At 72.8% G+C, this 110854-nt stretch carries 106 protein-coding genes and 1 riboswitch (2 of these 107 only partly in view); of the genes, 57 read left to right on the forward strand and 49 right to left on the reverse strand.

Features of this window, described 5'->3' with window-relative positions; all coding sequences use genetic code 11:
* Positions 1-208, forward strand: partial view of a GlxA family transcriptional regulator gene (locus ACZ6AA_RS10920; protein WP_468459303.1) — the 3' end only. Its footprint begins 743 nt before the window's first position; only the last 208 of its 951 coding nucleotides appear in the window; its start codon lies beyond the left edge, outside the window; it ends in the stop codon at positions 206-208.
* A 55-nt stretch (positions 209-263) separates the two neighbouring features.
* Here the strand turns inward: ACZ6AA_RS10920 and ACZ6AA_RS10925 are convergent, their stop codons facing one another.
* The gene (locus tag ACZ6AA_RS10925; protein WP_471457452.1) at positions 264-1007 is read right to left on the reverse strand and encodes a class I SAM-dependent methyltransferase; all 744 of its coding nucleotides are present in this window, start codon (positions 1005-1007) and stop codon (positions 264-266) included.
* 119 nt (positions 1008-1126) lie between these two features.
* Between ACZ6AA_RS10925 and ACZ6AA_RS10930 the strand changes: the two genes are divergently transcribed.
* The 3 genes from ACZ6AA_RS10930 (at position 1127) to ACZ6AA_RS10940 (ending at position 5755) form a co-directional block, all read left to right on the forward strand.
* Complete coding sequence (locus ACZ6AA_RS10930) at positions 1127-1984, forward strand: hypothetical protein (RefSeq protein WP_471457454.1); 858 nt, start codon at positions 1127-1129, stop codon at positions 1982-1984.
* An 81-nt stretch (positions 1985-2065) separates the two neighbouring features.
* Positions 2066-2992 (forward strand): slipin family protein, encoded by a 927-nt coding sequence (locus ACZ6AA_RS10935; RefSeq protein WP_471457456.1) that lies wholly within the window; start codon positions 2066-2068, stop codon positions 2990-2992.
* A 276-nt stretch (positions 2993-3268) separates the two neighbouring features.
* The gene (locus tag ACZ6AA_RS10940) at positions 3269-5755 is read left to right on the forward strand and encodes a polysaccharide lyase 8 family protein (RefSeq protein ID WP_471457458.1); all 2487 of its coding nucleotides are present in this window, start codon (positions 3269-3271) and stop codon (positions 5753-5755) included.
* Between the two features lie 72 nt (positions 5756-5827).
* On the opposite strand, the gene ACZ6AA_RS10945 is transcribed toward ACZ6AA_RS10940, so the two are convergent.
* Entirely contained in the window at positions 5828-6415 is a 588-nt protein-coding gene (locus tag ACZ6AA_RS10945) for a TetR/AcrR family transcriptional regulator (RefSeq protein WP_468459313.1), read from the reverse strand.
* Between the two features lie 313 nt (positions 6416-6728).
* Here ACZ6AA_RS10945 and ACZ6AA_RS10950 point away from each other — a divergent pair, with 313 nt between their 5' ends.
* Complete coding sequence (locus ACZ6AA_RS10950; protein WP_471457460.1) at positions 6729-7670, forward strand: alpha/beta hydrolase family protein; 942 nt, start codon at positions 6729-6731, stop codon at positions 7668-7670.
* 43 nt (positions 7671-7713) lie between these two features.
* Here the strand turns inward: ACZ6AA_RS10950 and ACZ6AA_RS10955 are convergent, their stop codons facing one another.
* The 5 genes from ACZ6AA_RS10955 to ACZ6AA_RS10975 all read right to left on the reverse strand — a co-directional run bounded on the left by ACZ6AA_RS10955 (position 7714) and on the right by ACZ6AA_RS10975 (position 15034).
* A complete protein-coding gene (locus tag ACZ6AA_RS10955) occupies positions 7714-8586 on the reverse strand; it encodes a trimeric intracellular cation channel family protein (RefSeq protein WP_471457462.1) in 873 nt (290 codons plus the stop codon).
* A gap of 110 nt (positions 8587-8696) precedes the next feature.
* Complete coding sequence (locus ACZ6AA_RS10960) at positions 8697-11252, reverse strand: DUF4118 domain-containing protein (RefSeq protein WP_471457464.1); 2556 nt, start codon at positions 11250-11252, stop codon at positions 8697-8699.
* 44 nt (positions 11253-11296) lie between these two features.
* The gene (locus ACZ6AA_RS10965; protein ID WP_471457466.1) at positions 11297-13840 is read right to left on the reverse strand and encodes a sensor histidine kinase; all 2544 of its coding nucleotides are present in this window, start codon (positions 13838-13840) and stop codon (positions 11297-11299) included.
* 10 nt (positions 13841-13850) lie between these two features.
* Positions 13851-13940 carry a K(+)-transporting ATPase subunit F gene (kdpF, locus tag ACZ6AA_RS10970; RefSeq protein WP_033263837.1) on the reverse strand — a complete coding sequence of 30 codons (90 nt, stop codon included), beginning with the start codon at positions 13938-13940 and terminating at the stop codon, positions 13851-13853.
* A 191-nt stretch (positions 13941-14131) separates the two neighbouring features.
* Complete coding sequence (locus ACZ6AA_RS10975) at positions 14132-15034, reverse strand: NAD(P)-dependent oxidoreductase (protein ID WP_471457468.1); 903 nt, start codon at positions 15032-15034, stop codon at positions 14132-14134.
* Positions 15035-15208: 174 nt separating this feature from the next.
* Between ACZ6AA_RS10975 and ACZ6AA_RS10980 the strand changes: the two genes are divergently transcribed.
* The 5 genes from ACZ6AA_RS10980 to ACZ6AA_RS11000 all read left to right on the forward strand — a co-directional run bounded on the left by ACZ6AA_RS10980 (position 15209) and on the right by ACZ6AA_RS11000 (position 22306).
* A complete protein-coding gene (locus ACZ6AA_RS10980) occupies positions 15209-19165 on the forward strand; it encodes an AfsR/SARP family transcriptional regulator (RefSeq protein WP_471457470.1) in 3957 nt (1318 codons plus the stop codon).
* A 390-nt stretch (positions 19166-19555) separates the two neighbouring features.
* A complete protein-coding gene (locus tag ACZ6AA_RS10985; protein ID WP_468459327.1) occupies positions 19556-20005 on the forward strand; it encodes a subtilase-type protease inhibitor in 450 nt (149 codons plus the stop codon).
* A 286-nt stretch (positions 20006-20291) separates the two neighbouring features.
* Positions 20292-21059 (forward strand): cupin domain-containing protein, encoded by a 768-nt coding sequence (locus ACZ6AA_RS10990; RefSeq protein WP_471457868.1) that lies wholly within the window; start codon positions 20292-20294, stop codon positions 21057-21059.
* A gap of 127 nt (positions 21060-21186) precedes the next feature.
* Complete coding sequence (locus ACZ6AA_RS10995) at positions 21187-21648, forward strand: nitroreductase family deazaflavin-dependent oxidoreductase (RefSeq protein WP_468459329.1); 462 nt, start codon at positions 21187-21189, stop codon at positions 21646-21648.
* A gap of 118 nt (positions 21649-21766) precedes the next feature.
* On the forward strand, positions 21767-22306 hold the full coding sequence (locus ACZ6AA_RS11000; RefSeq protein WP_471457473.1) for a GNAT family N-acetyltransferase: 540 nt from the start codon (positions 21767-21769) through the stop codon (positions 22304-22306).
* Positions 22307-22355: 49 nt separating this feature from the next.
* Here the strand turns inward: ACZ6AA_RS11000 and ACZ6AA_RS11005 are convergent, their stop codons facing one another.
* Positions 22356-23231 carry a TauD/TfdA dioxygenase family protein gene (locus ACZ6AA_RS11005; protein ID WP_468482331.1) on the reverse strand — a complete coding sequence of 292 codons (876 nt, stop codon included), beginning with the start codon at positions 23229-23231 and terminating at the stop codon, positions 22356-22358.
* 555 nt (positions 23232-23786) lie between these two features.
* On the opposite strand from ACZ6AA_RS11005, the gene lpdA reads away from it, so the two are divergent.
* Together lpdA and ACZ6AA_RS11015 are read left to right on the forward strand one after the other, a co-directional pair.
* Complete coding sequence (gene lpdA / locus ACZ6AA_RS11010) at positions 23787-25190, forward strand: dihydrolipoyl dehydrogenase (RefSeq protein ID WP_468459333.1); 1404 nt, start codon at positions 23787-23789, stop codon at positions 25188-25190.
* A gap of 247 nt (positions 25191-25437) precedes the next feature.
* Positions 25438-27657, forward strand: coding sequence for an MMPL family transporter (locus ACZ6AA_RS11015; protein ID WP_471457474.1), 2220 nt, complete (start codon positions 25438-25440; stop codon positions 27655-27657).
* A 187-nt stretch (positions 27658-27844) separates the two neighbouring features.
* On the opposite strand, the gene ACZ6AA_RS11020 is transcribed toward ACZ6AA_RS11015, so the two are convergent.
* The gene (locus ACZ6AA_RS11020) at positions 27845-29188 is read right to left on the reverse strand and encodes an MFS transporter (RefSeq protein WP_468459337.1); all 1344 of its coding nucleotides are present in this window, start codon (positions 29186-29188) and stop codon (positions 27845-27847) included.
* Positions 29189-29233: 45 nt separating this feature from the next.
* Entirely contained in the window at positions 29234-30076 is an 843-nt protein-coding gene (locus ACZ6AA_RS11025; RefSeq protein WP_471457476.1) for an isocitrate lyase/PEP mutase family protein, read from the reverse strand.
* Between the two features lie 265 nt (positions 30077-30341).
* Here ACZ6AA_RS11025 and ACZ6AA_RS11030 point away from each other — a divergent pair, with 265 nt between their 5' ends.
* Positions 30342-30821, forward strand: coding sequence for a hypothetical protein (locus ACZ6AA_RS11030; RefSeq protein WP_468459341.1), 480 nt, complete (start codon positions 30342-30344; stop codon positions 30819-30821).
* Positions 30822-31046: 225 nt separating this feature from the next.
* Positions 31047-31748, forward strand: coding sequence for a class F sortase (locus tag ACZ6AA_RS11035; protein WP_471457478.1), 702 nt, complete (start codon positions 31047-31049; stop codon positions 31746-31748).
* Positions 31749-31809: 61 nt separating this feature from the next.
* Here the strand turns inward: ACZ6AA_RS11035 and ACZ6AA_RS11040 are convergent, their stop codons facing one another.
* Complete coding sequence (locus tag ACZ6AA_RS11040; protein ID WP_471457870.1) at positions 31810-32622, reverse strand: peptidoglycan recognition protein family protein; 813 nt, start codon at positions 32620-32622, stop codon at positions 31810-31812.
* A 292-nt stretch (positions 32623-32914) separates the two neighbouring features.
* Between ACZ6AA_RS11040 and ACZ6AA_RS11045 the strand changes: the two genes are divergently transcribed.
* Positions 32915-33337: a YciI family protein gene (locus ACZ6AA_RS11045; protein WP_468459347.1), complete on the forward strand. Its 423-nt coding sequence runs from the start codon at positions 32915-32917 to the stop codon at positions 33335-33337.
* 97 nt (positions 33338-33434) lie between these two features.
* A complete protein-coding gene (locus ACZ6AA_RS11050) occupies positions 33435-34724 on the forward strand; it encodes an RNA polymerase sigma factor (protein ID WP_471457480.1) in 1290 nt (429 codons plus the stop codon).
* A gap of 176 nt (positions 34725-34900) precedes the next feature.
* On the opposite strand, the gene ACZ6AA_RS11055 is transcribed toward ACZ6AA_RS11050, so the two are convergent.
* A complete protein-coding gene (locus tag ACZ6AA_RS11055) occupies positions 34901-35785 on the reverse strand; it encodes a LysR family transcriptional regulator (RefSeq protein WP_468459351.1) in 885 nt (294 codons plus the stop codon).
* A gap of 352 nt (positions 35786-36137) precedes the next feature.
* Here ACZ6AA_RS11055 and ACZ6AA_RS11060 point away from each other — a divergent pair, with 352 nt between their 5' ends.
* Positions 36138-36449, forward strand: coding sequence for a ribbon-helix-helix domain-containing protein (locus tag ACZ6AA_RS11060; protein ID WP_468459353.1), 312 nt, complete (start codon positions 36138-36140; stop codon positions 36447-36449).
* Positions 36450-36503: 54 nt separating this feature from the next.
* On the opposite strand, the gene asnB is transcribed toward ACZ6AA_RS11060, so the two are convergent.
* Both asnB and ACZ6AA_RS11070 read right to left on the reverse strand, forming a co-directional pair.
* Positions 36504-38345 (reverse strand): asparagine synthase (glutamine-hydrolyzing), encoded by a 1842-nt coding sequence (asnB, locus tag ACZ6AA_RS11065; protein ID WP_471457483.1) that lies wholly within the window; start codon positions 38343-38345, stop codon positions 36504-36506.
* Between the two features lie 335 nt (positions 38346-38680).
* Entirely contained in the window at positions 38681-39322 is a 642-nt protein-coding gene (locus tag ACZ6AA_RS11070; RefSeq protein ID WP_471457485.1) for a TetR/AcrR family transcriptional regulator, read from the reverse strand.
* A 108-nt stretch (positions 39323-39430) separates the two neighbouring features.
* Between ACZ6AA_RS11070 and ACZ6AA_RS11075 the strand changes: the two genes are divergently transcribed.
* Entirely contained in the window at positions 39431-40363 is a 933-nt protein-coding gene (locus tag ACZ6AA_RS11075; protein ID WP_468482275.1) for a DMT family transporter, read from the forward strand.
* Here the strand turns inward: ACZ6AA_RS11075 and ACZ6AA_RS11080 are convergent.
* Positions 40324-40917 (reverse strand): TetR/AcrR family transcriptional regulator, encoded by a 594-nt coding sequence (locus tag ACZ6AA_RS11080; RefSeq protein WP_468459360.1) that lies wholly within the window; start codon positions 40915-40917, stop codon positions 40324-40326. The two genes, ACZ6AA_RS11075 and ACZ6AA_RS11080, sit on opposite strands and share 40 nt — an antisense overlap.
* 618 nt (positions 40918-41535) lie before the next feature.
* On the opposite strand from ACZ6AA_RS11080, the gene ACZ6AA_RS11085 reads away from it, so the two are divergent.
* The 6 genes from ACZ6AA_RS11085 to ACZ6AA_RS11110 all read left to right on the forward strand — a co-directional run bounded on the left by ACZ6AA_RS11085 (position 41536) and on the right by ACZ6AA_RS11110 (position 47064).
* Positions 41536-42480, forward strand: coding sequence for a Gfo/Idh/MocA family protein (locus ACZ6AA_RS11085; RefSeq protein WP_471457488.1), 945 nt, complete (start codon positions 41536-41538; stop codon positions 42478-42480).
* A gap of 452 nt (positions 42481-42932) precedes the next feature.
* Positions 42933-43754 carry an MmyB family transcriptional regulator gene (locus tag ACZ6AA_RS11090; protein WP_468459364.1) on the forward strand — a complete coding sequence of 274 codons (822 nt, stop codon included), beginning with the start codon at positions 42933-42935 and terminating at the stop codon, positions 43752-43754.
* A gap of 125 nt (positions 43755-43879) precedes the next feature.
* A complete protein-coding gene (locus ACZ6AA_RS11095; RefSeq protein WP_468459366.1) occupies positions 43880-44920 on the forward strand; it encodes a PhlD in 1041 nt (346 codons plus the stop codon).
* 435 nt (positions 44921-45355) lie between these two features.
* The gene (locus tag ACZ6AA_RS11100) at positions 45356-45616 is read left to right on the forward strand and encodes a hypothetical protein (protein ID WP_468459368.1); all 261 of its coding nucleotides are present in this window, start codon (positions 45356-45358) and stop codon (positions 45614-45616) included.
* A complete protein-coding gene (locus tag ACZ6AA_RS11105; protein ID WP_471457491.1) occupies positions 45616-46278 on the forward strand; it encodes a trimeric intracellular cation channel family protein in 663 nt (220 codons plus the stop codon). Before ACZ6AA_RS11100 ends, ACZ6AA_RS11105 begins: the two co-directional genes overlap by 1 nt.
* Positions 46279-46287: 9 nt before the next feature.
* Complete coding sequence (locus ACZ6AA_RS11110; RefSeq protein ID WP_468459372.1) at positions 46288-47064, forward strand: GNAT family N-acetyltransferase; 777 nt, start codon at positions 46288-46290, stop codon at positions 47062-47064.
* A gap of 24 nt (positions 47065-47088) precedes the next feature.
* On the opposite strand, the gene ACZ6AA_RS11115 is transcribed toward ACZ6AA_RS11110, so the two are convergent.
* On the reverse strand, positions 47089-48285 hold the full coding sequence (locus ACZ6AA_RS11115; RefSeq protein WP_468459374.1) for an isoaspartyl peptidase/L-asparaginase family protein: 1197 nt from the start codon (positions 48283-48285) through the stop codon (positions 47089-47091).
* A 114-nt stretch (positions 48286-48399) separates the two neighbouring features.
* A complete protein-coding gene (locus tag ACZ6AA_RS11120) occupies positions 48400-49626 on the reverse strand; it encodes an acyl-CoA dehydrogenase family protein (protein WP_468459376.1) in 1227 nt (408 codons plus the stop codon).
* Between the two features lie 189 nt (positions 49627-49815).
* Between ACZ6AA_RS11120 and ACZ6AA_RS11125 the strand changes: the two genes are divergently transcribed.
* Positions 49816-50463, forward strand: coding sequence for a TetR/AcrR family transcriptional regulator (locus ACZ6AA_RS11125; protein ID WP_468459378.1), 648 nt, complete (start codon positions 49816-49818; stop codon positions 50461-50463).
* A gap of 51 nt (positions 50464-50514) precedes the next feature.
* Here ACZ6AA_RS11125 and def read toward each other — a convergent pair whose 3' ends face one another.
* Positions 50515-51081, reverse strand: a complete 567-nt coding sequence (def, locus tag ACZ6AA_RS11130) for a peptide deformylase (RefSeq protein WP_468459380.1) — start codon at positions 51079-51081, stop codon at positions 50515-50517.
* 137 nt (positions 51082-51218) lie between these two features.
* Between def and ACZ6AA_RS11135 the strand changes: the two genes are divergently transcribed.
* The 5 genes from ACZ6AA_RS11135 (at position 51219) to ACZ6AA_RS11155 (ending at position 55873) form a co-directional block, all read left to right on the forward strand.
* Positions 51219-52466, forward strand: a complete 1248-nt coding sequence (locus tag ACZ6AA_RS11135) for a MurT ligase domain-containing protein (RefSeq protein WP_468482272.1) — start codon at positions 51219-51221, stop codon at positions 52464-52466.
* Positions 52467-52513: 47 nt separating this feature from the next.
* Complete coding sequence (locus ACZ6AA_RS11140) at positions 52514-53242, forward strand: type 1 glutamine amidotransferase (protein ID WP_468459383.1); 729 nt, start codon at positions 52514-52516, stop codon at positions 53240-53242.
* A gap of 267 nt (positions 53243-53509) precedes the next feature.
* A complete protein-coding gene (locus tag ACZ6AA_RS11145; RefSeq protein WP_471457495.1) occupies positions 53510-54535 on the forward strand; it encodes a 6-phosphofructokinase in 1026 nt (341 codons plus the stop codon).
* Positions 54536-54649: 114 nt separating this feature from the next.
* A complete protein-coding gene (locus ACZ6AA_RS11150; protein ID WP_468459385.1) occupies positions 54650-55621 on the forward strand; it encodes a cytochrome c oxidase assembly protein in 972 nt (323 codons plus the stop codon).
* Positions 55622-55714: 93 nt separating this feature from the next.
* Entirely contained in the window at positions 55715-55873 is a 159-nt protein-coding gene (locus ACZ6AA_RS11155; protein ID WP_037656815.1) for a hypothetical protein, read from the forward strand.
* Positions 55874-55963: 90 nt separating this feature from the next.
* Here the strand turns inward: ACZ6AA_RS11155 and ACZ6AA_RS11160 are convergent, their stop codons facing one another.
* Positions 55964-56362 (reverse strand): subtilase-type protease inhibitor, encoded by a 399-nt coding sequence (locus ACZ6AA_RS11160; protein WP_468459387.1) that lies wholly within the window; start codon positions 56360-56362, stop codon positions 55964-55966.
* A gap of 322 nt (positions 56363-56684) precedes the next feature.
* Between ACZ6AA_RS11160 and ACZ6AA_RS11165 the strand changes: the two genes are divergently transcribed.
* From ACZ6AA_RS11165 to ACZ6AA_RS11175, 3 genes are all read left to right on the forward strand, one after another.
* Complete coding sequence (locus ACZ6AA_RS11165; protein ID WP_468459389.1) at positions 56685-57428, forward strand: lysophospholipid acyltransferase family protein; 744 nt, start codon at positions 56685-56687, stop codon at positions 57426-57428.
* A gap of 86 nt (positions 57429-57514) precedes the next feature.
* Positions 57515-58558, forward strand: a complete 1044-nt coding sequence (locus tag ACZ6AA_RS11170; protein WP_468459391.1) for an NAD-dependent epimerase/dehydratase family protein — start codon at positions 57515-57517, stop codon at positions 58556-58558.
* A gap of 1 nt (position 58559) precedes the next feature.
* Positions 58560-59045 carry a YbaK/EbsC family protein gene (locus ACZ6AA_RS11175; protein WP_468459393.1) on the forward strand — a complete coding sequence of 162 codons (486 nt, stop codon included), beginning with the start codon at positions 58560-58562 and terminating at the stop codon, positions 59043-59045.
* A gap of 54 nt (positions 59046-59099) precedes the next feature.
* Here the strand turns inward: ACZ6AA_RS11175 and ACZ6AA_RS11180 are convergent, their stop codons facing one another.
* Positions 59100-60716 carry an alpha/beta hydrolase gene (locus ACZ6AA_RS11180; RefSeq protein ID WP_468459395.1) on the reverse strand — a complete coding sequence of 539 codons (1617 nt, stop codon included), beginning with the start codon at positions 60714-60716 and terminating at the stop codon, positions 59100-59102.
* Positions 60717-61291: 575 nt separating this feature from the next.
* On the opposite strand from ACZ6AA_RS11180, the gene ACZ6AA_RS11185 reads away from it, so the two are divergent.
* A complete protein-coding gene (locus ACZ6AA_RS11185; protein WP_471457499.1) occupies positions 61292-62143 on the forward strand; it encodes a S66 peptidase family protein in 852 nt (283 codons plus the stop codon).
* Between the two features lie 361 nt (positions 62144-62504).
* Here ACZ6AA_RS11185 and ACZ6AA_RS11190 read toward each other — a convergent pair whose 3' ends face one another.
* The 13 genes from ACZ6AA_RS11190 to ACZ6AA_RS11250 form a co-directional block, all read right to left on the reverse strand.
* Complete coding sequence (locus tag ACZ6AA_RS11190; RefSeq protein WP_468459426.1) at positions 62505-63107, reverse strand: DUF5994 family protein; 603 nt, start codon at positions 63105-63107, stop codon at positions 62505-62507.
* Between the two features lie 231 nt (positions 63108-63338).
* On the reverse strand, positions 63339-63821 hold the full coding sequence (locus ACZ6AA_RS11195) for a DUF5994 family protein (RefSeq protein WP_471457501.1): 483 nt from the start codon (positions 63819-63821) through the stop codon (positions 63339-63341).
* 145 nt (positions 63822-63966) lie between these two features.
* On the reverse strand, positions 63967-64365 hold the full coding sequence (locus ACZ6AA_RS11200) for a DUF5994 family protein (RefSeq protein WP_468459430.1): 399 nt from the start codon (positions 64363-64365) through the stop codon (positions 63967-63969).
* 131 nt (positions 64366-64496) lie between these two features.
* Positions 64497-65540: an acyl-CoA desaturase gene (locus tag ACZ6AA_RS11205; RefSeq protein ID WP_468459432.1), complete on the reverse strand. Its 1044-nt coding sequence runs from the start codon at positions 65538-65540 to the stop codon at positions 64497-64499.
* A gap of 398 nt (positions 65541-65938) precedes the next feature.
* Positions 65939-67018, reverse strand: a complete 1080-nt coding sequence (locus ACZ6AA_RS11210; protein WP_468459676.1) for a fatty acid desaturase family protein — start codon at positions 67016-67018, stop codon at positions 65939-65941.
* 128 nt (positions 67019-67146) lie between these two features.
* Positions 67147-68340, reverse strand: coding sequence for a ferredoxin reductase (locus tag ACZ6AA_RS11215; protein WP_471457504.1), 1194 nt, complete (start codon positions 68338-68340; stop codon positions 67147-67149).
* A gap of 361 nt (positions 68341-68701) precedes the next feature.
* The gene (locus tag ACZ6AA_RS11220) at positions 68702-69502 is read right to left on the reverse strand and encodes an urease accessory protein UreD (RefSeq protein WP_471457506.1); all 801 of its coding nucleotides are present in this window, start codon (positions 69500-69502) and stop codon (positions 68702-68704) included.
* Positions 69499-70272, reverse strand: a complete 774-nt coding sequence (ureG, locus tag ACZ6AA_RS11225; RefSeq protein WP_471457508.1) for an urease accessory protein UreG — start codon at positions 70270-70272, stop codon at positions 69499-69501. The genes ACZ6AA_RS11220 and ureG overlap by 4 nt, the downstream gene beginning before the upstream one ends.
* 120 nt (positions 70273-70392) lie before the next feature.
* The gene (locus tag ACZ6AA_RS11230) at positions 70393-71067 is read right to left on the reverse strand and encodes an urease accessory protein UreF (RefSeq protein WP_468482243.1); all 675 of its coding nucleotides are present in this window, start codon (positions 71065-71067) and stop codon (positions 70393-70395) included.
* Between the two features lie 16 nt (positions 71068-71083).
* Positions 71084-72805, reverse strand: coding sequence for an urease subunit alpha (locus tag ACZ6AA_RS11235; RefSeq protein WP_468482242.1), 1722 nt, complete (start codon positions 72803-72805; stop codon positions 71084-71086).
* On the reverse strand, positions 72798-73109 hold the full coding sequence (locus ACZ6AA_RS11240; RefSeq protein ID WP_468459678.1) for an urease subunit beta: 312 nt from the start codon (positions 73107-73109) through the stop codon (positions 72798-72800). The genes ACZ6AA_RS11235 and ACZ6AA_RS11240 overlap by 8 nt, the downstream gene beginning before the upstream one ends.
* Positions 73110-73173: 64 nt before the next feature.
* The gene (locus ACZ6AA_RS11245; RefSeq protein WP_087883138.1) at positions 73174-73476 is read right to left on the reverse strand and encodes an urease subunit gamma; all 303 of its coding nucleotides are present in this window, start codon (positions 73474-73476) and stop codon (positions 73174-73176) included.
* A 197-nt stretch (positions 73477-73673) separates the two neighbouring features.
* A complete protein-coding gene (locus ACZ6AA_RS11250) occupies positions 73674-74294 on the reverse strand; it encodes a TetR/AcrR family transcriptional regulator (protein WP_468459444.1) in 621 nt (206 codons plus the stop codon).
* A 163-nt stretch (positions 74295-74457) separates the two neighbouring features.
* On the opposite strand from ACZ6AA_RS11250, the gene ACZ6AA_RS11255 reads away from it, so the two are divergent.
* A complete protein-coding gene (locus tag ACZ6AA_RS11255; RefSeq protein WP_471457511.1) occupies positions 74458-75468 on the forward strand; it encodes an ABC transporter permease in 1011 nt (336 codons plus the stop codon).
* A gap of 142 nt (positions 75469-75610) precedes the next feature.
* Here the strand turns inward: ACZ6AA_RS11255 and ACZ6AA_RS11260 are convergent, their stop codons facing one another.
* On the reverse strand, positions 75611-75919 hold the full coding sequence (locus ACZ6AA_RS11260; protein WP_468459448.1) for a type II toxin-antitoxin system Phd/YefM family antitoxin: 309 nt from the start codon (positions 75917-75919) through the stop codon (positions 75611-75613).
* Between the two features lie 142 nt (positions 75920-76061).
* Between ACZ6AA_RS11260 and ACZ6AA_RS11265 the strand changes: the two genes are divergently transcribed.
* The 4 genes from ACZ6AA_RS11265 to ACZ6AA_RS11280 all read left to right on the forward strand — a co-directional run bounded on the left by ACZ6AA_RS11265 (position 76062) and on the right by ACZ6AA_RS11280 (position 78973).
* Positions 76062-76691, forward strand: a complete 630-nt coding sequence (locus tag ACZ6AA_RS11265) for an ATP-dependent Clp protease proteolytic subunit (RefSeq protein WP_468459450.1) — start codon at positions 76062-76064, stop codon at positions 76689-76691.
* A 7-nt stretch (positions 76692-76698) separates the two neighbouring features.
* Entirely contained in the window at positions 76699-77028 is a 330-nt protein-coding gene (locus ACZ6AA_RS11270) for a hypothetical protein (protein WP_468459452.1), read from the forward strand.
* Positions 77029-77671: 643 nt separating this feature from the next.
* A riboswitch (cyclic di-AMP (ydaO/yuaA leader) is annotated at positions 77672-77841 on the forward strand.
* A 3-nt stretch (positions 77842-77844) separates the two neighbouring features.
* Entirely contained in the window at positions 77845-78318 is a 474-nt protein-coding gene (locus ACZ6AA_RS11275; RefSeq protein ID WP_468459454.1) for a C40 family peptidase, read from the forward strand.
* A 103-nt stretch (positions 78319-78421) separates the two neighbouring features.
* On the forward strand, positions 78422-78973 hold the full coding sequence (locus ACZ6AA_RS11280) for a DUF6328 family protein (protein ID WP_471457514.1): 552 nt from the start codon (positions 78422-78424) through the stop codon (positions 78971-78973).
* Here ACZ6AA_RS11280 and ACZ6AA_RS11285 read toward each other — a convergent pair.
* Positions 78966-79634: a LysE family translocator gene (locus ACZ6AA_RS11285; RefSeq protein ID WP_471457516.1), complete on the reverse strand. Its 669-nt coding sequence runs from the start codon at positions 79632-79634 to the stop codon at positions 78966-78968. The genes ACZ6AA_RS11280 and ACZ6AA_RS11285 overlap by 8 nt on opposite strands.
* Before the next feature lie 178 nt (positions 79635-79812).
* On the opposite strand from ACZ6AA_RS11285, the gene ACZ6AA_RS11290 reads away from it, so the two are divergent.
* The gene (locus ACZ6AA_RS11290) at positions 79813-80724 is read left to right on the forward strand and encodes a LysR family transcriptional regulator (RefSeq protein ID WP_468459460.1); all 912 of its coding nucleotides are present in this window, start codon (positions 79813-79815) and stop codon (positions 80722-80724) included.
* Between the two features lie 78 nt (positions 80725-80802).
* On the opposite strand, the gene ACZ6AA_RS11295 is transcribed toward ACZ6AA_RS11290, so the two are convergent.
* Positions 80803-81234, reverse strand: a complete 432-nt coding sequence (locus ACZ6AA_RS11295) for an ATP-binding protein (RefSeq protein ID WP_468459462.1) — start codon at positions 81232-81234, stop codon at positions 80803-80805.
* A gap of 262 nt (positions 81235-81496) precedes the next feature.
* On the opposite strand from ACZ6AA_RS11295, the gene ACZ6AA_RS11300 reads away from it, so the two are divergent.
* Complete coding sequence (locus ACZ6AA_RS11300) at positions 81497-82357, forward strand: helix-turn-helix domain-containing protein (protein ID WP_468459464.1); 861 nt, start codon at positions 81497-81499, stop codon at positions 82355-82357.
* A 9-nt stretch (positions 82358-82366) separates the two neighbouring features.
* Entirely contained in the window at positions 82367-82591 is a 225-nt protein-coding gene (locus ACZ6AA_RS11305) for a DUF397 domain-containing protein (RefSeq protein WP_289953863.1), read from the forward strand.
* Between the two features lie 57 nt (positions 82592-82648).
* Here the strand turns inward: ACZ6AA_RS11305 and ACZ6AA_RS11310 are convergent, their stop codons facing one another.
* Complete coding sequence (locus ACZ6AA_RS11310; protein ID WP_468459466.1) at positions 82649-83785, reverse strand: 8-amino-7-oxononanoate synthase; 1137 nt, start codon at positions 83783-83785, stop codon at positions 82649-82651.
* A gap of 197 nt (positions 83786-83982) precedes the next feature.
* Between ACZ6AA_RS11310 and bioB the strand changes: the two genes are divergently transcribed.
* The 4 genes from bioB to ACZ6AA_RS11330 all read left to right on the forward strand — a co-directional run bounded on the left by bioB (position 83983) and on the right by ACZ6AA_RS11330 (position 88145).
* Positions 83983-85158, forward strand: a complete 1176-nt coding sequence (bioB, locus tag ACZ6AA_RS11315) for a biotin synthase BioB (RefSeq protein ID WP_468459468.1) — start codon at positions 83983-83985, stop codon at positions 85156-85158.
* Positions 85151-86470 carry an adenosylmethionine--8-amino-7-oxononanoate transaminase gene (locus tag ACZ6AA_RS11320; RefSeq protein ID WP_471457519.1) on the forward strand — a complete coding sequence of 440 codons (1320 nt, stop codon included), beginning with the start codon at positions 85151-85153 and terminating at the stop codon, positions 86468-86470. The genes bioB and ACZ6AA_RS11320 overlap by 8 nt, the downstream gene beginning before the upstream one ends.
* Positions 86467-87180, forward strand: a complete 714-nt coding sequence (gene bioD, locus ACZ6AA_RS11325; RefSeq protein WP_471457521.1) for a dethiobiotin synthase — start codon at positions 86467-86469, stop codon at positions 87178-87180. The genes ACZ6AA_RS11320 and bioD overlap by 4 nt, the downstream gene beginning before the upstream one ends.
* A 281-nt stretch (positions 87181-87461) precedes the next feature.
* On the forward strand, positions 87462-88145 hold the full coding sequence (locus ACZ6AA_RS11330) for a class I SAM-dependent methyltransferase (protein WP_468459474.1): 684 nt from the start codon (positions 87462-87464) through the stop codon (positions 88143-88145).
* Positions 88146-88154: 9 nt separating this feature from the next.
* On the opposite strand, the gene ACZ6AA_RS11335 is transcribed toward ACZ6AA_RS11330, so the two are convergent.
* From ACZ6AA_RS11335 to ACZ6AA_RS11345, 3 genes are all read right to left on the reverse strand, one after another.
* Entirely contained in the window at positions 88155-88517 is a 363-nt protein-coding gene (locus tag ACZ6AA_RS11335; RefSeq protein ID WP_471457523.1) for a VOC family protein, read from the reverse strand.
* A 148-nt stretch (positions 88518-88665) separates the two neighbouring features.
* Positions 88666-89004, reverse strand: coding sequence for a hypothetical protein (locus tag ACZ6AA_RS11340; protein ID WP_063750494.1), 339 nt, complete (start codon positions 89002-89004; stop codon positions 88666-88668).
* 36 nt (positions 89005-89040) lie between these two features.
* Positions 89041-89268, reverse strand: coding sequence for a toxin-antitoxin system HicB family antitoxin (locus ACZ6AA_RS11345; protein ID WP_030358728.1), 228 nt, complete (start codon positions 89266-89268; stop codon positions 89041-89043).
* Positions 89269-89444: 176 nt separating this feature from the next.
* Here ACZ6AA_RS11345 and ACZ6AA_RS11350 point away from each other — a divergent pair, with 176 nt between their 5' ends.
* The 6 genes from ACZ6AA_RS11350 (at position 89445) to ACZ6AA_RS11375 (ending at position 97088) form a co-directional block, all read left to right on the forward strand.
* Complete coding sequence (locus ACZ6AA_RS11350; RefSeq protein WP_468459478.1) at positions 89445-90338, forward strand: ABC transporter ATP-binding protein; 894 nt, start codon at positions 89445-89447, stop codon at positions 90336-90338.
* Positions 90339-90358: 20 nt separating this feature from the next.
* Positions 90359-92923, forward strand: coding sequence for an ABC transporter permease (locus ACZ6AA_RS11355; RefSeq protein ID WP_471457525.1), 2565 nt, complete (start codon positions 90359-90361; stop codon positions 92921-92923).
* Positions 92924-93136: 213 nt separating this feature from the next.
* A complete protein-coding gene (locus ACZ6AA_RS11360; protein ID WP_471457527.1) occupies positions 93137-94030 on the forward strand; it encodes an LLM class F420-dependent oxidoreductase in 894 nt (297 codons plus the stop codon).
* An 85-nt stretch (positions 94031-94115) separates the two neighbouring features.
* Positions 94116-94541 carry a GNAT family N-acetyltransferase gene (locus tag ACZ6AA_RS11365; RefSeq protein ID WP_468459484.1) on the forward strand — a complete coding sequence of 142 codons (426 nt, stop codon included), beginning with the start codon at positions 94116-94118 and terminating at the stop codon, positions 94539-94541.
* Positions 94542-94737: 196 nt separating this feature from the next.
* Positions 94738-96078 (forward strand): hemolysin family protein, encoded by a 1341-nt coding sequence (locus ACZ6AA_RS11370; protein ID WP_468459486.1) that lies wholly within the window; start codon positions 94738-94740, stop codon positions 96076-96078.
* The gene (locus ACZ6AA_RS11375) at positions 96075-97088 is read left to right on the forward strand and encodes a hemolysin family protein (RefSeq protein WP_468459488.1); all 1014 of its coding nucleotides are present in this window, start codon (positions 96075-96077) and stop codon (positions 97086-97088) included. Before ACZ6AA_RS11370 ends, ACZ6AA_RS11375 begins: the two co-directional genes overlap by 4 nt.
* Positions 97089-97128: 40 nt before the next feature.
* Here ACZ6AA_RS11375 and ACZ6AA_RS11380 read toward each other — a convergent pair whose 3' ends face one another.
* Together ACZ6AA_RS11380 and ACZ6AA_RS11385 are read right to left on the reverse strand one after the other, a co-directional pair.
* Complete coding sequence (locus ACZ6AA_RS11380; protein WP_468459490.1) at positions 97129-97377, reverse strand: holin; 249 nt, start codon at positions 97375-97377, stop codon at positions 97129-97131.
* Between the two features lie 175 nt (positions 97378-97552).
* A complete protein-coding gene (locus ACZ6AA_RS11385) occupies positions 97553-98605 on the reverse strand; it encodes a LysR family transcriptional regulator (protein ID WP_471457530.1) in 1053 nt (350 codons plus the stop codon).
* Between the two features lie 70 nt (positions 98606-98675).
* Here ACZ6AA_RS11385 and ACZ6AA_RS11390 point away from each other — a divergent pair, with 70 nt between their 5' ends.
* Positions 98676-99353, forward strand: coding sequence for a maleylpyruvate isomerase family mycothiol-dependent enzyme (locus ACZ6AA_RS11390; RefSeq protein WP_468482235.1), 678 nt, complete (start codon positions 98676-98678; stop codon positions 99351-99353).
* Between the two features lie 61 nt (positions 99354-99414).
* Positions 99415-100260: an SGNH/GDSL hydrolase family protein gene (locus ACZ6AA_RS11395; RefSeq protein WP_468459496.1), complete on the forward strand. Its 846-nt coding sequence runs from the start codon at positions 99415-99417 to the stop codon at positions 100258-100260.
* Between the two features lie 192 nt (positions 100261-100452).
* On the opposite strand, the gene ACZ6AA_RS11400 is transcribed toward ACZ6AA_RS11395, so the two are convergent.
* The 4 genes from ACZ6AA_RS11400 to ACZ6AA_RS11415 all read right to left on the reverse strand — a co-directional run bounded on the left by ACZ6AA_RS11400 (position 100453) and on the right by ACZ6AA_RS11415 (position 104554).
* Positions 100453-100887: an SRPBCC family protein gene (locus ACZ6AA_RS11400; RefSeq protein WP_468459498.1), complete on the reverse strand. Its 435-nt coding sequence runs from the start codon at positions 100885-100887 to the stop codon at positions 100453-100455.
* On the reverse strand, positions 100884-102296 hold the full coding sequence (locus ACZ6AA_RS11405; protein ID WP_471457539.1) for a carotenoid oxygenase family protein: 1413 nt from the start codon (positions 102294-102296) through the stop codon (positions 100884-100886). The genes ACZ6AA_RS11400 and ACZ6AA_RS11405 overlap by 4 nt, the downstream gene beginning before the upstream one ends.
* Positions 102296-103657 carry an MFS transporter gene (locus tag ACZ6AA_RS11410; RefSeq protein WP_471457541.1) on the reverse strand — a complete coding sequence of 454 codons (1362 nt, stop codon included), beginning with the start codon at positions 103655-103657 and terminating at the stop codon, positions 102296-102298. Before ACZ6AA_RS11410 ends, ACZ6AA_RS11405 begins: the two co-directional genes overlap by 1 nt.
* A 207-nt stretch (positions 103658-103864) precedes the next feature.
* Positions 103865-104554, reverse strand: a complete 690-nt coding sequence (locus tag ACZ6AA_RS11415) for a TetR/AcrR family transcriptional regulator (RefSeq protein WP_468459504.1) — start codon at positions 104552-104554, stop codon at positions 103865-103867.
* A 40-nt stretch (positions 104555-104594) separates the two neighbouring features.
* Here ACZ6AA_RS11415 and purB point away from each other — a divergent pair, with 40 nt between their 5' ends.
* Positions 104595-106037, forward strand: a complete 1443-nt coding sequence (purB, locus tag ACZ6AA_RS11420; protein ID WP_468459506.1) for an adenylosuccinate lyase — start codon at positions 104595-104597, stop codon at positions 106035-106037.
* Positions 106038-106095: 58 nt separating this feature from the next.
* Here the strand turns inward: purB and ACZ6AA_RS11425 are convergent, their stop codons facing one another.
* Complete coding sequence (locus tag ACZ6AA_RS11425) at positions 106096-106887, reverse strand: DedA family protein (protein WP_468459508.1); 792 nt, start codon at positions 106885-106887, stop codon at positions 106096-106098.
* 155 nt (positions 106888-107042) lie between these two features.
* Between ACZ6AA_RS11425 and ACZ6AA_RS11430 the strand changes: the two genes are divergently transcribed.
* On the forward strand, positions 107043-108200 hold the full coding sequence (locus tag ACZ6AA_RS11430; RefSeq protein WP_468459510.1) for a sensor histidine kinase: 1158 nt from the start codon (positions 107043-107045) through the stop codon (positions 108198-108200).
* Positions 108191-108835, forward strand: coding sequence for a response regulator (locus ACZ6AA_RS11435; protein ID WP_468459511.1), 645 nt, complete (start codon positions 108191-108193; stop codon positions 108833-108835). Before ACZ6AA_RS11430 ends, ACZ6AA_RS11435 begins: the two co-directional genes overlap by 10 nt.
* Before the next feature lie 60 nt (positions 108836-108895).
* Here the strand turns inward: ACZ6AA_RS11435 and lysA are convergent, their stop codons facing one another.
* A complete protein-coding gene (gene lysA, locus ACZ6AA_RS11440) occupies positions 108896-110203 on the reverse strand; it encodes a diaminopimelate decarboxylase (protein ID WP_471457873.1) in 1308 nt (435 codons plus the stop codon).
* A gap of 625 nt (positions 110204-110828) precedes the next feature.
* A protein-coding gene (locus tag ACZ6AA_RS11445) for an SAV_915 family protein (protein WP_471457544.1) crosses the window boundary here: on the reverse strand, positions 110829-110854 show its end. It continues 523 nt past the right edge of the window; 26 of the gene's 549 nt are visible here — the last part of the coding sequence; the start codon falls outside the window, past its right edge — the gene reads right to left on this strand; its stop codon occupies positions 110829-110831.

The following is a 110854-nucleotide window of genomic DNA, read 5'->3' on the forward strand; positions in this document are numbered from 1 at the left end:
GCAGACCGGCACGACGCCGTTGCAGTGGCTGCACCGGGCCCGGGTCCGCCAGGCCCAGCACCTCCTGGAGACCACGGAGCACCCGGTGGAGCGGATCGCCGCGCAGGTCGGCTTCGGCTCGCCGACCGCGTTCCGTGACCGCTTCAAGCGGGTCGCGGGGGTCAGCCCGCAGGCCTACCGGCGGGCGTTCAGCAGCGCGCCCCGCTGAGAACCCGCCCTGGAACCCCCGTCCGCCGCGACGGCCGACCCGACCGGGCCGGGGGTCACGCCGCCTTGCGTGCCACCACCATCCGCCAGCGCGGGCTCCCGTCGTCCCGGCGGCCGAACTCCTCCAGCGGCCGCAGCCCCACCGTGAACCCGGCCCCCTCCAGGTCGGCCCGCACCCCGGGCAGCGGGAACGTGCGGTAGTACATGACGAAGGGCGGCTGCCGCAGCGCGTTGCGGGTCCGCATCGCCAGGTCGAAGCCGAGCATGCCCCAGTACCATGGTGACGTGAGTGGCTGTGGCGCGCCGATGGGGAAAGCGAACAGGCCGCCGGGGCGCAGCGCCCGGTGCACCTGGGCGAACAGCCCCGGCCGCTCGGCGGGCAGGAAGTGCCCGAACGCCCCGAAGCTGACGGCCACGTCGAAGCCCGCGACGAAGGGCAGCGCGCGGGCGTCGGCCCGCACCCAGTGGACCGCCGGGCCCGGCTCCCCCCGCCCGTCCTCGGCGGCGAGCGCCGCACGCGCCCGCGCCAGCATCCCGGAGCTGAAGTCGACGCCGGTCACCTGCTCCCGGCACAGAGGCCGCAGGAGTTCCACACCGGCCCCGGTGCCGCAGCACACGTCGAGGCCCGCGGCGAACGGGCCGAGCGGCCGCAGCGCCTCGGCACACGCGTCGAGGATGCGCTCGGGCGTACGGAAGGGCGTGTGATCGAACTTGGGAGCCAGCAGGTCGTAGCCGTGCTCCGTGGAGGACAGCGCCTGGACAGCCAGCTCGCGGAGCGAGGGGCCCTGGGAGGTGAACACCGGCACAGCTTAGTGAGCGCGCGTGGCCAGGAACCGCCCTGTGGTCTTCCGGGCCCGTCCGGCCCCCGGGCAGAGCTTCAAGCTGCCGCACACCCGAACCCACTTCACGGAGACGCACCATGGGCGCACGCAGGCAGCCCGGCCCCGATGACCCCACGTCCGCCGCGATGGCGGGCAAGACCCGGTTCGACGACATCTACGACCGGCCCGACCCGCGGGCGTACTTCCGTCGCCTCGCCCCGTACGACTACGAGATCCCGCACCACGCCCAGGGCGTCTTCCGCCGCACGCTCGCCGCGCGCCGCCGGGCGGAGCCGCCCAGCCCCGACGGCGGCTTCACGGTGCTCGACCTGTGCTGCTCCTACGGCCTGAACGCGGCGCTGCTCAACCACGACCTGACGCTCGCGGACCTGTACGCGCACTACGCCGGGGACACCACCGCGGACCTGACCACCAGCGAACTCATCGACCTGGACAAGGAGTTCTACGCCGCCAGGCGCCGCCCGGACGCGGTGCGCCTGGTCGGCGTGGACACCGCCGCCAACGCCACCGCCTACGCCCTGGCCGTCGGCCTCCTCGACGAGGCGTACGCGGAGAATCTGGAACACGCCCCGCCCGGCCCCGGCCTCGCGCGGGCGATGACGGGCGTCGGCCTGATCACCGTCACCGGCGGCATCGGCTACGTCACGCACCGCACCTTCGACGCCCTGCTCGGCACCGCCCGCCTCCCCCTGTGGGTCGACGCGTTCGTCCTGCGGACCGTCCCCTACGACCGCATCGCCCAGAGCCTCGCCGCGCACGGCCTGGTCACCACGACGGACCCCGACCAGCTGTATCCGCAACGCCTCTTCACGGGCCCCGAGGAACAGGACGACGCCGTCGCGCGGGTGCACGCGACGGGCGACGACACCACCGGCCTGGAGTCCGCGGGCCGCTATTACACGCGCCTGTACGAGTCACGTCCCGGGGTCCGCTGACCCGTGCCCAGGGGCTCGCCCCGACGCGCCGTCCGGGCGTATCGTTGATTGACGGACGGCTCGGAGCGACAGGGGGTCGTCATGGTGCAAGAACTCCTCGCGGCCGGCGCGGTGACACTCTCCGCCGGTCTTGTGTACGTGGTGTCGGCGGCCCGCGTCGTCAAGCAGTACGAACGCGGTGTCGTGTTCCGTCTCGGCCGGCTGTCGGGGGCGCCGCGCCCGCCCGGGTTCACCATGATCGTGCCGGGCGTCGACCGGATGCGTAAGGTCAACATGCAGATCGTGACGATGCCCGTGCCCGCGCAGGAGGGCATCACGCGCGACAACGTCACGGTGCGCGTCGACGCGGTCGTGTACTTCAAGGTGGTCGAGGCGTCGCACGCGATCGTGCGGGTCGAGGACTACCGCTTCGCGGTCTCGCAGATGGCGCAGACCTCGCTGCGGTCCATCATCGGCAAGAGCGACCTGGACGATCTGCTGTCCAACCGCGAGAAGCTCAACCAGGGCCTGGAGCTGATGCTCGACAGCCCGGCGATCGGCTGGGGCGTGCAGATCGACCGCGTGGAGATCAAGGACGTGTCCCTGCCGGAGACGATGAAGCGGTCGATGGCCCGGCAGGCCGAGGCGGACCGGGAGCGGCGCGCCCGCGTCATCAACGCCGACGCCGAGCTGCAGGCCTCCAAGAAGCTCGCCGAGGCAGCCAAGGAGATGTCCGAACAGCCCGCCGCCCTCCAACTCCGGCTCCTCCAGACCGTCGTGGCCGTCGCCGCCGAGAAGAACTCGACCCTGGTCCTGCCCTTCCCCGTCGAGCTCCTGCGCTTCCTGGAACGGGCCGCGAACCAGCAGCCGCAGGCGACGGCGACCCCGCCCGCGAGCGCGGAACCGCAGGCCGTGGCCGGGGCGTCGGCCGACCCGACGCCGCGCGAAGTCACCGCATCGGCGGTGGAGTCGGTCCCCCGGGTCACCAGCAGCACGGCGCCGCCCGTGGAGGCCGAGGCGGCGCCCTGAGCCCGGCCCGGACGCCGGGCGGACCCGGCCTCACCCCGGGTCCGCCCGGTCGAATCCTGCGGCACACCCATTGAGCGCGTCGGCGCACGCGTGCTAGAAAGCGCTTACTGGCGCCCGGTCGGCCGCACCCCGGCCGCCCGTACCGCCCGGCACCTGCCCGCGCCCCTCGACGCCCGCGCCCTTCCGCTCCTCCCCTCCCCCTGATCCCTCCCCTCCCTCTGATCCCCCTGATCCCTCTGGTCCCTCCGGCCTCTCTGGTCCCCCTGGAGCCCCCGCATGCCCACTCCCTGGCCCCGCCGCGCCTTCCTCCTGACCACCGGCACCTCGGCGCTCTCCCTCGCCGCGCCCGCCACGCTCGCGGTGGCCGCCGACGGCACCGCGGGCGCCACCGCGGTCACGGGCGCCGCGGCCACGGGCACGGCCACCGCCGATGCCGACGCGTTCGCCGCCCTGCGCGCCAAGTGGCGCACCCTGATCCTCGGCGAGGGATTCAGCCCGACCGCCGAGCCGTTCAAGAGCCGACTGGCCCAACTGGGCACGTCCGCCGGGCAGTTGCGCGACTCCATGGCCCCGGCGACCGGCTCGCTGTGGCCCGACGCCTCGTACGCCGACCCCGAACCCGACACCGACCAGGAGTCGTTCGGCTACTCCGCGAACCTCGTCACCAGTTGCACGCGGCTCGCCACCATGGCCCAGGCGTACAGCCAGCAGGGCACCGGGCTCACCGGGGACGCCGCGCTCAGGACGGCGATCGTGACCGGCCTCGACCACCTCTACGCGCAGGTCTACAACGAGCGGCAGGCGCGCTTCGGCAACTGGTGGAGCTGGCAGATCGGCGCCCCGCAGGCGCTGCTCGACACCTGCGTCCTGATGTACGACGCGCTGTCCGCCGACCGGATCTCCCGCTACTGCGCGGCGGTCGACCACTTCGTCCCGGACTCCGCGGTCGACCGGTACACCGGCACGAGCACCGGGGCCAACCGCGTGGACCTGTGCCGGGTCCTCGCGCTGCGCGGCGTCGTCGGCGCGAACGAGGCGAAGGTCGCACTGGCCCGGGACGCGCTCTCACCTGTCTTCCCGTACGTGACCAGCGGCGACGGCCTGTACGCGGACGGCTCGTTCATCCAGCACACCACCGTGCCGTACACCGGCTCGTACGGGTCGGTGCTGCTCGGCGGGCTCGGCCTGCTGTTCGCGCTGCTCGACGGGTCGCCGTGGGAAGTGACGGACGGGGGCAGGCAGATCGTCTTCGACGCCGTGGAGAAGGCGTGGGCGCCGTTCGTCTACAACGGCCTGGTCATGGACTGCGTCGCGGGCCGCGCCATCAGCCGCGGCATCGCCGCCTCCGACACCAAGCGGACGCAGGCCGACGACCATCTGCGCGGCCACCCGATCCTGGCGTCGATCACGCTCCTCGGACAGGGCGCCTCGGCGGCCGAGAACGCCCGCTGGCGGGGCCTGGTGAAGGGCTGGATGCGCCGCGACTACTACAGCCCGCCGCTCAGCGACCCCCAGTTGAGCCTCGCCCACCTGGCCCGGCTCAAGGCCGTCCAGGACGACGCTTCCGTCACGCCCGTGCCCGAGCCCACCGGACACCGCCTGTTCACCAACATGGCGCGGGCCACGCACCGCCGCCCCGGCTGGGCCGCGTCGATCAGCATGGCCGACGCCCGCATCACGTACTACGAGACCGGCAACGGCGAGAACCTGCGCGGCTGGCACACGGGCTCGGGCATGCTCGCCTGGTGGGGCGACAGTTACGCCAACGGCCAGTACAGCGACGCCTTCTGGCCCACCGTCGACCCCTACCGGCTGCCCGGCGTCACCGCGTCCCGCAAGGCGCTCGCGGACGGGGCGGGCGGCGACTGGGGCGCGGCGCGACCGGACGTGAGCTGGGTGGGCGGGGCCACCGACGGCCAACGGGCCGTCGTCGGGCAGCACTTGAAGGGGTTGCAGAGCACGCTGTCGGCCCGCAAGGCGTGGTTCTGCCTGGACGACGCGATCGTGTGCCTGGGCGCGGGCATCAGCTGCGCGGACGGCGCGGTCGTGGAGTCCACCGTGGAGAACCGCAACCTCGGCCCGTCCGGAGGCGCCCCGTTCCAGGCCGACGGCGTCACCAAGCCCACCACCACGCCCTGGTCCCAGACCCTCACGGGCGCCCGGTGGGCGCACATCGGCGGCCACGGCGGCTATGTCTTCCCCGGCGGCGCCACCGTCCGGGCCCGCCGCGAGCGGCGCACCGGCAAGTGGAGCGACATCAACAAGGGCGGCGCCACGACCCCGTTGACCCGCACCTACCTCACGCTGCACGTCGACCACGGCACCGACCCCACGGACGCGACGTACGCGTACGTCCTGCTGCCCGGCGCGAGCGCGGCCCGCACGGCGGAGCGGGCCGCGGCCACCGGCTGGCTGCGGATCCTCGCCAACTCCGGGGCCCGGCAGGGCATCAGCGTGCCCTCGCTCGGCTTCACCGGCGTGACGTTCTGGTCGGGCGGCACGGCCGGGGCGCTCACCGCGAGCGCCGCCTGCGCGGTGCTGGTCGGCGAGCGGGCGGACGGGACGGCGGTGGTGTGCGTGAGCGACCCGACCCGGGCGGCGCGCGCGGGCCTGACGGTCACGTGGGACCGGCCGGTCGCCGCGGTCACCTCGAAGCCCGCCACGGTCACGTCGGTCGGCACGGGCGCGGCCCTGAAGCTCACGTTCGCCGACCTCGGACCCACGAAGGGCGCCACCCAGAAGATCACCGTGCGCCTCGCGTGAAGCGTGCGTCTCGGCCGAACCCTGCGCCCCGGCCTACCCTGCGCTTCGGGTGACCGGCCCGCCCCGCCGCCGTCAGGCCTTGCGCAGCCCCGCGACGAGGAGCGCGACCAGGCGGCGCGCGTCGTAGCGGGAGTCGCTCTCGGCGCCGATGCAGAGGTTCCCGATGCCGCGCATGAGCTGGTACGCGGTGGGGTCGGCGCGGATCTCGCCCGCGGCGGTCGCGGCTTCGAGGAGCTGGGCGCACACCGGCAGGAGGCGGTCGAGGAAGTAGGCGTGCAGCGTCTCGAAGCCCGCGCTGTCGGACCGCATCGCGGCGGCCAGGCCGTGCTTGGTGACCAGGAAGTCGACGAAGAGGTCGGCCCACCGTTCGAGGGCGGCGTGCGGTGTCGCCTCGCTCGCGAGGAGCGCGGGACCGGCCTCGGCGCAGGCGTCGACCTGGTGGCGGTAGACGGCGATGACGAGGTCGGCGCGGGTGGGGAAGTGGCGGTAGACGGTGCCGACGCCGACGCCCGCCTTGGCGGCGATGTCCCGTACCGGCGCCTCCACGCCCGAGGTGACGAAGACCGCCGCGGCCGCGTCGAGCAGGGTCTGCTGGTTGCGCCGGACGTCCTTGCGCCTGGATCCGGCGGCGCTGTCCGCGCTGCCCGCGCTGTCGTTCACCGCGGCGTTCCTTTCGTGAGGGGGCGCCCCGAGTCGTGGAGCGGCTGCCCAGAACCGTGCGAGGTGGATGCCCGGAGACGCACGGTGGGCACCCCGGGCCCCGGGACGGCCACCCCGGGGGTTGTGAAACGGAACCGCGTTCCGTATCGTCGGCGGAGCGACGTTCCGTTTTACTCATGATGGCAGACCGGGACCCCGGCGACCAGCTCGTCCGTGCTGCCCGCCGCCCACCCGGACCTGCCCCGCGACGCCCCCGGCCGACCGCCGGGCCCGCCGCGCCGAGACCCGCAGCATCCCCACGGAAGGCACCTCCATGTCCGAATCCGCCGTCACGCCCCCGCAGCAGCCCGCGGACGCGCCTGCCCCGGTCGTCTCCGCGAAGCCCGTCGTCCTGCCCGCCCCGGGCCGGGGCACGGATCTCCAGGTCCGCGTGTCCGCCCCCGCGACCGGCACCGACCTTCCCGTCGTCGTCCTCTCGCACGGCTTCGGCTGGTCGATGGACGGCTACGCCCCGCTGGCGGACCACTGGGCCGCGCACGGCTTCGTCGTCGTCCAGCCCACCCACCTGGACTCCCGGACGCTCGCGGTCCCCGCCGACGACCCGCGTACGCCCAGGATCTGGCGCATCCGCGTCGACGACCTCACCCGCGTCCTCGACGGGCTCGATGTGCTGGCGGCCGCCGTGCCGGGCCTCGGCGGGCGGGTCGACCGCGGCCGCGTCGCCGTGGCCGGGCACTCCTGGGGCGCGCAGACGGCGAGCACGCTGCTCGGCGCGCGGGTCCTCGACGCCGACGGCGTCCCCGGCGAGGACTTGTCCGACTCCCGCGTCACGGCGGGCGTGCTGCTCGCCCTGACCGGCCTGGGCGACGACCTCACCCCGTTCGCCGTCGAACACCTCCCGTTCCTGCGGCCGTCCTTCGACACCATGACGACCCCGGCCCTCGTCGTCGCCGGGGACAACGACCGGTCCCACCTGTCCACCCGCGGACCGGACTGGTTCACCGACCCCTACGTCCACAGCCCCGGAGCCAAGAGCCTGCTCACCCTGTTCGGCGCGGAGCACTCGCTCGGCGGCATCCCCGGATACGAGGTCGCCGAGACGACGGACGAGTCCCCCGCGCGCGTCGCCCTGATCCAGCGGCTCAGCACGGCCTACCTGCGCAGCGCCCTCGCCGCCGACGACACCGCGTGGAAGGCGGCGGCCACCGCCCTGGAGGAGGACCCCGAGCCGCTCGGGGAGCTGCGGAGCAAGTAACGCCCGGCCGGGAAGGGCCGACGCCGCACCCGTGCGCGCGAACTCAGCGGCCGATCCGCGTGCTGAGGGTGTCGTCGCCGTCCGTGTCGTCCCTGGCGTCGGGGCCGGGCGGGTGCGGCGGTGCGGGCTTGCGGCGCAGGGTGCCGGGCGCGGGGTGGGCGCCCCGGAACCGCAGCCGCCGGGCGGCACTCGCGGCCCGGCCGCTCCCCCGGCCCTGCGCCGTCCGGGACTCGCGCCGCCACCCCCGGCGCAGCGCGCCCGCCAGGCGCGACCGGGGCTGCCACTCCAGGCCGCTGGGCAGCCCCCAGCCGCGCTTGTACGCGGTGAGCCGCAGGACGAGTGCCACGGTCACGCCGAGCACGATGCCGAGCGTGGGCTGCTCGGCGTAACTGCAGACGACCGTGATCGCGGCGGCGACCACCGCGACGGACGCGTACAGCGCGTTCCCGCCGAGCACCGCGGGCACGCGCCGCAGCATCATGTCGCGCAGCGCCCCGCCGCCGACGGCCGTGATGGTGCCGAGCAGCAGCGCGGGCAGCCAGCCGAGCCCGGCGGCGAGGGTCTTCTGCGCCCCGGCGACCGCCCAGAAGCCGATCACCGCCGCGTCGAGCGCGGTGAAGAGCCGGTCCCAGGCCTCCTGGCTGATGCTGATGAGGAAGGCGATGAAGGCCCCGGCGAGCGCGGTCGGCAGGTAGAAGACGTCGGTGAGCGCGACCGGCGTCCCGTGCTGGAGCAGGGTGTCGCGGATGAGCCCGCCGCCGAGCCCGGACACCACGCCGACCGCGACGAAGCCGAACAGGTCGAGCCGTTCGGTGCGGGCGATCGCGCCGCCCTGCAGCGCGGCGGCGAACACCCCGGCGAGGTCGAGCCCGCGCGTGGCCACGTCCACGCCGTGCGGCGTGAGGAGTTCGGCCATCGCCGCCCGCCTCCCTGCTCCGTTCCGCGCCCGGTGCGTCCCGTACGTCTCCTACGTTTCGTACGTCACCCGGCGGCGGACGGCGACCGGAGGCGGGCCGGACGCCGGTCTCAGGACGTGACGGCCGCGGGCAGGTCGGGGCTGATCTGCGGGCGCCCGGGCACAAGGCGCAGCGCGAGCACCATGGTGAGCCCGCCGCCCGGGGTGTCCTCGGCGCTGAGGGTGCCGCCCATGGCCTCGGTGAAGCCGCGGGCGACGGCGAGGCCGAGGCCCACACCGGCGCCGCGCGGGGAGTCGCCGTGCCGCTGGAAGGGCTCGAAGATGCGTTCCTTGGCGACGTCGGGCACGCCGGGGCCGCGGTCCACGACACGGAGCTGCACCTGGTCGGCCATGGTGCTCGCGGCGACCAGGACGCTCTCCCCGGCGGGGCTGTACTTCAGGGCGTTCTCTATGACGTTGGCGACGGCCCGCTCCAGGAGGCCCTTGTCGGCGGCGACCATGGGCAGGTCCTCGGGGATGTCGAGCGCCACGTGCTCGGCGGACGAGGACATCCCTTCGAGGGCGAGCGGGACGACCTCGTCGAGGTCGATCTCGCGGACCATCGGCATGACGGTGTCGGTCTGGAGCCGGGACATGTCCAGGAGGTTGCCGACGAGGTGGTCGAGGCGGTCGGCGCCCGCCTCGATGGCGGCGAGGAGTTCCGCCTGGTCCTCCTCGGACCACTCGATGTCGTCCGAGCGGAGGCTGGAGACGGATGCCTTGATGCCGGCGAGGGGGGTGCGCAGGTCGTGGCTGACGGCGGCGAGCAGGGCGGTGCGGATGCGGTTGCCCTCGGCGAGGGTGCGGGCCTCCTGCGCCTGGGACTGCAGGCGCTGGCGGTCCAGGACCACGGCGGCCTGCGCGGCGAAGGCGCCGAGGACGCGGCGGTCCTCGGCGGGCAGGACGCGGCCGATGAGGGCGAGCGACATGTAGTCGCCGACGGGCATGTCGACGTCGGCGTCCTCGGGGCGGCCGACGTGCGGACGGGGGCCGACGCCGGCCGCGCAGGTCCACAGGGCGATGTCGCTCTCCCGCTCCAGGAGCGCCACGGACTCCATGGCGAAGGTCTCGCGCACGGTCTCCAGGAGCGATTCGAGGCTGTTCTCGCCGCGCAGGACGCTGCCCGCCAGATACGACAGGATCTCCGACTCGGCGCGCAGCCGTGCCGCCTGGTGGGTGCGGCGCGCGGCGAGGTCCACGACCGACGCCACGGACACCGCCACCGCCACGAAGATCACGAGAGCGACGATGTTCTTCGGGTTGGAGATCAGTATGTGGTGGACGGGCGGCGTGAAGAAGTAGTTGAGCAGCAGGGAGCCGAACGCCGCCGACGCCAGGGACGGGACCAGCCCGCCGAGCAGGGCCGCCGCCACGGTGAGCGTCAGGAACAGCAGCATGTCGTTGGCGAGGCCCAGATTGGGCGCCACGCCCCGCAGCAGCAGGGCGAGCAGGATCGGCCCGCCGATGCCGACCAGCCAGCCCCAGGTGATCCGGTTGCGGCCGAGGCGGGCGGCGCGCGGGGTGGCCGACAGGCTGCGGCCCTTGCCCGCCTCGTTGTGGGTGACCAGGTGCACGTCGAGGTCGGGCCCGGACTCGCGGGCGACGGTGGCGCTGACGCCGGGCCCGAAGACGTACTGCCAGGACCTGCGGCGGGAGACGCCGAGGACGATCTGGGTGGCGTTGACGCCGCGCGCGAACTCGAGGAGCGCCGCGGTGATGTCGTCCCCTATGACCTGGTGGAAGGATCCCCCGAGGTCCTCCACGAGGGTGCGCTGGATCGCGAGTTCCTTCGGCGAGGCGGCGGTGAGGCCGTCGCTGCGGGCGATGTAGACGGCGAGGACCTCGCCGCCCGCGCCCTTCTCGGCGAGCCGCGCGGCACGGCGCAGCAGGAAGCGACCCTCGGGCCCGCCGCTGAGGCCGACGACGATGCGTTCGCGGGCCTGCCAGGTGGAGCGGATGTTGTGCTCGCCGCGGTACTGCTGGAGGTATTCGTCGACCCGGTCGGCCACCCACAGCAGCGCGAGTTCCCGCAGCGCGGTGAGGTTTCCGGGGCGGAAGTAGTTGGACAGGGCCGCGTCGACCTTGTCGGCCTTGTAGATGTTGCCGTGCGCCATCCGGCGGCGCAGCGCCTGGGGCGACATGTCGACCAGCTCGATCTGGTCCGCCCGGCGCACCACCTCGTCGGGGATCGACTCGCGCTGCCGGACCCCGGTGATCCGCTCGACGACGTCGCCGAGGGACTCCAGGTGCTGGATGTTGACGGTGGAGACCACGTCGATCCCGGCCGCGAGCAGCTCTTCGACGTCCTGCCAGCGCTTGGTGTTGCGCGAGCCGGGGATGTTGGTGTGCGCCAGTTCGTCGACGAGGGCGACGGCCGGGGCGCGCTCCAGGACGGCGTCGACGTCCATCTCCGTGAACGTCGCGCCGCGGTACTCCAGGTCCTTGCGCGGCAGCAGTTCGAGGCCGTGCAGCATCACTTCCGTGCGGGGACGGCTGTGGTGCTCCACGAAGGCCACGACACAGTCGGTGCCGCGTTCCATGCGACGGTGGGCCTCGGACAGCATCGCGTACGTCTTGCCGACGCCCGGTGCCGCCCCCAGGTAGATCCGAAGCTTGCCGCGTGCCATGTAACTCGTCTCTGCGCTCGGCGGGTGATTGATACGTTCATCAATCAAAGGGGCTCAGAATGCCAGACGCCAGAGCCCCGCGCACCGTTGACTTCGCACACGCGTTCCGCGAACGGCAGGGACAGGACCATGGTGAGCCCGCCGCCGGGTGTGTCCTCCGGGGTGAGCGTGCCGTCCATCGCCTCGGCGAGCCCCCGCGACAGGGCGAGGCCGAGCCCGAGACCTGTGGTGTTGTCGGTGTCGCCGAGCCGCTGGAAGGGCTCGAAGACCCGGTCGCGGTCGGCCGGTGGGAGGCCGGGGCCGCGGTCGACGACGCGCAGTTCCACGCGGCCCGCCAGGGCGCTCGCGGTGATGAGGACCTTGCCGCCGGCCGGGGTGTGGCGGGCGGCGTTGCCGACGAGGTTGGCTATCACCCGCTCCAGGAGCGGCGGGTCGGCGAGGACGGCCGGGATCTCCTCCAGGCTGCCCGTCTCGACCGGGCAGTGGTCGGGCAGCGAGTCGAGGGCGGGCGGCAGGACCTCTTCGAGCGCGGTGTCGCGCAGTTCCAGCTTGAGGGCGCCCGCCTGGAGGCGGCTCATGTCGAGGAGGTTGTCGACGAGACGGTTCAGCTTGGCCATGGACTCGTCGGCGGTGGCGAGCAGTTCCTCGCGGTCGTGCTCGGAGAAGTCCAGGTCGCGGCTGCGCAGCGAGCCGATCGCGGCGAGGGCGGCGGCCAGCGGGGTGCGCAGGTCGTGGCCGACGGCGCGCAGCAGCGCGGTGCGCATCCGGTCGGCGGCCCTGACGGGCTCCACCTCGGCGGCGGCCTCGGCGAGCCGGGCCCGCTCCACGGCGGCGCCGACGTGCGCGGCGAACGCGGCGAGGACGCGCCGGTCGGCGGAGGGCAGCGGGCGGCCGCGCAGCACGAGGTAGGCGTCGGCGCCCGCGGGGACGACGGTGACCTGGGCGTCCGAGGCGTCGGGCGGCTCCGGCACGAGTTCGGCGGCGTCCACGCCGAAGGCCTCCCGGGCGCGTTCGAGCAGGGCGGGAACGGGCTGCCCGCCCCGCACGATGGTGCCCGCGAGCGACGACATGGTCTCGGCCTCGGCAGTGGCGCGTGCCGAGCGCCGGGACAGGCGCAGCGACCGGTCGACGACGGCGGCGACGGTGGCGGCGACGATCGCGAACACCACCAGCGCCAGCATGCTGTTCGGGTCCCCCAGCGTGAAGTGCCCGACGGGTGGCATGAACCAGTAGTTGAGCAGCAGCGACGCGGTCACCGACGCCACCACCGCGGACAGCACCCCGCCGATGCAGGCCACGCCCACGACGGCCAGCAGGAACAGCAGCGCCTCGCTGGTGAGGTTCAGGTGTTCGCGGGCCACGTCCAGGTCGAGGAGGAGGGTGAGCACGCTCGGCAGGAGCAGCCCGGCGACGGGCCCGCCGACGCGGCGCGGGCGCGACAGCGTACGTCTGCGGGAGGGCAGCAGGGTGCCCGCGCCCGCGCGTTCGTGCGTGACCGTGTGGACATCGATGTCGCCGGACGCCTCGACGACGGACTCGCCGGTGCCGCGGCCGGTCAGGAACCGCTCGACGCGGCCGCGGCGGCTGGAGCCGAGGACGAGCTGGGTGGCGTTCTCGGCGCGGGCGAACTCCACCAGGGCGGTCGCGACGTCGTCGCCGACGACCGAGTGGTAGCTGCCGCCCAGGTCCTCCACGAGCCGCCGCTGCCGGGTCAGGGACGCGTGCGAGGTGCCCGCGGCGAGGCCGTCGCTGCGCGCGATGTGCACGGCGAGCAGCTCACCGCCGACGGAGCGGTCGGCGATACGGGCGGCGCGGCGGATCAGGGTGTCGCCCTCGGGGCCGCCGGTGAGGCCGACGACGACGCGTTCGCGGGTCTCCCACACGCCGCCGATGCCGTGCTCGGAGCGGTACGCCTGCAGGGCCTCGTCGACGCGGTCGGCGACCCACAGCAGGGCGAGCTGGCGCAGGGCGGTCAGGTTGCCGGTGCGGAAGTAGTTGGCGAGGGCCGCGTCGACCTTCTCCGGGGCGTGGATGTTGCCGTGCGCCATGCGGCGGCGCAACGACTCCGGGGCGACGTCGACGAGTTCGATCTGGTGGGCGCGGCGCACGACGTCGTCGGGGACCGTCTCGGCCTGCGGCACCTTGGTGATCTTCTCCACGACGTCCTTGAGTGACTCCATGTGCTGGATGTTGATCGTCGTGACGACGTCGATGCCGGCCGTGAGCAGCCGGTCGACGTCCTGCCAGCGCTTGGGGTTGCGGCCGTCGCCGGGGACGTTGGTGTGGGCGAGGTCGTCGACGAGCACGACCTCGGGGCCGCGGGCGAGCACCTCGTCCAGGTCGAGCTCGGTGAACTCCCCGCCCCGGTAGGAGACGCGGGCGCGCTCCACGACGGCGACCCCGGCGGCCCTCGCCTCCATGAGCAGGGATTCCGTGTGCGGGCGTCGGTGGCACTCCACGAGGCCCACGACGACGTCGGCGCCGCGCGCGGCCCGTCGCCGTCCTTCGTCGAGCATGCGGCAGGTCTTGCCGACCCCCGGTGCCGCGCCGAGGTAGATCTTCAGCTGTCCGGGTCGTACGTGCGTCATCGCGCCGGTGTCAGAACCTCTCCGGGAAGAGCCGCGCGAGGACGAGATATCCGACCAGGCTGACGGCGATGACGAGCCCCACCACATTCTCAGCGCTCACGGTCCTCAACTCCTTGGCGTGCTGGGTGACTTCCCCACCGAAGCCGCTCGCCGGACCGGCGGATACGCCCCTTGACACATCCTTGGCAGCTCTCACCAGGACGTTGACACGGCCTTGACATCCGGGGGCCGACCGGGTGGGGGCGGCGGGGCCGGTGCGGTGGCGCACCGGCCCGGCGGGCCCGGCGGGTACTAGCGGAGCGATTTGATCGTGCGGGACATGCTCTCGGCGCCGTGGCCCTCGGACAGCTGCCGCTGGAACAGGGTGTGCAGCGGGGCGAGCAGGTCGACGCCGACGCCCAGGTCCTTGGTCGCGGTGAGGATGTGGGCGAGGCCCACGGCGTTGATGTCCAGGTTGGACGTCTCGGTCCGGTAGTCCCCGGCGTCGATCTCGGCGGCGAAGCCGGGCAGCGCGGCGATGGCCTCCTTGAGCCAGCGGACGAGCAGCTCGGTGACCTTCCCCGCCTCGATCCCGGCGGCCCCGGCGACGGCCACCGTCTGGAAGAACCCGGCGAACATCCCGTACATGCCGCTGAGCAGCGCCACGTCGTGCACCGGCGCGAGCCCCGGGTCGGTGCCGACGAACACCGCCGAGCCCAGCGTCTCCAGGAGCGGCCGGTATCGCGCGAAGGCCTCGTCGTCGCCGCTGTACAGGACGAACGCCTCCGGAGTGCCGACGGTCTGCGGGATCGCGTACACCGCGCCGTCCACGTACGCGGCGCCGTGCCCGGTGACCCAGGCGCCGAGCTCGCGGGCCGGGTCGGGGGTCCCGGAGGTGAGGTTGACGACCACGCGGCCCGCGAGGGCGGCCGCGGTCGGCGTGAGCAGGGCGCGGACGGTCGTGTAGTCGAGTACGCAGACGACGACCAGGTCGCTCGCGGCGACGGCGTCGGCCGGGGTGGCCGCCAAGGTGGCGCCCCTGGCGACCAGTTCGTCCGCCTTGTCCTGCGAGCGGTTCCAGACGGTGACCTTGTGGCCCTGGTCGAGGAAGGTGCGGGCGAGGACCTGCCCGAGGTTGCCGAGCCCGATGACGGTGACGGTGGTGGGCTCGGGGGTGGCGGCGTTCTCGCCGGTGGTGATGCCGTTGTCGCTCATGCTGTGCCTCCGTGGGACCGCGGCCGGGGCGGTGCGCCCGGCCTGTGGTCATCACCTTGCGGGCGGGCGCTGTCCGTTCACTGCCGCTTGGCTGCCGGTTCGCTGTCGCCGCGCTCCCGCCGTCCTGTCGGTGCGGGCGACAGGGCGCTCACCTGCCGGGTTATCGTCGTCGACATGCGATTCGGGGTGCTCGGTCCGCTGGCCGTGTGGACGACGGACGGTGCGGAGGTCGCCGTCCCCGGCGCCAAGGTCCGTGCGCTTCTCGCCCACTTGCTGGTGCACCCGGGGCACCCGGTGTCGGCGGACCGGCTGATCGACGCGCTGTGGGGCGAGGAACTGCCCGACCACCCGTCGAACGCCCTCCAGGGCAAGGTGTCGCAGCTGCGCCGCGCCCTGGAGCGGGCCGAGCCGGGCGGCAGGGCCCTGGTCGGCGCGGGGCCCGCCGGTTACACGCTGCGGGTGGCGGCGGAGGCGGTCGACGCGGGCCGGTTCGCCGGGCTGCTCGAACGGACCAGGGCCGCGGACGTGTCCAGCGAGCGGGTCCGGTTCCTGGACGAGGCGCTGGGGCTGTGGCGGGGCGAGGCGTTCGCCGACTTCACCCACGACGCGTTCGCGCGGGGCGCGATCGGCCGCCTGGAGGAGGACCGGCTCACCGCGTGGGAGGACCAGGCCGAGGCCCGCCTGGACTCCGGCGAGCACGGGCCGCTCGCCGCGGATCTGGCCGACCTGGTCGTGCGGCACCCGCTGCGCGAGCGGCTGCGCTCCGCGCAGATGCGGGCCTTGTACCGCGCGGGCCGACAGTCGGAGGCCCTGGCCGCGTACGAGGAGCTGCGACGGCGTCTGGACGAGGAACTCGGCCTGGCGCCCGGGGCCGAACTGGCGGCGCTGCACGGGGCGATATTGCGGCAGGACCCGGTGCTGGACGCGGTGGCGGGTGTGGTGAGGGGTGCGGCGGGGGGTGCTCTGAGGGGCGAGGGGGCCGGTTCACCGGTGGCCCATGCAGTGACGGGTGCGGGAGTCGGTCCGCTGGTGAACCAGGCGGCAACGGGTGCCGGGGCCGGACCGCTGGTGAACCAGGCGGTGACAGGTGCCGGGGCCGGACCGCTGGTGAACCAGGCGGTGACAGGTGCCGGGGCCGGACCGCTGGTGAACCAGGCGGCGACAGGTGCCGGGGCCGGACCTCTGGTGAACCAGGCGGCGACAGGTGCCGGGGCCGGACCTCTGGTGAATCAGGCGGCGACAACCGCGCTTCCGACTGCGGCGACCATGCCACCGGCCGTGCCGTCGCCCGCGACCACCGCGACGTCGGCACCGGAGCCCCCGGCCATCACGGACCTTCCCTATGGGCCCTCGCCCGCCACGGATCTCCCCTCCGGGCCCCCACCCACGACGGATCACCACTCCACGCCCACGCCCACACCCACACCCACGCCCACACCCACCACGAACCTCCCCTCCGCCCCCTCGCCCACGACCTCACCCACCCCCGGATCCGCCGCGCCCACCGCGGCCACCGCACCCACCGCGACCCCCCGCACCAACCTCCCCGCCCCCATCGCCCCGCTCATCGGCCGCGACGACGACGTGGCCGGGATACGTCAACTCCTCACCGCCACCCGACTGGTGACGTTGACCGGGCCCGGCGGCGTCGGCAAGACGCGGCTGGCCTGTGCGGCGGCGCGCGGGGTCGCGGACGGGTTCCCGGACGGGGTGTGGCTGGTCGAGCTCGCGGGTCTGGAGGCCGGGGCGGGTGCGGGGCCGGAGGCAGGGGCCGACCGCGTGGCCGAGGCGGTGGCCCGGGTGATCGGGCTGCACGAGGAGCCGGGCGCGCCGACGGCGGCGGTCGCGCGGCTCACGGGGGCGCTGCGCGGGCGGCGGCTGCTGCTCGTGCTAGACAACTGCGAGCATGTGGTGGACGCCGTGGCCGAGTTGGCCGACGGCCTGCTGCGCGAGGTGCCCGGGCTCACCGTCCTCGCCACCAGCCAGGAGCCCCTCGACGTGAGCGGTGAGCGGGTCCGGGCGGTGCCGCCGCTCGAACTCGCGGGCGCCATGGAGCTGTTCCGGCAGCGGGCCGGGCTCGGCCCCGGGGCCGACCTCGGCGCGGACGACGCGGAGGCCGTCGCCGAGTTGTGCGTGCGGCTCGACGGGCTTCCCCTGGCACTGGAACTCGCGGCCGCGCGGGTGCGCACGATGGGCGTGCACGGGCTGCTGTCCCGCATCGACGACCGGTTCGCCCTGCTCGGCCGCGGCTTTCGCGGGGCGCCCGCCCGGCAGCGTACGCTCCGCGCGGTCATCGACTGGAGCTGGTCGCTGCTTTCGGAGCCGGAGCGCACGGTGCTGCGCCGCCTCGCCGTGCACGACGGCTGCACGCTCGACGCCGCCCGGGCCGTGGGCGCGGGCGGGACCGTGGACGGCGCCGATGTGCTCGATCTGCTCGCCCGCCTAGTGGACCGCTCGCTGGTGGTCGCCTCCGACCGGCGGGACGGACCCCGGTACTGCGTCCTTGAGTCCGTCCGGGAGTACGGCGTCGAACAGCTGCGGGAGGCGGGCGAGTCCGCCGACGTGCGCGAGCGGCACAGCGTCCACTACGCCGGACTCGCCGTCACGGCGGGCCGCTCGCTGCACGGCCCCGAACAGCGCCGGTGGCTGGATCGCCTCGACGAGGAAAGCGCCAATCTGCGCCGCGCCCTGGACACGGCGGTCGAACGCGGCGCGGTGGAGCGCGCGTTGGCCATGGTGAACGCGTTGGCCTGGTACTGGGTGCTGCGGGGGCGGATCGCCGAGGCACGGAGGTCGCTGGACGCGGCCCTCGCGCTGGTGCCGGACGCCGCGCGCGGCCCCGAGCCCGCTGCGGCCGCCGGGTCCACCGCGGCCGCCCGGGCCCTCGCCCTCGCCTGGCGCACCGGCATCTCCCTGCGGGAAGGCGACGACGCGGGCGTGGACGCGTACGCGGACGTCTGCACGGGCACGGACGCGGGACCGGCCGCCGACGCGGGCGCAGATACGGGCACAGACACGGACGCCACCGCCACCGCCACCGGCATGACCTCCCCCAACGAACCCACCCACCTCCTCCAAGCAACCCTCGCCGCCTACAAAGACCTTGACGACCCCTCAGGCCACGCCACCGCCCTGTGGATCCTCGGCTCCGCGCAGTTGGGCGCGGGCGCCGTGCGGACCGGGGAGCGACTGGTGAACGAGGCGCTCGACGCGTTCTCCGACCTCGGTGACACCTGGGGCACCGCCGCCGCGCTGAGTGTGCGGGCCCGGCACGCCCTCGCGCACGGCGACCTCGCCGCCGTACGCCGTGACAGCGAGCGCAGCGCCCGCCTCTTCCGTGAACTCGGCGACGACTGGGGGCAGTTGCAGACCGTCTTCCCGCTGGCCACGCTCAGCGAGATCGCGGGCGACTACGCCGAGGCGGCCCGGCTGCACCGCGAGGGACTGGCCATCGCCGAGCGCCTCGGGCTCTGGACGGAGGCGTCCAAGCGGCTGTCTGGACTTGGCCGGATCGCGCTGCTGACGGGCGACTTCGACGAGGCCCGAGCCGCGCACGGGCGCGCCCTGCGGCTCGCGCGCGACCACAGCTTCCGCTCCGGCGAACTGGACGCGCGGATCGGCCTCGGCCTCGGGGCACGCAGGGAGGGCGACCTGGCGGGCGCGGAGGGGCACCTGCGCGACCTCCTCGCCTGGTTCCGCGGGGCCGACTACGGGCCGGGCGTCACGCTCGCGCTCGCCGAGCTGGGCTTTGTGGCGGAGCTGCGGGGCGACGCGGCACAGGCGCACGCGCTGCACGCCGAGGGCTTCGACGTCGCCGCCGGCCTCGGGGACGCGCGGGCGCTCGCCCTGGCCCTGGAGGGCCTCGCGGGGGCGGCGGCCGCGGCCGGGGAGCACCGCGCGGCCGCGACCCTGCTCGGCGCCGCTGCCGCCGCCCGCGCCTCCGTGGGCGCCCCGCTCCCGGCGGGCGAGCGCGGCGACGTGGACCGGGTGGCGGCCGCCGCCGTGGCGCGGCTGGGCGAGGCGGCGTACGCCACCGCGTTCGACGAGGGCGGGCACATGGCCCCTGAACAGGCCCGACGCCTCGTCGGCGGGGCGCCCGAGCGACCCGGGACGCCACTCCCGCCGCACTGAACCCACCAGCCACAGCGACCCCTTAACTCCTCCGCACCCCCGCGGTCAAGCACCGGTTTCCGGTCGAACGCCGCGCCGAGAAAAACGACCAACCGCTCATTTTCCCAGGTCAGCGTGTTGTTCTTGGTTATACCACCTGGCGGAGTCCACATTCTGGACGACCGCCGCACACCACGACTGGCCGCCCTGAGCTGCCCGAACGGTCATTCGGCCCTCGGTCAACAGACGCGTCCATCCGGAAATCGACCATCCGCTTGCCGCTCACTCAGCGCACTTGCAAGACTCCCCAACGCAACCAAGAACGGCACACGCAATCTCCACGTAACACCTGGCTTCACCCACAAGAAACACAACCCTCGTACTTCCTACCCGCATTGAAGGAGCGTCAAAGTGCGTCACCTCCTGAAGACCGTGAGCGCGGCCGTCGCCGTGGCCGCAGGCGTCCTGACCGTCACGGCGGTCTCGACGAGCGCGGCCGGCGCTGCGACCCCGGCACCGACGGGCCTGTTCGCGCCGTCGGACCTCGTGCTCACCGTCGGCCAGGGCGACGACGCCGCCACGGCCACGGTGCAGCGCGCGGTCACCCTCAGCTGCGCGCCGAAGGCCACCGGCACCCACCCGGCGCCGCGCGCCGCGTGCGCCGAACTCTTCGCCGTCGAGGCACAGTTCGACAAGCTCGTCGACCAGGCTTCGCAGGTCAAGTGCACCAAGGAGTGGAACCCGGTCGTGGTCTCCGCGGCGGGCGTCTGGCAGGGCAAGCACGTGGCATGGACGACCACCTTCGGCAACCCGTGCGCCATGAGGGCGGCCCTCACGAACGGCGCCCTGCTCAACTTCTGACGGATCATCCGTCCACCCCCAGACCCCTCGGCAACCTTTCGTGGGGGGAGGAAGCCGAGGTACGCGGCCCCCGATGTCCCGAGCATCGGGGGCCGCACAATTTTTCCCACCCGCGCACCGAGGGTGCCCGGCGGGCAGGTTCCGCCGGAACCCGCGGCCTCCCGCACGGGTCGTTCCGGCGGAACCTGCCCGATCCTGTCCGGGAACCGGATCCCGTCCGGCCCGAGGAGGCCCCGCCGTGCACACACCCGAGACGCCCCCGCGCCCCGCGCCCGTCCCGGCGCCCGTGCCCCCCGTCCGCCGCGCCCCCGCCGTATACGAGGGCCTGCCGGGCGGCATCGGCGTGTCACGGCTGCGCGTGTACAACTGGCCGGCCGCCGACGGCCTGCGCGGCGGCACCCCTCACCTCCACCTCACCTGCACCGAGGGCTACGCGGTCGTCAGCGGCCGGGGCGCCGTGCAGACCCTGACCCCCGCCGGTTTCCGGCAGACCCCGCTGGCACCGGGCGCCCTGCTGTGGTTCACGCCCGGGACGGTCCACCGGCTCGTCAACGAGGGCGACCTGACTCTGCACGTCCTGATGCAGAACAGCGGCCTGCCCGAGGCGGGCGACGCCGTCCTCACGCTGCCGCCGCACCTGCTCACCGACCCCGCGACGTACCGCGCCGCCACGGCCCTGCCGCCCCGCGCGGCCCACGGCCGGGACGCGGCGGGCGACGCGGCCGTGGAGCGTGCGGCCCGGCGCCGCCGCGACCTCGCCGTCGAGGGGTTCACCGCGCTGCGCTCCGCCACGGAGGCGGGCGACCCCGAGCCCCTCGCCGCCTTCCACCGGGCCGCCGCGGCGCTCGTCGCGCCCCTGACCACGGCGTGGCGCGAGCGCTGGCGCACGGGCGCCGCAGCGGCGGCCGCCGCCACCGGCACACAGCTCGACGCGCTGACGAAGGGCGACACGAGCCACCTCGCGGAGGCCGTGCTGCGCGCCGAACAGCCCGCCGAGCGCGGTCGGTTCGGTATGTGCGGACGGCTCGACGTATACGAGACGAGCGCCGCCTGAGCCAGCCCCGACGACCTGAGCCGGTCCCGGGAAGGGTTCGCGGCCGACAGCGGTTGACGAGCACCAGGGCGGCACCCCGGCCGTGTCCGCCCCCTCGCTCAACTCCCCCGACTCGAGGAGCCCGCACATGAGCACCGCACACGACACCCTGGACGGCGAGTACGAGCCCAACGCCTGGGACTGGGTGGCCGAGCACGTCGCCCGCTACGAGGGCAGCGGCGGCACCGAGGGCCTGGAGATGCGCGGCTACCCGACCGTCGTCCTCACCACCAGGGGCGCCAGGTCCGGCAAGATCCGCAAGACCCCGGTGATCCGTGTCAGCGACGGCACGCGTTACATTGCCGTCGGCTCCGTGGGCGGCGCGCCCAAGCACCCGGCCTGGTACCACAACGTGCTCGCGCACCCGCGCGTCCGGCTCCAGGACGGCCCCGTGGTCAAGGAGTACGAGGCGCACGTGGCCGAGGGCGAGGAGCGCGCCGCGTGGTGGGCGCGCGCGGTGGAGACCTTCCCCCGGTACGCCGAGTATCAGGAGCAGACGGAGCGCGTCCTGCCCGTCGTGGTCCTGGAGCCGGTCGCCGAGGAGGCCTGACGCACGGATGAGACACCGATGAGTACGACAACGGGGGACCACGGATGAGCGGCACGAGGACAGTGGGGCGCCCGCGACGGGCGGCACGCGGGCCCGCACTGGACCCGGGGAGCGACGCGTGAGCCGGGCGGGGCACACCGTCGAGGCCGAGCCCTTCGCCACCGCGCGCCTGGCCCTGGAGCCCCTGCGCGTCGCGCACGCCGAGGAGCTGGCCCCCGTGCTCGCCGACCCGGCGCTGCACACGTTCATCGGGGGCGCCCCGGACGACCTGGCGACGCTGCGGGCCCGCTACGCGCGCATGGTCGCCGGGTCGCCCGACCCGCGTGTCTCCTGGTGCAACTGGGTGATCAGGGTGACCGCCGACGACCGTCCCGCGGGCACCGTGCAGGCGACCGTGGGGCCCACCGCGGGCGCCGACGGGCTCGCGGCCGAGATCGCCTGGGTGGTGGGCACGCCGTGGCAGGGCCAGGGCATCGCGTCCGAGGCGGCGCGGGCCCTCGTGGCCTGGCTGCGCGGCCTGCCGGAGGTGGCGTGCGTCCTCGCGCACATCCACCCCGACCACGGCGCGTCGGCGGCCGTGGCCCGCGCCGCCGGGCTCGCGCCCACCGAGGAGTGGCACGACGGCGAGGTCAAGTGGCTGCTCGTGTTCGACCGTTGAGGCGGGCCCACCCGGCCCGCCCGCGTCCCAAGGCGCGCCCCGCCCGTCCTCAGTAGGGCCGGTCCCCCGCGATCGCGACGCGCTCCGCCACCCGCCGGTGCGGCGCGTAGTCGTCGACGGCGTAGTGCTGCGTCGCGCGGTTGTCCCAGAACGCGATGTCGCCCGGCTGCCACTGCCAACGCACCTGGTACTCCGGCACATGGGCCTGGCGGACCAGGTGGCCGAGGAGGCGGTCGCTCTCGGCGCGGTCCATGCCGACGATGTGCGTGGTGAAGGACGTGTTGACGAACAGGGTCCGGCGCCCGGTCTCCGGGTGCGTGCGCACCACGGGATGCGTGACGGGCGGGAACGCGTCCTGGAACGGGGCCAGTTGCTCGGGGCCGTAGAACCGCGAGAAGCCCGGGATGAAGTCATGGACGGCCCGCGCCCCGTCGACGCGCGCCTTGACGTCGTCCGGGAGGTTGTCGTACGCGACGGCCATGTCCGCCCACATGGTGTCGCCGCCCACGGGCGGGACCTCGCGGAGCTGCAACACCGCGCCGAGCGCGGGCCGTTCGCGGAAGGTGACGTCGGCGTGCCACACGTTCTCGAAGGTGGGCGCCGCGGTGCCGCCCTTCTCGAAGCGCACGATGTCCTCCGCTGCGCCGCGCGCGAGCAGCGGGTTGGTCTCCAGCTCGCCCCAGCCCCGGGCGAAGGCGCGCTGCTGCTCGGAGGTCAGGTGCGCGCCCCGGAAGAACAGCACCTTCCACTCCAGGAGCGCGCGGTGCAGTTCGGCGCGGACCGCCGGGGCGAGCGTCCCGGTGAGGTCGGCGCCCCGGATCTCGGCGCCGATGACGCGGCCCCGGGGCACGACGTCGACGTGCTCGTAGGGCCGCTCCGACCAGCCGTCGGGGAGGCGGCGCAGGGTGCGGCGGCCCTCGTACATGCCGTCGGCGGGGACGCGGGCCTCACGGAGCGCGCCGGGGGCGGCGTGGGGCGGGTTCGGGGCGTCGTGGAGTGTGAAGGGGGACGTGGGCAGGGCCGTCATGGTGATGATCCTCGCGTCGGGCGAAGGCCTGGACCGGGCCGGACACAGGCCGGGCGAACGGGGCTTCGGCGCACGGCCCGACGCGTACACGAGACGTACGGTCACAGGGGCGCGGCGCCGCGGGGTCGCGGTGGTCGCGTCAACAGCCCGATCGCTCGCACCCGCGCCGCCACGGGACGTTGAAACGCCCGAGGCCGGTGGTCAGGTGCTGGATCATGTCGGCCATTGTGGGTGGCGGTTCCCCTTACGTCAACAGGTGTTGACGGGAGCGGGCGGACCTCCCCCTCGTACCGGGAAAACCCCGCCGACCTGCGTGGAAGATCCGAGGACGCCGGTGAGTTGTACGGGCGGCGCTCCCGCGCAAGGCTGACCCGGCCGACATCGCGATGCCCGGATGACGGATGATCGACCCATCCGTACCAGGCAACTGTGCAACGCAGAGAGGACCACCCCATGGATGACCGCTTCGACGTCGTCGTGCTCGGAGCAGGACCCGGCGGATATGTCGCCGCCATCCGCGCCGCCCAGCTGGGCAAGCGGGTAGCGGTCGTCGAGGAGAAGTACTGGGGCGGGGTCTGCCTCAACGTCGGCTGCATCCCGACGAAGGCGCTGCTGCGCAACGCCGAGCTGGCGCATCTGTTCACGCACGAGGCGAAGACGTACGGCATCAAGGTCGACGGCGAGGTCTCCTTCGACTACGGCGAGGCGTTCCGGCGCAGCCGCACGGTCGCGGACGGCCGCGTCAAGGGCGTCCACTTCCTGATGAAGAAGAACAAGATCACGGAGTTCGACGGCCGCGGCACCTTCCTCGACGCGAACACCCTCCAGGTCGCGAAGTCCGACGGCACGACCACCACGATCGGCTTCGACAACTGCATCATCGCCACCGGCGCCACCCCGAAGCTGCTGCCCGGCACCCGCCGCAGCGAGCGCGTGGTGACGTACGAGGAGCAGATCCTCGCCGACGAGCTGCCGCGCTCCGTCGTGATCGCGGGCGCGGGCGCGATCGGCATCGAGTTCGCCTACGTCCTGCACAACTACGGCGTGAAGGTCACGATCGTCGAGTTCCTGGACCGGATGGCGCCCCTCGAGGACGCGGACGTCTCCAAGGAGCTGGCCAAGCAGTACCGCAAGCTCGGCATCGACGTACTGACGTCGACGCGGGTGGAGAGCATCGACGAGTCGGGCGAGCAGGTCCGCGTCACCGTCACCGCCAAGGACGGCAAGCAGCAGGTCCTGGAGGCCGACAAGGTCCTGCAGGCCATCGGCTTCGCCCCGAACGTCACCGGCTACGGCCTGGAGGCCACGGGCGTGACGGTCACCGAGCGCGGCGCCATCGACGTCGACGGCCGCTGCCGCACGTCCGTGCCGCACATCTACGCCATCGGTGACGTGACCGCGAAGCTGATGCTCGCGCACACCGCCGAGTCCATGGGCGTCATCGCCGCCGAGACCCTCGCGGACGCCGAGACCATGGAGCTCGACTACCCGATGATCCCGCGCGCCACCTACTCGCAGCCGCAGATCGCGAGCTTCGGCTGGACGGAGGCGCAGGCCCGGGAGAAGGGCTTCGACGTCCAGGTCGCCAAGTTCCCGTTCCAGGCGAACGGCAAGGCGCACGGCCTCGGCGACACCGTCGGCTTCGTCAAGATCATCAGCGATGGGACGCACGGCGAGATCATCGGCGCCCACCTGATCGGCCCCGACGTCACCGAGCTGCTCCCCGAGCTGACCCTGGCCCAGCAGTGGGACCTCACGGTGCACGAGGTGGCCCGCAACGTCCACGCCCACCCGACGCTGGGCGAGGCCGTCAAGGAGGCCGTGCACGGCCTGGCCGGACACATGATCAACTTCTGACGGGTTCCGCCCCGCCGTCCGTCCGACGGGTTCCGCCCCGCTGTCCGTGCGTGGGCGAAGGCCCCGCCGCCCCCGTACGCGGGCGGCGGGGCCTTCGCGCGCGTGGAGGGCGTCTCACGCGGGCGGGCAGGGCCGTCGGGCGCACCGCACGGCGCCTCCCCCGCCCCCCAAGTGGCGGAGTCGGGCTCCCCGGAAGATCCTGGGCAGGATGTGACGTGCCTCGGGGGCCGAGGAGAGGCAGCTGCCGATGTTCTCTGGCCTGGGCCGATTCGTGGTCCGCCGCCCGTGGTGGATCATCCTCGCGTGGGTGATCGCCGCGGGAGCCGTGATCTCACTGGCACCGAAGCTCACCTCCAGTTCGGACGAGGCGAGCTTCCTGCCCGACCACTACGAATCCATCCGCGCTTCGGACCTGCAGGAACGCGACTTCCCACAGCAGCAGAACATCGGCGCGATCATCGTCTTCCAGCGCTCCGACGGCGCGAAGATCACCGCCACCGACTCCGCCGACGTCGACCGCGTCGCCAAGGGCCTGGCCGCGAAGAAGGTCAAGGAAGTCCAGGCCATCGACCCCGGCGAGGTCTCGCCGAACAAGCTCGTGCAGACGGCGATCGTCGCCATGCCGAAGGTCACCGACCCGGAGGACACCTCCCAGCAGGACGCCGTCGAGCAGCTCCGCAAGGACCTCAAGCCGGAGCTGAAGGGCACCGACCTCAAGGCCGGCATCACCGGCTCCGCCGCGCAGGCCCTGGACGAGAGCGACGCCTCCGAGCGGGCCGGGATCCTCGTCGGCGTCGGCACGATCGTGATCATCATCGTGCTGCTGCTGGTGATCTTCCGCAGCCCCATCATCGCGCTGCTGCCCGTCGTCCTCATCGGCCTGATCTCGCCGATGGCGACGGGCCTGATCGCCTCGGCCAACAAGGCCTTCGACATGAAGGCCGACTCCTCCATCCAGGAACTCCTCACCGTCGTCCTGTTCGGCGTCGGCACGGACTACATCCTGTTCCTGCTCTTCCGCTACCGGGAGGCGCTGCGCGCGGGCGAGGATCCCAAGGGCGCCATGGTGCACGCCGTGGAACGGGTCGGCGAGGCCATCACCTCGGCGGCGGGCGCCGTGATCGTCGCGTTCGCCGCGCTGACGCTGTCCTCGCTCGGCATGCTCCGCTCGATGGGCCCGGCCCTCGCGATCGCCGTGTTCCTGACGCTGCTCGCGGGCCTCACGCTCGTGCCCGCCGTGGTGTCGCTGCTCGGTACGAAGGTGTTCTGGCCGTCGAAGTCCTGGCAGCGCGAGCCGCACGGCACGGGCTTCGCCAAGCTCGGGACGTCGATCGCCCGCAAGCCCGCCGTGTGGACGGTCGTCTCGGGGCTCTTCATGGCCGCCCTGGCGCTCGGCGCGCTCGGCTACAAGGCGAACTTCGACCTCGCGGGCTCCTCGCTGCCCAAGGACAAGGAGTCCATCGTCTGGCAGGGCAACCTGGAGAAGGGCTTCCCCGCCGGCAGCACCGACCCGACCTTCGTGTATCTGACGTCGAAGGGCGACGGGCCGCTGGCGGAGGGTCAACCCGCCGCGTTCCGCGAGCAGTTGCAGTCGGTGAAGGGCGTCGGCGAGGTGGCTGCGCCGCGCGTCAGCAAGGACGGTACGACGGCCGCGTACTCGGTCGTCCTCTCCGATCCGCCCGCCTCCGAGAAGGCGCTCGCGACGGTGAAGGACCGGCTGCGGCCCGCGGCCCACGACGACGCGCCCGCGGGCACGGAGGCCCTCGTGGGCGGCACGACGGCCGTGTACGTCGACATCAACAAGGCCGTGGACCGTGACTACTCGGTCGTCTTCCCGGTGGCCGCCATCGCCATCATGGTGATCCTGGGCCTGCTCCTGCGCAGCCTGGTGGCGCCCTGGTACCTGATGCTGTCGGTCGCGCTCGGCTTCGGCGCGACGCTCGGCGCGACCTCGATCCTGTTCCAGAGAATCGGCAGCCAGCCGGGCCTGATGTTCATGCTGCCCGTGATCATGTACTTGTTCGTGGTCGCGCTCGGCACGGACTACAACATCCTGATGGTCTCGCGGCTGCGCGAGGAGGCCCGCGAGGGCCGCGACCCGCACGACGCGGCGGGCACGGCGGTGCGCCACTCGGGGCCGACGATCGGCTCGGCGGGCGTGATCCTCGCGGGTACGTTCGCGACGCTGATGCTCGCGGGCAACTCCACGCTGTCCCAGATGGGCTTCTCGCTCTCCTTCGGCATCGTGATCGCCGCGTTCGTCATGGCGATGGTGTTCACACCCGCGCTGACGGCCCTGATCGGGCACGCCGCGTGGTGGCCGGGGCACGGCGACGAGAAGCGGAACGGCGACAGCGGAGGCGGGACTTCCGGCGGTGGTGGTGCGGGCGGCGGCAGCGGTACGGAGGGCGGTGCGGGAGAGCCCGCCGCACCGGGGCCCGGGGTGGGCTCGGGTCCGCCGCGCTGAGCGGGGGCCGGGTGCCGCTGGGGCAGCGAACGGTCAGAGGCGGCATCGCGGGGGGGGCGGACGCGGGCCGGACGGGCCCGACGGCCTGACGGGTTGGGCGGGCCGACGGGTTGGGCGGCCTGGCAGGTTGGGCGGACCGGGCGGGCTGGCCGGGGCCGACGGGTTGGCCGGGGCGGAAGGCGGCAGCTCAGCGAGCGGCCCCGTCGCCCTCCACCCGTCCGGCCCGGGTCCGCCCGATCCCCGTCAGCGAACCGGCGAGCGCGATGACCACCACGCACAGGCCGACGACCAGACACACCGGCCGCACGCCCCACGCCCCGGCGGCCATGGTCACGACGGCCGCGCCGACCGGGCCGAGGGCGTTGTGGATCGTCCAGAACGCCGAGGTGACCCGGCCCAGGAGATGACTCGGCGTCACCTCCTGGCGCAACGACATGGAGTTGATCCCGCCGACGCCGGTGCAGAAGAGCATGCCTGCCGCGATGAACGCCACCACCGGCACGCTGCCCGACAGGCCGAGGCAGGCCACGGCGACCCCGCCGAGCGCGTGCGCGCCGATCCAGCTGACGCCGAAGCCGAGCCGTCCGCGCAGCCGGGCGACCACGAACGTCGCGGCGAGCGTGCCGAGCGTCCCGGCGGTCAGGACATAGCCGACGGTGCCGTCGCCGTGCCCGAGGTCGTCCTTCACGCGGTAGATGAGGACGTCGGTCACGCCGTAGGTGAGGAAGATGAGCAGCGTGAGCAGGACGGTCAGGGGCCGCAGGACGGGGTGCTGCCACAGGAACCGGGCTCCGGCGAGGAACTCCTCGCGTACGCCACCGCGTTCGGCTTCCACCCGGGCGGGCTCGCCCGAAGGTCCGGGGACGTCCTGGGCGCCCTCGGCCTCCCGCTCCGGAGGCGGGGCGGCCGCGCGGATCCGCACGAAGAGGATGCCCACGGCCGACACCGCGAAGGTCACCGCGTCGATGCCGATGGCGGCCGCGGGCCCGAACGCGGCCGCGACCAGGCCCGCGAGCATCGGCCCGCCCGCGCCCGCGACGGCGTACGTGCCGTACAGATGGCTGTTGGCCTTCAGTATCTGCCCGGGCGCGACGATGCCGGGCACCACGGTCACGTACGTCACCTGGAAGAGCATCGCGAAGGCACCGGCGACGGGCACGACGGCGTACACCAGCCAGACCGGCGTTGCGAACAGCCACACCAGGGGGATGAGTCCGTAGAGCAGACACCGTGCGACGTCGGTGACCACGATCAGGCGGCGCCGGTCCACGCGGTCGGCGACGACCCCGGCGAACAGGCCCGTGACGATCGAGGCGACGCCGGTCAGCCCGGTGACGAGACCCATCTGCGCGAGGGAGCCGGTCTCGTGCAGGACGAGCAGCGGGATCGCCACGTGCGAGAAGGAGTCACCGAGCGCGGAGAGGCCCTGCAGGGCCAGGAACAGACGGTAGTTGGAGTCGGCCCACAGCGACTTCCCCGGCGCGGATCCCGCCGCCGTCCGCGTACGCCACGACGTGCCGCGTCGGGCCATACCTGCCCCCCGTCCCCGTGACCGCTCCCCTGAACCCCCCGCCCCTTAAGGGACTTCGGCCTCATCGTCCCCGAAAGCCGCGGAGAGCTCCTGCGCCTCAGCGTACGTCGGCAGCCCCTCGGGTCCCACAGTGCCTCGCGTGAACGCCCGCGCCACCTCGACCGCGTGCCCCACCGCCGCCCGGAACAGCAGCGACCCACTGCTGACGCGGCGCACGCCGAGGGCGGCCAGGCGCCGGGGCGTGAGGCCGCCCGGCGCGTAGAGGATGTTCAGCGGTACGTCGAGGGCGTCGACGAGTCCCGCGATGGCGGCCTCGTCCTGGACGCCGGGCACGAACACGCCGTCCGCACCGGCCAGTTGGTAGGCGGCGGCGCGCTCGCGGGCCTCCTTCTCACCTCCGGCGTTCAGCCAGTACGCGTCCGTGCGCGCGTTCAGGAACAGCGCGGGCACGGCCTCCTTCACGGCGCGGATCAGCTCGCACTGCGGGCCGACGGCGGTGAGCGTCCCGTCCGGCCTTCCGTCTTCGAGGTTCACGCCGACCACGCCCGCGGCGGCGAGTTCGCGGACGAGCAGGGCGACGTCGTCGGGCCGCTCGCTGAAGCCGCCCTCGATGTCGACGGTGATGAGCGCGGGCAGGCGGGCGATGCCGTGGGCGAGGCGCAGCGTGTCCGTGCGCGCGGCACCGGTGGCGTCCGGCTTGCCCGCGGCCGCGGCGACGCCGAGGCTCGTCGTGCCGATGGCGGGGAAACCGGCGCGGACGAGCGCGGCGGCGGAGGCGTGGTCCCAGGCGTTGGGCAGGAGCAGCGGGTCGCCGGTGCGGTGCAGGGCGCGGAAGGCCTCGTACGGGTCGGTCCGTTCGGTCTGGGGATCGATCGTGTGCTCGGTCATGGGCGCACTGTGCCAGAAGCCGCGGTCGGGGCCGCGGGCCGGTCAGAACTCCGGCCGTCGGGACCCCCGCCGTCGGGACTCCGGCCGTCAGGACTGCCACCGGTTCCTGGTTCGGCGCCCCTTCCCCGATTTCCGGGTCCCTGATCGGACCCCAACAGGAACCTGACAGCTTCCTCATAACTTCACGCCAGCCTGTGCGACAGGCCCGGCGCCGCTTGACCAACGGTGCCGGGCCCTTCCGAGTCAGAGCTGGAATGGAGCCCCTATGTCCCACCGTGCCCGTCGTCCCCAGCGCAGCACGTCCCTGCGTGCCGCCGTCTTCGCCACCGCCGTGGCGGGCGGTGTGCTCGCCGCTCCGTCGGCCACGGCCTTCGCGAGCGACACGCCGCCCAAGCCGAAGCCGACCGTCAGCAAGCCCGCCCCGGAGGACGTGGCGAAGAAGCGGGCCGCCGCCGAGGACGCGAAGCAGAAGGCGCCGGGGGCACTTCCGCGCGGCGGAGTGGCCGCCGGTGACAAGCCCGTCGTACGGGAGGAGGCCCCCAAGACGACGCCGAAGCCCGTCAGCGACGAGGCGCGGAAGCGGGCCGGGCAGCCGCCCAGGGGCGGTGTCGCGGCGGGCGAGCGTCCGGAGTCCGGCAGCGACAGCACGGCCACGCTGATCGGTTCGGCGGCGGGCCTCACGCTGCTCGCGGGCGCCGGCACCATGGTCCTGCGCCGCCGCACCACGGTGCGCCGGCAGGGCTGACGCCGCACCGTCCGGCCGACCTGACGCGCGCCGCCCGGCCCGGCACCCGCCGTTGGCCCGAGGCACGCCGTCAGGCCGGCCGACTCCCGCCCTCGTCCAGCCCTCCCGCCCCTCCCTCGGGCCGACGGCCAGCACCCCCGTCGGGCCCGACCCACATCTCGGCGGTGCCGCCCCGGTCCCCCTTCACAAGTCCCGGGGCGGCGCCACCGTTCACACGGAGCCCTCATGTTCCTCGCGCAGCACCGGACGTCTCGTTCGCACGACGGGTCGTCCCGTACGTCCGCTCGGCGCCCGTACGGCACCCTCGTGTCCGTCGCGGGCGGCCTCGCCCTCGTGTGCACCGCCGTGAGCGGCTGTTCGTCCGGGGGCGGTGCGCGGGCCGAGTCCTCGTCCACGTACACGGTGCGGTCGGACGACTCCCGTACCGAGGAGGGTTCCGCGGGTGGCTCCGGGCGGACGGCCGAGCGCGGCACGCCCGTGGGGGCCGCGGCGCCCGTGCATGTCGCGGTGCCGTCGATCGGCGTCAGCAGTTCCCTGATGCGGCTCGGCCTGAACGCGGACCGTACGGTCGAGGTCCCGCCGCCGGACAAGGGGATGACCGCGGGCTGGTACACCGGCGGGGCCGTGCCGGGGCGGCGCGGCGCGGCCGTCATCATCGGCCACAACGACACACGCTTCGGCGAGGCCGTCTTCCACGACCTCAAGAAGGTGCGCACGGGCGCGGACATCGCGGTCCGCGACGCCCGCGGCAGGACGACGCACTTCAAGGTGACCCGCACCGAGACCGTCGACAAGAAGGCCTTCCCGACCGACAGGGTCTACGGCGAGACCGACTCCCGCGCCCTGCGCCTGATCACCTGCGACGGCGCCTTCGACGCGCAGGGCCACCCCGTGGACAACCTCATCGTGTACGCCACCGCCCGCTGACCAGAGCCAACGCGGCGCCCCATCGGTGATCAGGGACCGGCCGAGGCAGAGGCCGACCCGGTCAGTGCCCCCGCGCCACCGTCGTCCGCGCCGACGTCCGCCCCTGGAGCACCGCCGCCCGTTCCCTGATCGCGGGCAGCTCGGCCCGCAGCGCGGCGCCCGGGCAGTCCGTGGTGTAGCCGTCGGTGTGCCCGGCCACCGCGTGGAAGGCGGCGTGGCCGCCCGCCGGGACGCGGCTGAGGCTGTTGCTGGAGACCAGGCGGGCCGTCTGCCGCGGGTCGGTCTCGGCGAGGCCGAGCTTCCACGCGGCGAGCGCGGCGATCGCCTCCGCCATCGGCGCCGGGACCTGGCTGCCCGCCGTGAACGTGCCGATCGCGGCGACGCCCGCCGTCCGGTGGTTGAACCCTTGTGTGTGGGCGCCGACGACGGGCCGGTCGACGCCGCCTCCACGTCCCTCGTAGATCGTGCCGCAGCGGTCGACGAGGAAGTTGTAGCCGATGTCGTCGAACAGCCGGGCGCTGGTCTGGCCCTCCGCGAGGGCGCGGATGATGCGCGGCGCGTCGGAGCAGTCGTACCCGTTGGGCGAGTCGGTGTGGTGGACGAAGACCACGACGACGGGCCCGCTGTAGTGCGCCGGCGGCGTGGTGGGCCGGGTGTCGCCGAGCCACCGCTCGCGCGGCACGATGGCGGGCCTGGCCGCCCGGTGCACCACGGCCCTGGCCTCGGTGTGCCGCCCGCCACCGCCGACCGCGTCCTCCACCCCGGCCACGCACAGCACGAGGGCGGTCACGGCCAGCAGCCCCGGCAGGCACGCGAGCATCCAGCGCCCGCCACGGGGCAGCCGCCCCGCCACCGTCTTCCCCAGGGCCCGCAAGGCACGCATGGCCCCACTCTCGCCGCGCCCCCCGCGCCCCGCCCCGCGGATTGGCCCAGTCGAGCGACCCCGTGCGCGGGCGGACGCGGAACCCCCGCCTCCGAAGGCCCCCCGAAGCCCCTCCGAAGCCCCTCCGAAGCCTCTCGAAAGCGCCTCGAAGGCCCCTGGAAGGCCCCGCTCCACATCCCGCGGAAAAAACTTCGCCGGAGTTGTCGAGATCGAGTCGCCCGCTCCGACGTCCCCTGTGAGAGTTGCCCATGAGGGGCGACGACACAGCCAAGGAGTGGCGGTCATGAAGTATCTGGTGATGGTGCAGGGGGCCCAGGCCGACTACGACGCCATGAGCGGCAAGGCCTCGGAGCACAGCCCGGCGTGGAGTGAGAAGGAACTCCAGGCGATGTTCGCCTTCATGGGGAACCTCAACAACGATCTGTCCGAGTCCGGCGAGTTGATCGACGGCCAGGGCCTCACCGATCCCGCGCAGACCCGCCTCGTCGGCCTCGACGACAACGGCCGCCCGGTGATCACGGACGGGCCGTACAGCGAGACCAAGGAGGTCCTCGCGGGCTACTGGGTCCTGGAGTGCGAGAGCCTGGAGCGGGTCACGGAGATCGCCAAGCGCATCAACGAGTGCCCGGTGCCCGCGGGCGCCCCGACCCCGCCGGTGGTGATCCGTCCCATCCAGGAGGGCGGCGACGGCGGCTCGGGGTGCTGATCACCGCAGGGACCGGAGTGCCGGTCACCGCAAGGAGCCGGAGTGCCGATCGCCGCACCGATCGAAGCGCCCACCCCCGCGAGGACCGCGGTCGGCGATGAGCGCGACCGCTGACGTCGAGGACCTGCTGCGCCTGCACGCGCCGCAGGTCCTCGGCGCGCTGGTGCGGCGGTACGGCCACTTCGACGAGGCCGAGGACGCCGTACAGGAGTCCCTGCTCGCCGCCGCCCGCGAATGGCCCGGGCAGGGTGTGCCGGACAATCCGCGCGGCTGGCTGATCAGGGTGGCGTCGCGGCGTCTGACGGACCAGTTGCGCAGCGACGCGGCCCGGCGGCGGCGCGAGGAGAACGCCGCCGCGATGACTCCGCGCGACGCGTTCACCGCGCCCGCGCCCGGCGAGAGCCGCGCCCCGTCGGACGACGACACACTCACCCTGCTGTTCCTGTGCTGCGACCCTTCGCTGACGCCCGCCGCGCAGATCGCCCTGACGCTGCGGGCCGTCGGCGGTCTCACGACGGCCGAGATCGCCCGCGCACACCTGGTGCCCGAGGCGACGATGGCCCAGCGCATCAGCCGCGCCAAGCAGCGGATACGGGGCGCACCGTTCACGCAGCCCGGCCCGGCGGACCGCGACCGGCGGCTGACCGTCGTCCTGCAAGTCCTGTACCTGATCTTCAACGAGGGCTACACGGCGACGTCGGGCGCCGCCCTGCACCGCGCCGACCTGGCCCGCGAGGCGATCCGGCTGACCCGCGCGGTGCGCAGGCTGCTGCCCGAGGAGGGCGCGGTGACGGGCCTGTTGGCGCTGATGCTGCTCACCGACGCGCGCAGCGCCGCCCGTACGGGTCCGCACGGCGAGCTGATCCCGCTGGACGAGCAGGACCGCACCCGCTGGGACGGCGAGGCGATCACCGAAGGCACCGCCCTGGTGGAGCAGGCGCTGGGTCAAGGTCCCGCGGGCGCCTACCAGTTGCAGGCGGCCATCGCCGCGCTCCACGACGAGGCGGCACGCGCCGAGGACACCGACTGGCCGCAGATCCTCGCCCTGTACGACATCCTGGTGCGCCGCACACCGGAGCCGATGGCCGAGCTGGGACGCGCCGTCGCGGTAGCCATGGTGCGCGGCCCGCGCGCCGGGCTCGACGAACTGGCAGCGCTGGAGGAGCGCTTGGCGGGACACCACCGCCTCGAAGCGGTACGCGGCCACCTGCTTGAACGCGCAGGCGACCCCGAAGCCGCCCGCACCGCCTACCAGTTGGCAGCCCAGCGCACACTCAGCCGCCCGGAGGCCCGCTACCTCCAGATGCGGGCGGCCCGACTCTCCCCTCCCCCGCATCCCCCGCACACCACCCCCGAAGCCCCGTCAACGGACGAGCAAGCCCGATAAGGGGCGCGGGGACTGCACGCTCAGCCACACCCAGCCCCATAAGGGGCGCGGGGAGCTGCGCGACCAGCCACAGCAGCCCCGCAGACGCCCCCGCCGAGCACCGAGCAGACGCGCCTGCGGCTCTTCGCGCGCCGAGCGCACATTCCCCCCGCCCCGGACGGGCCCGAGCCCACCGATCAAGGCGCCCCGCCCGAAACCGTGTCGGCGAACGCGCGGGCCAGCGGGCTGAGGGCGTCCCAGCGGCGCACCGCCCAGCCGACGGACAACGGCGGCAGACCGGGCACCGGAAGCAGGCGCAGCCCGGGCGGACCCTGGGCGCGCCAGCCCGGCAGGTCGGGCACGAGCGCCTGGCCGACGCCGAGTTCGGTGAGCAGCAGCGCGGTGTCCCAGTCGGCGACGCTCGTGTGCCCGTCGGGCCCGAGGTCGAGGTCGGCCAGGGCGGCGTCGAGGCGGGCCCGGGAGGTGGCGGCCCGCGGGGGCCTGATGAGCCGGGCGGCCGCGAGGTCGGCGAGGTCGGCGTGCGGCTTGGCCGCGAGCGGGTCGCCGGACTGCACCGCGAGCACCCAGGGCAGCTCGGCGACGGGCCGCTGCTCGATGCCGCGCACGGGGGTGTCGATGGTGACCCAGGCGAGGTCCAGGTCGTCGGCGGCCAGCGCGTCGAAGCAGGCCCGGCTCGAACTCGCCGTCTGGAACTCCAGCGTGACCTGCGGGAAGCGCTGCCGGAATCCGACGACGGCCTTGGCCATGAAGTGCCGTACGGTCGTCGCGCCGGTGGTGACGCGCACCGCGCCGCTCTCCCCGCGCGCCAGGTCGCGCAGGCGGCGCAGGGCGACGTCGATGCCGCCGAGGCCGTCGGCAGCGGCGGCGTGCAGGATGCGTCCGGCCGACGTCGGCACGACACCGCGCGCGTGCCGTTCGAGGAGGCTGACGGCCAGCTCCTTCTCCAGGCGTTTGACGTGCTGGCTCACCGCCGACTGCGTACAGGAGAGGTCGCGCGCCACGGCGCTGAGACTGCCGGCGCGGCAGACGGCGAGGAAGACACGGAGGTCGTCGAGCGTCACGGCCCCCAAGCTATCGCTTGGGGCCGCGGCGGCAGCCGCCCGGAGCCGAACGACGGCACCGCGGCCCGGTCCCCCGCACCACTGGGCCGCCGAAACCCGGCCATGTAACGCGGATCACACATAACCGACCCGACCCACGGGAACGCCCACCCCTATTTCACCGTTGAACTAGATGAGAGCCCCGACCGCGATTCCCCCGTCCGGCCGGGGCTCTCGCCGTACCCGCGACCCCCTCAGCGACAGCAGTCACCTCGGAGCCGACTCCGCCACCGCTTCGAGGTCCCGCCACCCCTTCGAGGGCGAATATGCCAACCGCACCGCGGACGGCCGGTTCGGACGGCATCATGCGTCCATGGACGGTCCAAAGACTGTGCAGGTCCTGTTCCCGCCCGACGAGTACGCCGCCGTGCTCCGGCACGCCGACCGCCTCGGGATCACGCCCGCGGAGTTCATACGCCGAGCGGCGGCCGTCCACGCCGGACAGGACCCCGACACCTGCGGCTCCGGCGGCGCCCGGCGCACCGTGGTCGTGCCCCCGGTGCGCCGCGGCCTCGACGCCCGCGGCGCGCCCGCGCTGCAGCGGTTCCTCGACACCCTCGCGACCGCCGACCCCACCCGGGTCCCGCCCCAGCAGCCGACGGTCCGCAACTGCTCCGGCCCCTGAAACCACAGGCCCCGGGCCGTCCTCGGCCACGACATCGCCGACCGGCGGCGGGCCTCAGCCCAGCGACACCTCGGGCCGGTACAGGTCGAACCACAGCGCGAGATCGAGCGCCCGCTCCAGACCCCGCCGCGAGGCAGGCCGCACCTGCGGGGTGTCGCGGTGCGCGAGGCCGTGCAGGACCTCGCGGTCGACGAGGCCGAAGACGGGGTGCCCGGGCCTCGCGAGCAGATCCTTGGCGTGCTCCTGGAGCGCGAAGGCGTACTTGGGGTCCTGCGTCGACGGATAGGGGCTCTTGACCCGGTCGTAGACGGAGCGCGGCAGGCTGTCCCTGGCGGCCTCCCGCAGCAGCGACTTCTCCCGGCCGTCGAAGGACTTCAGCGCCCAGGGCGCGTTGTAGACGTACTCCACGAGCCGGTGGTCGCAGAACGGCACCCGCACCTCGAGGCCCACGGCCATGCTCGCGCGGTCCTTGCGGTCCAGCAGCGTGCGCACGAACCGGGTCAGATAGAGGTGGCTGATGGTGCGCATGCGGTACTCGAAGTCGCTCTCCCCGTCCAGGCGCTGCACGGCACCGGCCGCCGCGGCGTAGCTGTCGCCGACGTACGTCCGCAGGTCGAGCGCGTCCAGGACGTCCTGGCGCAGCACACCCGTCTCGTCGCCGAGGGTCTCCGCGTGCCGCACCAGCCAGGGGAAGGTGCCGCCCCGCCGCGCCCCCTCGTCGAAGAACTGGAAGTAGCCGCCGAACACCTCGTCCGCCGACTCGCCGGACAGGGCGACCGTCGAGTGCTCACGGATCGCCTGGAAGAGCAGATACAGCGAGGCGTCCATGTCCCCGAAGCCGACCGGCATGTCACGGGCCGTCAGCATCTTCGCGCGCACCTCGGGGTCGGCGAGCGCCTGCGCGTCCAGGACGATGTCGCGGTGGTCGGTGCCCGCGAGGCGCGCCACGTCATGGGCGTACGGGGCGTCCGGCGTGCCGCGCAGCTCGTCCGCCACGAAGTTCTCGGTCAGGCCCGCGAAGTCGACGGAGAAGCTCCGCAGGGTCTCCCCCGAGCCCGCGAGCTGTCCCGCGGCGAGGGCCGACATGGCGGAGGAGTCGAGGCCGCCGGAGAGCAGCACGCAGCGCGGCACGTCGGAGACGAGCTGGCGGCGCACGATGTCGTCGAGCAGCGAGCGCACCGCGGCGACGGTCTCGTCGCGGCCGTGCGGGTGCGGGCGGGTCTCCAGACGCCAGTAGACGCGACTGCGGCGCCCCTCGCGGTCGACGGTGACGACCGTGCCGGGCTCGACCTCGCGCATGCCGTCCCACACGGCATGCCCCGGGGTCTTCACGAAGGCGAAGACCTCGCGCAGTCCGTCCACGCCGACGCGGGGGCGCGCCAGCGGGTTGGCGAGGATCGCCTTGGGCTCGGAGCCGAACAGGACGCCGTCGGGCGTCGGGTGGAAGTAGAACGGCTTGACGCCCATCCGGTCGCGGACCATGACGAGGCGCTGCCTGCGGCCGTCCCACACGGCGAACGCGTACATCCCGTTCAGCCGCTCGGCGACACCCTCGCCCCACTGGAGGTAGCCGCGCAGGACGACCTCGGTGTCGGAGTCGGTGCGGAACTCGTGCCCGTGCCCGGCCAGTTCGGCGCGCAGCTCGGTGAAGTTGTACGTCTCGCCGGAGTACACCAGGGCGACGGTCCCCTCGGGCGTCGTCGCGGTCATGGGCTGCCGCCCGCCCGGCAGGTCGATGACGGCGAGCCGCCGGTGCCCCAGCGCCGCGGGGCCCTCGGCCCAGGTCCCGCGGTCGTCCGGGCCGCGGCATGCCATCGTCTCCGTCATGGCGTCCAGGGTCCGCGCGTGCTCCCGCAGTTCGCGGTCGAATGAGATCCAGCCGGTGATGCCACACATGGGGTTTCCTCCTGCCGTCCGGCTGCCTTCCCGGTCGTACACCCTGAACGGCCGAACTAGATGTAATAGGCAGCTATCTCTCCAGACTCCGCCCTCCCTCGCCCACGGTCAACGCCTCCCCGACCCGACGAACCCGCACCGACCCGGGAATTCCGGCCGCGAGGAAGCCCGGGTCAAGGAACCGTCAGGAAGCCCGACCGGGCCGTATCGCGCCGAGGCCCGCAGCGAGGCCGCACGGAACAACACCTTCCGGCCATGAGTAAAGACTTGCTCAACACATGTGCAAATACGGGAGCATCACCGCACGGCGGGGACGGTCCATCGCCGGGCCGCCGTCAGTCCGCCGGAGCGGCCGCCCGCAGCAGCACCTGGGCGTCCCGGCGGGCGTGCTCGATCGCGTCGGGGAAGATCCCCATGCCGTACGCGACGAGCCCACCCTCGTGCAGCAGCATCAGGGACCTGCCCAGCGATGTCGCCCGGCGCGGCGCGAGCGGCCGGGCCAGGTCGGTGAAGAGCCCGAGCATCCACGCCTTCTGACCGGTGATCACCGCGTACGCGGGGTGCGCGGGGTCGGTGATCTCCGCGTGGGCGTTGATCATGCTGCAGCCCCGGGGCAGGCTGCGCTCCGCCCAGTCGCGGGAGGCGTCGAAGACGGCCAGGGCGCGGGCGCGGGGCGAGCGGGAGCGCTCCAGATATCCGGCGAGGAAGGCCCGCCAGCGCTCGTCGCGGTCCGCCAGGTACTCGACGACGATCTGGTCCTTGGAGCCGAACCGGTCGTACAGCGTCTTCTTCGTCACGCCGGCCTCGGCCGCGATCAGGTCGACGCCGACGGCGTGGATGCCGCGCTCGTAGAACAGCCGCCCGGCCGCCTCGAGGACCTTGCGGGCGCCGGGCGTCAGGGGAACGCGGCGCGGCCCCTGCCCGGGGGCTTCCGGCGCCCGCGCCGCGTCCGGTCCGCGCTTCCCGTGCTCACTCATGCACCCACCTCACCACATCGACCCCGCCCCCATAGTAGACCGATCTGTATACTCACCCCTATGCAGTAAACAGATCGGTCTACTTCGCTCGGCCACAGGAGGCACACCGTGAACGTCCTGCTCTCCCTCGGATTCGTGCTGACCTGGAGCTCCGGCTTCATCGGCGCCAAGCTCGGCGCGGGCAGCGCGGACGCGGTGACCGTCCTGATGTGGCGGTTCCTGCCGCTGGCCGCGGTCCTCGCGCTGCTCGCCGCGACCGTGGCCAGGGCGTCCTGGCGCGGCCTCACGGCCCGCGACCTGGGACGCCAGGCGGTCGTGGGCGCCCTGTCCCAGAGCGGCTATCTCCTGACCGTGTACTACGCGATCCAGCTCGGCGTCTCCAGCGGTACGACGGCGCTGATCGACGGGACCCAGCCGCTGGTCGCGGGCGCGCTCGCCGGACCGCTGCTCGGCCAGTACGTGTCCCGCACCCAGTGGCTCGGCCTCGCGCTCGGCCTGACCGGCGTGGTGATCGTCACGGCCGGCGACGCGGCGGCGGGCACCGGCGCGCCCTGGTGGGCCTACCTGGTGCCGTTCCTCGGCATGCTGTCGCTGGTCGCGGCGACCTTCCTGGACCGCCGCACGCGCACCCCCGTCGCACCCTCGGCCGCGATGACCGTGCACTGCGTGACCAGCGCCGTCATCTTCACGGTGCTCGCCCTCGCCCTGGGCTCCGCGGCGCCCGTCGCCGAGACGTCGTTCTGGGCGGCGATCGGCTGGCTCGTGGTCCTTTCGACGTTCGGCGGGTACGGCCTGTACTGGCTGATCCTGCGCCGGGGCGGCGTCACCCGCGTCAACACGCTGATGTTCCTGATGGCGCCGGTGACGGCGCTGTGGGGCGCGGCGATGTTCGGGGAGCCGTTCGGCGTCCAGACGGCTCTGGGCCTCGCCGTCGGGCTCGCCGCGGTCGTGGTGGTGCACCGGGGCGGGGCCGGGCCGCGCCGCCGGGGCCCCGGCCGGGATCACTCGGGGGTCAAGCAGGCCTGCACGGCGGGGGCGTAGCGGTCGGTGATGTCGGCTATCGCCGTCGCCCGCAGGTGCGGTCCGCGCGCGATGCCGTACATCACGCCGAGCCCGAGCAGCATCCCGACGGCCAGCTCGGCGCGCAGCCCCGCGTCGGGGCCCGTCAGGCGGTCGCCGAGCCTGCGCACCACCTGCGTGCGGAAGTTGGCGCGCAGGACGTAGCCGTGCTCACGGTGCAGCGGTGCGTACACGATGCGCAGGATGGGGTCGGCGCCCCGCTCGGCCTGGCTGGTCAGGAGGTGGTGGACCATATGGCGGCCGAGGCTCTCCACGGGCGCGTCGAGCACCTCCTCCGCGTCGGCCTCGAAGGACATGATCCCGGCGAACAGCGCGTCCTTGCTGCCGAAGTACTTCAGGACCAACGGCGGGCTCACCCCGGCGCGTTCGGCCACCGCCTTGAGCGTGATGTCGGTGTGCGCGTGCCGGGCGAGCAGATGGCGGGCGGCACGCACGATCGCGGCCTTCGTCGCCTCGGCGTCGCGGCGCGCGGGGCTCGGCGCGCACGGCGCCGGGTGTGAGGTCGAGCTGGTCATGGTGTCACTTTCCGTCGCTGGCTGCCTTTTTGGGCAACCGATCCGAGCGTATGGCGCCGAGCGCCGCGAGGACCTCGAATCGGGCGGACGGGACATGGAGACGCCGATCACGGTCGGGACCGGTGGCCGCGCCATAACGCCGCCCATACCCCCCGGGGCACATCGACCGGCGCGCACCCGCCGGAATGCCGGATGTCGGGAACTCCCGGACAGTCAGGACAGGTTGCCCTCCCCCTTTCGGACAGCGGCAATCAGCCAGAAGTGAATGCGAATTCACCCCGCACCCACCCTTGGCCACGAATTGCCATTCAGAGACGGAGAGTTGACGGTACGTCGAGAATGGAGGCACGGCCCGGCGAACGGTATGAGCCGTTCCACGCCTTCTTCACCGGATACACGCGAACACGCACCCAGGAACCGCGCGAACGCGCGAGAGGGAACGGTGCGGACACGCGAGAGGGGGGCATACGAAGAAAAGGTCCAGACCTTCGGCGCCGTGCTGGGTTCCTCTCTTCTCGCCGGACGCGTCAGAAGGCCTCGCCGGTATCAGCCGCACCCCGCCCCGCGTCCCGGTCGCACCCGTACTGCCACCACAGCGGGCTCCGCCATACTGCGCGCATGGAGAGACTTCGAGTGGGCTTGATCGGCACGGGTCCCTGGGCGACGCAGACGCACGCGCCGGTACTCGCCGGGCACCCCGGTGCCACGCTGTCGGGAATATGGGGCCGCCGTCCGAAAGCGGCGGCCGAGCTGGCGTCCGCGCACGCCACCACCGCGTACGAGGACGTGGACGAACTGTTCGCCGCGAGCGACGCGGTCGCCTTCGCGGTACCGCCGGACGTCCAGGCGCCGCTGGCCGAGCGGGCCGCGGCGGCAGGCTGTCATCTGCTGCTGGACAAACCGGTGGCCACCTCGCCGGCGGTGGCGCGCGGCCTCGCCGACGCGGTGGAGCGGGCCGGGGTGGCGTCTGTGGTCTTCTTCACGCTCCGCTTCGCCCCGCCCATGGCGGAGTGGCTGGCGAGCCGGGCCGAGGAGGGGCCGTGGTTCACGGCACGCGCCGACTGGTACAGCTCGTTCTTCGCGGCGGACGGCAGCGGCGCCTTCGACTCGCCGTGGCGGGCCACCAAGGGCGGCCTGTGGGACGTCGGACCGCATGCGCTTGCTGTGCTCACGGCGGTGCTCGGCGAGGTCACGTCGGTGACGGCGGCGCCGGGGCCCGCGGACACCGTGCATCTGATCCTGCGGCACGCGGGCGGCGCTTCGAGCACGGCGACGCTCACGCTGCGGGCGCCGCGGGCGGCCGAGGGCCTGGTCCTGGAGTTCCGCGGCGAGGGCGGGACGGCCGTGCCGCCGGGGTGGGGCGAGAGCGGCTGGGGCGACTCGACCGATGCGTTTCGGTCAGCGGTCGACGCACTGGTGCGTGCGGCGGGCGGCGGGGAGCGGCATGCGTGCGACGTACGTTTCGGACTGCGGGTGACGGAAATCCTCGCTGACGCGGAACGGCAAGTGGACGCGCGAAGGGAGACGGAACTTCCGGCTCAGCAGCCGACCGGGGCCTCGTGAAGCACGTTCGGGCACTCGCGCCGCCCGTAACAACACGGGCGGCCGGTACCGTGGCCGCTACGTAATGGCGAGTGACGGCACCGGCCGCAGCCAGTGAACCCAGGAACCGAACCGGGCGGTAACTGCCACGCGAGTACACACTGCTCAGTTTCCGACCACACAGATCGGAATACGAACAACCGGTCCCACGCACTACCCGACTGCGACCCCGTAGGCCTAGGGGGTGTCCAACGCCGAGGAATTTCAGCCAATTTCACGCCACTCGAACAGGACGCCCCTGAGTTGTGCCCACGAGCCCACCGACGATCAAACCTGCAGGTCGGTGGTCTCGCGTACTCCATGATGCCGCATCGACTGATCGTTTTCTTCAGGCAATGTTTATGCCCAAAGAAGTTGCGAATATTTAGACTGCTGATGCTCAACTCGGCGTGCACGAAGAGGGATTACCCACCATGAACAAGACGGCGCTACGCGCTCTGCTCCGCGAACGACGCGCCCTCATCGCCCCCGAATCGCACGGGTTCATCCGTTCGACGGGCCAGGGCCGCCGGGCTCCCGGGCTGTCCCAGCACCAGGTGGACCAGCTCCTCCACCGCACGCTCGGCACCTATCACCGTCTGGAGTCGGGCAATTACCCGAACCCCCCGGCCTCTCTCCTGCGCGATGTGGCCCGCCTGTTCGGGCTGAACGAGCAGGAATGGATGTCTCTGTGCCGTTATGCCCTGTTGCAGGATCCTCCCGGGCCGCTGCATCTGTCGTCGGGCAAGGAGATTCCCGGCGTCTGGCAGGAGGCCGTGGACGGGGTGCGGCACATGGCGTACGTCACGGACGCCTCCTGGGACATGCTCGCCTACAACGAGGCCTTCACCCGGATGTTCCCGGACAGCCAGGTCCCCGCGAACGTGATGCGCTGGATGGTCCTCGACCCGGTGGGCCGCGCGCACCTCCTCGACTGGCGCACCGCCTGGGCCCCGATGGTGCTGCCGCAGCTCCGCGGCGCCCTCGCCTCCCGGCCCGAGGACGAAACACTCCGCCAGATCGAGAAGGAGGTCATGGCCGACCCCGAGACCGCCCCTTACTACAGCGCCGGACGCCCCTTCCCCCACCCCGACGGCGACGAGCGCCCCCTCATGCACGCCGAGCTGGGCCCCGGCTGGGTCACGATGTGCGCCGCCCAGCCCTTGACGGCCCCCGGTGCTCGGCTGATGATCCTGGTGTTCCACCCCGGGACCCAGCGCTCCCACCCGCGCGCGCCCATGCTCCGCTCCCCCTGATCCAGGAGCCGGCCCGACCCCTCCGTCGGCCCAGAGGGAGTAGCCCGGCAGGACGCGTGTTCGATGTGGTGCAGTACTTTGGCCCCAGATCCCCACATCGGATCGCGCCTCGTGGGAGCCCCTTCATGCCAGCTCATGTACTCAGACCGCTGACCGTCCTGGGTGATCACCAGGTCACCACCGCGGAGATAGCCGAAGACATCCGGAACCACCATCCGGACCACCCACGGCTGGGCGCGTTCCTCCGCGTGATCGGCAACTGCGGGGTCCGGACCCGTTACTTCACCCGGCCCCTCGGCTCCCCCACCGTCGCGGGCTCCGCCGGGATCGAGGAACGCACCACCACGGCCTTCGAGGACGCCCTCGCCATGGCCGAGAAGGCAGCCAAGGCGGCCCTGGACGAGGCCGGGCTCACGGCGCTCGACATCGATGCCATCGTGACCACGCACACGACGAGCTGGGCCATCCCGAACCTGGACATCAACCTGATCGACCGGCTCTCCCTGCGCCCCACGGTGCGCCGCGTGGCCCTGACGACCGTGGCCTGCCCCGGTGGCGCCCAGGCGCTGATCCGCGCCGCCGACCTGGTGGCCGCGCGGCCCGGCAGCAAGGTCCTTGTGGTGGCCGGGGAAGTCCTGTCCGGCATCTACCACAACGCCGACGACACCATCGAGTCGATGATCTACAAGGCCCTGTTCGGCGACGCGGCAGCAGCGACGATCGTCACCGACGAGCCCCTCGGCCCCGGCCTCGTCATCGAGGACAGCTTCGAGTACATCCTGCCGCACAGCGTCGACCGCCAGGCGGGCCGCATCGACCACGCGGGCATCCATTTCGTGTCCACCAAGAAAGCGCTGTCCGCGGCCGACGACGTCCTGCCCCAGCTCACGGACTGGGTCGGCACGGACCGCCCCGGGTTCGCCGTCATCCACCCCGGCAGCCCGCGCATCATCGCCGACACGGCGGCGGCACTCGGCCTCGACGAGCACGCCACGCGGCACTCCACGGACACCCTCGCCCACGAGGGCAACATCGGCGGCGTCAGCGTCCTGCGTGTCCTCGAGCGCACCCACGCCGACCCGCCCGCCGACGGCTCACGCGGCTACACCATCGCCTTCGGCCCCGGTTTCGCCACCGCGGCCCTGCGCTGCCGCTGGCAGTCCTGACTCTCCCCTCCCCTGTGGTTCTCCGCTCCCCTGGTTCTCCGCGCCCGGCTCCCCGACCCTGGCTCTCCCCTCCTCGCTGTCCCCGCCGCACCCTTCCGCCCGACGCCCCACACCCCGGCCTGCGTACGGCACTCGGCGCCCCGCCCCACCCGTAGCACTCTGCCGGACCCGCGGGCCACCACCACCCCGCTTTGCTCCTCCTTTCCGCTATTTGCCGTGCCTTTGCATGACGCGCCTCTGTACGCAGTGGCTTTGCGCGACGCGGCCGGGTGCGCCGTGCTGGTGCCTGACGCGGCTTTGCGCGCTGAGCGTTTGCGCAACCCCGCCCTTCCATGCTCCGCCCCTCCGCGCTAGCGCCCCCTCATCCTTTCGGCCATCACGATCCGTCCACCTGACCGATGGCGCTCCCCGGGCCGTGCCGGACAAGCTGGACGGATGTTCACGGCGCGTAATCCCAGGTGGTGGCTCAGGGCGGCGGGGGCCGTCGGCGTGGTCGGGCTGACGGCGGCGCTCCTCGCGAGCGGGTCCGCCCGGCACGGCGGGCAGCCCCGCCCGGGACCCGGTGACGGCGGCGCGGACCCCCGGCTCGACGCGGCCGCCCTGGCGATCGCCGCCGTCGTGTCGACGGCCGTCCTCCTGCTGCTGCGCCGCCCCGTCACGGGCAAGGACGCGGACGACCGCGAGGTCGGCCGCTGATGCTGCACACGCTGTACCTGGTGGGCATCGCCGCCTTCGCCGCCAGTGGTGTGCTCGCCGCGCACCGCGCGCGGATGGATCCGTTCGGCGGCCTCGTGCTCGCCTTCGTCGCCTCCATCTCCGGCGGCACCCTGCGCGACCTCATCCTGGACCGGCACCCGCTGTACTGGACGCACGACTGGGTCCTGCTCACGGTCATCGCCTGCACGGGCGTGGCCACGATGCTGTACCTGCGCCACCGGGAGCTGCCGCAGCGCACGCTCATGGTGGTGGACGCCGTCGGCCTGGCCGTGGTGACCGTCATGGGCGCGCAGGCCGCCATCGACGCGCGCGTCACACCTCTCGCCGTCGTCCTCCTCGCGGTCCTCACGGGGGTGACCGGCGAAGTCCTGCGCGATGTGCTGTGCGGCCAGTTCCCCCCGCTGCTGCTGCGCGAGGAGGTGTACGCGACGGCCGCGCTCGCGGGCGCCCTGTGCTACCTCGGCCTGCACCACGCCGGCGCGTCCCCGACCGCGACGACCGTGACCTCGGCCGGCCTCGTGCTCGCCCTGCGCCTCGCCGCGATCACCAAGTCCCTGCACCTGCCGCCCCTCTCGCGCGCCGAGCGCGCGGACGACGCCCCCGTACGAAATTCCGTTGCCCCGCCGGATCCGCCCTGCTGAAGTGACCGCATGGATCCCTCAGCGGTGCTCGCGGCGTACGACCGGCAGATTCGGCAGAACCTGGATCCCGACGGCCCCGGTGTGGTGGTCGAGCGGGTGGACGGTGTCGTGCGCCGGGTGGGCGGCGCGCACGACTGGAACGGCGTCCTGTGGTCGGACCTGGACGAGAGCACCGCGGACGCGGCCATCGCCGCGCAGGTGCGCCACTTCACCTCGCGCGGCCTGGAGTTCGAGTGGAAGGCGTACTCCCACGACCTGCCCGCGGACCTGCCCGACCGGCTCCTCGCGGCCGGGTTCACGCCCGAGCCGCCCGAGGCCCTGATGGTCGCCGCCGTGGACGAGCTGCCCCTGGACGCGGGTCCGCCCGAGGGGGTCCGGCTGGTCCCGGTGACGGACGCGGCCGGTGTGCGGCTGATGGTCGACGTGCACGAGCAGGCCTTCGGCACGGACGGCACCGCCCTCGGCAGGCAGCTGCTCGACCAGCTCACGACGGCCCCGGACACCATCGCCGCCGTCGTCGCCCTCGCCGGAGACGTCCCGGTGAGCTCGGCCCGCCTGGAGTTCCGCCCGGGCACGGACTTCGCGGGTCTGTGGGGCGGCGGCACCGTGACCGAGTGGCGCGGCCGCGGCATCTACCGCGCCCTGATCGCCCACCGCGCCCGTATCGCGGCCGCCCACGGCGTACGCCACCTCCAGGTCGACGCGTCCAGCCAGAGCCGCCCGATCCTGCACCGCCTCGGCTTCACGGAACTGGGCACGACAACGCCGTACGTCCACAAGCCGTGAACCCGGCCGAGACACCCCCCACCCTCACGTATTGGGCGGCGTCTCGTCCGGGAAGATCTTCGTGACGATCTTCCCGCTCTTCGTGAGATAGCCGTGCAGCATGCCCGGGCTGCTGTGCGGCGCGTCGAACTCCCCGTCGGGCGCGAGCGCGATCACGCCGCCGTCGCCGCCGAGCTTCGGCAGGCGCTTGACGATCACCTCGTACGCGGCGGACGCGACGTCGGCGCCCTTGAACTCCACGAGGTTGGAGATCGTCGAGGTGGCGGTGCCCCGGATGAACACCTCACCGGCGCCGGTGGCGCTCGCGGCGATCGTGCTGTTCTTCGCGTACGTCCCCGAGCCGATCAGCGGTGAGTCACCGACGCGGCCGGGCAGTTTGTTGGTCATGCCGCCGGTCGAGGTGGCCGCCGCCAGATCGCGTCGCTTGTCGACGGCGACCGCGCCGACCGTGCCCTTGGACTGCGCGTCGGCGACGGCGGCGGGCGAGTCGGCGGCACGATCGCCGCCCTCGGCGCTCTTGGAGGCCGGTGAGCCCTTGGCGCCCTTCGGGCCCTCGGCCGCGCCCCCGCCGCCCTTCTGTGCCTCCTTGGCGGCCATCAGGGCGTCCCAGCGCGCCTGCGTCCAGTAGTAGTCCTGGGTGACGGTCCTCAGGCCGTGCCGCGCGCCGAAGTCGTCGGCGCCCTCGCCCGCGAGCAGCACGTGCGGGGACTTGTCCATGACCGCGCGGGCGCCCGCGATGGGGTTGCGCAGGCTCTTCACGCCCGCCACCGCGCCTGCCTTCAGGTCCGAGCCGCGCATGATCGACGCGTCCAGCTCATGGCCCGCGTCCGCGGTGAACACGGCGCCCTTGCCCGCGTTGAACAGCGGGTCGTCCTCCAGCTCGACCACAGCCGCCTGCACGGCGTCCACGCTCGAACCGCCCTTGTCGAGGACCTTCTGCCCGGCCCGCAGCGCCTTGGCGAGTCCGTCCCGGTACGCCTTCTCGCGCTCCGGGGTCGTCTTGTCCCGGTCGAGCGCGGTCCCGGCCCCGCCGTGCACGGCCAGGACCACGTCCCGCGCGTCGGGCTTGCCCTTCCCGACGGGGCGCTCCCCGTGCGCGGCGGGCACGGACCGGCCGTCCGGCTCCCGGCCGTTTCCCTGGGGGACGACCACCGCCGTCACGGTGACCGCGGCGGCGGTGGCGAGGACGGGGATCAGCCAGGTCAGGGGGCGTTTACGCATCGGCACTCCTCGGCAGAGGGAACGCGGGCGTCCACGGTAATGGCATGGCCATGGCGCCTGCCAGAGCGCCTCCCCAGCCCCGGCCCGCACCCCCCGTCACACGGCCCTCGCCCCTCAGCGGATCGGCAGCCCCGACAGCGTCCGCGCGATCACCAGGCGCTGGATCTCGCTCGTCCCCTCGAAGATCGTGTAGATCGCGGCGTCCCGGTGCATGCGCTCCACCGGGTACTCCCGCGTGTAGCCGTTGCCGCCGAGGATCTGGATCGCCTGGGCGGTGACCTTCTTCGCGGTCTCGCTCGCGAACAGCTTGGACATCGAGCCCTCGGCCGACTCGAACTTCTTGCCCGTGGTCGCCATCCAGGAGGCCCGCCACACGAGGAGACGGGCCGCGTCGATCTGCGTCCGCATGTCGGCCAGCTGGAAGGCCACGCCCTGGTTGTCGATGATCGGGCGGCCGAACTGCGTACGCGTCTTGGCGTACTCCAGGGCCTCCTCGTACGCGGCGCGGGCCGTGCCCACCGCCATCGCGCCGACCGCCGGGCGGGACGCCTCGAAGGTCGCCATGGCGGCGTTCTTCAGGCGCTCGCCGCCGCTCTTGGCACGCTCACGCGCGCGGGCGAGGCGCTCGTCCAGCTTGTCCTTGCCGCCGAGCAGGCAGGAGCCGGGGACGCGCACGTCCTCCAGGACGACCTCGGCGGTGTGCGAGGCGCGGATGCCGTGCTTCTTGAACTTCTGGCCCTGGGACAGGCCGGGGGTGTCCGGCGGCACGATGAAGGACGCGTGCCCCTTGGAGCCGAGATCGGGGTCGACCACAGCGACGACCACGTGGACGCTCGCGATGCCGCCGTTGGTCGCCCACGTCTTGGTGCCGTTCAGGACCCACTCGTCCTTGGCCTCGTCGTACACCGCGCGGGTGCGCATGGACGCCACGTCGGAGCCCGCGTCCGGCTCGGAGGAGCAGAAGGCGGCGACCTTCACGTCGTTCACGTCGCCGTACATCTGCGGGATCCAGGTGCCGATCTGCTCCTCGGTGCCGTTGGCGAGGACGCCGACGGCGGCGAGGCCGGTGCCGACGATGGAGAGGGCTATGCCCGCGTCGCCCCAGAAGAGCTCCTCCATCGCCATGGGTATGCCGAGCCCGGTGGGGTCGAAGAACTGCTGGGCGTAGAAGTCCAGGGAGTAGATGCCGACCTTCGCCGCCTCCTGGATCACCGGCCAGGGCGTCTCCTCGCGCTCGTCCCACTCGGCGGCCGCGGGCCGGATCACATCGGCGGCGAACCCGTGGAGCCAGTCCCTGACCTCCTTCTGCTCGTCACTCAGCTCCATGGTGAACTCGGCCATGACCCCTCCAGGACTGCGGAACCCTGCTACGTTACTTCCGGTAACTGGAGTGTGTTACCGGCTGGTAGCCGATGTCAACTCCCGGCAGCCCGTTCGATGCGCACCCTCACGCGAGTGTTACGTTTCGCGTGCGTCAGGCATTTCGCACGGCGCGTGCGTCACGCAATCGCACGGGCGGAGAGACACCCCATGGAGACCACGCAGCGGACCGATCAGCAGCGGTCCGCAGAGCAACGGCGACGCGAGCTTCTGGAGGCGGCCGACCGCGTCGTGCTCCGCGACGGACCCGGCGCCTCGATGAACGCCATCGCCGCCGAGGCGGGCATCACCAAGCCCATTCTGTACCGGCACTTCGGCGACAAGGGCGGACTGTACGCGGCCCTCGCCAAGCGGCACACGGACGCCCTGCTGGCCTCGCTGCGCGCCGCCCTCGACGCCCCCGCCGAGCGCCGGGAGCGGGTGGAGGCGACGCTCGACACCTACCTCGCGGCGATCGAGGCCCGCCCGCAGGTCTACCGCTTCCTGATGCACCCCTCGGAGGCGGGCTCCGCCGGCGACCAGGGCGGCTTCGACGTCGGCCTGCACTCCGCCCCGCTGCTGCGCCGCCTCGGCGAGGAACTGGCCGAGGTCATCGAGGAGCGGGTCGACCTCGGCCCGGAGAGCGCCCGTCTCGCCCGGGTCTGGGGCCACGGCATCGTCGGCATGATGCACGCGGCCGGTGACTGGTGGCTCGGCGAACGGCCCTGCTCGCGCGCCGAATTGGTGGGCAGCCTGGCCGACCTGCTGTGGGGCCGGCTCGCGGCGGCGGGCAACCGCATGGGCGGGCCCGGCTTCTGAGCGCTTCCCGGACGGCCTTCCGAGAGCATCCCGGGCGGCGGTGACCGCGGTTCAGGCCGTGGTCGCCGCCGCCTCGGCGCGGGTCGCCCACGGAGCCTTCGCCGCCTGGCGCAGCACCCGGCGGCGGCGCCACCCGGTGACGTGATCGGTGTACACCCCGCCCTCCAGGTGGTCGTACTCGTGCTGCAGGCAGCGCGCGAAGAAACCGGTGCCGTGCACCCGCACCGCCTCCCCGCGCATCGTGACGCCCTCGAGGACCGCGTGGTCGAAGCGCGGGGTCGCCGCCTCCAGCCCCGGCAGCGACAGACACCCTTCCGGCCCCCGGACGCTCACCCCGTCCACATCGACCAGGCGCGGGTTCACGAGGTGCCCGAGGTGGCGCACGTCCTCGTCGTCCGGGCAGTCGTACACGAACACCCTCAAACCCACGCCGATCTGATTCGCGGCCAGGCCGACGCCCTTGGCGGCGTACATCGTGGCGAACATGTCCTCGACGAGCGCGGCCAGTTGGGGACCGAAGTCGGTCACCTCCGCGCCGGGGGCGTGCAGCACGGGGTCGCCGAGCAGGGTCAGGGGTCGTACGCGCCCTGAGGCGCCCGGGATCGAGCCGTGTCGCATGGCGGCAAGAGTACGGTCCAGGGGAGAGCAGCAGCGTGAGCAGGTGGTGTGATTCGGGCTTGTCTGCCGATCTCGATAGGCTGGCCCGACACGATGCCGGGCAGGCGCGGCGCCGTACGCAAGGAGGATCACGAGAGATGGCAGGACACCCTGGCAGTGCAGACCCGCTGTCGCCGCGGGCCAAGCTGGCCGTGACGGCGGGCAAGGCGGCCGCGGCGGTGTCGCGCGCGGCGGGCCGCGGCAGTGGATCGGTGATCGGCGGCAAGGTGGCCCTCCGGCTCGACCCGGAGCTCCTCGGCCGGCTCGCGACCCACCTGGACGTGGTGCTCGTCTCGGCCACCAACGGCAAGACCACCACGACGCGGCTGATCGCCGAGGCCCTGGGCGCCAGCGGCCCGGTCGTCTCCAACGCCCTCGGCGCCAACATGCCTGCCGGAATCACCTCCGCGCTCGCGGGCGGCTCCGACGCGCGGTTCGGCGTCATCGAGGTCGACGAGAAGTATCTGGCGGGCGTCGCCCGTGACGTCGACCCCAAGGCGATCGCGCTCCTGAACCTCTCCCGTGACCAGCTCGACCGCGCCGGTGAGACCCGCATGCTCGCCGAGAAGTGGCGCGAGGGCCTGGCCGGTTCCAAGGCCGTCGTCATCGCCAACGCCGACGACCCGCTGGTCGTGTGGGCCGCCTCCTCCTCGCCGAACGTGGTGTGGGTGGCCGCGGGCCAGGAGTGGAAGGACGACGCCTGGTCCTGCCCGGCGTGCGGCGGTGTCATGCAGCGCCCCGGCGACGACTGGTTCTGCGGCGAGTGCGGCTTCCGCCGCCCCGCGCCGAGCTGGGCCCTCTCCGGTGACTACGTCCTGGACCCGCACGGCTCCGCCTGGCCCATCCACCTCCAGCTCCCCGGCCGGGCGAACAAGGCCAACGCCGCCTCGTCGGCCGCCGTCGCCGCCGTCTTCGGCGTGCCCCCGCAGGTCGCCCTGGAGCGGATGTACCAGGTGCAGGCCGTCGCGGGCCGCTATGACGTCGTCCAGTTCCAGGGCCGTGACCTGCGGCTGCTGCTCGCCAAGAACCCGGCGGGCTGGCTCGAAACGTTTTCGCTGATCGACCCGGCCCCGGCGCCGGTGGTCCTGTCGGTGAACGCCCGCGGCGCCGACGGCACGGACACCTCCTGGCTGTGGGACGTCGACTACACCCGGCTCGCCGGGCGCCCGATCTTCGTGCTCGGCGACCGCAAGCTGGACCTCGCCGTCCGGCTCGAGGTAGCGGGCCTGGACTTCCGTGTCTGCGAGACGCTCGACGAGGCCGTGCAGCTCGCGCCGCCCGGACGCATCGAGACCATCGCGAACTACACCGCGTTCCAGGACCTGCGCCGCCGCGTAGGCAACTGACGCCCCCGGACCCCCGCACTTCGAGACCTTCGTAGGGACCAATGAGCATGAGCGACAACAGCCTGCGGCTGGTGTGGGTCTACCCGGACCTGCTGAGCACGTACGGCGACCAGGGCAACGCCCTCGTCGTCGAGCGCCGCGCCCGCCAGCGCGGCCTCCAGGTCGAGCGGTACGACGTCCGCAGCGACCAGCCGGTGCCCACCTCCGGCGACATCTACCTGATCGGCGGCGGTGAGGACCGCCCGCAGCGCCTGGCCTCCGAGCGGCTGCGCCGCGACGGCGGACTGCAGCGGGCCGTGGGCAACGGCGCCATCGTCTTCTCGGTGTGCGCGGGCTACCAGATCCTCGGCAACGAGTTCATCAACGACCTCGGCCAGCGCGAGCCGGGCCTCGGCCTGCTCGACGTGGTCTCCACCCGCGGCGAGGGCGAGCGCTGCGTCGGCGACGTGCTCGGCGACATCGACCCGCAGCTGGGCCTGCCCGAGCTGACCGGCTTCGAGAACCACCAGGGCATCACGCACATCGGCCCGGGCTCGCGCCCGTTCGCCCGCGTCCGCCTCGGCAAGGGCAACGGCACGGGCGACGGCACGGAGGGCGCGTACAACGGCACCGTCTTCGGCACGTACATGCACGGCCCCGTGCTCGCCCGCAACCCCCTCATCGCGGACCTGCTCCTGAAGCTGGCCCTCGACGTGAACGCGCTGCCGCCGACGGACGACCGCTGGTACGAGGCTCTGCGCCAGGAACGGATCTCCGCCGCCCAGCAGCCCGCGTAGCGCCTCCGGCGGGGCGGGCGGCCCCTGGACGTGCGGAGCGGCCTGCCTCACCGCCGATCGCGCTGCGCGCTCGTCCTCAATCTCCCCCAAGCTCTTAAGGAGCAGGGGGGGACCCCCACGACGGGCTGAATCCGTCTCGGCCCGTGAGCATCGTGTCCAGCAGGCGGGCAGCGCTGCGATGCCCCTCCCCGCGCCGGTAGGGTGGCCGCGTTCCAGCCGGACGACGGGGTCCGGTCACCGACCCACGTGGCAAAGGTAATCCGTGCTATGCGCATTGGTGTCCTGACCTCCGGCGGCGACTGCCCCGGCCTGAACGCCGTCATCCGGTCCGTCGTCCACCGGGCCGTCGTCGACCACGGCGACGAGGTCATCGGCTTCCACGACGGCTGGAGGGGCCTGCTGGAATGCGACTACCGCAAGCTGGACCTGGACGCGGTCGGCGGCATCCTGGCCCGCGGCGGCACGATCCTCGGCTCCTCCCGGGTGCAGCCCGCCCATCTGCGTGACGGCGTCGAGCGCGCCAAGGGCCATCTCGTCGACCTCGGCCTGGACGCGGTCATCCCGATCGGCGGCGAGGGCACGCTGAAGGCGGCCCGGCTGCTGTCCGACGCGGGCCTGCCCATCGTCGGTGTGCCGAAGACCATCGACAACGACATCGCCGTCACCGACGTGACGTTCGGCTTCGACACGGCCGTCGGGGTCGCCACCGAGGCCCTCGACCGGCTGAAGACCACCGCCGAGTCGCACCAGCGCGTCCTGATCGTCGAGGTCATGGGCCGGCACACCGGCTGGATCGCGCTGCACTCCGGCATGGCGGCCGGCGCGCACGCCATCGTCGTCCCCGAGCGGCCCTTCGACATCGAGGAGTTGGCGAAGAAGGTCGGCGAGCGGTTCGAGGCGGGCAAGAAGTTCGCCATCGTCGTGGCCGCCGAGGGCGCCAAGCCCCGCGAGGGCTCGATGGCGTACGACGAGGGCGGCAAGGACGTCTACGGCCACGAGCGGTTCGCGGGCATCGCCCGGCAGCTCTCCCTCGAACTGGAGCAGCGCCTCGGCAAGGAGGCCCGCCCGGTGATTCTCGGCCATGTCCAGCGCGGCGGCACCCCCACCGCGTACGACCGCGTCCTCGCCACCCGCTTCGGCTGGCACGCCGTGGAGGCCGTGCACCGCGGCGAGTTCGGCCGGATGACGGCGCTGCAGGGCACGGACATCGTGACGGTGCCGCTGGACGAGGCCGTCGAGACGCTGAAGACGGTGCCCGACGAGCGGTACGAGGAAGCGGAGTGCGTGCTCTGACGCACATCCGCAGGCGCGTGTTCCGAACCGCCCCCGGTCGCAAGCGCGGCCGGGGGCGGTTCTACTCTGGTGCGGACACACAGCGCACAATCTGCACGAAACAGGAGCCAGCGGATGGATCACAGCGGGCACGGCATGCATGGCATGGACCATGGGATGAACATGGATCTGCCGCCGTTCACGCTGGGGCGGGGTCTCGAACCCTCGGCCGACCCCTTCTTCCTCATCGGCTGCCTGGTGGCCCTCGCCCTGTACGGGTGGGGCGTCGTCCGCCTGGTGCGGCGCGGCGACAAGTGGCCGGTGGGCCGCACGGTCTCGTTCGTCATCGGCGTCCTGACCATCCTGCTCGTGATGTGCACCAAGCTGAACGACTACGGCATGGTCCTGTTCAGCGTGCACATGGTCCAGCACATGATCATCAGCATGCTCTCGCCGATCCTGCTGCTCATGGGCGCCCCGATCACGCTGGCGCTGCGGGCGCTGCCGGTCGCGGGCCGCGGCAGCAAGGGCCCGCGTGAGCTGCTCCTGGCGCTGCTGCACAGCCGCTACGTACGGATCATCACGCACCCCGCGTTCACGATCCCGCTGTTCATCGCGAGCCTGTACGCGCTGTACTTCACGCCGCTCTTCGACACCCTGATGGGCTCCAAGGCCGGGCACATCGGCATGATGGTGCACTTCCTCGCCGTCGGCCTGGTGTTCTTCTGGCCGATCATGGGCGTGGACCCGGGCCCGCACCGCCCCGGCCATCTGATGCGGATGCTGGAGCTGTTCGCGGGCATGCCGTTCCACGCGTTCTTCGGCATCGCCCTGATGATGGCGTCCGAGCCCATGATCGACACGTACAAGAACCCCCCGGCCTCGCTCGGCGTCGACGCGCTCGCCGACCAGAACGCGGCCGGAGGCATCGCCTGGGCGTTCAGCGAGGTCCCCTCGGTGCTCGTGCTGCTCGCCCTGCTCTTCCAGTGGTACCGCTCCGACCAGCGCGAAGGCCGCCGCAAGGACCGCGCCGCCGACCGCGACGGGGACAAGGAGCTGGAGGAGTACAACGCCTATCTGGCGTCACTGGCGGCACGCGGACGCTAGCGCCCTGCTGGCATCGCGGGTGAGGATGGACTCAGGCCACGGTTCGGCGCCCGGGTGACCGGACGCCCGACCTGCGTTTGAGGAGGCAGGGCGATGCCTGGTTCTACGAAGACGATGGGCGCGTTCACCATCGGGGGGCTCGTGATGGTGACCGCGTACACGGTGGCGCTCGGGAGCAACGGCTGGCTGTGGTTCGGCTGGGTCGTGCTCGGGCTCCTCACGGTGGCGATGGTGTTCGCACGCACGACGTGAGACGCCACGGCGGCACCCGGGGGCGCGCCACGACGGGCCCCCCGCCCCGGGCGGGCCCGGGGAACCGCACGCGGACGGCGGGCACGACGCTCAGAAGCGGAAGACGTGCCCGGTCCCCGCGCCCAGGTGGCACGCGTTGGGATACGTCCGGTGCCAGTCCACCGGCCTGCCGCGGAACTCCCCGCTCGCGCTCACGGTGACCGGCGCGTACTCCATGGTGCAGAGCTCCGGCGCGACCGGCAGCGCCGCGAAGTCACCGTCGACGGCGTCCAGCTCGGCGCAGGCCCGCGCCGCGTGCGGGTGGTGTCCGGACGGCGTCGGCTCGCAGGTCAGCAGGACGCCCCGGATCCAGGTGTTCGCGTCGCCCGAGACGGTGAGGAAGAGGCCGGGCTCGTGGGGCGGAGTGCCCATGCCGGGGGCCGCGGCGGCGGGCGCGACGGCCGCCGCGAGCGCGATCAGGGCGGCCGAGGTGACGGTGAACGAACGCATGGGTCCTCCGGGGGCTGCGACGGACGCCTGTCACGGGCAGTGGTTTCGGCCACGGACGGTGACATCGGGAAGGTGCGGTGGCGTCGAGTACGGCTGGCACGGGTCGAGCACCGGCCAGAGCACCCTCGCGCCACCGGGCGCGGCAAGCCGCCGCGCCGGTCACTCCCCCGTACGGGCCCGCGCCCTCCCTCGTACGGGCCCGCCCCGCGCCCCACGCCGAGCGCGCGCCGCGCGATCCACAAGACCCGAACGGGCTCTCGCGCATGCGCCCGCGATTGACTACTGTGCGTCGGCACCACCCCCGGGGGAAGGCGGCGCCCGCATGTTCTACCTACTGCTCAAGTACGTGCTCCTCGGGCCACTGCTCCGGCTGATGTTCCGCCCCAGAATCGAAGGTCTGGAGCACATTCCGGAGCACGGTGCGGCCATCGTCGCCGGGAACCACCTGTCGTTCTCCGACCACTTCCTGATGCCCGCGATCATCAAGCGCCGCATCACGTTCCTGGCGAAGGCCGAGTACTTCACCGGGCCCGGCATCAAGGGACGGCTCACCGCCGCGTTCTTCCGCAGCGCCGGGCAGATCCCGGTGGACCGCTCCGGCAAGGAGGCCGGGCAGGCCGCGATCCGCGAGGGCCTCGGCGTCCTGCGCAAGGGCGAGCTGCTCGGCATCTACCCGGAGGGCACCCGCTCGCACGACGGCCGCCTGTACAAGGGCAAGGTCGGCGTCGCCGCGATGGCGCTCAAGGCGCAGGTCCCGGTGATCCCGTGCGCGATGATCGGCACCTTCGAGGCGCAGCCCCCGGGCAAGGTCGTACCGCGCTTCCAGCGCGTGACGATCCGCTTCGGCGAACCCCTCGAATTCTCCCGCTACGCGGGCATGGACGGCGAGAAGGCGGTCCTGCGCGCGGTCACGGACGAGCTGATGTACGCGATCCTCGGCCTGTCCGGCCAGGAGTACGTGGACAAGTACGCGGCCGTGGCGAAGGCGGAGGAGGCCGAGGCGGCGGCCGCGGAGGGGGCGCGGGCGGCGGCGGGGCGGAAGTTTCCGCGGCTGCCGTTGAGTTGAAGGGCGGCTCGTCCGGGGGTACGCCCTGCGTCTGCTGACCGCATAACCCGCGCGGCTGTCGCCCGGCGCGGGCGTACCGTCCGGGCATGAGTCGAGCAGTGGTGATCGGAGCGACAGGGCAGGTCGGGCGGGCGGCGGTCAGGGCGCTGGCCGAGGACGGCTGGGCGGTGACCGCGGCGTCGCGGGGCGGCGGGCGCGACGGCACCTGGCCGAAGGACGTGCGCGCGGCGCGCCTGGACCGCGCGGACGACGTGGCGTTCGCCGAGCTGGTCGGCGAGGGCTGCGACGTCCTCGTCGACATCGTGGCGTACGGGGCGGAGCAGGCCCGGCAGCTCGCGGCCCTGGCCGACCGGATCGGCTCGGCGGTGGTGATCTCCAGCGGCGCGGTGTACGAGGACGAGCGGGGCCGCGGCTTCGACACCCAGGACGAGCCGGACGGCTTCCCCCGCTACCCGGTGCCGATCCCCGAGACCCAGCGGACCGTGGCGCCCGGCACCACGACGTACGGCACCCGGAAGATCCAGCTGGAGCGGGACCTGCTGGCGCTCGGCGACCGGCTGCCGACGACGCTCCTGCGGGCGGGCGCGATCCACGGCCCGCACTGCCGCTCGCCGCGCGAGCTGTACTTCGTGAAGCGGGTCCTCGACGGCCGCCGCACCCGGATCCTGAGCGAGGGCGGCGCGAGCCGCTTCCATCCCGTGAACGTGCGGAACCTGGCGGAGCTGATACGGCTCGCGGCGCGCCACCCCGGCGCGCGGGTGCTGAACGCGGGCGACCCGGACGCCCCCACGGTCGCGGAGATCGGCGCGGCCGTCGACGCCGTGCTCGGCTTCGAGAGCGAGACGGTCCTCATCGAGGGCGAGGCCCCGGGCAAGGGTGTCGGCGTCACGCCCTGGACGGCTCCGCACCCCGTCGTATACGACATGTCGGCCGCCGAACGCGTCATGGCGTACAAACCGGTCACGACGTACGCCGACTCGCTGCCGGAGACGGTGAGTTGGCTCACGGACCAGCTCTCCGGCCGGGACTGGCGCGAGGCGTTCCCGGTCCTGGCCCGCGCCTATGATCCAGTGATCGATCTCTTCGACTACCGGGCGGAGGACGCCTGGCTGGCACGGCGGGAGGCCTGAGGTGACCGAGCACGCCCAGTACACGAAACTCATCGGACTGCTGGAGGAGCGTGGCGCGCACTACCGCGTCATCGAACACGCGCCGGAGGGCGCGACGGAGGCGGTGAGCGCGCTGCGCGGCCACGAACTCGCGCAGGCCGCGAAGTGCATCGTGGTGATGGTGAAGCTGGACAAGAAGAGGAAGAGCTACGTCCTCGCGGTCGTCCCCGGCGACCGGCGCGTGGACCTGAACGCGCTCAAGGCCCTGCTCGGCGGGGTGTACGCGGGCTTCGCCACGCAGGAGGTGGCGGAGCGGCTCTCGGGGAGCGTGAGCGGCACGATCCTGCCGTTCTCCTTCGACCCGGAGCTGGAGCTCGTCGTGGACCCGGCCCTGCTGGCGCACGAGGAGCTGTTCTTCAACGCGGCGCGGCTCGACCGCTCGCTGGCGCTGCGGACGGCGGACTACCGGGAGATCGCCCAGCCGAGGCTGGAAACGATCTCCCAGTAGCACCGCACCTACTGCTGACTGCTACAGACCGACTCTGCTGCAGACCGGCTCTGACTACGGCTTGGGCGTGGCGTGCGGGGTGCACGTCACGTCACGGCTGTCGAGCTTGCCGCTGAGCAGGTAGTTGTCGACGCGCTGGTTGAGGCAGGGGTTCTCGAGGTTGGTGATGCCGTGCGAACCGGCGTCCTTCTCCGTGATGAGGCGCGAGCCCTTGAGCCGCTTGTGCAGCTCGACCCCGCCCGGGTACGGCGTGGCGGCGTCGCGGGTGGCCTGGGCGATCAGCGTGGGCGGCAGGCCCTTGCCGGTCTTCACCTCGACGGGCTTGTGCTGCTTGCTGGGCCAGGTGGCGCAGGGCAGGTTCATCCAGGCGTTGGCCCAGGTCATGAACGGGTGGTCCTTGTGGATGCGGGTGTTGTCCCGGTCCCACTTCTTCCAGCTGGTGGGCCACTTGGCGTCGGCGCACTCGACGGCAGTGTAGACGGCGTTGCTGTTCTCGGAGGACTTGTTGCCGGCCACGTCGGACAGGTCGGGGCTGGCGGCCTCGATCAGCGGCTTCGTGTCACCGGCGACGTACTTGCTCCAGTTGGTGGCGATGGAGACCCAGGTGGAGTCGTAGTAGGGCGCGCTCTGGAAGTACGCGACGAGCTCGGCCGGGCCGACGACGCCGTTGAGCGGGTTCTGCTTGGCGGTGGCGCGAAGCTTCGCCCACTGGGCCTGCACCTTCTCGACGGTGTCGCCGAGGTGGAAGGTCGAGTCGTACTTGGCGACCCAGGTCATCCAGTCCTTGAGGCGGATCTCGAAGGCGACGTCCTGGTCGAGGTTGGCCTCGTACCAGATCTTCTTCGTCGAGGGGTTGACGACCGAGTCGAAGACCATGCGGCGCACGTGCGTCGGGAAGAGGGTGGCGTACACGGCACCGAGGTAGGTCCCGTACGAGACGCCCAGGTAGTTGAGCTTCTTCTCACCCAGCGCCGCGCGAATGACGTCCAGGTCACGGGCGGTGTTGGGCGTGGTCATGTGCGGCAGCATCCAGCCGCTGCGCTCCTTGCAGCCGTCCGCGTACTCGGCGGCGAGCTTCCGCTGGGCGCGCTTGTCGGCGGCGGAGTCGGGGACCGGGTCGAGCTTGGGAGCCTTGACGAACTCCTGCGGGTCGACGCAGGAGATGGGCGTGGAGTGGCCGACGCCGCGGGGCTCGAAGCCCACGAAGTCGTAGGCCTTGGCGGTCTTCTCCCACAGCTTGTTCTTGCTGGTGACGCGGGTGGGGAAGCGCAGGCCGGAGGCGCCGGGGCCGCCGGGGTTGTAGAGGAGCGCGCCCTGGCGCTCGTCCTTGGTCCCGGTGTTGCCGATGCGGTCGACGGCGAGCTTGATCTGCTTGCCGTTCGGCTTGGCGTAGTCCAGCGGCACGGTGACCCAGCCGCACTGGATGGGCTTGGCGATGCCCCAGTCCTCGGGACAGTCCTTCCAGGAGATGCCCTTCTTGGCGGCGCGCCGGGCGGCGACGGCAGCACCGGCGGCCTCCCGGTCCTTGGCGGCCGCGGCCTTGGCCGGGCCTCGATCGGCCCGGACATCGGCGCTCGCGGACGGCGCGGCAAGCGCCCCCGCCATCAACGTCGCCGCGACGAGTGTGCCCGCGGAACCGAACGTCACCGTCCGTCTGGTCCGCGTGGTCATCGGGGTACGACTCAAGTGGGGCCTCCCGCACATCGATTCGGTCGTTCGCTCGGTACGGGGATACTTGCGTCTGGGGGGTCCCTGACAACAGAGGTGTTGGGCGTTTTTTGCCAATCCGATAAACGGATTGGTTTGTACCGGTGAGCGGCCAGGGCAGGCCAGGGGCCCGAGCGACGCATCCGGCGGCGGCACGGCGCTGTCGGCTCTGACGCTCCCGCTGGACCTTCAGAGTGAGGTGGCAGGTGTCGCCTGCGTAGGTCCAGGCTCAGGCGAGGCAGCGGGAGGCACGGCGGTTGCCGCATGCGATGCGCAGTACGTCATCGGGTTCGTGGTCGGTGGTGTAGGCGCGCCGGACCGTCCCGTGGCCGGGGCGATGACCTTGGTGCTGCGAACGTACGGCATTGAGCACAGGGATCCTTCCGTGGAGAGGGCAGTCGATCGAAAATGCGCGGCTTGTCGTTGAGGGCGTCGGGATACTGCCGCGGTGACCTTTGCTGAGCTGCCTCGACTGCTGCGGCCTCGCGCCTTGGAGCCCGGAGACCTCGTCGTCGTCGCCGCGCTGTCCGGATCGCTCCATGCCAGATACGCGCCCGATCTCCAGCGAGATAGCCGAGGAGTTCAACGGTCTGCTGCGTGATCCCGAGGTGCGCGCGATCGTCGCGCACGACGGTGGCCAGACGGTGTTCGGATATCTCGACCTGATCGACTTCGACGCGATCAGGGCCGATCCCAAGCCGATCCTCGGCTACAGCGACATATCGCTGCTGCACCTGGTGCTCTACGCGCGCACCAGTCTGGTCGGGTTCCATGCCGACCTGGCCACGCCCGGTCTCGGCGGGCACTGGCAGAGAGCGTCCGCGGCCCGCCGGGAGGAGCTGGGGAAGCTCTACTCGACGCTGCTGACCGGCACGGAGCCGATCGGTGCGCTGCCCTCCGGCCCGTCGTGGGAATGCTGGCGTGCCGGGCGTGCCGAGGGTCCACTGGTCGGTGGGGTCATCAATCGCATTGCGCTGGTACAGGCGACGCCCTTCGCGCTGCCGCTCGAATGCTTCGACGGCGCGGTGCTGTTCTGGGAGGAACTGGGCGGCCAGGCACCGCACGTGTGGAGCTATCTGCAGATACTGCGGCACAGCGGCATTCTTGATCGGATCGCCGGCATGGTCGTGGGCATTCCGGAGGCGATCGACGGGCTCGACTCACCCGACGGCTCCCCGACCCTGTCCGAGATCGTCCTCGACGTCCTCGGAGACCGCGACATCCCGGTCCTGGGCCACGTCGAGTTCGGCCACGCCGGCCCGAACCTGCCGATGCCGGTCGGCATCCGCGTCGCCCTCGACGCGCAGCAACGGACGCTGTCGCTGCTGGAACCGGCGGTGCGGCGACTTACGGGGGGCCGGACCGGACGGCGGAGTAACGCGGACCAGTGAGTCCTTCATGAGGCCTGCCCGACCTGCCGAAGTGTCCAACTGCTGACAACGCTGACGCACAACGGCCGACAACCAGGAACGTAGAGGCGCGGGGGGTGCCGTCAGGGGCGGTGTCGTGGGCTGGAGTGGGATCGGGCGACGGTGCGGTGGGGTTGGCGTGTGTGGGGGTTGGTCGGATTGGTGTGGGTGGGCGGTTGTGGTGGGGGCGGTGGTGTGGGGGGTTTTGTGGTGGTGCGGGGGCGGCCGTAGGGGAAGGACGCGATGCGTTCGTTGTGTTGTGCGTTGAGGCGGTGGATGAGGAGTACTCCGAGGGCGATCATCGCCAGGAGGACTATCACGGTCACGACGGTTTCCATTGTTCTTACATCCTCTGCGGACGCTGCGGGCGTTGCGGTGTCGCGGCGTCCCGGTCGCGGGCCTCGTGGCCCCCTTCGGAGGCCCAGGCCTCCTCCACCGCCCGGTCGTTCTCCGCCACCGTCCGTCGGCGCGCGGCCTCCTCCATCAACCGGCTCGCGGTCGACGTTCCCAGTGGGTCGCTCCCGGCGGCCATGAGCCAGGCCGCCGTGTCCGGAGGGGTCTGTGGCGGGACCACCAGCAGGTTCCAGCGGCCCGCGCGGTACGAGAGGAGCATCAGCTCGTGGGGGTCCTGCTCGGCCCGGTACCAGCCCACCTTCAGCACGTGCCCCGCTACGGGCACCTTGCGCGGGACGACCGGCCAGTGGGCGGGATTCACCGTGACCCGGGTGATCCGGCCCCACAGTGGGTCGAGCACCGCCGTCAGCGCGGGGAGTTCCGCCCCGAGATCACGGGAGCGGGGCCACCAGGCGCCGTCCAGCAGCGAAGGCGGGGTTCCCGCGGGAGCTAGTGACAGGCGGAGAAGGGGTGAAGCGGGCCAGGACCCGGCGGAGGGAGGCGCGGTCGGCCTGGCCTCAAGGGTCGGCGGGAATGAGGTGGTCGCAGTCATGACGCGAACCCTGCCCCGGGCCGACTCGCACCGGCCCGGCATATTCGATCGCCGAAAACGACACAAGCGTGGCAGCCGGTGCGCGAAATATCCTCGGTAGTTCGAGCGTACTCCTCCGGCGAGTCGAACGACCCGGTCGTCGGGGCTTCCGTGACAGTCCGATGTACGAGAGGGCAGTTCGGACGTACGCGAGGCTGTCGGGCGTACACGAGGGCTGTCGGACGTACGCGATCAGGCCGGGCCCACCCGATCAGTGCCCGTGTCGATGAGGATCTGCTCGGCCTCGGCGAGGTTGTCCGCGCGGACCGCCGCCGCCATCGCGGCGCGTGCCGCGCCCGGTGTCGCGTGCGGCGGGACCACCAGCAGGGAGAAGTGGTCCTCGTCGCCGCGGGTGATGAGGACGGTGTCGTCACCGACCGGGGAGAAGTCGAGGTGCACGACACTGCCCCCGACGATCAGTCGCGTCGGCGCGTCCTCCCAGGCGCCGGAGTCCAGACCCACGCGCGTGACCGGACCGAGGTGTTCGGTCAGCGCGGCGATCAGACCGGGCAGTTCGGTGCCGATGTCGCGGGAACGCGGCCACCACGCGCCGTCGAGGATGCCCCGGCGTTCGTGTGTCGTCTCCAGGCGCAGGAAGGCCGTGCCTGGCCTGACGGCCTTGTGGATGGCGTCCGGCAGCAGCTTCGGGACGCTGGGCGGGTCGGAGTCGGACATCGCGTTCGCCTGCCTGCGGGTTCGGCGGCTCACGCGCGCGTACGGCGAGGGCGGTGCTGCCGCCGGGAAGACCTCACGACCTTCCTCATTTCACGGTACTCCTCGCTCCCCCTCCCCCCCGGCACCGAGCTCACCGGCGACGACGTCAGGCGTCTCCTCCCGCCGCGGCCGCCATGAGCGGCTCGGCCAGGCTCTGCGGGGTGTCGGGCGGTACGACCAGCAGGTCCCACCGGCCCTGGCCCGGGGCGAGCAGGCAGACCGTGTGCGGGGCGGACGCGGTGGTGCACCTGCTGAGGCGTACGACCTGGTTGGAGACCAGCATCCGGCCGGGTGTCGCGGCCCATGTCGCCCCGTTGACCGTGACGCTGCTGATGTGGCCCCAGGCCCCGGGCAGTCCGGCGAGCAGCCGCGGGAGTTCCGCGAGCAGGTCGTACGAGTGGGGCCACCACGCGCCGTCGATGGGGTGGGGCAGGTCGCCGCGGGGGGCGAGGCGCAGGCGGAGGAGCGGGGGTGAGGGAAGCAGGGGCTCCAGTACGGCGGTCATGAGGTCTCCGTAGGTTGGTGGGGGCCCGGATCTGGTAGGTGGCCCGGGGTCGGCAGGTGGCCCGGGGTCGGCGAACACCCCGGGGGCCAGCGAACAGCCCGGAGTCGCCGGGCAGCCCTGGCCGACCCGGTTCACAGACGGCGGGCGGTGACCCGCTCAGGTGCCGGCCAGCGCACGTCGTACACCCACCCGACCCGTTCGAGCAGGCGGATGACGGCGGCGGAGGGATCGATCTGGCCGCGGTCGACCCCGTGCCGGGCGCTGGTGGGGTCGGCGTGGTGGAGGTTGTGCCAGCTCTCGCCGAAGGAGAGCAGGGCCAGGGGCCACAGGTTGGTGGCCCGGTCGTGCCGCCGGGTGCGGAAGGGGCGGCTCCCGATCATGTGGCACAGCGAGTTCACGCTCCACGTCACGTGGTGGAGCAGCGCGATCCGCACAAGTCCCGCCCACAGCAGGGCGGTCAGGGCCCGCTCCCACGTACCGCCGATGGCCCACCCGGCCACGAACGGCAGCGCGAGCGTGAGGACGCACAGCGCCGGGAAGGCGCGGGAGACAGCCCGGATGTCACGGTCGGCGAGCAGGTCGGGGGCGTAACGCCGGGCGGACGTGGGGTCGTTGCGGAACAGCCAGCCGACGTGGGCGTGCGCGAGACCGCGCAACTGGCCGCGCAGACGCGTGCCGTAGCGGTACGGGGAGTGCGGGTCGCCGGGCCGGTCGGTGAAGGCGTGATGGCGGCGGTGCGTGGCGACCCAGCCGATCACGTCGCCCTGGAAGCTCAGCGAACCGGCCACGGCGAGTGCGACGCGCACGGGACGGACGGACTGGTATCCGCCGTGCGTGAGCCCGCGGTGGAAGCCGACGGTGACGCCGAGTCCGGTGACGATGTACAGCACGAGGGCGAGCAGGACGTCGGCGGGATGGATGAGGCTCCCCCAGAGCAGCCAGCCGGCCAGGGCGAGCCCCAGGAACGGGGCGACGACGATCACCGCCGTCACGAACACGTACAGGCGCTCACCGATGCCGCGTGGCGCGTCCGGTGCGTCGGCTTCGGTGGGGAAAGGCCCCGCCCCGTCGTATTCCTGGGAGGGCTGGGCGACGCTCGGCGGCGACGCGAGCGCCGCGGTGGGCGCGGTGGGCGCGGTCGCCGTTGTGGGGGAACTGCGCGTCGTGGACGACACGTTGGGGACTCCTTGACCTCGGTGCGGGTGGCGCGGCCGGGGTCACGGGCTGCCCCTGTACGGGTGACGGGTCGCTGTACTGCCCTCAGGCGTACCGCGACGGGACGGTCAGACCGCCTCGCGCGGATGCGCACGGTCGGCGGGCCGTCTGCGGATCTCGGTCCACGGCCGGACGGGGCGCGCGCTGTGCGGAGAGGCTTCGGCGGTCATAGGGCGGAACCTGCCTCCGAGCGCGCGACGCCCGGTGTCGTGGAACCACGAGGCCGAGACCGGCCTGAACGCCGGTATACGAAAGGTCCTCGCTCCCCTCACCGTACTCCTACCGGAATCCCGGGGTCTGCCGAAGTGGAGCCGAGCCCCTCCTCGCGGCCATGGCCGGGCCCCCTGCACCGCACGGCTCACCCCGGTACCGCGTACCGCACCACGCGCCCCCACATGGACGCGTACTGCCGCCACAGCGGTCCGGTCACATAGGGAACGCCGTACTCCGCGCACAGCCCCCGCACCTTCGGGACCAGTTCGGCGTAGCGGCTGCTGGGGAGGTCGGGGAAGACGTGGTGCTCGATCTGGTGGCCGAGGTTGCCGGACAGGACGTGCAGCAGCGGGCCGCCCTCGAAGTCGGCCGAGCCCTGGATCTGCCGCAGGTACCACTCGCCGCGGGTCTCCCCCTCGATGTCGGCCTCCGAGAACGTCCTGACGTCACCGGGGAAGTGACCGCAGAAGATCACCGTGTGCGCCCAGACGTTGCGCAGCACGTTCGCGGTGAGGTTGCCGAGCAGGCAGGGCAGCGCGGAAGGGCCCGCGAGGAGCGGGAAGAGGACATAGTCCTTGGCCGCCTGCCGGGCCCCCTTGCGGACCAGCCGCCCGACCTCGCCGAACAGGCTCCGGACGCTCTTGCGGCCCGCGGTCACGGCGTCCGCCTCCAGGTCGTACAGGGCGATGCCCCATTCGAAGACGGGCGCGAGCAGGGCCGCGTACAGCGGTTGCAGGAGGTACACGGGGCGCCAGGGCTGCTCGGGGCTCATGCGCAGGATGGTGTAGCCAAGGTCGCGGTCGCGGCCCACGACGTTCGTGTACGTGTGGTGCAGGTGGTTGTGGGTGTGCTTCCAGGCGTCCGCGGGGCTGAGGAAGTCCCACTCCCAGGTCGTGGAGTGGACGGCGGGGTCGCCCATCCAGTCCCACTGGCCGTGCAGGATGTTGTGGCCGAGCTCCATGTTCTCCAGGACCTTGGCGGTGGTGAGCATCGCGGTGCCCGCGAGCCAGGCGGGCGGCAGCAGGGAGACGGCGAGGGCGATGCGGCCGCCCGCCTCCAGGCCTCGCTGGACGGCGATGACCTTGTGGATGTACTGGGCATCGCGCGCCCCGCGCCCGGCGACGATCTCGGCGCGGAGCCGGTCGAGTTCGGCGCCGAACTCCTCGGTCCAGGAGGGTGGTTCGAGGGGATCCGCGTCGATCGCCTTCGACGGCGGTATCGGCATCGGCCGGTCTGTGGCGGCGGTCGAGGTCATGGAGGCTCCTTCAGGTTTCGGGCGGGGGTCGACGGTCGAAAGCAGGCGGGGACCGGGCCGTCGGAAACGAGGGGACTCGGCGGTCGAGTCCGGGAAGCTCAGCGGTCGAGTACGACCGGTCCGGCCGCGGCCTGGACGCAGGTCTGGATCAACTCGCCTTCCACATCACGCACTTCACCCGTGCGCAGATCGCGTACGCGCCCGTGGACCAGGGGCACGAGACAGCCGAAGCAGATGCCTCGGCGGCACCCGTACGGCATCGGCACGCCCGCGCGCTCACCGGTCACCAGGAGGGGGACGGAGGCGGGTGATGCCGCGTCGATCCCGCTGCGCGCGAAGCGCACTCGACCGCCCGGCTCGGCGGCCGAGGCGAGCGGGTCGGCGGAGGACAGGGCAGTCGGCGAGGCGAGGCGGAAACGCTCCACGTGCAGGCGCCTCACGGGCAGGCCCTCCGCGCCGCGCACCTGCTCGTCGCCGCGCCGCCGCTCCCCCTCCCAGTGCTCCCGCAGCACGTCGAGCATCCCCTCGGGGCCGCAGGCCCACGTCTCGCGGGACCACCAGTCCGGGCAGAGCAGGTCGATGTCGCGGCAGGTGACCCTGCCGGAGGTGCGGGTGTACCGCAGGTGGAGGCGGAGCCACGTCAACTGCCGCGCCATGTCCTCCAGTTCGGTGCGGAACAGGCACTCGTCCGGCGCGGGAGCGCTGTGCAGCAGCACGACGTCGACCTCCGGCCGGTCACGGCGGAGTACGAGCGTACGCAGCATCCCCATGACGGGCGTGACGCCGCTGCCCGCGGTGACGAACAGGATCCTGTCGGGTGTCGCGCCGGGCGCGGGGAGCACGAACTCCCCCTGTACCGGGCCGAGTCGGAGGACCGTGCCGGGTGGTGTGCGGTGCGCCAGGTGCGGCGACACCTTGCCGCGGGGGTCCGCCTTGACGGTGATGGTCACCTCGCGGCCGGGCGCGTCGGCGGCGGAGGTGAGGGAGTACGTGCGCCAGTGCCTTACGCCGTCCAACTCGACGCCCACCGGCAGGTATTGCCCGGCGCGGTGGCCGCCGCTCCACCCGCGGCCCGGGCGGATGACGAGCGTGGCGGAGTCCGCGGTCTCGGGTCGCACGGCGGTCACCTTGCCTGCCGGGTGCCGTGCGGACAGCAGCGGATCGACGAGGCCGAGGTAGTCGTCCGGGGCAAGGGGTGTGGTCAGGGTGCCCAGGGCCGGGAGGAGGCGTCTGCCGACCCAGCCGGGGAGGCCCCAGGGCGGCGACGGCGGACGGGGTGCGAAGGCAGGCATGCGTGGGGCCCTTCCGAGGGGACTCCAGGGCGGGCTTCCGCCAGAGAACCACGCCGGGGCGCCGGGCGTGGGGTCACCGGGAGCCGTTCCCGCCACCCGCGCCGTCGCCACTGCCTGGCAGGACGTCCGCGGCAGGACGGCAGCCGACGGCGGCGGGGGCCGCGGGCTGGCACGACGGCCGAGGTCCGCGGGCCCGCGCGCCGTCCCGATTGGCCGGATCGGGCCGACGCGCCTCGCGGGGGCGCGTACGCGATCCCGGAACCCGGTCCTCCGTCGCCGGATTCCGGGGCATCCGGGGCGCCCAGGACATCCGGGACGCCGAGGGCAGGCAGGCCGGACGGGGCGGCCACCTCGCGGCGGGCTACGTCAGGCGGTGCAGGGCGTCGTCGAGGATGTGGCGCAGGCGCAGGGCGTCCGGGGCCAGGGCGGTGACCAGGGCCGCGGGGCCCGCCAGGGGGGTCAGCGCGGCGGAGTCGCCGAGCATGGCCGACTTCGGGCAGTCGTGCTCGAACTCCGTTCGTACGACGACGAGTTGACCCACGGCCCGATGGCCCGCCAGGACCGCGGGGCCGTCCCAGCCCGCCGGGGCACCCGGCCCGCACGACAGCTCCTGGTCGAGGAGGGTCCGGCCGGCGTGGCGCACCGTCAGTCTGCTGTGCAGCAGCCCCGGGGCCTCGCCGGTCCGTCCGAGGACCTGTTCCTCGCGCAGTACGAGCCGTCCGCCCGCCCCGACGTCGGCCCGCGTCGTGACACGCAGATCGCTGCCGCGCGCCGAGATCAACTGTTCGGGCAGCCACCGCAGCTCCGCCCCGTCGGCGACGGTGAGCGACACGTCGTACCGCGCCGGTGCCCCGTCCTGGCCCGGCAGCGCGATCGTCGCCGCGGCGGATCCGACGCTCAGCCTCGCCCCCTCGGCGACCTCCGCCTCCACGGCCAGGTGGTCCCCGCCGAGGGGGCCGCTCATCGCCCCCACCAGCGTGACGTGGGCCGCGGGCCCCGTGGCGCGGGTGCGGCGCAGGGCGAGGGGGGCCTCGCCGTGCAGGACGGGCAGGGCGGTGCGGCCGTGTGCGTCCGCGCGGGCGGCTATGCGGGCTCGGGCGTGGACGCCTGCGGGGCTGGAGGGGCGATCCGCGGTGGCGGAGGTGGGGGCGGGGAGGCTCACTGGGCTGGTGCCGTCGCCTTCGCCGCCGTCCCCACGGGCCGCGCCGTCTCCCCAGGCCCCGCCGTCCCCACGGGCTCTTTCGTCCCCGCCGCCCCCGCCGTCCACGACACGTGCTGCTCACGTACCCAGCGCGCCACCGCCGTCACATGCTCCTCCGAGCGCAGCGACTGGAACACCACCGGCAGTTCCGCGCGCTGGGCCTTGGCGTCGGCGGCCATCCGGGCCAGGTCCGAGCCCACGTGCGGGGCCAGGTCCGTCTTGTTCACCACCAGGAGGTCGGCCGTGGTGACGCCGGGGCCGCCCTTGCGCGGGACGTCGTCGCCTCCCGCCACGTCGATGACGAAGATCTGGGCGTCCACCAGGCCGCGCGAGAAGGTCGCCGTGAGGTTGTCGCCGCCGGACTCCACCAGGATGAGGTCCAGCGGGCCCACCTCGTCCTCCAGGTCCTCCACCGCCTCCAGGTTCGCGGATATGTCGTCCCGGATGGCGGTGTGGGGGCAGGCTCCCGTCTCCACCGCGGTGATGCGCTCCGGGGGGAGGACCGCCTCACGGAGGAGGAACTCCGCGTCCTCGCGCGTGTAGATGTCGTTGGTGACGACTGCGAGGGAGAGTTCGGTGCGGAGGGCCTGGCAGAGGGCGGCCACGGTGGCCGTCTTGCCCGAGCCGACCGGGCCGCCGAGGCCGATGCGGAGGGCGCGGCGGGTGCCGTCGGGGCGGTGCGCGTCGGCGCTGATCGCCTTGGACTCGTCGTGGGTGTGGTCGAGGTGCATGGTCGCTTCGCTCCAAGAAATCGGTCGGTGTGTGGTGAGGGGAAGGTGCCGGTCGTTCTCAGCCCGTCCGGCGTTCGAGGACGGGACCGAAGGCCGATCGGCGGTGCCCTCGGCAAGGCCCTACGACGCGAACAACCGCACCGGCCACCCCGCATGCCCCTCCGCCCCCACCTCCAGGAGCGGCGCCGACGCGGCGGGCAGGACGTCCACCCCCTCCCCCACGGCCCGCCGAGCGGCCTCCGCGGCGTCGCGGGCCACGCCGTCCAGCTCCGGTGCGAGCCGGGCCAGAACGGCCGTCGCGTCGAACGGGTCGAGGCTCAGAAGGCGTACGACGGCGGTGGCGGGGCCGCTGACGGCCTCGTACGCGGAGCAGTACGCGGCGTCCTCCGCGCCGAGCCCGGCCGCGCGCGCGGCCACGCCGAGGACGACCGGCTGGTGGGCCCCCTTGGGGAACTCCCTTGCCAGCGCGTCGAGTTCGACTGCGGGCCAGGCGACCCGCGCGGCGCGCAGCAACTGCCGCCCGAGCCTGCGCGCGGCCACCCGCAGCGCGGCCGACGGCGTGCGCGCGTCCGCCGCCCCGTCGAGGGCGACGGGGTCGACCCCGAGCGCCCCGGCCGCGGCGAGGGCGGCCGACACCATGCCGGTCGTGTGAAGGCGGCCCCGGCAGAAGTCCTCCAGGGACGCCGCCCCGGTGATCCGCCCCGCCTTGACGGCGGCCTCGGCCCCGCCGGAGTGCGCGTGCCCTCCGGCGGGAAAGCGGCCGTCGGCCAGGACGAGCAGTGCGGCTCGTGACATGTCGGGCCACCGCCCCTCAGAAGAGGAAGTACCGCTGGGCCAGCGGCAGTTCGGCGGCGGGGGCGGGCTCGACGAGTTCGCCGTCGATGCGTACGGCGAAGCTGTCGGGAGCGACCTCGACGTGCGGGAGGGCGTCGTTCTCGCGCATGTCGGCCTTCGTACGGCCCCGGGTGGAGGCGATCGGAACGAACTGCCGCTCGAGTGCAAGGCGTTCGGGCAGGCCGTCGTCCAGCGCGGACCGCGTGACGAAGTTCAGGGAGTTGCGTGCGGGCGCCCTGCCGTGGCCGCCGAACATGGGGCGCGGAAGGACGGGCTGCGGGGTCGGGATCGAGGCGTTGGCGTCGCCCATCTGCGCGTACGCGATCTGCCCGCCCTTCAGGACCACTTCGGGCTTGACGCCGAAGAACGCCGGTTCCCACAGCACCAGGTCGGCCAGCTTGCCGCTCTCGACCGAGCCCACCTCGCCCTCGATGCCCTGGGCGATCGCCGCGTTGATCGTGTACTTGGCGACGTACCGGCGCGCCCGGTGGTTGTCGGCGCGGGTGTCCCCGGGGAGCGGCCCGCGCCGCCGCTTCATCACATGGGCCGTCTGCCAGGTGCGCAGGACGACTTCGCCGACGCGGCCCATGGCCTGGGAGTCGGAGGACATGATGGAGATGGCGCCGAGGTCGTGGAGGATGTCCTCCGCGGCGATCGTGGTCGGGCGGATGCGGGACTCGGCGAAGGCCAGGTCCTCCGGCACGGCCGGGTTGAGGTGGTGACAGACCATCAGCATGTCGAGGTGCTCCTCGACGGTGTTGACGGTGTGCGGGCGGGTCGGGTTGGTCGAGCTGGGGAGCATGTTCGGCAGCGAGACCGCCGTGATCATGTCCGGGGCGTGGCCGCCGCCCGCGCCCTCCACGTGGAAGGCGTGCAGCGTGCGTCCGGCGACGGCCGCGAAGGTGGCGTCCACGAAGCCGGCCTCGTTGAGCGTGTCGGTGTGGACGGCGAGTTGAGCGCCCGTGTCCTCGCACACGTTCAGGCAGGCGTCGATCACCGCAGGGGTCGCGCCCCAGTCCTCATGGATCTTGAAGCTGACGGCGCCCGCGCGGAGTTGGGCGTGCATCGACTCGGCGGACGTGGTGTTGCCCTTGCCCAGGAAGCCGATGTTGACCGGGGCGTTCTCCAGGGCGGCGAACATCCGGGCCAGGTGCCAGGCGCCGGGGGTGATGGTGGTGGCCTTGCTCCCCTCGGCTGGTCCGGTGCCGCCGCCGATGAGGGTGGTGACGCCGGAGGCCAGGGCCTCGTCGACGATCGTCGGCGAGATGAAGTGGATGTGCGTGTCGATGCCGCCCGCGGTGAGGATCTTGCCGTTTCCGGCCAGGATCTCGGTCTCCGGGCCGATGACGAGGTCGGGGTGCACGCCGTCCATCGTGTCCGGGTTCCCGGCCTTGCCGATGCCGGTGATCCGGCCGTCGCGGATGCCCACGTCGGCCTTGACCACACCCCAGTGGTCGATGATCACGGCGCCGGTGACGACGGTGTCGGGGGCGCCTTCGGCGCGGGTCGTGCGGGACTGGCCCATCGACTCGCGGATGACCTTGCCGCCGCCGAACACCGCCTCGTCGCCGGAGCGTCCGGGGCCGCCGGAGCGGTCCTCCTCGATCTCCACGAGCAGCCCGGTGTCGGCGAGCCGGATCCGGTCGCCGGTCGTCGGGCCGAACAGGTCGGCGTACGCGGCGCGGGACAGCTCAGCCATCGAGAGCACCTCCGGTCTCGCCGCGCAGCCCGGGCACGACGCGGGCGCCCGCGAGGGGGACCAGCGTGACCTCGACGGGGATGCCCGGCTCGAAGCGCACGGCGGTGCCCGCGGCGATGTTCAGCCGCAGGCCGTGCGCGGCGGAACGGTCGAACTCCAGGCCGGGGTTGGCCTCGGCGAAGTGGTAGTGGGAGCCGACCTGCACGGGGCGGTCGGCGGCGTTGAGGACGGTCATGCGGGTGGTGGGGCGGCCCTCGTTGAAGGCGACGGGACCGTCCGCGAAGAGGATCTCGCCGGGGACCAGGCCGGTGTCCACGCCGCCGCCCGCGCCTGTGCTGTCTGCGGATTGCATACGTCCCGTACCCCCGTCAGACGATCGGGTCGTGGACGGTGACGAGCTTCGTGCCGTCCGGGAACGTCGCCTCGACCTGCACGTCGTGGATCATCTCGGGGATGCCCTCCATGACGTCGTCGCGCGTCAGCACCGTGCGGCCCGAGGTCATCAGATCGGCGACGCTGCGGCCGTCGCGGGCGCCTTCGAGGATGTGCGACGTGATGAGCGCGATCGCCTCGGGATGGTTGAGCCTGAGGCCGCGCGCCCGGCGCTTCTCGGCCACGTCGGCAGCCACATGGATGAGCAGTCTCTCCTGCTCGTGCGGTGTCAGTCGCACGTCCCCACCTCATCGTCCTTGCTCCGAACCGTGCGGGGTCCGGCTGCCGCGGCCACCGCGACGGGAAAGATGTAACGCGCAGCGAATGGCGCGCCGAGGTACACCTTGACGTACGAGATCCCCAGGTGGCGTGGCACGGCAGGCTAGTTGGACGGAGTTTCAGCGAGGTTAACCAGCCCTTGACCCGGCCATGACCGTCAGCTGGGTTCACCCATACTCATCAGGCCACGCACACCGTCGGCCAGCGCGTCCACCGGCACCCCGTCGAACAGGGCGACCTGGGCGGCGAATCCCTGCGCCATGGCGATCATCGTCCGCGCGACGCGGTCCGCGGGCACGTCGGCGCGCATCATGCCCGCGGCCTGATAGCCCTCGACGATCCGGATCCAGGCCGCCCGCACCGCGTCGTACCCGTCCTGAATGAGGGCGCGCAGCTCTTCGTCGCGCAGCGTCTCCGTCCAGACCTGCACGAGGAGCCGCGGGAAGTACGGCCGGTCGTGCTCGACGAGGCCCGGCTTGAGGTCGAGCACCTGGCCGAGTGCGCGGCCGACCAGGACGTCCGGCGGCGGGGGCGGCGTCTGGCGGGCCGCGGACTCGAAAACGCCCCGGATCTCCCGCAGCACCTCGGAGACGATGGCGTGGATCAGCTCGTCCTTGCCGCTGAAGTAGCGGTAGACGGCACCCGCCGACAGGCCCACCTCCTTCAGCACGTCCTGCATCGACGTGGCGTGGAAGCCGTTGCGGGCGAAGCAGAGCGCGGCACCGTCGAGGATCTGGCGGCGACGGGCGTCGAGGTGTTCCTGGGATACGCGGGCCATGACCTCAAAGTAAAACGAACATTCCTTCTTGACAACCGACCACGCCCGGACCCACAGTGGAGACACAGCAAAACGAACGATCATTCTTTTTAGATGTCGTCGGCTCGCCGGCAACGCCAGCGCCTTCACGCCCCCGCTCGCCTCATTCGCCCTGGAGAACCCCATGCCCACGCCGTCCCCTGCCGCGCCCCCGCAGGCCCGCCGCATGCTGACGGTCGCCCTGCTGGTTCCCTTCATCGTGACCCTTGCCCTGTGGGCCTTCGCCTGGCCCGCCGCAAGGAACGCCCCGCGCGATCTACCGCTCGGCGTGGCGGGTCCCACCCAGGCGACCGCCCCGCTGCAGAAGCAACTTCAGCAACGGGACGGCGCGTTCGAGATCCATCGGTACGCGGACGAGGCGGCGGCCCGCGCCGCCATCGAGGACCGGACCGTGTACGGCGCGGTCGTCGCCACCGGCGAGGAGCCCAAGCTCCTGACGGCCTCGGCCGCGAGCCCCGTCGTCGCCCAACTCCTCCAGCAGGCGGTGGCGGCGGGCGCCCCGGACGGCGCCCGGGTCACGACGGTGGACGTGGTGCCCGCCCCGGCGTCCGATCCGCGCGGGGCGGCCCTGGGGTCGAGCGTGCTGCCGCTCGCCATCGCGGGGGTCGCGGCGGGCTCGCTGGTGACGCTGCGGGGGCTGCGCGGACTGCGCGCGGCGGGGACCCTGGTCCTGGCCACGGCACTCGTCGGTCTCGTCGCCGCCGCGCTCGCCGACAGCTGGCTCGGCATCCTGACGGGCAACTGGTGGGCGGAGGCCGGGGTGCTCGGCCTGTCGGCGCTCGCCGTGGCCGCGACCGTGGCCGGTCTCGCGGCGCTGCTCGGCCCTGCGGGCATCGGCGTGGGCGCGCTCCTGATGGTGCTGCTCGGCAATCCCTTCTCCGGGGTGACGTCTGCGCCGCACCTGCTGCCCGAACCGGTCGGCCTGATCGGCCAGTTGCTCCCGCCGGGAGCGGGCGGCTCGCTGCTGCGCTCGACCGCCTTCTTCGACGGGGCGGCGGCCACGGGCCCCGCGATCACCCTCGCCGTCTGGGCGGCCCTGGGCCTCGGGGCCGTGCTCGTCGGGGCCCGGCGCGGCCGGAGCGCTCCCCCGGTGACGGCGTCGCCCCGGGTGCGCGAGCCCGCCCCGGTCGGCTGACGCCGCGCCCCACCGGACAGCCGTGTGCCCCCGCCGTAGTGGACGGGGGTACACGGCCTTTGTCATGCCTGATGGATGTACGCGCCTTTCGAGTGCGTGACGCCAGCCCCTGCTCGGCGTGACGCCCCCGGCACCCGCGGGACTACGTCACGTTCGGTCCGCGGTGCTCCGCCGCGATGCCGAAGCGCTGCCGTTCGCCGCCCGCGCCGGACGCCGACGAGCCGAGGGAGGAGACGGAGCTGATCACCGTCTCCCCGGCGGCGGCGCCGACCGCCTCGGCCTCTTCGAGTTCATCGAGCTCATCGAGTCGACGCAGGTCATCGGCGGAGACAAGGGCCACGAGCGGCTTGCCGTGACGCGTGACGACCACGCGTTCGCTGCCGTAGACAACGCGGTTGATCAGGTCGGCCAGCTCTGCGCGGGCTTGCGTCACCGGAATCTCGTAGGCCATGCCCCCATCATAACGTCATGTACGTCCTGTACATTTTTTACAGAGGCCGTCGCGCAGCGGCGGCGCCTGCACGCATGCCCCTGCGTCCGCACGCATGCCGTACAGATCCGGAGGCACGCCCATGCAATCGGGAGGCACGCCCATGCAGCAGCCGTTCGCCCGTCATGTCCTGCCGGAGTTCACCGAGCGCACCAGCTCGGGCCTGCGCACGCTGGATCCGTACTCCAAGCTCCTGGAGGAGCGCATCGTCTTCCTCGGCACCCCCGTCGACGACGTCTCCGCGAACGACGTCATGGCGCAGCTGCTGCACCTGGAGTACCTCGCGCCCGACCGGGACATCTCGCTGTACATCAACTCGCCCGGCGGCTCGTTCAGCGCGGCCACGGCGATCTACGACACCCTTCGGTTCACGACCTGCGACGTGGAGACCGTGTGCCTCGGCCAGGCCGCGTCCGCCGCCGCCGTGCTGCTCGCCGCGGGCACGCCGGGGAAGCGGTCGATCCTGCCCGGCGCCCGGGTGCTGCTCCAGCAGCCCGCGCTGGCCGAGGCGCTGCGGGGCCAGCCGACCGACCTCGTCATCCAGGCCGAGGAACTGCGGCGCACCCGCGCACTCCTGGAGGAGATGCTCGGGCGCCACACGGGGCAGGACGCCGAGCGGATCGCGGCGGCCATCGAGCGCGACACCGTCCTGGACGCCGCGGCCGCGGTGGAGTTCGGCCTGGTGGACCGGGTCGTACCGAACCGCGGGGCCACGACCACGACCGCCGAGTGAGGCCCGGGTGCTGCCCGAACTGCCGCCGCTGCCCGCCTTGACCCGCGCCGAGGGCGAGCTGATCGACGCCTATCTCGCGGTCGTGGACCTCGTCGGCCGCATCAATCCGGCGCGCGCGGAGCACACGTACGGCGGCCTGCGCGCCGCACAAGCCCTCGTCAGCAGGGCGACGGAGCTGCGGGACGCCCTGACGCTGATGCACCAGCGGGGCGAGGCGGAGGTCCACACGACGACGCTGGCCCGGGCGTTGCGCACGCTGGACGGCGAGCGACGTGCCGCGCGTGTGACCGTGCCGCCGCCCGCGGTCGGCGAGGAGGCGCCACCGACGGGTGGATGACCGATCAGCCCCGGGGGGTGGGGTGAGCGCACCGATGAAGCGCACCGATGAAGCGCCCCTTTGAACAGCGCCCCCATGAACAGCGCACCTATAGGCACCTATAAACGGCGAGTCGGCCAAGCGTTTCTGCTACGAGTTGACGGGGGCCGTCGAGGCCGAGCCTGCCGGTCCCCCACCGCCCCGCGCCGCGCCGCACCCTCTCCTTCGCGTCCGCGCACCCGAGGTGCGCCGTCGCACCGGACGCCCGTCGGAGCGCCACGGCCTCAGCGCGTCCGCGCCGTCCGCACGTTGAGGGTGCGGGCCGCGCGGACGGGTGTCGCGCCACTTCCGGTCCAGACCGGGGTGCGACCAGAGGTGGTAGCTCTTTCAGCGTAGGAAACACTCGCACGCGTGTGCCCCTGGAGTTGCACAACTCCCTTACGCGGCAGCCGGAACCGGACGTTCCAGTGCTGTTCGGGCAATCGTCTCCGACTGTGATCCAGGTCCCTTTCCGGCTCTGTCCACCCGAACGGGTCAGTCGTGAGGAGCCTCACATACAGCCGATTCGGCTCGGTTTTTTGGCCACTCTCGGGTGAAGATCCCTTCCGACGACAAGCCCCCGCCACAGGCGGCGGGGCGGTCCGGGTGGACGCCGAGTCCTGCCGCCACCCGGATGCCCGGTCGACATCTGTGCATCGGCAGGAGTGGAGGACCCAGCAAGGCGGACCGTCCGGGAGACCGGCCGGCCCTTGGGGTGAAGTCGCGACGCGACCGGGCATCTTCGCCTGCCCGAACCCGACAGGTCATCCTTCACAGGCGGCTGACGAAGGGTTGCGCATGACTGCGCTGAATCGTGTTCCGTCGCTGCTGACGAGGGCCGGTACCGCATCGGCACTCACGCTCGCCGCCGTGGGCGGCACCATCGTGGCACCCGGTCTGGTCTCCGAGGCCGAGGCCGCCACACACGGGACGAAGGCGCTCAAGATCGCGGCTTCCAAGAAGGGCTCCCCGTACGGCTACGGAGCCGTGGGGCCGCGCCGGTTCGACTGCTCGGGCCTCACGCTCTACTCGTACAAGCGCGTGGGCAAGAAGCTGCCGCGAACCGCCGCGCAGCAGTACAACAAGACCCGCCATGTCTCCAAGGGCAACCGCACCCGCGGCGACCTGGTGTTCTTCCACTCCGGCCGGAACGTCTACCACGTCGGCATCTACGCCGGCAAGAACAAGATCTGGCACGCCCCGAAGCGGGGCACGGTGGTACGCCTCGAGAAGATCTGGACGAACAGCGTCTGGTACGGCCGAGTCCGCTGACCTGAGTGCCCGGACGACGGCGCCTTCGGGCAGGCACCGCCGTCCGGGCGTGACCGGGCCGACGCGAGGAGTGCTTCGCGGCGGCCCGGGATACTCGTAGTGCATGTCCGAAAACGTCCCCACCGACGGCCCCCGGTCAGCGGGCACCGCCGCGCACGACGCCAGCCGAGGCCGCGACGAGACCCCGCTGGAACGCGCCGACCGCAACTTCTTCGAGCTGCTCCAGGAACTGAGGGTCACTCAGACCGGCGTGCAGCTCCTCTTCGCCTTCCTGCTCACACTCGCCTTCACCCCCCGCTTCCCCTCGCTCGACACCCTCCAGCGCGCCACGTACGTGACCACGCTGCTGCTCGCCGTCCTCGCGGCCGCTCTGTTCACCGCACCCGCCGCACTGCACCGGGGGCTGTTCGGGCGCGGCGCGAAGCCGCTCGTCGTCAAGGTGTCGTCGCGGCTCGCCGGGGCCGGACTCGCCGTCCTCGCCCTGGCGCTCACCGGTTCGGTCCTGCTCGTCGTGGACGTGGCGGCGAGCCGCACCGGCGCCTTCTGCGCCGCCGGGGCCACGCTGCTGGTGTCCGGTGGCCTGTGGGCGCTGCTCCCGTGGACGGTCGCGCGACGGCAGCAACAGAGCGACGGCCCGTCCGATGGGGCTACGTGAACAACGGCTCCACGAGGAGCGCCAGGCCCAGCGCCGTGAGCACCACCCCGGTGCCGCCCTCGATCGCCCTGGCGACGCGGGGCTCGCGCAGCCGACGGCCGACCCGGTCCACCAGCAGCGCGACGGCCGGGAACCACAGGAGCGCGAAGGCCACGACGATCGTGGCGAGCAGCAGTGTGCGCGGCATCGCGGGGCTCCCCGCGGGCACGAACTGAGGCAGCACGCTCAGGAACGTCAGGGACGCCTTGGGGTTGAGGGCGTTGGTGAGGAAGCCCTCGCGCAGACCACCGCCGCGCCCACCGGCCACCGCCCGCACACCCTCCTCCCCCGCAGCCGCCTCCCTGTCCTGCCTCTCCCCCGCACCCGGCCGCCCCTCCCACCGCAGCGCCGCCCGCAGCGCCCGCACCCCCAGGTACAGCACATAACCGCCGCCCACCAGCTGCAGCGCGCGGAACAGCGCGGGCACGGCCGCGAGTACGGCCGCGACCCCGGCGACGGCGAGCGCCGTGTGCACCAGGAGTCCCGCCGCGATGCCGAGCGCGCACAGCACTCCGGCGCGGCGGGAGGCGAGCGCGTTGCGTACGACGACGGTGAAGTCGGCGCCGGGCATGGCGACCATGCCTGCGGCGACGCCGGTGAAGGCGACCAGTTGAGCGTCCATGACGGCCACTCTGCCGCGGGTGAGCCTTCAGCAGGTATTTGAGATCTTCTGCGTCTTCCTTAAGCATCTGTTTAGGCTGGGCTGCCGGTAGGATCCGGCGGCGGTCCCGGAAGGCGGGGCGACGGCGTCCGGGTACCGCGGCAGGACGGCGGGCCACGGCCACAGGAAGAGGCACGGCATGTACGACCCGACGCGGCTCGCGGCGCTCGTGGCGGTCTCCGAAGCCGGTTCCATCACCCGCGCCGCCGAACGGCTCGGCTATACGGTGCCCGCGCTCTCCCAGCAGCTCGCCAAGCTGGAGCGGGAGGCGGGGGCGGCGCTGCTCGTGCGGCACCACCGGGGCGCGCGGCTCACCGGCGCGGGCGAGCTGCTCCTGGCGCGCGCCCGCCGTGTCCTGGACGAGATGGAGCTGGCCCGGCACGAGCTGGCGCAGCTCGTGGGCCTGTCGGGCGGGCGCCTGCGGGTCGCCACGTTCACGACGGCGGGCATCCATCTGCTGCCGCCCGCCCTGACGGCGTTCCGCCGGGCGCATCCGGACGTCGAGCTGACGGTCACCGGCTACGAGCCGCCGCTGGGCGTGGCCGCGGTGGCGGCGGGCGACGCCGATGTGGCGCTGACGCACACGTACGAACCCGCCGAGCTGCCCGCGCCGCCCGCGTCCGTGACCCTGGAGCCGGTCCTCGTCGAGGAATTGGTGCTGGTGACGGCGCCGGGGCACGCGCTCACGGCGGGCACCGGGCGGCTGCCGCTCGCCGAGCTCTCCGGCCAGCCCCTGATCAGCATGGCGCCGGCGCATCCGCCGCGGCAGGGCGTGGAGGCGGCGCTCGCGCGGGCGGGGGCGGCGCCCGCCGTGCTCGTCCAGACGCCGGACTACGCGCTGGTGTGCGCGATGGTCAGCGCGGGTCTCGGCGCCGCGGTGGTCCCAGAGATGGTGGCCCGCACGGCGGCGACGCCGGTCGGCGTCCGGCCGTTGGAGCCGGGTGACCTCAGGCGCACCATCTGGGTCGGCCACCGCACCGGCGAGTCGAGCCCGGCCGCGGACACGTTCCGCGCGCTGCTGCGGGGGACGTTCGGCCGCTCGGCCACCTGAGGCACCGCGTGCCCCGGCCGCCGACGGCCCCGCGCGCCTGTGGTGCCCGCGGGCCCGCACGCCGCGTACCGCGGGGCGTCAACTCTGGACCGGCACCGACCACGGCAGGGTGATCCAGACCGTCTTGCCGCCCTCCGCCGTCGGACAGACCGAGAGTCTGCCGCCGCACTCGGCGGTGAGCCAGCGGATGATGACCATGCCGCGGCCGTTGTCCTGCTGCACGGCGGCGGGCAGGCGCCGGGGGAAGCGCGGGTGGCTGTCCGTGACGCCGATGCGCAGCTGCTCGTCGCGGTCGAGCTGCACGTCCACGGTGAAGGTCGGGGACTGGCCGAGGGTGTGCTGGACGGCGTTCGTGGCGAGTTCGGAGACGATGAGCCGCACCGTGTCGGCGACATCGGCGTCGGCCGGAAGGCCCCACTCCGACAAGGTGTCCGCCACATACCTGCGGGCGGCTGCGACCGAGACAGGATCGCTCGGCAGAGTGACTGATGCTTCCTGGAGGTCTGCCATGGCGACACTGTCCCTTTCCCACCGGGACCGGACTCCGACTCGTGGCGGAAGAACTCGAGGACAGTCCCGGAACTGGTGCTTCGCGCCAGAGTGCCACTCCTGGGCCGGTGACGCGCGGCGATCCACCGAGATGTGCATATATCTGTCGCTCGAAGCGGTGAACTCTGCGACGGCAGACCGTATTTGGGCGCAACACTGGCGCTTCCTCTACAGTCTCCCGCTGTCCCGTACGGTTGGCGCGGACGTCCGGAAGGAGACGGACATGCAGTACGGTCCCGCGGTGCGGCGCCGCAAGCTCGGCGCGGAGTTGCGCGCGCTGCGCGGGCAGGCCGGACTCACCAGCGGCGAGGCGGCCGCCCGGGTCGGCTGGCACCAGTCGAAGGTGAGCCGGATCGAGACCGGGCGCTCCGGGGTGCGCGCCTCGGACGTGCGACTGCTCCTGGAGGCGTACGAGGTCGACGATCCGCAGTTGCGCGAGCTGTTGGTCGTGCTCGCGGGCGGGGAGGACGAGAACGGGCGGCACCACTGGTGGCACGCCTACCGCGGTCTGCTGCCCCCGGCGTACCGCGACTTCATCAGTCTGGAGTCACAGGCCTGCCGGGTGCGCACCCTGGAGACCACCGTGGTCCCCGGTCTGCTGCAGACGCCGGACTACGCCCGCGCGGTGACACGTGCCGCGCTCGGCGGGCTGCCCGAGGAGCAGGTGCGGGCCCTGGTGCAGGTGCGTCTCGCGCGGCAGGACGTGCTGCGCAGCGAGCCGCCGCTGCGGCTCAGCGTGATCCTCGACGAGGCGGTGCTCCGGCGTCAGATCGGCGGTCCCGAGGTCCTCGCCGGGCAGTTGCGGCGGCTCCTGGAGGCGGCGCGCCTTCCTCAAGTACGCATCCAGGTGCTGCCGTTCGTCTCCGGCGAGCACATCGGACTCATCGGATCTTTCGTTATTCTCTCCTTTCCGAACATTTCTGATCTGGATGTGGTTGTTCTCGACCACTTGACGAGTAGCCTCTACCTCGAACGGAAAGAAGACCTTCAGGCGTATACCGACGCCTTCAACTCTCTTCAGGGACAGGCGCTTTCCGTTCAGGATTCAATGGATTTCATCGCCGGGTTAGGTGACGGCGCGTAAGGAGGCACCATGACTGCACTGCCTCGGTCCGTTCCCTCCAGCACGTCTCTCAGGGACGCGCGGTGGCGGCGCAGCAGCCGCAGCAATGGAATGAACAACTGCGTGGAAACAGCGCCGCTCGGCTCCGGACCGCTCGCCGGTCTGTTCGCCGTGCGCGACTCGAAGGACACGGCGGGTCCAGCCGTGCTCTTCTCCCCTGCCGCCTGGGAGGACTTCATCGACGCCCTTCGGTGAAGCCCGGGTGAGAGCGCCGGACCCTGGACCCAGGTCTCAGGTGCCAGATCTCAGGAGTCAGGGTGCGGTGCGGCTGATCGTGGCGACGGCTTCGGCGACCTGTGCGTCGCTCAGGTCGGCACGTGCGGTCAGCCGCAACCGTGAGACGCCGTCGGGAACCGACGGCGGGCGGAAACAGCCGACGGCCAGACCCTCGCGGCGGCAGTCGGCCGCCCAGCGCACCGCTGCTTCCGGCGACGGCGCGCGCACGGAGACGACGGCGGCGTCGGGACGTACCGCCGAAAGCCCTTCCTCGGTCAGGAGTTCGTGCAGCGTCGTGGCCACCGCCCGCGCGCGGACGGCCCGTTCCGGCTCGCGGCGCAGCAGGCGCAGGGCGGCGAGCGCCGAACCGGCGGCGGCCGGGGCGAGCCCGGTGTCGAAGATGAGGGTCCGGGCCGCGTTGACCAGGTGGGCGATGACCTTGGCCGGGCCGAGCACGGCCCCGCCCTGGCTGCCGAGCGACTTCGACAGAGTGACCGTGACCACGGTGTCGGCGGACCCCGCGAGCCCGGCCGCGTGCGGCGCGCCACGGCCGCCGTCCCCGAGCACCCCGAGCCCGTGCGCGTCGTCGACGACCAGGCCCGCCCCGGCCTCGCGGCAGACGGCGGCGAGCTCGGACAGCGGCGCCGCGTCCCCGTCGACGGAGAACACCGAGTCGGTCACCACGACCGCGGGCCCCTCGTGCGTGCCGAGCGCCTTGCGCACCGCGGCCGGGTCGGTGTGCGGCACCACCTGGGTCGTGCCGCGGGCGAGGCGGCAGCCGTCGATCAGGGAGGCGTGGTTGCCCGCGTCGGAGACGATCAGCGAGCCGTGCGGGGCGAGCGCGGTGACGGCGGCGAGGTTCGCCGCGTAACCGGAGGACAGCACGAGGGCCGCCTCGAAGCCGCAGAAGTCGGCCAGCTCACGTTCCAGTTCGGCGTGCAGCTCGGTGGTGCCGGTCACCAGGCGGGAGCCCGTGGCGCCCGCACCCCAGCGCCGGGCAGCGGCCGCGGCCGCGGCGGTGACCTCCGGGTGCCGGGTCAGTCCCAGGTAGTCGTTTCCGGCGAGATCGAGCAGATCGGATTCGGCCGGGCGCGGACGCAGCGTGCGCACCAGGCCCGCCTGTGCACGCAGCCGCGCCTGCTCGTCGATCCAGTCGAACGGCGAGCCAGCCATGGGACCTCCGGGGCGTCACGGGTCGACGTACGTGCCGTGCGCAGACGGGACGTACGGACCGGGGTGTTTGTAGACAGTGCACAGACCCTAGCGGCCGCACCACCGGGCCATGGTGTGGCAATACCCACACCTCCTGATGCTTCTGTTGTACGGAATCTCCATGGTCAGAAACTCCGGCGTGCGTCAGGATCGGCGCCATGGATCTGCTCAACACGCTGGTGGACAAGGGGCTTCGGCGGGAACTGCCGAGCCGTGAAGAGGCGCTCGCGGTGCTCGCGACCTCCGACGAGGACCTGCTCGACGTGGTGGCGGCGGCCGGAAAGGTGCGGCGCCACTGGTTCGGCCGACGGGTGAAACTCAACTATCTGGTCAACCTCAAGTCGGGCCTGTGCCCGGAGGACTGCTCGTACTGCTCGCAGCGGCTCGGCGCGGAGACCGGGATCCTCAAATACACCTGGCTGAAGCCGGACGAGGCCTCCAAGGCCGCGGCGGCCGGGCTCGCCGGCGGCGCCAAGCGGGTCTGCCTGGTGGCGAGCGGCCGCGGGCCCACGGACCGGGACGTCGACCGGGTCTCCGACACCATCAAGACGATCAAGGAGCAGAACGAGGGCGTCGAGGTCTGTGCCTGCCTCGGCCTGCTCTCCGACGGCCAGGCGGAGCGCCTGCGCGGCGCGGGCGCCGACGCCTACAACCACAACCTCAATACGTCCGAGGCGACGTACGGCGACATCACCAAGACGCACACCTACGCCGACCGTGTCGACACCGTGCAGAAGGCGCACGCGGCCGGGCTCTCCGCCTGCTCGGGCCTGATCTCGGGCATGGGCGAGACCGACAAGGACCTGGTCGACGTCGTCTTCGCGCTGCGCGAGCTGGACGCGGACTCCGTGCCGGTGAACTTCCTGATCCCCTTCGAGGGCACCCCGCTCGCCAAGGAGTGGAACCTCACCCCGCAGCGCTGCCTGCGCATCCTCGCCATGGTCCGGTTCGTCTGCCCGGACATCGAGGTCCGCATCGCGGGCGGCCGTGAGCTGCACCTGCGCACGCTCCAGCCGCTCGCCCTGCACCTCGCCAACTCGATCTTCCTCGGCGACTACCTGACCAGCGAGGGCCAGGCCGGCAAGGCCGACCTGGAGATGATCGCGGACGCCGGGTTCGAGGTGGAGACCACGGACCAGGTGACGCTGCCGGAGCACCGCAGGGGCGGTGGCTGCGGCTCGGTCTGCGGCTCGCAGGACACCGCCGACGAGACTCCCGCCGAGGCCACGGCGCCCGCCGCGCAGGCCGAGGCGCCCGCGACGCCGGGGCCGCGCACGGACCTGGTGGCGGTACGCCGCCGTGGCGCCGGAACGGACGTGGCGCCCAATGCCTGACGCACACTCGGCGTCCGGCCTGGACGTCAAGGAGATCCTCGACCTCGACCGCGCGCACGTCTGGCACCCCTACGGCCCGATGCCCGGCCGCCAGGACCCGCTGGTCGTGGAGTCCGCGCACGGCGTGCGGCTGCGCGTCGCGGGCGTCGGCGAGCTGGTCGACGGCATGTCGTCGTGGTGGTCGGCCATCCACGGCTACAACCACCCCGTCCTGAACGACGCGGTGCGCGAGCAGCTGGACAGCATGAGCCACGTGATGTTCGGCGGGCTCACGCACGAGCCCGCCGTCCGGCTCGCGAAGCGACTTGTCGACCTCACGCCGGACGGCCTGGAGCATGTCTTCCTCTCCGACTCCGGTTCGGTGTCCGTCGAGGTCGCGGTCAAGATGTGCCTCCAGCACTGGCGTTCCCTCGGGCGGCCCGAGAAGCGCCGGATGCTGACCTGGCGCGGCGGCTACCACGGCGACACCTGGCAGCCCATGGCCGTGTGCGACCCCGACGGCGGCATGCACAGCCTCTGGCAGGGCGTGCTCCCCCAGCAGGTGTTCGCGGACCAGCCCCCGGCGGGCTTCGACACCTACGACGAGGCGTACGCGCAGCATCTGCACGACGTGATCGGACAGCACGCCCACGAACTCGCGGGCGTCATCGTCGAGCCGGTGGTGCAGGGCGCGGGCGGCATGCGCTTCCACTCCCCCCGCTATCTGCGCGCGCTGCGCGAGGCGTGCGACGCGCACGACGTGCTGCTCGTCTTCGACGAGATCGCGACGGGCTTCGGCCGCACGGGCGCGCTGTTCGCGGCGGACCACGCGGGTGTCACGCCCGATGTGATGTGCCTCGGCAAGTCCCTGACCGGCGGCTATCTGACGATGGCGGCGACGCTGTGCACCGAGCGGGTCGCCTCGGGCATCGCGCGGGGCGAAGTGCCGGTGCTCGCGCACGGGCCGACGTTCATGGGCAACCCGCTCGCCGCGGCGGTCGCCAACGCCTCCATCGACCTGCTGCTCGGCAAGGACTGGCAGACGGACGTCAAGCGCGTCGAGACGGGCCTGCGGGCCGCGCTCGCCCCGGCTGCCGAGCTGCCCTTCGTCCGTGATGTACGGGTCCTCGGCGCGCTCGGTGTCGTGCAGCTCGACCACCAGGTCGACATGGAGGCGGCGACGAGCGCGGTGGTGCGGGAGGGCGTGTGGGTGCGGCCGTTCCGCGACCTCATCTACACGATGCCGCCGTTCGTCACGGGTGACGCGGACGTGGCACAGATCGGTCGCGCGGTGTGCGCGGCGGCACAGGCGAGCGGGGAGGTCTCGGCGTGAGCGTGCTCGTGGTGTCCGGTACGGGCACGGAGATCGGCAAGACGGTGACGACGGCGGCCGTCGCCGCGGTGGCCCTCGCGGCCGGGCGCAGCGTCGCCGTCCTCAAGCCGGCCCAGACCGGCGTCGGCCCCGGGGACCCGGGCGACGTCGACGAGGTGCTGCGGCTCGCGGGCGACCGGGTGACCCCGGTGGAGCTGGCACGCTTCCCCGAGCCCCTCGCGCCCTCGACGGCCGCGCGCAGGGCGGGGCTGCCGACGGTCTCGCCCGCCCAGGTGGCCGAGGCGGCGGAGAAGCTGGCGGCCTCGCACGACCTGGTCCTGATCGAGGGGGCCGGGGGTCTGCTCGTCCGCTTCGACGAGGCGGGCACGACCCTCGCGGACGCGGCCCGGCTCCTCGCCGCCCCCGTCCTCGTCGTGGCCACCGCGGGCCTCGGCACCCTCAACATGGCCACACTCACCACCGAGGCCCTGCACGCCCGGGGCCTCACCCCCGAGGGCATCGTCATCGGCAGCTGGCCCACCGCCCCCGACCTCGCCTCCCGCTGCAACCTGGCCGAACTGGCCGACGCGGCGGGGGCGCCCCTCCTCGGCTCGATCCCCGAGGGCGCGGGCGCCCTGCCGGGCCCGGAGTTCCGCGCGGCGGCCGGGGGTTGGCTGGCTCCGGGGTTGGGCGGAAGCTGGGCGGGGCCGGGGACTCTGTCCGAGGCGTGAGCCGGGTGCGGGGTCGGGTCCGCCCTACCCGGGTCGGGTCCGTCCCACCCGGGGCGTACCGACCCGACCCCGCACACGACAGCCGGACCGTGCTGATCCAGCCCGTCCGGCGCTTGAGGACGAGCGCGAAGCGCGATCGACGCCGACCCCGGCGCCGGTGCACGGAGGTCCGAGGCCGGGCGCCTGAGGCGGAGGTCCAGCCCGGGGGCCTGGGGCGCGGGCCCCAGTTTCGGGAAGGGGCGGGTTTGGGGAAGAAACCCCCACCCACCCGAGGAGGCACCATGCCCCCGCCCTCCGCCCGCCCCGCCCCGCGCGACGCGGTCCACCACCCCCTCTTCGCCCGCTTCTACGCCCGCCTCAGCGTCTCCGCCGAACCGGCCATCGCCCCGCACCGCGAGGAACTCCTGCGGGGCGTCGAGGGCCGCGTCATCGAGGTGGGCGCGGGCAACGGCCTGAACTTCGCGCACTACCCGAGCACCGTCGCCGAGGTGGTCGCGATCGAACCGGAGAGCGTCCTGCGCCGCCTGGCCGTGTCGGCGGCGCTGCGCGCGGACGTCCCCGTGGACGTGGTGCCGGGCGCCGCGGAGGCCCTGCCGGTCAAGAGCGAGGCGTTCGACTTCGCCGTCGCGTCGCTGGTCCTGTGCAGCGTGCGGGACGTGCCGAGGGCCCTCGGCGAGCTGCGCCGGGTGCTGCGGCCGGGCGGTGAGCTGAGGTTCTTCGAGCACGGCCGGGCTCCGGGCGGCGCGATGGCGACGGCGCAGCGCGTCCTCGACCGCACGGTGTGGCCGCGCCTGTTCGGCGGCTGCCACGTCAGCCGGGACACGGTCGGCGCGCTGCGCGCGGCCGGGTTCGAGGTGGGGACGTACCGCGCGGTCGTGGTGCCCGCGCGCGGCCCGAAGTTCCCCACGTCGTACTGCGTCCTCGGCTCCGCGCGCCGCCCCGCGGAGGACGAGGCGACGGGCTGAACGGCGCCGTCAGATCGGCTGCGCGAGGTTCACCGCGTTGCCGTCGGGGTCCTGGATGTGGGCGACCCGCTGGCCCCACGGCATGTCGTTGGCGGGGCCGAGCACCGTGCCACCGAGGGCTTCGACGCGGGCGAGGAGGTCATCGACGTCGTCCACGGTGACGCTCAGGAGCGAGCGCTGCGGGGCGTCCAGGTTGACGCTCTTGTCGGCGACGATGCCGAGGTCGGAGTCCCTGACCCGCAGGTTCAGGAAGAAGACGGCCCCCTCGTCCGGGACGCGTTCCGTCTCCTCGGCGCCGAGGAGTCCCGTGTAGAAGGCGACGAGGCGGTCCAGGTCGGGGGTGATCAGCATCGGCTGGATGGTGGCGGGCATGGCGGGGGCCTCCTGGTGGTCGCGACCGGTTACGTCATCCTGACCGCAGGACGGCCCACAACTCATCGGCCGCGCGCCACGCGATGTCTCGCACTCTCCGCCCGACGCCACACCGCGCCCCGGTCACCGACTCACAGGACCCACCGGGTCACAGGCTCCACTGCCGCAGCTCACGCGCTATGTCGTGCACGCTCGCCCCGTCCTCCTTGATCAGCCGGGCCAGGTCCCGCACCTGCTCGGGCGAGGTCACGACCTTCACGCCGCTGGCGACGAGGTAGGCGTAGGCGACCGACGAGGCGAAGAGCGCGTTGGAGCGTTCGAGGGCGGGCAGGTGCAGCAGGAGCTGGAGCAGGGCGGCGGCTCGGTCGTGCGGGCCCTCGTAGACGGGCACGCCGAAGATCTCCGCGTGGTGGCGGGCGACGGCGGCCACCAGGGCGCCCCAGTCGGTCACTTGTGGATCACCCGGCGTCTTGTGCTCGGCGACCATCAGGAGCCAGGCGAGGTCGATTCTGAGGTTCAAGGGTCAGCGACGACCCTCGCGCTCCGCGCCGAACTCCTCGGCGAAGACGGTCTCGTACTGCTTCATGAAGTCGGCGGCGGCCTCCACGAAGGTGTGGCCGAGCTCGCCCGCGTCCTGTTTGACCAGCTCTTCGATATAGCGATTCACGCTCACGCCACGGGCCATGGCGCGTTCGCGCGCGGCCCGGGCGGTGTCCTCGTCCACCCGCACGTTCAGCTGAGTCTTCGCCATGTCCACAAGCTAGCGCCGATCCGCTAGCACCGGCAAGAGGCGCCGGGCCCGACCGGTCAGGTGCCCCTTACACGCTCCTCACTCATCGACCTGCGAGGGATACCAGCCACCTGCTCCGACCCCTTACCCTCTGCTGGCATACGCGAGTTGGGACGGCCACGACCCGGGAGGCGGCCTTGTCCACACCTGCTTCGACACCGCACACGGAGCGCGCCGAGCCCTCCGGCGTAGCGGCCCGCGCCCGCGCGCTCACGAAGGCCTACGGCTCGGGTGAGACAGCCGTGCTCGCCCTGGACGCGGTCGACGTGGACATCGCTCGGCAGCGGTTCACCGCCGTGATGGGGCCGTCGGGCTCCGGCAAGTCCACGCTGATGCACACCCTCGCCGGGCTCGACTCGGTCTCGGCGGGCCAGGTGTGGCTCGGCGACACCGAGATCACCGGGCTCAAGGACCGGGAGCTGACGCGGCTCAGGCGGGACCGGATCGGCTTCATGTTCCAGTCGTTCAACCTCATCCCGACGCTGAACGCGCGCGAGAACATCACCCTGCCCATGGACATCGCGGGCCAGCGCCCCGACGCCGAGTGGCTGGAACACGTCATCGACACACTCGGCCTGCGCGACCGGCTGCGGCACCGGCCCGCGCAGCTCTCCGGCGGACAGCAGCAGCGCGTGGCCTGCGCGCGTGCGCTCGCCTCCCGCCCCGAGCTGATCTTCGCCGACGAGCCGACCGGCAACCTCGACTCGCGGGCCGGGCTCGAAGTGCTCGGGTTCCTGCGCGAGGCGGTGGACTCGCTGGGCCAGACGGTGGTGATGGTGACGCACGACCCGGGCGCCGCCGCCCACTCCGACCTGGTGCTCTTCCTCGCGGACGGACGGATCGTGGACGAGATGGCCCGGCCCACGGCGGAGGGCGTCCTGGAGCGGATGAAACGGTTCGACGTCCTGCACGGCACGGCCGCGGACCCGGCCGACGAGTCGACGGACGCCGCCGCACCACCCGGCACCGGCGCGGCCCCGGCCGACCCCCTGACGAAACCCACCCGCGACGACCCGTCCTCCAAGGACTGAGAAGGACTGAGGCGGCACCCGTGCTGAAGGCCACCCTCCGCAGCTTCCTCGCGCACAAGGGCAGGCTCGCCCTGTCCGCGCTCGCCGTGATCCTCTCCGTGGCGTTCGTCGCGGGCAGCCTGATCTTCTCGGACACCGTCTCCCGCACCTTCGACCGGCTCTTCGCGTCCACGTCCGCCGACCTCTCCGTCGGCCCCAAGGACGACCTCGACGAGAGCGTGCCGACCGGACGGACCCCGACCGTGCCCGCCGACCTCGCCGGTCGGGTCGCGAAGGTCGACGGCGTGGCGGCCACGCACGTCGACGCGACCGTGGAGAACATCACGGTCGTCGACCGCGACAACGACCCGGTCGGCCCCACCACGGGCGCGCCCACCGTCGCGGGGAACTGGTACGAGACCGAACGCTCCCCCGTCGAGATCACCTCGGGCCGGGCGCCGCGCGCCGCCGGGGAAGCCATGATCGACGCGGACACGGCCGACAAGAAGGACGTGGCGATCGGGGACACCCTCAAGATCCTGGCCGCGCCGGGGTCGTTCGAGACGAAGGTCGTCGGCATCGTCACGTTCACGACCACCAACCCCGGTGCCGCGCTCGTCTTCCTGGACACCCCGACCGCGCAGACGAAGCTGCTCGGCGCCGACAACCGCGCGACCAGCATCTCCGTCGACGCCGCGGCGGGCGTCAGCGACACCGAGCTCAAGCGCCGCGTGGCCGCCGAACTCGGCGGCCGCTACGACCTGGAGACCGCCGACGAGCAGGCCGAGTCCGCAGCCTCCGAGCTCGGCGGCTTCCTGGACGTCATCAAGTACGTGATGCTCGGCTTCGCCGGGGTCGCCGTCCTGGTCGGCATCTTCCTGATCGTCAACACCTTCTCCATGCTCATCGCGCAGCGCACCCGCGAACTGGGGCTGCTGCGCGCGCTCGGCGCCGACCGCAGGCAGGTGCGCCGCTCCGTGCTCATCGAGGCGGTGCTCCTCGGCGTGGTCGGCTCCACCCTCGGGCTCGCCGCCGGGATCGGGCTCGCTGCCGGACTCATCGAGCTGATGGGCCTGTTCGGCATGAACCTCAAGTCCACGGAGATGGTGATCGCCTGGCCGACGCCCGTCGTGTCGTACGTCGTCGGGGTGGGCGTCACCTTCCTCGCGGCGTATCTCCCGGCACGCCGGGCCGCACAGGTCTCGCCGATGGCCGCGCTGGCGGACGCCGAGATCGCGGGCGTGGGGCGGCCGCTCCGGGTACGGGCCGTCGTGGGCTCGGTCGTGGCGGCGGGCGGCGCGGCGGCGCTCGTGGGGTGCGCGACCTCCTCCGACACCTCCACGTCGGCCTCGCTGCTCGGGCTCGGCGTGGTCCTCAGCCTCGTCGCCACCGTCGTCGCGGGCCCGCTCCTGGTGCGGCCGGTGATCCGGGTGCTCGGCGGCGCCTTCCCCGCCGTCTACGGCTCCGTGGGCCGGATGAGCCAGCGCAACGCCCTGCGCAACCCGCGCCGCACCGGCGCCACCGCGGCCGCGCTCATGGTCGGGCTCGCCCTGGTCGGCGGCCTCTCCGTGGCCAGCGCCTCCATGACCAAGTCGTTCGACGACCAGATCGACAAGACGCTCGGCGCGGACTTCGTCGTGCAGAACAACGCGTTCCTGCCGTTCCCGACGGAGGTCACCAAGAAGGTGGAGGCGACCGACGGCGCCGGGCTCGTCGTCCGCAGCCGCTTCACCCCCCTGAAGCTGCGAATGCCGGACGGCAAGACCGTGGAGACGACGGCCGCGGGCTTCGGCAAGCAATTCGACGAGGTCGTGAAGACCACCTACGCAAAGGGGAGTTCGGCGCGGGCCCTCGCCCCCGACCGGCTCGCGATGGACCGGGGCTACGCCAAGGACCATGACGTGCGCGTCGGTTCGGTGCTGCCGGTGGAGTTCCCCGGCGAGCGCAAGGTGAAGCTGACGGTGGCCGCGCTCACCGACAACGAGGGCCCCGAGGGTCCCGGGATGCAGGGCGGGCTCTTCATGGGGCTCGGCACGCTGGAGAAGTACGTGCCCGACGGCCAGGACTCCGCCGTCTACGTCAACACCGCGCCCGGCACGGACGCGGAGGCGCTGCGCGACCGGCTCGACACCGCGCTCGACCCGTACCCGCAGGTGCAGGTGCGCGACCAGGCGGACTACAAGAAGCTGATCCGCGAACAGATCGCCGTGATGCTCTACCTCGTGTACGCGCTCCTCGGCCTCGCGATCGTCATCGCCGTGCTCGGCGTGGTCAACACCCTTGCCCTTTCGGTCGTCGAGCGCACCCGTGAGATCGGTCTGCTGCGCGCGATCGGTCTGGCCCGGCGGCAGTTGCGGCGCATGATCCGGCTGGAGTCGGTGGTGATCGCGGTGTTCGGCGCGGTGCTCGGCCTCGCGCTCGGCCTGGTGTGGGGGGTGTCGATGCACCAGGTCCTGGAGCTGCAGGGGCTCAAGGCGTTCGCGGTGCCGTGGTCGACGCTGGTGGCGGTCGTGATCGGGTCGGTGGTGGTCGGGATCGTGGCGGCGCTGCTGCCCGCGCTGCGGGCGTCGCGGATGAACGTGCTGGAGGCGATCGCGCACGAGTGAGGGGCCGTTGGGCGCGCGGGGCCGGGGTGCGCTTCGGCCCCGCGCGGGGCCGGAACGCGGTGGCCCACGGGAACAGGCGGGCCGGAATGCGGTGGCCCGCGGGCGCGGGCGGGTGGTGGAATCGGACGCGCCCCCGCCGTTCCGCGCGGCCGCCGTCCGAGCCGCCCGCGCGGGGCCGGGCCCCACTCGTCCTCGTACCGCCAAGGAGAGCTCATGCCCCACCGGCCCTTCCGCTTCGGTGTCAACATGGTCGAACCGAGCCCGCGCGAGGAGTGGCGGACCAAGTGCCGCACCGCGGAACAGCTCGGCTATGACGTGATCCTCGTGCCCGACCACCTGGGCATGGCCGCGCCGTTCCCGGCCGTCGTCGCCGCCGCGGAGGCCACCGAGCGGCCCCGGGTCGGCACCTTCGTCCTCAACGCCGGGTTCTGGAACCCGACCCTGCTCGCCCGCGAGGTGGCCACCACGGACCTGCTCACGGACGGCCGCCTCGAACTGGGCCTCGGCACCGGCTATGTGCGGCCCGAGCACGACGCGGCCGGACTGCCGTGGGGGTCGCCCGGCGAGCGCGTGGCACAGCTGCGGCACACCGTCGAGACGCTGGACCGGCACTTCGCCGAGGACGGGTTCGTACCCAAGCCGGGCCAGAAGCCCCGCCCGCCGCTCCTGATCGGCGGCAACGGCGAGAAGATGCTGAAGCTGACGGCCGAGCACGCGGACATCGCCGCGTTCACCGGGGCACGGCCGGTGGCGGGCGACACGAGCGGCAAGCTGCTGCACCTGACGGCCGAGGAGATGGACGAGCGAGTCGCCTCCTACCGGCGGCACGCGGCCGGGCGGTCGGCGCCCGCCGAGCTGAACCTGCTGATCCAGCTGGTGGACATCACCGACGACCGGCGCGCCAAGGGCCGCGAGGTCGCCGACCACATCCCCCACCTGTCCGTCGACACCGCCCTCGACCTGCCCATCCTGCTCTTCGGCACGGTCCGCCAGATCGCCGACCAGCTGCGCGCCCAGCGGGAGCGGTACGGCTTCTCGTACATCACGGTCCTCGAGCCGTACTACGAGGTGTTCGGAGCCGTCATCGAGGAGCTGCGGGGCGAGTGACGTGGGCGTACGCGCAAGTGGCGCCGCTGTCCGCATGCTGGGAATTTCCGCGCGCCGCCGCCCGGCCCGGTGATGGGATGCCGTCATGACTGATCTACGGATACGCGCCGCGGCGCCCGCCGACCTGGACGCCGTGCTCGCCTTCTGGAAGGTGGCCGCGGAGGGCACCAGCATCAGCGACGACCGCTCCGGTGTGGAGCGCCTGGTCGCCCGTGACCCGGGGGCGCTGCTGCTCGCCGAGCGGGACGGGGAGCTGGTGGGCACGGTGATCGCCGGGTTCGACGGCTGGCGGGCGCATCTGTACCGGCTCGCCGTGCACCCCGACGCCCGGCGGGCGGGGATCGGCTCGGCGCTGCTGCGCGCGGCCGAGGAGCGGTTCGTCGCGCTCGGCGGGCGGCGGGCCGACGCCATGGTCCTGAACCGCAACGAGCCGGCGCACCACGCCTGGCACTCGGCCGGATATGCTCCCCAGCCGCAGTGGAGCCGCTGGGTCAAGCCGCTCGCCGAGTGACCGTGCCGCCATCTCGACGGCGGAAACGGTCACAGTGAGTGACGTGGAGCGCAGAGTTTTGCCGATCCTTTAACATGGGCCCCACCACTCGAATCCCGACGGAAAGGTGTGAGCGTCCGCCCATGGGCGAGCCTCCCAGTACCCCACATCGCGCATTCACCACGCCCCTGGCCGATCATGGGACGGAGGTGACCCGATGACTGAAGTGCTCCTGCTCCTCGTGGCGGTGCTGCTCTCGCTCGCCTGCGGAGTCTTCGTGGCGGCGGAGTTCTCGCTCACGACCGTCGAGCGCAGCGACCTGGAGCGCGCCGTCGAACGCGGCGAGCGCGGCGCGGCCAGCGCCCTCAAGGCCGTCAAGAACCTCACCTTCGAGCTCTCGGGCGCGCAGCTCGGCATCACCGTGACCGGCCTGGTCGTCGGCATGCTCGCGAAACCGGCCATCGGCGACCTCATCGAGGGCCCGCTGAACGCCGCCGGTGTCCCCGACTCGGCGTCCTCGACCGTCGCCCTCATCCTCGGCACCGCCCTGTCGACCGTCTTCCTGATGGTCGTCGGCGAGCTGGTGCCGAAGAACTGGGCGATCTCCTCGCCGCTGCCCATCGCCAAGCGCGTGGCGACGCCCCAGCGCGTGTTCAGCGCCGCGTTCCGCCCCTTCATCCGGCACCTGAACAACACCGCGAACCGCGCGGTACGCCGCTTCGGCCTCGAGCCCACCGAGGAGCTGGCCTCCGCGCGCGGCCCCAAGGAGCTGCTCGCCCTGGCCCGGCACTCCGCGAAGGAGGGGGCCCTGGAGGCGGAGACCGCCGAGCGGTTCATGCGCACGCTGAACCTGGCCGACCTCACCGCGGAGAACGTGATGACGCCGCGCGTCCAGGTCGTCGCCCTGGACGTGGCCGCCACCTGCGAGGACGTCGCCAACGCCACCCGCGCGACCGGACTGTCCCGGTTCCCGGTCTACCGCGGCAACCTCGACTCGGTCGTCGGCGTCGTGCACATCAAGAACGTCCTGGCCGTGCCCGCCGAGCTGAGGGCGCGCCGCCCCGTGAGCGAGCTGATGCGCGAGCCGCTGCTCGTACCGGAGTCGCTGACCGTGGACCGGCTCCTGGACCGGCTCTCGGGCCGGCGCACCATGGCCGTCGTCATCGACGAGTACGGCGGCACGGCCGGTGTCGCGACCCTGGAGGACATCGTCGAGGAAGTCGTCGGCGAGGTGCACGACGAGCACGACCCGCACGAGACGCCCGACCTGGCCCCGGCCGGGACCGACGACGAAGGCCGGACGCTGTACTCGGCCGACGGCGCGGCCCGCACCGACCAGCTCGCCCGCGTGGGCCTGCGGGTACCGGAAGGCCCCTACGAGACGCTGGCCGGTCTCATCGCCACCGAGCTCGGCCGCATTCCCGCCGTGGGCGACGGCGTCGAGGTCGCCGGGTGGCACCTGGACGTCGTGGACGCGACGGGCCGCCGAGCCGCCCGTGTGCTGCTGCACGCGCCCGCCGAACCTGTCGATGACGAACCGGAGGAGGACGACCGATGACTGTCATCCAGTTGCTGATCGGCCTTGCGACGCTCGTCGTCAACGCCTTCTTCGTGGGCGCCGAGTTCGCCCTGATCTCCGTGCGCCGCAGCCAGATCGAGCCGTACGCCGAGGAGGGCGACCGACGCGCCAAGAGCGTGATGTGGGGCCTCAAGCACGTGTCCGCGCTGATGGCGGCCGCGCAGCTCGGCATCACGCTGTGCACCCTGGTGCTCGGTGTCGTCGCCGAGCCCGCGATCGCGCATCTTCTCGAGCCGCTGTTCGACGCGGTGGGCGTGCCGCACGGCCTGGTCCACCCGATCTCGTTCGTCATCGCCCTGGCCGTGGCGACGTATCTGCACATGCTGCTCGGCGAGATGATCCCCAAGAACATCGCGCTCGCCGAGCCGGTGCGCAGCGCCCTGCTGCTCGGGCCGCCGCTGGTGGCGTGCGCCCGGGCCGTGCGTCCTGTGGTGTTCACGATCAACGCGTTCGCCAACGCGATCCTGAAGCTGCTGCGGGTCGAGACGAAGGACGAGGTCTCGGCCACGTTCTCGGACGCCGAACTGGCCCGCCTCGTGCAGGACTCCAGCGACGCCGGCCTGATCGACGACCGCGCGCAGGAGCGTCTGCACGACGCCCTTGAGCTGGGCCGCCGTCCGGTGCGGGACGTGGTCCTTCCGCTGGAGCGCGTGGTCTACGCACGCGTGGGCGTCACGCCCGAGCAGTTGGAGCAGCTGTCCTCGCAGACTGGCTTCTCGCGTTTCCCCGTCGTCGACGAGGGGCGGCGCATCGTCGGCTACCTCCATGTGAAGGACGCGCTCGACCTGTCCCCGCGCGATCTGCCGTTCCGGGTGCCGGACATGCGGTCCATCGCCCGGGTGCGGGAGTCCACGTCGCTCAACGACGTCCTCACGGCCATGCGGGACAGCCGCACCCATGTGGCGGCAGTGCTCGGCGAGGACGGCAGGCTGGCCGGGATGGTCACGATGGAGGACGTCCTGCGGGAGCTGTTCGGCCAGCCCGTCTGACCTCTGTCGGGCAGGTCGTGGAGCTTCGGGGCGGTGTCCTTCAGAGGACGGGTTGGTGTCCGCTGCCGTCGGGGACCTCGGTGAGGCCGGGGCCGGGCGGGCCGAGCTTCGCGGAGCCGAGCGCGGTCAGGACGGCGAGCAGCGCGGCCATCCCGGCCGTGCCGAGGGCGGCGCCCCACGCCACGTCGAGGAGGTTCGTCGCCCCCGCGACGAGGACGGCGGCGAGGGCCTGCGCGAAGGTGCGGACCGCGCGCTCGGCGGTGGCTTTCCAGAAGGCAGCGGTCCACATGACGGACCCCTCTCCGGTAGTGAGGAGCCGTTCCGTGAGTCCTCAACCAGCCCTATGTTCGCGGTGGTTGGGGAGCTGCGTCGAGAGTCGGGGCGGGGGGTCTTCGGGGTTGCGAGGGGGAGCGGCTTGGGACCCCGGGGGGTGGCGCGGGGGATGGCCCGGGGCCGGGCTGCGGTCAGGGCGGGTCCAGGGGTCTTTCCGTGAGTACGGGCAGTGCGGCGCGCAGACGCGTCAGGAACGCGCGGGCCGCGGGCCCCGCAGGGCCGTCCGTGCGCCAGGCGAGGCCGATCCGCCCGCGCGGGCAGGGCTCCTCGAACCCGATCGCCCGCAGGCCCCGCGCCGCGGCGATCCGCGCGCCCGGCGCCGGGAAGACGGCCACGCCGAGGCCACGTGCCGCGAGCTGGACCAGCAGTTGCGGCGAGGCCGCCTCGAAGGCGACCTGCGGCGCGAAACCCGCCCGCGCACAGGCACGTTCGAGCACGGCTCGCAGCCCTGTGCCGCGCGGGAGGCTGATCAGGGGGCGGTCGGCGAGGGCCGTCAGTGGGACGACCCCGTCGAGCGCGCCCGCCTCTGCGCTGCCGCTGCCCTCACCGTTGCTCTCGCCTTCGCCCTCACCGTCGCCCTCGCCCTCGCCCTCACCTTCGCCCTCACCGCCGCCCCCACCGTCCGGCGGTGGCCCTGCCCGCGCCACGAGCGGGTCGTCCGGCGCCACCAGCGCCGCCAGGGGTTCGTCGATCACGACCTGCCAACTGACGCCCTGCGGCGGGGTGTCGTCGGCGAGACCGGCCAGGGCGATGTCGAGCCGCCCCTCGCGCACGGCCGCCAGCATCCGGTCCGAGGTGTCCTCGGTGAGGGCCATCTCGACGTGCGGATGCGCGTCGTGGAAGTCGGCGAGGACCGACGCGACGTCGTACTCGTGCGTGGCCGCGCCCGACACGAGGCCGAGAGTGACACGCCCCCGCAGCAGCCCGGTGAACTCGTCGGCGGTCTGCCGCATCCCGTCGACCGCGGCCAACGCCGCCCGCGCGTACGGCAGGACGGCCGCGCCCGCCTCCGTCACGGTCACCGACCGGCCCGAGCGGTCGAGGAGCCGCTGCCCCAACTCCCGTTCCAGTTGCCGGATCTGGGCGCTCACCCCGGGCTGCGCGACATGCAGCGCGGCGGCCGCACGCGTGAAGTTGGCCTCCTCCACGACCGTGAGGAAGTACCGGAGCTGGCGAAGTTCCATAACTCAGGATGCTAGCCACGAGACGTACTGACTCTTGGACTTATGGCGGCGACGGGCCGATCTTGGCTCCATGGGGAACTCACAGGGGAACTCACCGACCGCACCGGACACCTCGACCCACCGCATCCGCACCGCCATCGCCGCCGAACGCCGGGACCTCGCCGACCTGCTCGACGGCCTGGCACCCGCGCAGTGGGACGCGCCGTCACTGTGCGCGGGCTGGCGGGTGCGCGAGGTCGCCGCCCATATGTCGCTCGGCTTCCGCTACCCCCTCCCCCGCGTCCTCCTGGAACTGCTCAGGGCGGGCGGAAGCCTGCACCGCATGACGGACCGCCGGGCCCGCGCGGACGCGGCGGCGTTCTCCGCGCGCGATCTCGCCGGGTTCCTGCGGGACCACGCGGACCACCCGTGGACCCCTCCGGTCGGCGGCTTCGCGAGCGCCCTCGGCCACGACGTCGTCCACGGCCTCGACATCTCCGTGCCGCTCGGCCTCACCCGGCGGGTGCCGGATGACCGCCTCCGCATCCTCCTCGACCACGTCACACCGAAGTCGGCGAAGTTCTTCGGCGCCGACCTCACCGGCCTGGAGCTGCGGGCCGACGACGTCGACTGGTCCTTCGGTGCGGGGTCGCGCCTTTCCGGTGACGCGCAGGACCTGCTGCTGGTGGCGTTCGGGCGGCGGGTGCCCGCGGGGCGGCTGCGGGGTGAGCAGGCGGGACGCTTCACGGTGGCGGGGCAGGCCCACTGACCGGAGGGGCTCGGATGGGGCCCGCGCGGGCGTGCGGGCCCCGGGATACCATCACATCGCCATGCAGATCAATCCGCGCTACACGAGCCTCGTCGCCGTCGGCGACTCCTTCACCGAGGGCATGTCCGACCTGCTGCCCGACGGCAGCTACCGCGGCTGGGCCGATGTGCTGGCCGAGCGGCTCGCGGCCCGCACCCCGGGCTTCCGGTACGCCAACCTCGCCGTGCGCGGCAAGCTCATCGGGCAGATCGCCACGGACCAGGCGCCCATGGCGGCCACGCTCGGCGCCGACGTGATCACCCTGGTCGGCGGCCTCAACGACACACTGCGGCCCAAGTGCGACATGGGGCGGGTACGCGGCCTCCTGGAGCAGGCCGTGGAGACCCTCGCCCCGGCCTGCAAGCAGCTGGTCCTGATGCGCAGCCCCGGCCGCCAGGGCGCGGTCCTTGAACGGTTCCGCCCACGCATGGAGGAGCTGTTCGCCCACGTCGACGACCTCGCGGCGCGGCACGGGGCCGTCGTGGTCGACCTGTACGGGTCCCGGACGCTCGCCGACCAGCGGCTGTGGGACGTGGACCGGCTGCACCTGACGGCCGAAGGGCACCGCCGGGTCGCCGAGGCGGTGTGGCAGACGCTCGGCCACGAGCCGGAGGACGACTGGGACAGCCCGCTGCCGCCGCCCGTCGCCGCGCCCTGGATGGCCCGCCGCGTCGGCGACGCCCGCTTCGCCCGGCAGTACCTCGGCCCGTGGATCGGCCGCCGCCTCACCGGCCGCTCGTCCGGCGACGGCCGCTCGGGCGCCCAGGTGGACCCGGCGACGGGACGCGCGTTCTGGGTGACACCCGACGACTCGGCGGCACCGGGACCCGTACAGGCGTGGCGACGCGTGGAGCCGGACACGGCCTGACCGCCGAGCGCCACGCGGAGCCGGACGCGGTCCGGTCCCGGGCGGCACGCAGAGACGGACGCGGTCCCGTCGAGGGCGCCACGCAGAGCCGGACGTGGCCCCGTCCCGGACGCGGAGGCGGACGCGGTCCCGTCGAGGGCGGCAGCGCCCGAGGGTCCGCCGCCCCTTGCATCCGCCTCCCCCGCGTCCCGCTCACCCCTTCCCCCGCGCCGCCGCCTTCTCCGCGGCCTCCTTCAGCTCCTCCAGCCAGTCGATCAAGGACTGAGCCAGCAGCGCCCGCATGCCCTCGGGGTCGGCGTCGACCGGGGCGCCGGTCCAGTACTCCTCGGTGACCACCGACGTGCCGCCCTCGGCCGTCGGCGCGAAGGTCCAGCGGTGCATGCCGTCGATGCCGGAGGTGGGCCCGCCCCAGGTGAGGGAGCGGTACTCCTCGACGGCCGCGACCGTGGACGTGATGTCCAGGCCGTGCGTGAGCCACCTGAAGGACATGCCGACCTCCAACTCGCCCGAGGTCTCTGCCCGTTCGATGGCGCTGTGCCACAGGGGCCAGGCGGCGATGTCGGTGTGCAGCCGCCAGACGGTCTCGACGGGCGCGGCGACGGTGATCTCGTGGCGGGTGCTGATCATGCCGCACCGCCCGCGACGGGCAGGACGTCGGCGTCCACGTTCGCGTCCATGCCTGCGTCTGTGTCCGCGTCCGCGTCCGCGATCCAGGAGCCGTGGATCCCGCTCGGCACCCGGCGCGGCAGCTCGACGACGGCGAGCGGGCCGGTGCCGGGGGCGGAGGCGTCGATGACAAGCAGCTGCGAGGCGTCCTTGACGAGGTCGCTGACCACGGTGAGCAGATAGCCCTCGTCCTCCCCGGTGGCGCCTTCGGCCGGTACGAAGACGGCCTCGCCGGGCATCCGGCCCTGCCCCATGGGGACCAGCTCGCGGCTGCCCGCGGTGTGGTCGTGTTTGACGATCGCGTACTCGTCGAGGTCCGGCCCAGGGAAGGCCACGGCGTAGCTGTAACGGTGGAAGCGGCCCGTCACGTCCTCGTTGACGGTGGGGAATTCGGTGATGAGGTCGTCCACGATCTCCTCGACGGCGGCGCCCGTGGCCGGGTCGAGTATCCAGCGGTGGCCGGTCGCGCCGACCATGGGCTGCGGCGCGTGGCCGGGCGCCCCGATCCAGAACTTCCAGGTCTGCTCCCACGCACCGCGGTCGTAGCGCGGCCCGGTCAGCACGACACGGCCGTACTCGTCCTCGTACGCGTTGGCGACGTGCAGGAGCGCGCCGGGCTCCACCTCGAACCAGCGCACCGTCGCGGGCCCGGTGCGCGGCATCACGCCGATCCGCGGCGTGTACGTGTCGCTCCAGCGGTACGGGATGCCGGAGTGCTCCTCGGCGTTGAAGACGACGGGCAGGTCCAGCCACACCACGTACCGCTCGGTGATCCCGAAGTCGTGCATCAGGGACGGTCCGGCGCCCTCGACGACCTCGCTGCGCACGATGTCGCCCTTGGCGTCGGCGACGTAGTACGTCAGGTGCGGCGGGAACGGCCCGTACCCGAAGAAGTGCAGCTCGCCGCTCGCGGGGTCGGTCTTCGGGTGCGCGGTCATCGCCGTCTTCAGGCGGCCGCCGAAGTCGTGGGCGCCGATGGTGTCGAGCTCGGGCGTCAGCTCGTAGGGGAGGTTGGCCTCCTGGAGGGCGAGGATGCGGCCCGCGTGCTCGATGACGTGGGTGGCGGCGTCGCTGGCGCGGAGGTTCGGGGTGCCGTCGGCGCCCAGGTAGGGCACGCCGTCGAGGGCCGGGGTGTGCACCCAGCGGTTGCGGTACCACTCGGCGCGGCCGTCGCGCAGCCGGACCCCGTGGATCATTCCGCTGCCCTTGAACCAGTGGGTGGGGGTGATGCCGGGCTTGGGGTTGTGGCCGTTGCGGAAGTAGCGGCCGTTCAGCTCGGGCGGGAGGGTGCCGTGCACGGTCAGGCCGCGGGCGGTGGTCTCGTCGGTGACGGGCGTGTAGTGGCCGGTGAGGTAGGGCTTCTTGGTCATCACGGGTTCCTCCTGGTGTGGTGGGTGGGGCCGGTGAGCGTGGTGAGTGCCGCGGCCGTGGTGAGTACGGCGATGACGGCCGTGGTGGCGAACGCGGTGCGGTAGTCCCCCGGCGTGGGGGCGAGGGCGGTCAGCAGGGCGAGGCCGAGGGCGCCGCCGATCTGCCGGGTGGTGTTGACGAGGCCGCCCGCGAGCCCGGAGTCGGCGGCAGGCACTCCGTCGGTGGCCAGCGTGGTGAGCCGGACGAACGCGACGCCGAGCCCCGCGCCGACCAGGACCGAGGGGCCGAGCAGATCGACGGCGAAGGTGCCGTCGGTGCGGGCAAGGGCGAGCCAGCCGAGGCCGAGCGTGAGGGCGGTGAGGGCGGCGCCGAGGGTCGCGCGGCCGGGCAGGCGGGGCGCGAGGGTGGACGCGGCGACGACGGTGAGCGCCAGCGGGAGCTGCGTGAGGCCCGCCGCCAACGCGCTGTATCCGAGCACTTGCTGCTGGTACAGCGGCAGGAAGTAGAAGAGTCCGACCCACACCGCGCCGAGCAGCGTCATGGCGAGGTTGGCCGCCGCCACTCGGCCTGTGCGGAGCAGGCGTGGCGGTACGAGCGGGATTCCGGTCCGGCGCTGGCGGTCGGCGAACAGGACCAGGAGCGTGAGGCCCGCCGCGGCGGCGAGGGGCTGCTTGGCGGTGAGCGCGTAGACGAGCGCCGTCAGGCCCGCGGTCGAGGTGATCGCGCCGACGACGTCGAGGCGGCCGCCGGTCGGCCGGTCGGCGGGGACCAGCAGCAGGGTCGCTCCGAGCGAGGCGACGGCGATCGGTACGACGACGAGGAACACCGCTCGCCAGCCGTACCACTCGGTGAGTACGCCGCCGAGGATCACCCCGGCCGCGCCGCCCGCCCCGGACACCGCACCCCACACGCCCAGTGCCGCTCCGCGCGTCAGGCCCGCGCCTGCCTGGGGCCCCGGGCCCGGCGGGAAGATCAGCAGGACCAGCGCGAGCGCGGCGGGCGCGAGGAGCGCGGCGCCGACCCCCTGGGCGGCGCGGGCGGCGATCAGCGCGGCGGCGTTCGGCGCGAGCCCGGCGGCGAGCGAGGCGAGCGCGAACACCGTCGTCCCCGCCGCGAACATCCGCCGCCGCCCGAAGAGATCCGCGCACCGGCCACCGGGCAGCAACAGCGCCCCGAACGCGAGCACATAGGCGTTGACCACCCACGACAGCGCCCCGGACGACAACCCGAGCCCACCGGATACGGCGGGCAGCGCCACATTCACCACGGACGTGCTGAGCACCACGACGAACTGCGCCGTCGCGAGCGCCACCAGAGCGGGCCCCTGCTCCACCCCCGACGCCCGGGTCGGCCGGAGCACCCGCCCCACCCCTCCTGTCCGCCTCTGTCCCCTCACGATCACACCCCCCAAGTCCCTGGTCCCTGGCCCCTGACCTCACACCGAAGAAAGAGTGGTCAATCACTCACACTCCAGCCTGAAAGAGGGACCACGCGCGTGCGTGGCCTTCATGCTGCGATGCCCCCTGCCCCACCGCCCCCGGCGGCGGCGCGGAGAAGCTACCGCGGCTCAGTAATGCCTGATGCCCGCCAGAAGCGTCCTCGTCCACGGCGCATCGACTTCGAGCGCCCCGATCGAGACCGCCACATTGCACAGGAATCCCCTGGCGAAGAACTCCTGCACCTCGTCGTCCCGCGCACCGGACGCGGACCGCACATACTCCACAAGGCGTGCGTACATCCCCTGCACCGCCTCCCTGATCTCCGGCTCACTGACCGCACAGTTGGCGTGCATCAGCACTTTCAGCAGGTCCTCGCGGTCCGCGATCAGGCGGGCGTACTCATCCCCCATCGCATACAGCACCTCCGCCGGATCCGCGCTCCCCACCTTCGCCACCGACTCGCCGAGCCGCTCACGGATCAACCGCGAGACATCCTCGACCACGGCCACGAACAGCGCCTGTTTGTCCGGGAACAGCCGGTACAGATACGACTGCGAGATCCCGGCACCCTTGGCGACCTCCGTCGTGGACGTCCCGTAGTACCCGCGCCCCGCGAACACCTTCGCCGCGGTCGCCAGCACCTCACCCCTGCGCGCCTCCGCCGTGGAAAGCTGCCGCGCCTTCGTCGTACCCATGTGAGTAATAGACCACTCACACCTCCTCCTCGTCAACCCTCCATCGACCACGACCCCAGGCCCACACCCCCCTCCCGCCCTCTCCCTCCCCTTCCCCTTGTAGCTTCCGACGACGACAGCCATGGCGCTGGCCTGCAGAAACCGCCAGCTAGAATGGCCGACTGTGACTGCCGCGCCTGCAAAGCCCCGTATCCCGAACGTCCTCGCCGGGCGTTACGCCTCCACCGAGCTCGCCCTGCTCTGGTCGCCCGAGCAGAAGGTGAAGCTGGAGCGCCGCCTCTGGCTCGCCGTCCTGCGTGCCCAGAAGGACCTCGGCATCGATGTGCCGGACGCGGCGATCGGGGACTACGAGCGCGTGCTCGACCAGGTTGACCTGGCCTCCATCGCCGAGCGCGAGAAGGTCACGCGCCACGATGTGAAGGCCCGCATCGAGGAGTTCAACGCCCTCGCCGGTCACGAGCACGTCCACAAGGGCATGACCTCGCGCGACCTCACCGAGAACGTGGAGCAGCTCCAGATCCGGCTCTCCCTCGAACTGGTCCGCTCCCGCACGGTCGCCGTCCTCGCCCGCCTCGGCCGCCTCTCCGGTGAGTACGCCGAGCTGGTCATGGCCGGCCGCTCCCACAACGTCGCCGCCCAGGCCACCACCCTCGGCAAGCGCTTCGCCACCGCCGCCGACGAGCTGCTCGTCGCCTACCGCCGCCTGGAGGACCTCCTCGGCCGCTACCCGCTGCGCGGCATCAAGGGCCCCGTCGGCACCGCCCAGGACATGCTCGACCTGCTCGGCGGCGACGCCGGGAAGCTCACCGAGCTGGAAGACCGCATCGCCGCCCACCTCGGCTTCGACCGCGCCTTCACCTCCGTCGGCCAGGTCTACCCCCGCTCCCTCGACTACGAGGTGGTGACGGCGCTCGTACAGCTCGCCGCCGCGCCGTCCTCGCTGGCCAAGACCATCCGCCTGATGGCCGGACACGAACTGGTCACCGAAGGCTTCAAGCCCGGCCAGGTCGGCTCCTCCGCGATGCCGCACAAGATGAACACCCGCTCCTGCGAGCGCGTCAACGGCCTCACCGTCATCCTGCGCGGCTACGCCTCCATGACCGCCGAGCTGGCCGGCGACCAGTGGAACGAGGGCGACGTCTCCTGCTCCGTCGTACGCCGCGTGGCCCTGCCCGACGCGTTCTTCGCGCTGGACGGCCTTCTGGAGACCTTCCTGACGGTCCTCGACGAGTTCGGCGCGTTCCCCGCCGTCGTCGCCCGGGAGCTGGACCGCTACCTGCCGTTCCTCGCCACGACCAAGGTGCTCATGGCGTCGGTGCGGGCCGGTGTCGGCCGCGAGGAGGCCCACGAGGCCATCAAGGAGAACGCCGTCGCCTCCGCGCTCGCCATGCGTGAGCAGGGCGTCGAGCGCAACGAACTCCTGGACAAGCTCGCCGCGGACTCCCGCATCCCGCTGGACCGCGCGCAGTTGGACGAGCTGATGGCCGACAAGCTCTCCTTCACGGGCGCCGCCAGCGACCAGGTCGCCGCGGTCATCGCCCAGATCGAGGCGGTCATCAAGGAGCACCCCGAGGCGGCGGCTTACACGCCGGGCTCCATTCTCTGAGGCATTCCCCTTCTCTGAGGCATTCCCGGGCGGGCCGCGGCTCGCGCATCCGGTGGGGCTAGCTCCTCGCCCGGTGCGCGCCGCGGCCCGCCTTGCGTATGCGGACCACCACGAACGCGATCACGGCCAGGGCGACTGCGCCGAGGACCCCCTTCGAGTACAGGCCGACGGCATCCGTGACCTCGTGCCAGCGGGAGCCGAGTCCGTAGCCCAGCAGGACGAACACGCTGTTCCACAGCAGGCTGCCGACGGTCGTCAGGCCCAGGAACAGGGGCAGCGGCATCCGTTCTATGCCTGCCGGTATCGAGATCATGCTGCGGAAGATCGGGATCATGCGGCCGAAGAACACGGCCTTGGTCCCATGCCGTTCGAACCACGCCTCCGTCTTCTCTATGTCCGCCGTCTTCACCAGCGGAAGGCGCGCGGCGATGGCGACCGTGCGGTCGCGGCCGAGCAGCGCGCCCACCCAGTACAGCGCGAGCGCCCCGACGACGGAGCCGACCGTGGTCCACAGCAGCGCCGCGAGCAGGCTGAACTTTCCCTGGCTCGCAGCGAATCCGGCGAGTGGCAGGATCACCTCGCTGGGCAGCGGCGGGAACAGATTCTCCAGCGCGATCGCCACTCCGGCGCCGATCGCGCCCAGGGAGTCCATGAGATCGGCGGCCCAGCCCGCAATACCGCCCGCGGGGGCATCGGCGGACGCGGCCGCGTATATGACGGAGCGGGCGGACCGAGCGGGCTCGGACCCGGCCGAGGACGCGGTCACGGTCACGGATGAGGCCGTGGCTGAGGCCGCTGCCGCCGCGGATTCATACGCGGCGCTGAGTGTGTGCGAAGCGGTGAGGATCATGCCTTCGACGGTACGAACTCGCAGGCCACGCCGGTATGGGGGCCGCCGCACAGTTGCGCTGCGGACCGCCGCAGACCCTCGCTGCGGACCGCCGCAGCCAGCTTTGCGGTTTTCCGCAGTCCGCTCCGCGCACCGCTCGGCTAGCGTCATTGATCATGCGAAACTTTCTCGCCCGCCGACTACGCGTCGCCGCCGGGGTCCTGCTCGGATCTCTCAGCGCCGTCGCCGAGTTGGCCATGACGCTCGCGTCCGGGCTGTGGCTGCTCGTCACGCTCGGGCGGTCCGCCGACGACCGCCGCGGCGAGACGCGGATACTCACGGTCGCCCGCTGGTGGGCAGAGGTGCAGCGCCGTCGGATGGCCCGCTGGTACGACACCGGCACCGCGGACCTGGCCGCGCCGCTGACCGGCATGCCCGCCCTGTCCTATGTGGCCACCCGCTGGACGGTGGGACTGCTGGGCGGCGTGGTGCTGCTGGCCGCCGCGGTCGGCGCCGGCTACGCCTCACTGCTGGTGTGGGGCTGGTTCCTGATCGACTTCGACCTCGACCGGTGGTCGCTGACCGTCGCGCCCGCCGCGTTCGGCGGTCTCTTCCTGCTCTTCCTGTGCATACAGGGCGTGCACGCGGTGGCGCTGATGGACGAGCAGCTCATACGCCACTTCCTCGGCCCCAGCGACCGGCAGACCCTGGAGCGCCGCATCGGCGAGCTGGCCAAGAGCCGGGCCGGCGTCGTGGAGGCCGTCCACGACGAGCGACGGCGCATCGAGCGTGATCTGCACGACGGCGTCCAGCAGCGCCTGGTCGCGCTCGGCATGCTGCTCGGCCGGGCCCGCCGCACCCCGGACCCCGAGAAGTCGTCGGAGCTGCTCCGGCAGGCCCACGAGGAGTCGCAGCAGGCGCTGGTGGAGCTCAGGGACGTGGCGTGGCGCGTGTATCCGGCGGCGCTCGACGAAGGCGGTCTTGCCGCCGCACTGGAAACGGTCGCCGAGCGTGCCGCGATACCCGTCCGGCTCTCCTGCGAGCTGCGGGACACCCCGCCGCCGACAGCGCAGGCGGTCGCCTACTTCGTCGCCGCCGAAGCCGTGACGAACGCCGTCAAGCACTCCGGTGCCGGGCAGGTCACCGTGCGGGCCGACCGGGCGGGTGAGCTGCTGCGACTGCGGGTCGAGGACGACGGCCGGGGCGGGGCCGACGCGTCCGGCAGTGGGCTGCTTGGCCTGAGCCGGAGGATCGCGGCGCTCGACGGTACGTTGTCCGTGGCCAGCCCGGCCGGAGGTCCCACCGTCATCACAGCGGAGCTGCCATGCGCGTAATACTCGCCGACGACTCGACGCTGCTGCGTGAGGGGCTGACGCGGCTGCTCGTCGAGGAGGGGCATGAGGTGACGGCGTCCGTGGGGGACGCGGAAGCTCTGCTCGAAGCGATCGCCGCCGATCCGCCGGACGCCGCCGTGGTGGATGTGCGGATGCCGCCGACGCACACCGACGAAGGGTTGCGGGCCGCGCTGGAGATCCGCAAGAACTGGCCGGACACGGGTGTCCTGGTGCTGTCGCAGTACGTCGAACGGCGTTACGCCACGGACCTGTTGACCACGGCCACGGAGGGGGTCGGATATCTGCTCAAGGACCGGGTCGTGCAGGTCGACGAGTTCCTGGACGCGCTCGATCGCGTGGGTGCGGGCCGGACGGCCTTCGACCCGGAGGTCGTGCGCCAGTTGCTGACGTTCAGCCGCCAGGTGGACCCGTTGCAGCGGCTGACCGACCGGGAGCGGGAGGTCATCGCCAAGATGGCGCAGGGGCATACGAACGCGGCCATCGCGGACCAGCTGCACGTCTCGCAGAGCGCTGTCGAGAAGTATGTGAACGCCATCTTCGACAAGTTGGAGCTGACCGAGGCCACCGGCTACAGCCGCCGCGTGCTGGCGATCCTGCGCTTCCTCGGCACGTGACGCCGACGGGACGGGTGCCCGGCCGCGCCGCCGTCCGACCTTGAGAGCGCAGGGCCGCGACTAGAGGCCGACGTCGCGGCTGCGGAAGTCCTCCAGGGACTCGCGGCGCACGAGGAGTCGGGCGTGGCCGTCGGCTACGGCGACCACCGGGGGTCGGCCGACGAGGTTGTAGCCGGAGGCCATCGACAGGTGGTAGGCGCCCGCGACGGGGACGGCGAGGAGGTCCCCGGGCCGGGTGTCGGCCGGGAGTTGGATGTCGGCGGCGAGCACGTCACCCGCCTCGCAGTGTCGGCCGACGACGGTCACGGGTGCGGACGCGGCGGTGGAGCGGCGGCCGATGAGGCGCGGCAGATAGCGCACGCCGTACAGCGCGGGCCGCGGGTTGTCGCTCATGCCGCCGTCGACGGCGACGAAGGTGCGGTCGCTGGTGCGCTTGACCGACAGGACCCGGTAGAGGGCGACGCCCGCGGGGCCCGCGATGGCGCGCCCGGGTTCGACGGCCAGGCGGGGTACGGCGAGGCCGGCGGCGGCGCAGCTCTCGGTGAGTTCGGCACGTACCTTGCGGGCGAGGGTGGTGATGTCGAGGGCGTCCTCGCCGGGGCGGTAGGCGATGCCGTGGCCGCCGCCGAGGTCCAGTTCGGGGAGCGTGATGCCGTGGTGGTCCTTGATGCGGGCCATCAGCCCGACGAGGCGGCGCACGGCGCACAGGAACGGCTTCTCGGAGGTGATCTGGGAGCCCAAGTGGCAGTGCAGGCCGACCAGTTCGAGGCCGGGTTGGTCGAGGATGCGGGCGATGGCGTGCTGGGCGGAGCCGTCGGTGATGGACAGGCCGAACTTCTGGTCGTCCGTGCCCGTGTGAATCTTGCTGTGGCCGCCCGCGGCGATGCCGGGGACGACGCGGACCAGGACCTTCTGGCGGCTGCCGGGCGGTACGGCCGCGGCGAGACGGGCGATTTCCGAGGCGCTATCGATGACGATGCGTCCGACGCCGAGGCGCAGGGCGGCGCGCAGGTCCTCCGGGCTCTTGGCGTTGCCGTGCAGGACGATGCGGGCGGCCGGGAAGCCGGTGGTGACGGCCAGTTCGAGTTCGCCGGCGGAGCAGACGTCGAGGCCCAGGCCCTCCTCCTCGACCCAGTGCGCCATGGCACGGCAGAGGAACGCCTTGGCCGCGTACAGGACGTCGGTGTCGGGGAAGGCGTGCAGATAGGTGCGGCAGCGCTCGCGCACGTCGGCCTCGTCGAGGAGGTAGGCGGGGGTGCCGAAGCGGTCGGCGATCTCGGTGAGCGGTACGCCGCCGACGGCCAGGTCACCGTGCGCGAGCCGCGTGGTGGAGAGCGGCCACACGGTCAGGTCGTCGGCCGCGTCCATGGGCGGCGCGTCGACGGTGACCGGGGGGTGGCCGGGTGTCGCGGGGATGTCCGCAAGGGTCATGGCTGGCTTCTCTTTTCGCCTCGTCGTCTTCACGTCGTCGTCTTCACGTCGTCGTCTTCACGTCGCCGTCTTCACGGTCTTCACGTCGTCCTCGTCCCGGGCGCCCGGCGTTCTCGGCGGGACGCCGGTCGTGCTTGCCTCGTGCGGATCGGCCGCTCGGGCCCGTCGCGGTGTCCCGTTGCACCCCGTTGGGCCGTCTTGCACCCCGTCGGGCCGTCCGGTCCCGCGCCGTCGGGCCGTCCCCGCGCGACTCGTCGGACCGCGCGGTCCGACGACGTCATCAGCGGCCTCGGCTTCCTCGGCGCCTGCGGTGCGCTGGTCTCCGCGGCCCGTCGGCGCCCAGCTCGCAGGCTGCCGGTTCTCAAGCTGCAAGCTCTCGAGCTATCAGCTCTCGAACTGCCAGCTCTCGGGCTGCGGAGCCCCTGTAGTCCGGTGTCCGGGAACCCGGCCCTCAGGTGCGAGAACCCGGTTCCCAGGGGTGGGAACCGGTCCTCACGTGCGGAAGCGCTGTCGAGCGCCGCCCTCAGCCCGAGGGAACCGCTGGTTCAGCCGATCCAGGCGGTCAGCGCGCCGACGACCGCCGCCGCT

The organism is Streptomyces sp. NPDC040610, from assembly GCF_055594065.1.

What these genes read in the sequence shown, in the direction of transcription:
- ACZ6AA_RS10930 (WP_471457454.1), top strand. Translation starts at nt 1,127, where the DNA reads ATGGGCGCACGCAGGCAGCCCGGCCCCGATGACCCCACGTCCGCCGCG.
- ACZ6AA_RS10935 (WP_471457456.1), top strand. Translation starts at nt 2,066, where the DNA reads ATGGTGCAAGAACTCCTCGCGGCCGGCGCGGTGACACTCTCCGCCGGT.
- ACZ6AA_RS10940 (WP_471457458.1), top strand. Translation starts at nt 3,269, where the DNA reads ATGCCCACTCCCTGGCCCCGCCGCGCCTTCCTCCTGACCACCGGCACC.
- ACZ6AA_RS10950 (WP_471457460.1), top strand. Translation starts at nt 6,729, where the DNA reads ATGTCCGAATCCGCCGTCACGCCCCCGCAGCAGCCCGCGGACGCGCCT.
- ACZ6AA_RS10955 (WP_471457462.1), bottom strand. Translation starts at nt 8,586, where the DNA reads ATGGCCGAACTCCTCACGCCGCACGGCGTGGACGTGGCCACGCGCGGG.
- ACZ6AA_RS10960 (WP_471457464.1), bottom strand. Translation starts at nt 11,252, where the DNA reads ATGGCACGCGGCAAGCTTCGGATCTACCTGGGGGCGGCACCGGGCGTC.
- ACZ6AA_RS10965 (WP_471457466.1), bottom strand. Translation starts at nt 13,840, where the DNA reads ATGACGCACGTACGACCCGGACAGCTGAAGATCTACCTCGGCGCGGCA.
- ACZ6AA_RS10975 (WP_471457468.1), bottom strand. Translation starts at nt 15,034, where the DNA reads ATGAGCGACAACGGCATCACCACCGGCGAGAACGCCGCCACCCCCGAG.
- ACZ6AA_RS10980 (WP_471457470.1), top strand. Translation starts at nt 15,209, where the DNA reads ATGCGATTCGGGGTGCTCGGTCCGCTGGCCGTGTGGACGACGGACGGT.
- ACZ6AA_RS10995 (WP_468459329.1), top strand. Translation starts at nt 21,187, where the DNA reads ATGAGCACCGCACACGACACCCTGGACGGCGAGTACGAGCCCAACGCC.
- ACZ6AA_RS11005 (WP_468482331.1), bottom strand. Translation starts at nt 23,231, where the DNA reads ATGTACGAGGGCCGCCGCACCCTGCGCCGCCTCCCCGACGGCTGGTCG.
- lpdA (WP_468459333.1), top strand. Translation starts at nt 23,787, where the DNA reads ATGGATGACCGCTTCGACGTCGTCGTGCTCGGAGCAGGACCCGGCGGA.
- ACZ6AA_RS11015 (WP_471457474.1), top strand. Translation starts at nt 25,438, where the DNA reads ATGTTCTCTGGCCTGGGCCGATTCGTGGTCCGCCGCCCGTGGTGGATC.
- ACZ6AA_RS11020 (WP_468459337.1), bottom strand. Translation starts at nt 29,188, where the DNA reads ATGGCCCGACGCGGCACGTCGTGGCGTACGCGGACGGCGGCGGGATCC.
- ACZ6AA_RS11025 (WP_471457476.1), bottom strand. Translation starts at nt 30,076, where the DNA reads ATGACCGAGCACACGATCGATCCCCAGACCGAACGGACCGACCCGTAC.
- ACZ6AA_RS11030 (WP_468459341.1), top strand. Translation starts at nt 30,342, where the DNA reads ATGTCCCACCGTGCCCGTCGTCCCCAGCGCAGCACGTCCCTGCGTGCC.
- ACZ6AA_RS11035 (WP_471457478.1), top strand. Translation starts at nt 31,047, where the DNA reads ATGTTCCTCGCGCAGCACCGGACGTCTCGTTCGCACGACGGGTCGTCC.
- ACZ6AA_RS11045 (WP_468459347.1), top strand. Translation starts at nt 32,915, where the DNA reads ATGAAGTATCTGGTGATGGTGCAGGGGGCCCAGGCCGACTACGACGCC.
- ACZ6AA_RS11050 (WP_471457480.1), top strand. Translation starts at nt 33,435, where the DNA reads ATGAGCGCGACCGCTGACGTCGAGGACCTGCTGCGCCTGCACGCGCCG.
- ACZ6AA_RS11060 (WP_468459353.1), top strand. Translation starts at nt 36,138, where the DNA reads ATGGACGGTCCAAAGACTGTGCAGGTCCTGTTCCCGCCCGACGAGTAC.
- asnB (WP_471457483.1), bottom strand. Translation starts at nt 38,345, where the DNA reads ATGTGTGGCATCACCGGCTGGATCTCATTCGACCGCGAACTGCGGGAG.
- ACZ6AA_RS11070 (WP_471457485.1), bottom strand. Translation starts at nt 39,322, where the DNA reads ATGAGTGAGCACGGGAAGCGCGGACCGGACGCGGCGCGGGCGCCGGAA.
- ACZ6AA_RS11080 (WP_468459360.1), bottom strand. Translation starts at nt 40,917, where the DNA reads ATGACCAGCTCGACCTCACACCCGGCGCCGTGCGCGCCGAGCCCCGCG.
- ACZ6AA_RS11085 (WP_471457488.1), top strand. Translation starts at nt 41,536, where the DNA reads ATGGAGAGACTTCGAGTGGGCTTGATCGGCACGGGTCCCTGGGCGACG.
- ACZ6AA_RS11090 (WP_468459364.1), top strand. Translation starts at nt 42,933, where the DNA reads ATGAACAAGACGGCGCTACGCGCTCTGCTCCGCGAACGACGCGCCCTC.
- ACZ6AA_RS11095 (WP_468459366.1), top strand. Translation starts at nt 43,880, where the DNA reads ATGCCAGCTCATGTACTCAGACCGCTGACCGTCCTGGGTGATCACCAG.
- ACZ6AA_RS11100 (WP_468459368.1), top strand. Translation starts at nt 45,356, where the DNA reads ATGTTCACGGCGCGTAATCCCAGGTGGTGGCTCAGGGCGGCGGGGGCC.
- ACZ6AA_RS11105 (WP_471457491.1), top strand. Translation starts at nt 45,616, where the DNA reads ATGCTGCACACGCTGTACCTGGTGGGCATCGCCGCCTTCGCCGCCAGT.
- ACZ6AA_RS11110 (WP_468459372.1), top strand. Translation starts at nt 46,288, where the DNA reads ATGGATCCCTCAGCGGTGCTCGCGGCGTACGACCGGCAGATTCGGCAG.
- ACZ6AA_RS11115 (WP_468459374.1), bottom strand. Translation starts at nt 48,285, where the DNA reads ATGCGTAAACGCCCCCTGACCTGGCTGATCCCCGTCCTCGCCACCGCC.
- ACZ6AA_RS11120 (WP_468459376.1), bottom strand. Translation starts at nt 49,626, where the DNA reads ATGGCCGAGTTCACCATGGAGCTGAGTGACGAGCAGAAGGAGGTCAGG.
- ACZ6AA_RS11125 (WP_468459378.1), top strand. Translation starts at nt 49,816, where the DNA reads ATGGAGACCACGCAGCGGACCGATCAGCAGCGGTCCGCAGAGCAACGG.
- def (WP_468459380.1), bottom strand. Translation starts at nt 51,081, where the DNA reads ATGCGACACGGCTCGATCCCGGGCGCCTCAGGGCGCGTACGACCCCTG.
- ACZ6AA_RS11135 (WP_468482272.1), top strand. Translation starts at nt 51,219, where the DNA reads ATGGCAGGACACCCTGGCAGTGCAGACCCGCTGTCGCCGCGGGCCAAG.
- ACZ6AA_RS11140 (WP_468459383.1), top strand. Translation starts at nt 52,514, where the DNA reads ATGAGCGACAACAGCCTGCGGCTGGTGTGGGTCTACCCGGACCTGCTG.
- ACZ6AA_RS11145 (WP_471457495.1), top strand. Translation starts at nt 53,510, where the DNA reads ATGCGCATTGGTGTCCTGACCTCCGGCGGCGACTGCCCCGGCCTGAAC.
- ACZ6AA_RS11150 (WP_468459385.1), top strand. Translation starts at nt 54,650, where the DNA reads ATGGATCACAGCGGGCACGGCATGCATGGCATGGACCATGGGATGAAC.
- ACZ6AA_RS11155 (WP_037656815.1), top strand. Translation starts at nt 55,715, where the DNA reads ATGCCTGGTTCTACGAAGACGATGGGCGCGTTCACCATCGGGGGGCTC.
- ACZ6AA_RS11160 (WP_468459387.1), bottom strand. Translation starts at nt 56,362, where the DNA reads ATGCGTTCGTTCACCGTCACCTCGGCCGCCCTGATCGCGCTCGCGGCG.
- ACZ6AA_RS11165 (WP_468459389.1), top strand. Translation starts at nt 56,685, where the DNA reads ATGTTCTACCTACTGCTCAAGTACGTGCTCCTCGGGCCACTGCTCCGG.
- ACZ6AA_RS11170 (WP_468459391.1), top strand. Translation starts at nt 57,515, where the DNA reads ATGAGTCGAGCAGTGGTGATCGGAGCGACAGGGCAGGTCGGGCGGGCG.
- ACZ6AA_RS11180 (WP_468459395.1), bottom strand. Translation starts at nt 60,716, where the DNA reads ATGACCACGCGGACCAGACGGACGGTGACGTTCGGTTCCGCGGGCACA.
- ACZ6AA_RS11185 (WP_471457499.1), top strand. Translation starts at nt 61,292, where the DNA reads ATGCCAGATACGCGCCCGATCTCCAGCGAGATAGCCGAGGAGTTCAAC.
- ACZ6AA_RS11190 (WP_468459426.1), bottom strand. Translation starts at nt 63,107, where the DNA reads ATGACTGCGACCACCTCATTCCCGCCGACCCTTGAGGCCAGGCCGACC.
- ACZ6AA_RS11195 (WP_471457501.1), bottom strand. Translation starts at nt 63,821, where the DNA reads ATGTCCGACTCCGACCCGCCCAGCGTCCCGAAGCTGCTGCCGGACGCC.
- ACZ6AA_RS11200 (WP_468459430.1), bottom strand. Translation starts at nt 64,365, where the DNA reads ATGACCGCCGTACTGGAGCCCCTGCTTCCCTCACCCCCGCTCCTCCGC.
- ACZ6AA_RS11210 (WP_468459676.1), bottom strand. Translation starts at nt 67,018, where the DNA reads ATGCCGATACCGCCGTCGAAGGCGATCGACGCGGATCCCCTCGAACCA.
- ACZ6AA_RS11215 (WP_471457504.1), bottom strand. Translation starts at nt 68,340, where the DNA reads ATGCCTGCCTTCGCACCCCGTCCGCCGTCGCCGCCCTGGGGCCTCCCC.
- ureG (WP_471457508.1), bottom strand. Translation starts at nt 70,272, where the DNA reads ATGCACCTCGACCACACCCACGACGAGTCCAAGGCGATCAGCGCCGAC.
- ACZ6AA_RS11230 (WP_468482243.1), bottom strand. Translation starts at nt 71,067, where the DNA reads ATGTCACGAGCCGCACTGCTCGTCCTGGCCGACGGCCGCTTTCCCGCC.
- ACZ6AA_RS11235 (WP_468482242.1), bottom strand. Translation starts at nt 72,805, where the DNA reads ATGGCTGAGCTGTCCCGCGCCGCGTACGCCGACCTGTTCGGCCCGACG.
- ACZ6AA_RS11250 (WP_468459444.1), bottom strand. Translation starts at nt 74,294, where the DNA reads ATGGCCCGCGTATCCCAGGAACACCTCGACGCCCGTCGCCGCCAGATC.
- ACZ6AA_RS11255 (WP_471457511.1), top strand. Translation starts at nt 74,458, where the DNA reads ATGCCCACGCCGTCCCCTGCCGCGCCCCCGCAGGCCCGCCGCATGCTG.
- ACZ6AA_RS11260 (WP_468459448.1), bottom strand. Translation starts at nt 75,919, where the DNA reads ATGGCCTACGAGATTCCGGTGACGCAAGCCCGCGCAGAGCTGGCCGAC.
- ACZ6AA_RS11265 (WP_468459450.1), top strand. Translation starts at nt 76,062, where the DNA reads ATGCAGCAGCCGTTCGCCCGTCATGTCCTGCCGGAGTTCACCGAGCGC.
- ACZ6AA_RS11275 (WP_468459454.1), top strand. Translation starts at nt 77,845, where the DNA reads ATGACTGCGCTGAATCGTGTTCCGTCGCTGCTGACGAGGGCCGGTACC.
- ACZ6AA_RS11280 (WP_471457514.1), top strand. Translation starts at nt 78,422, where the DNA reads ATGTCCGAAAACGTCCCCACCGACGGCCCCCGGTCAGCGGGCACCGCC.
- ACZ6AA_RS11285 (WP_471457516.1), bottom strand. Translation starts at nt 79,634, where the DNA reads ATGGACGCTCAACTGGTCGCCTTCACCGGCGTCGCCGCAGGCATGGTC.
- ACZ6AA_RS11290 (WP_468459460.1), top strand. Translation starts at nt 79,813, where the DNA reads ATGTACGACCCGACGCGGCTCGCGGCGCTCGTGGCGGTCTCCGAAGCC.
- ACZ6AA_RS11295 (WP_468459462.1), bottom strand. Translation starts at nt 81,234, where the DNA reads ATGGCAGACCTCCAGGAAGCATCAGTCACTCTGCCGAGCGATCCTGTC.
- ACZ6AA_RS11300 (WP_468459464.1), top strand. Translation starts at nt 81,497, where the DNA reads ATGCAGTACGGTCCCGCGGTGCGGCGCCGCAAGCTCGGCGCGGAGTTG.
- ACZ6AA_RS11305 (WP_289953863.1), top strand. Translation starts at nt 82,367, where the DNA reads ATGACTGCACTGCCTCGGTCCGTTCCCTCCAGCACGTCTCTCAGGGAC.
- ACZ6AA_RS11310 (WP_468459466.1), bottom strand. Translation starts at nt 83,785, where the DNA reads ATGGCTGGCTCGCCGTTCGACTGGATCGACGAGCAGGCGCGGCTGCGT.
- bioB (WP_468459468.1), top strand. Translation starts at nt 83,983, where the DNA reads ATGGATCTGCTCAACACGCTGGTGGACAAGGGGCTTCGGCGGGAACTG.
- ACZ6AA_RS11320 (WP_471457519.1), top strand. Translation starts at nt 85,151, where the DNA reads ATGCCTGACGCACACTCGGCGTCCGGCCTGGACGTCAAGGAGATCCTC.
- ACZ6AA_RS11330 (WP_468459474.1), top strand. Translation starts at nt 87,462, where the DNA reads ATGCCCCCGCCCTCCGCCCGCCCCGCCCCGCGCGACGCGGTCCACCAC.
- ACZ6AA_RS11335 (WP_471457523.1), bottom strand. Translation starts at nt 88,517, where the DNA reads ATGCCCGCCACCATCCAGCCGATGCTGATCACCCCCGACCTGGACCGC.
- ACZ6AA_RS11340 (WP_063750494.1), bottom strand. Translation starts at nt 89,004, where the DNA reads ATGGTCGCCGAGCACAAGACGCCGGGTGATCCACAAGTGACCGACTGG.
- ACZ6AA_RS11345 (WP_030358728.1), bottom strand. Translation starts at nt 89,268, where the DNA reads ATGGCGAAGACTCAGCTGAACGTGCGGGTGGACGAGGACACCGCCCGG.
- ACZ6AA_RS11360 (WP_471457527.1), top strand. Translation starts at nt 93,137, where the DNA reads ATGCCCCACCGGCCCTTCCGCTTCGGTGTCAACATGGTCGAACCGAGC.
- ACZ6AA_RS11365 (WP_468459484.1), top strand. Translation starts at nt 94,116, where the DNA reads ATGACTGATCTACGGATACGCGCCGCGGCGCCCGCCGACCTGGACGCC.
- ACZ6AA_RS11370 (WP_468459486.1), top strand. Translation starts at nt 94,738, where the DNA reads ATGACTGAAGTGCTCCTGCTCCTCGTGGCGGTGCTGCTCTCGCTCGCC.
- ACZ6AA_RS11375 (WP_468459488.1), top strand. Translation starts at nt 96,075, where the DNA reads ATGACTGTCATCCAGTTGCTGATCGGCCTTGCGACGCTCGTCGTCAAC.
- ACZ6AA_RS11380 (WP_468459490.1), bottom strand. Translation starts at nt 97,377, where the DNA reads ATGTGGACCGCTGCCTTCTGGAAAGCCACCGCCGAGCGCGCGGTCCGC.
- ACZ6AA_RS11385 (WP_471457530.1), bottom strand. Translation starts at nt 98,605, where the DNA reads ATGGAACTTCGCCAGCTCCGGTACTTCCTCACGGTCGTGGAGGAGGCC.
- ACZ6AA_RS11390 (WP_468482235.1), top strand. Translation starts at nt 98,676, where the DNA reads ATGGGGAACTCACAGGGGAACTCACCGACCGCACCGGACACCTCGACC.
- ACZ6AA_RS11395 (WP_468459496.1), top strand. Translation starts at nt 99,415, where the DNA reads ATGCAGATCAATCCGCGCTACACGAGCCTCGTCGCCGTCGGCGACTCC.
- ACZ6AA_RS11400 (WP_468459498.1), bottom strand. Translation starts at nt 100,887, where the DNA reads ATGATCAGCACCCGCCACGAGATCACCGTCGCCGCGCCCGTCGAGACC.
- ACZ6AA_RS11405 (WP_471457539.1), bottom strand. Translation starts at nt 102,296, where the DNA reads ATGACCAAGAAGCCCTACCTCACCGGCCACTACACGCCCGTCACCGAC.
- ACZ6AA_RS11415 (WP_468459504.1), bottom strand. Translation starts at nt 104,554, where the DNA reads ATGGCTGTCGTCGTCGGAAGCTACAAGGGGAAGGGGAGGGAGAGGGCG.
- ACZ6AA_RS11425 (WP_468459508.1), bottom strand. Translation starts at nt 106,887, where the DNA reads ATGATCCTCACCGCTTCGCACACACTCAGCGCCGCGTATGAATCCGCG.
- ACZ6AA_RS11430 (WP_468459510.1), top strand. Translation starts at nt 107,043, where the DNA reads ATGCGAAACTTTCTCGCCCGCCGACTACGCGTCGCCGCCGGGGTCCTG.
- ACZ6AA_RS11435 (WP_468459511.1), top strand. Translation starts at nt 108,191, where the DNA reads ATGCGCGTAATACTCGCCGACGACTCGACGCTGCTGCGTGAGGGGCTG.
- lysA (WP_471457873.1), bottom strand. Translation starts at nt 110,203, where the DNA reads ATGGACGCGGCCGACGACCTGACCGTGTGGCCGCTCTCCACCACGCGG.